Source organism: Bacillus sp. Je.9.29.b, from assembly GCF_051129925.1.
In the GTDB taxonomy this organism is placed as follows: domain Bacteria; phylum Bacillota; class Bacilli; order Bacillales; family Bacillaceae; genus Bacillus; species Bacillus safensis.
Genome location: NZ_JBCPSO010000005.1, coordinates 171157 through 286499 on the forward strand (window position 1 = coordinate 171157; position 115343 = coordinate 286499).

Genomic DNA, 115343 nt, shown 5'->3' on the forward strand with positions numbered 1-115343 from the left:
TTATTAGATGAGCCATTTACAGGTCTTGATCCTACTAACATGGCTGACATGAAAAAACATTTAAGAAATTTCAGAGATGCCAACAAAATCATTTTGCTCTCCACACATATCATTCAATTTGCTGCAGACTTATGTGATGAAATCCTTTTTATTGATAATGGTAGTATTATTCACTCAGAAAAAAAATCTTCAGGAGTGACTTTTCATGAAGATCAGCTCGAAAAGAAGTTTTTTGAAAAATTATCTTAAAAATTTTTCAGTTTTTATCATATTATTTTTAGGAGGTTTTAGTTTAAGTATTTTTGCTTCAACATTTATAGATAGTATAGATTTTAAAAACAACATTGAGATTCATAGCTATCTAGACATTTTTTTTAATAACCTTTTTGTGTCACTCCTAATATTAATATCTGGAATAGTTAGTTTAGGTTTTTTATCTAGCATTATTATTTTTCTAAATGGTTTTTTCTTAGGTGCATTTTTTATATCGTATACCTATATATATGGATTTGATATAGCATTATACTATATTATTTTCCACGCTCCGATGGAGATTGTCGGTTTGTTCCTTTTTTATTTTGTCTCTTTTGATATATCAAGACAGATTATAGGATATATCATATCTAAAAACAAAATTTCATTTAAAACAAAAGGGAAAATCTATGCTAGTCAGCTTATAACCGGTGTTTTCTTATTATTTATTGCTTCGATGATTGAATTTTATTTTATAAAAATTTGATATTGTTAAAGGGTGCTATTATGAAAAAACACATTTTATTAGTATGTATGCTTTCTGGTATAATAGCTTTCATCCTTTCTATATTAAAAATGGATGAAATAAATAAAAATCTACTAGAGCTACAACTTGATGGGAATCAAGATGTAATTGAAGTTAGTAAGTGGATAGGTATTTCACTTGCTGTGATTGGAGAAATATTCAAGCCAATGATTGAAGTTTTATTTTTTTCATTAGTCATTTTTTTAAGTTTTATTATTTTCGGAATAAAAGATTCCTATAAAAGTATTTTTAAAAAAGGGATATTAGCTTACTATTACATTTTACTAGGCAACTTGATTGTTATTATTTTATACCTATTAAAGGTATCTAATGCTGAACGCACGATTACACTTCCATTTTTATGGAACATCAACATTTTCGTTATAGTCGCATTTAGTGTGTGGTGCTATTCTTACTTAAAAGATCAAGAAAATAGAAGTTATAAATTTTACATCCCATTCGTTTTATTATTCTTATTTTCATTAGCTATATCAGCGTTTTCAAGTATTATTCCTCAGTAAAAAACGACCCTATTGATGGGTCGTTTTTTCTTAATTCTTGATCAATTGCTGCTTGGCTGTTAGCTCAATCACATGTCTCATCTGCTCTGCAAATGGCTCAAGGTGTGTGTTGATGTACATGTGGTCTCCATCGAAATTGGTGCGTTCGATGGTTTTTGCCCATTTTAACCAGCCGCTTGCATCCTGCATGCATTTCTCATCTTGCTTTCCATTGAATAAATAAACAGGTGTGTCGATGATCGATTGATCTGTGTGCTGAAAGGTTTCCAGCGCCCGATAGTCTGCACGCAATGACGGCGTAAAGTAATCCATCATTGGTTTGTTCTCTAGTAATTCCTTTGGAATCCCGCCCATTTCGGCAATATGCTGTACAAATGCGTCGTTGGATAAATGCGTCAGCATCTGCCGTTTTGTTTGCGGAGGCTGAATGGCTGAGATCACCACTGCTGCAGGATAAATTCCTTCCTTTTCTAGCAGCTGGGTTAGTCTGTATACCACAAGCCCTCCCATTGAATGTCCGAACAGAATAAATGGGCGGTTCAATTTGTCCGTGAGTCCTTCTTTATACAGCTCTGCCAGCCGGTCAATGCTTGATTCAAGCGGCATGAGATTGGTGCCGTGCCCTGGGGGCTCTGCTGCTGTGACTTCGGCCACGTCTTTTAGCTGTTCAAAGAGCGGACGGTATGAGGCGGAATATCCGCCGGCAAAAGGAAAACAAATAAGCTGAATGAGATCTGATTTTTTTTCAAAGGTTTTCAATAACTGATTCATACGTCTTTACCCCTTTATAATCGTTTGAAGAATCCGTGCCAGTTCATCTGCCTGCGGTCTTTTCATCATGGTGACATGGTCGCCTTTGATGTGGTAATACGAGCACGACTCTTTCGTATAAGCCTCCCAATCTGCGAACTTCTTCTGGAAATCGCTTGCGTGATCACTGCTTTGGACAATATAAAATGGCACAGGGAATGGTTCTTTTTCTAATTCAATGGCTTGTGACATGATCGTATTATGCGTTTGCATTTGTAAATATTTATCTAAATATTGATCATTCATGAATTGATGAACAACTTCATCCTTTTCTGCCTCTTTGAGGATTTTCTGCTTCACTTCTTGGAAGCTCAATCCTTGTAAAGCTTCTGGCTGGATGCCGACAAGGTTCCCCATTCCAAGGACAAGCGCGAGCATTTTCACTTCTTCTTCGTTCATATCGGCATGAAGTGCCTGATCTGCCTCATCTCTTAGCACTGGGACCGTATCTAAAATGATGAGTCCTTTCGGTGCTTTTCCTGCATGGCAGAGCCGCTGATTCATTCCGTAGGCAAGATGCCCGCCCATTGAATGCCCTGCGAGATAGTCAATGCCCGGACGGTAGAACGTCTCAATAGCTTCAATAAAAAGGGTCACAAGCTCCGTATAATGGAGAAATTGCGGCTCTTCATCCTCATATAGGCCAGGAGACTGCAAGGCGTACACAGTGCCTTGATGTGTCATGAGCTTAGCAACATCAATATAGCCCATCACCGTTCCACCAGCAGGCGGCGCGAAGAATATTCTCGGTTCGGCTGGATCGCCTTTTTTCAGCTCGATCACGTAGTCCTTCGGAGACCTTTCGACGTTCTCAGCGGCTTCTGGCACTGCGTCCAAATGTGCGGCTAATTGCGCAGGCGCCGGGTGCATGAAAATCCATTTTGGATCAACACGAACACCTTTTTCTTTTAATTTGGCCACAGCCTGAATACTCATAATGGAATCGCCGCCCAGATCAAAGAAGGAGTCATGCATACCTACTTGCTTCACACCAAGCACTTCCTTGAAAGCTGCGACAATCCGCTCCTCCGTTTCGGTGACCGGTTTGTCGTCATCATGGGAAAGGGAAATTGTTTCTGTTGGCTCTGGCAATGCTTTTTGATCAACCTTTCCGTTCGTTGTCACCGGCATTTCATCCAGTACGACAAAGTAACTTGGTATCATATAGCCTGGCAGGCTTTCCTGCAAAAAGGCTTTCCAGCCCGGAACAGGGTTTTCTCCGTTTGTTACAAGGTAGGCCGCCAGCCGTTTTGAGCTGCCATACGTTTTGGCGATGACTGTACATTCTTTGACTTGTGGATGCTTGAGCAGGGCTGTCTCAATTTCTCCGCATTCAATCCGGTAGCCTCTAATTTTCACCAGGTCATCTTTTCGGCCGAGATATTCAATGGTGCCATCTGACCGCCATGTACCAAGGTCGCCTGAACGATACAGCTTGTCTCCCTTTAGTTCAGGAAAAGGATTGTCAATAAACCGCTCCTTTGTCTGCTCTGGATCATGAAGGTAGCCTTTAGCAAGACCAGTTCCACCGATATAAATTTCTCCTTTGACGCCTGCTGGTACTGGGTTTAGCGCTTCGTCCAGTATGACAACAGTTGAGTTCGACACCGGCACACCAATTGGAACTGATTTTGCGCCTGCTGGCACGTGTGTGACTTGATGTGTTGTGGCTAATGTCGTGTTTTCTGTTGGACCGTAAGCATTGACGAGCACACCTTCCATATGCGGCAGTGCCTTTCGTGCATGCTCACTAGACATGGCTTCCCCGCCAACGAGTAATGTGCGGTAGCCTGCCACACTTTTTGGATCGTGCTCTACCAGTCGATTAAATAAAGCGGTTGGCAGACAGTTGGCTGTTACTTGATGCGTTTTAATGAACTGCGTTAATTCGTCCATATTCAGTGCTGCATATTTTGGGAGCAGAATCAGCTGGCCGCCATTCAGCAGCATTCCCCATAATTCAAATGTAAAGGCATCAAAAGCATAGTTTGAGAGCTGAAGCATTTTGTCATCTGGACCGAGCTTGATATAGTTTGTTTCTCTAACTAAGCGGACAACTCCTGCATGAGGAAGCATCACGCCTTTTGGTGTACCTGTTGAGCCTGATGTGTAATTGACATAGGCGATCTGGTCTTCACCTATAATCGATGATTCTCTTTGATACACTGCATTTGTTTCTGGTATTGGCTTGTCCATGATAATCCTTGTACCTGTAAAGCCTACTAGACGATCTGCAAGATGAGACTGAGTGATGATCACATCGCTTTGCGTATCACGAACAATGAGACGGATGCGTGCATCAGGATATTCAGGTGACATCGGAACATATGCAGCACCAGATTTGATGATTCCTAGGACCGACACAATCATGTCAAAGGAGCGATCAAATAGCATCGGTACAAGGGAGCCTGCTCCAATTCCTTTTGACTGCAAGTAAGCAGCAAGCTTTGTCGCCTTCTTATCCAAGGCCTCATACGTCATGTGTTCATCCATATAGGATAAGGCAATACGATGCGGATCACGCTGCACCTGCTCTTCAAACAATTCTTGAAGCGTCCGCTTTGGATATGGCGTATCTGTTAGATTTTTCCCTAGAATCATGGCCGCCTGTTCCGCTTTGTTCATTAAGCAATAATCAGCAAATGTACGCTCAGGCTGAGCCGTCATGCCATCTAACAAATGGAGATAATAATTCATATAACGATGAATGGTCTCTTGATCAAATAAATCCGTATTGTATTCCACATGAATGGACAGCTGCTCTTCCTGTTCAAATACATGCAGGGTGAGATCAAATTTAGATACTGTATGATGGATCATCACATGTTCACTTGTCAGCCCTTTAAGGTTTACATCGAGCGAATCGGTGACATACCCCATGGCCGCCTGAAAAATAGGTGACCGGCTTAAATCTCGATCTAACGAAAGGTCATCGACAAGCTTGTCAAATGGATAATGCTGATGCTCAAACGCTTTTAATGTCATCTCTTTCACGTTTTCCAAAAGATCAGCAAACGTCTCTGCTGTTGAGACGTCCTGTCTCAGTGCAAGTGTATTCACAAACATCCCAACGAGCTGCTCTGATTGCTTGGCATCCCGGCCCGCGATAGGCGATCCAATGATGATATCTGTCTGTCCGGACAGCTTGTGAAGCAGGACGTAGTACGCGGTCAGCATCGTCATGAACAAAGTCGTTCCCTGCTGCTTGGACAAAGCCTGCAAGCGGCGGATAAGCGGTTCATCCAGTACGATTTGCTCTGTAGCACCGTTAAATGTTTGAACCGGCGGACGAGGACGGTCAAACGGCAGCTCCAGCACTGGAAGTTCACCTTGTAACGTATTGAGCCAATAGGTTTGATCTTCTTGATGATGCTTTAATTGTTCATTTTCCCAATGTACATAATCTGTCCATTCGATTTCTAAGGCTGGGAGCTGCGGCGTTTCATCCGCAAGCAGCGCATCATATGCCACTTCTAATTCCTGAATGAGCAGGCTGAGTGACCATGCGTCTGAAATGATGTGGTGCTGCGCGCAAAGGAGATAATACTCCTCCTTGCCCATATCTACTATCGTCCACTGCGCAAGAGGCCCTCTTTCTAAATCATAGACACGTTCTGCCTCTTGCTGAATGAGCTGCTTGAGTCTTCTCGCTCTTGTTTTTTCATTAAATAATGAGAAATTTGCCACTGTCACAGATGGCGGAAGGTCTTCACGAATAAGTTGCACCGGCTTGCCGCCAAGTGATTTAAATACTGCCCGAAGTGCTTCATGCCGCTTTGTTAAAAGGCCAATCGCTTTTGTTAATGCTTGAATGTGTAATGGTCCTGTCAGCTTCCAAGCACCTAATATATTGTAATGATGGCTCTTTTCTAATGTGGATAAGAACCAAATACGCTTCTGGGCATGTGACAGTTCATAGCTTGTTTGCTTTTCAAGCTTTGGAATTTTAGCTTCCTGAACGGCTGGCGCCCCTTTGATGTCATCAACCATTTGCGCCAGATGTGCCAGATGCTTGCTTTCAAATAATATTTTTAAAGGCGCCTTCATTGAAAATTCATGATTGATCCGGGAAATGGTTTGAGTTGCCTTTAGTGAATGTCCGCCAAGATCGAAGAATTGATCCTCTTTGTACACGCGATCTACATCTAAAATGTCCTCCCATATGGCGGCAAGAAGCTGCTCTGTCTTCGTTTCTGGCAATTGCTTTTCAAGGCTTTGTCCATTTTTGTCATGATTCAATTTGAGTGCTTCATGATCAATAGAGCCATCTTGCTTTTTCGGTATTTCCTGTACTTGCTGAATGTCCCATTTGCCTTCTGAGACGCTCGTGATCTCTTCAACATGCACTTCTTTGCCAGGCTGAACGGTGTAAAAAAGCTTTTTCTCAAAGACCGGTATTGGAGCTGGCTGAAGATACTCGGCGATGTCTGGATTTGCTCCGTCCAGACCGATAAACAGATGCGCTTCATTGAGCCGAACACCTAAACATAATGAATGGAGACCTTGTTTCTTTCCAATCAATTGAAATCCCTTGCGAACGGTGAGAGCTGCTCCGGTATGCCCCTTAGACAAACCGAGATTATCCCACATACTGAAGTTCAAAGAGATTGCTCGTCTTCCTTCTTGAAAGGTGAGAGCGTGCGCGAGTCCATCTAAAAAGCTGTTGGCCGCAGAGTATGCCCCAAATGTTGTGCCGCCAAAAAAGCCATTGACCGATCCAAAAAAGACAAACGGTACTGTCGGATCATACTTAAAGGCTTTCTGCAGGACCCATGCCCCGTCTGCTTTCCCTGACACTTCTTTTGTGAAATCCTCTTCTGACGTATGAGCCAGTGTATACTTGTCCGCCTGCTGAAAATGCTCAGACACATTGCCAGCACCGGCTAAATGCAGCACACCCCGGATCGATTGTCCAAAATGCTTTTCTGCTTCATAAATCGCCTGTTCAACGTCACGTAAGTTGGTCACATCTGCTTGGATATAAATGACGTCACCAACATCTTTTAGCTGTGAGAAGGCTTCTTTCTTTTCCAAGCTGTCTTCCAGAGATGTCCGTCCAATCAATACGAGCTTTAAGCCAAATTGGAGCATCTGCTTAGACAGCTCAAACCCAATACCGCCAAGTCCTCCAGTCAATAAATAAAGACCTTCATATTCTAAAAACCCTTCTGTTTGAGGCGCTTCGATCATATTGACTTTTTCCAGCTTTGGTACAAATCTGTCCCCATTTCGGTAAGAAACCTCTGCTTTTATATGAATCGCAGACAATTCTTCCGCAATATGCTTGGCATCCTGTTCTACATTCTCCGCTTCAATATCAAGATGAGACACCTCTGCTCCTTCCCATTCTTGCGGAATGGTTTTTAGCAGACCTACAAGGGGCGTTTTCTCCACATGAAGATCGTCTTCAGGCTTCACAAATTGACCGCCTTTTGTCACAACGACAAGACGGATGGGCTCTTTATTTGCTTGTCTCAATGCTTGATACAAGTACAAAATGGATTGACCCGTGCTGGCATGCAGCTCTTTGAACTGCGCAGGATCAACGATGTCTTCTTTGTCTGACACATTCCACAGATGGAGCATGCGCCCGATCTTTAGTTCATCTGCTTCAAGTGCGGCAACGAGCCTGACGTAATCCCCCTTGATTCTCGGATTTATCTGGTACATCCCTTTGGACAGACGCAAAAATTCATGCCCTTTTCTCACAGAAATATATGGCTGATTCTTTTGCTCAAATTGTGCGTAAAGCGATTGATAAAGTCCTTTTTCATCCTCGAAAACGAGTACATGGTCAGCAATAGGCTGAGTTGGACCGATATGCTCCTTAGCCCAAATGCGTTTGAAAAACCAGTCTGGGAGTGTTTGTTCATTTTCAGAAGCAAGATCCAGTGCCTGTTCAATGTCACGGAAGGCTCCATCTTTTAGTGCTGCGCCTAACTGGGCACGCTGGATTTTCCCACTTTCCGTTTTTGGAAATTGGTCTTTTTTCACCGGAATGATGTGATCAGGCTCTATTCCGATTTTTCGAATAATAGCCTCTCTCATCTGTTGAATTATTGCGATTTGTTCCTCTATTGAATCCCTTTGTGAGACAAAAAAGACGGCAAGCGTGTCATTGCTTGATTCGGGATTATAAATGCCGTACGCAGCGGCAAAGGTGACTTCGACCCCGTCCACTTCTTCTACAACCGCTTCAATTTCGTAATTCAAATAGTTTGCGCCGTTGATCACAATGATGTCTTTTTCTCGACCTGTCAGAACGAGACGCCCTTCATGAATAAAACCTAAATCCCCTGTGTGAAACCAGCCGTTTTCCGCAAATACTTCTTGATTGGCTTCCTCATTTTGATAGTAGCCCATCATAATTGTTGGACTCTTCACCTGCAAGCGCCCAACCTGATCTTCTGGCAGCACCTCGTGATGCTCATCTACAATTCGAATCCATACAGACGGAATCGGCGTGCCGACTTCTGTAAACGTCATCTTGTTCGGATGATCGTGCGTCACATATTCGATCTCACTTGTTAACGAGGTCTGATCAATCGTCAGCTGTCCATCCTGTTCACTGTTCCGCATAAATTTCTTTGACTGAACAATGGCTGAGGATGTTTCTGACATACCGTAAGCAGGTACCATCGCATGACGGCTTAATCCGTGCTGCCCCATGATGTGCATGAAGCGCTGCGTGACTTTCGGAACAACCGCTTCGGCTGCATTCATGATATAAGTCAGAGTGGACAGGTCCCAGTTTCCCTTACGAATGTCGTCTTCATATTCATTCATCATGGCAAAGGCAAAGTTTGGTGCCCATGTCCTTGTGACACCGTATGTTTCTACCCAATCCAGCCACACCATCGGCCGCTCGATAAATTGATCGATGGATGGACTAATCTGCTGGCAGCCAAGGTAGACGTCATGTACATGAAACATAACAATTCCACCAACATGATCAAGCGGCATCCAGTTAAGCGACACATCCTCATGTGTAAAGCCGTTTACCTGCTCAAAGGCCATAATTCTAGATAAAATGCTTTGATGATGATGACGGATACACTTTGGTACACCCGTACTTCCTGAAGACAGCAGCTGCAGCACAGGCTCATCCGGCTCTGGCTCATAATGCTGTTCATCTGGTTCATACGCCAGCAACGCTTCAATTGTTAAGATAGGCATGACCTTCGCTTCAAATGCCTCACGCAGCCCAGCAATGTCCTCAGCACTTGCTTCATTCGTAATAATGAAAGGTTCATTTTGCAGCTGAAACACGCCCTTCAGCTTATTCACACCTTGATTCATTTCATCATAAACAGGCGGCACAGAGACTGGGGTCGGAATGATTCCTCCGAGAATACAGCCCCAGAACACCGTGATAAAATCTTGATGCTCTTTCAATTGAAGTAACACTTGATCGCCGTTTGACAGTCCTGCTGCCCTTAAACCGGACAGAACGCGTTCAGCGCTAGTTAGTAATTCAGGATAGGTTTGGGTCAACGTACGCCCGCCTTCTTTCAAATAAGTCACCCCGCGGTCTGGTGACATAAAGGCTGATCGAATCAGCACCTCTGTCAGCGTGACAGGTGTGCCTGGTTTTTTGATCACATCTCCGCCATACACAAGTGCAGGCGGCTTCTCATGTAGAGATGATGGTTTTGCTTCGCTCGCTTCACTTTTCGAAAGCGGTCCGTTCCCTTGAGTACGCTGTCGATCAGGAAACAGGTCATCTAGGTGATAGGGCGTGCGTTTTTCTGACTGACTTTCAAAGAAAGCGGCCGCTTCCTCTACTCCATCTATAGCTTTGGTGCGCTCTTCTATCTTTCTTAATTCCTCTTGATCTATGATTTCAATTGAAAGCAGTGCCTCTGTGTCGACTGCTCCACTTTCTGTCTTTGGCAAAGAAGGTAATAAGACGAGAGCAGCTGGCACTTCATGAGGATGAAGTGGACCTTTCTTCAGATCCTCTCTTGTCAGCGAAGGGTCCTTCGCCTGTGCAAATAGCACAAGCGATAAACTGCCTTCTTGATTTTTCTTCGGAATGATTGCACATTCCTTTAGCGGAAAATGAAGCATCATGACTTGCTCTAATGCTTTAAGATCCATCCGTTTTCCGTTGATTCTGACGATATGATTTGCTGCATGTCCTTTTCGTCTACTCATTAACATCGTTCTTCTCCTCCTACATCCAATCCAAAATCTGAATCTTGTTTTCTTCAGTCCAAACGCCGACATCCCCTGTCGGATAAAGGTATTCGCCAGTTTGATGTTTGAATGGATGCGGAATTTTATGCGTCTCCATCCAATCGGCAAGCTCCCCGCAAAATGCTTTGATGTCCTTTGCGCCGATAAAAATATCTCCAGGAAATCCTACCGGCATGAGCTGATGCTCTTCGCTCAGGACATATATTTCCGTCTCACAGGAAGGATCATGCACACCTGAATAGACCTCTTCTTGATCTGGGTACAGCACGCTGACTTGTGCATTTTTCGCCCAATCGGTGATCATCCGCTCTTTTTCTTCATTCGTCACGATTGTGAAGGAAGAGAGGGGTGTCTCCATTTGTTCTGTCATCGCTTCAAGTGTGTGGATCAACTGCTGCATCAGCGATTGTATTTGCTTTTCTGTATATTGATTGAAGCGATATGTGACCCGAAGCTCCAGCGTATCTCCTGGAACTGCCACAAGGGTCAGGTCATAGTTCGTTTCTTCATGACTCGCAATGTCTAAAATGCGTACTCCGTATGGTTCGATAGATTCAATCGGATAGTTTTCAAACACGACAATGCTGTTAAACAATGAATCTCCATTCGGAATGTGGGTCAGCTGCTGAATATCCGGCAGTACGGTATATTCGAATTCCCGCATCTGAAAAACTGTTTCCTGCGTATGTGCCAGCAGCTTGGAAATGGTCCACTCTGGCGTGATCGGCAAACGGAGCGGCAATGTGTTAATAAAGAGCCCTGTCATGCTTTCAACCTGTGGTAAGTCCGCCGGCCGGCCAGACACTGTCACTCCGAACACGACATCCTCAGATCCTGAATGAAGATGCAAAAGCAGCCCCCATGCTGTTTGAATCAAAGTGCTCATTGTTACCTTCTGCGTGCCTGTCATCTTTTCGAGTTTCTGCTGCATCTCGGGCGTTAGTTTGATACTTAGCTGATCAACACCTGCTTCTTCATCCGAAGCATGCCCGCCGTCTCCTGGAAGCGGTGTAGCCTCCTCTACTCCTGACATATAACCTTTCCAGAACTCTAGCGCCTTCTCTTGATCCTGCTTTTGCAGCCACTCGATAAAATCTTTATATGGACGTACAGCAGGAAGATCCACCTCCCGTTCATCCACAAGAGAGCGGTATAAAGAAAAGGATTCTTCAATAAAACTGAACAAGCTCCAGCCATCGATTAAAATATGATGAAAGCTAAAAACAAACGTGCATGTGTTTTCATCACGATGGAATAAAGCAATACGAATCAGCGGTTCATCCGTATCTTCTAGTTTGAAATCCTTTAAACGATCTGTTTGCAAATATTGCTGAATGGCTTCCTTCTGATCCGTTTCGCTCAGGTGGCGCACATCGTGCTGAGTGAGATGAATGCTTCCTTCTGATTGAATCAACTGAACAGGCTCCTTTAGCCCTTCCCAAGCAAATGTTGTCCGCAAAATCGAATGCCGCTCTACAAGCAGATTCCAGGCCTTTTCATAGGCTGCGCCGTCCGTTAAGCCTACGAGTGTCATATGCACTTGACCAAAATACGCCTGTGACGCTTGATCTAATAGAGCATGAAACAGCATCCCTTGCTGCATTGGAGATAGTGGATACACATCCACTACATTGTCTGGCAGTTCTTCGATTTGCTTATGCGTCAGCTGAACCATTGGAAAATCAGATGGCGTAAAGCCGCCTTTTGTCTCTACACAATGCGTCAGAATATCCTCCAATTTTTCTTTGAACCGTTCAGGTAACAAGCGCACCTCTTCATACTGAAGCAGTTCCCGATGGATCATAAAATTCATCTGAAGCTGACCGTTCACAACATATCCGTATACATCGATCAAATGCTGTCTTTCTGCTTTTGGATCATGTACATGTCCATTTCGTTCATCTGCTAAATAAAGATGTGCTTCACCGTCTATTTGATCTAACTGTCCAAGATAATTAAAGCTCATCTGCGGCGCGGCCTCTTTGAGTAAACGAGATGCTGTCATATATTGAAGCAAGCCATAGCCGATTCCCTTTTGCGGCACAGCTCTTAAGGTTTCTTTGACATCTTTGATTTGTCTCTCAATATCGGTTTGAATAAAAGGAATAAAAATAGGATAAGAGCTTGTAAACCATCCGACTGTTCGTGACAAATCCATCTGTTCAAATAAATCCTCGCGTCCGTGCCCTTCTAACGTGATGAGCAGCGGCTTTCCAACGGCTTGCGTGAGTCCGGATAGGAGTAAATCGTTTACCTCTGTTCGGTACGCTTGTGATGCCTGCCTTAGTAAAATATCTGTTTGATCCTTCGTCAATTGAACAGACAAAATCTCTGCATGTTCTTCTATATTGAAAAGCGCAGGTGTTTGAAAAGGAGAACCCTCTTCCTCTTGTCTGATGATATTTTGCCAAAAAGGAACCTGCTCTTGTAATTCATCGGTTTGTGCATATTCATAGAGAGCTTCTGCCCACTGCTGATAGGACGCAGTTTTCTTTGCAAGCGCGATTTCCTGCCCTGCCGCAAGCTGCTTCAGTCCATTTAATAGGTCCTCCTGTATGATGCGCCATGAGATTCCATCCATTACAAGATGATGGGCTGCGATAAAGAGTTCAGACGTACCATCACTTGTGTGAAAAAGAATGGCTTTGATTAATTCTCCCCGCTCTAATGACAACGTTCCTTGACAAGCGGTGGTCTCCATGCGGATTTGTTCCAGCGCTTCCTCATGAGAAACACCCGTCAAATCAAAGAAGGTGACACAAGGGGTGATGCCAGGCGCACGAATGGTTTGAATCCATGATCCATCTGCTGTTTTTGTATACATCGCTCTCAGCATATCGTGATGATCGACAATTTTTGAGAGAACCTGTGTCAGCTGCTTTAGCTGTATGGATTGCTTGAATTCCATATGCGCTGATAAATTCCAATAATCTTGGTTTGTCATTGATTGCTCAAAGAACCATGATTGGATTGGAAGCAGACGAACAGCTCCTGTGACAGGCGACTGATCATAGAACGCAGCAGCATCTGACCTTTTCATAGCAAGTGCCAGCTGTGAAATCGTCTGTTTTTCAAATACATCTCTCGGCTGAATGACATAGCCTTCCTGTGCTAAGCGCGCCACCATTTGTATGACAATAATCGAATCTCCGCCAAGCTCAAAGTAGTTATCATGTACGCCAATCGAAGGCGTACCGAGCAGCTGAGTCCACACTTTTTCCAGTACGCGTTCTTCCTCACTGAGTGCCCTGTCAGCCGGTTTGTCCACTTCTTCCTGTCTCCACTCTGGCGGCGGGAGACGTTTTTGATCTACCTTGCCATTTGCCGTGAGCGGGAGTTCCTCCAGCTCTATTAATAGGCTTGGCACCATATAATCTGGCAGTATTTCTTTTAATTGATGGCGAATGTCTTGCGTGGACATGCTGCCCTTTTGGACAAAATAACCGATCAATCGCTTATGACCACTCTCATGCTGATGCGGAATGACCGCACATTCTATGATGTCATCAAAGCGCAGCATGGCGGCTTCAATTTCTCCGCATTCGACGCGGTGTCCGCGAATTTTCACTTGATGATCGATTCTTCCAAGGCAGTCGATGATGCCGTTTGGCAGCCAGCGGCCCATATCGCCTGTTTTATATAAACGCGCTCCTTCTTGGAAAGGATGCGGGATAAATGATTGCGATGTTTTTTCTTCATCTCCAAGGTAACCGAGTGCAAGCCCTGTACCGCCTACGTAGATCTCTCCAATGACACCTTGCGGAACCGGCTGCAGCTGGTCGTCTAGTACATAGGCCTGTGAATACGCAATTGGCTGACCGATAGGAACTGTTGCCTGCCCCTCATCCACTGCTCGAATGTGATGCACACAGGAGAACGTCGTATTCTCAGTTGGTCCATAGCCGTTTAAAAGACCTTCAGGCAGATACGGCAGCGCTTTACGGATATGAGCAGCTGACAAAGCATCACCACCGACCAATAATGTATCGAATCCAGATAAAGCTTCTGGATGTTCCTCTGTTAATCGGTTAAACAGCGGCACTGTCAGAAATCCTGTTGTGATCTTGTAAGATGTCAGCGTGTCAGCCAGTGTATCCATTGATAAGATCGTATTTCGATCGGTCAGTATCAGCCTTCCCCCGTTGAGCAGGGCCCCCCATATTTCATACGTAAAGGCATCAAAGGAAAAGCTCGCGATTTGTAAAATACGCGTATGTTCATGAAGGGTGACATAATCTGTTTCACATACAAGCCGGATGACCGCTTGATGCGGAATTAAAACCCCTTTTGGCTGACCGGTTGATCCTGATGTGTAATTGATATAAGCGAGTCCATCAGGTTTTAAAGCAGCAGACTTGAGTTCTGCCTCTGATAAAAACTCTTCATACCCCTGATCAAGACAAATGAGCTCGGTTTGACTGATCGAGACTTGTTTCAGCCATTCATTTTTTGTCAATAACAGCTGAATACCTGTATCCCTCAGCATATAATCAATGCGTGCTTCTGGATATTCAGGATCAATTGGGACATAGGCCCCGCCTGCTTTCACAATCGCCAGTACCCCAAAAATCATTTCAGGCGACCTGTCGATCAGAAGCCCTACTGGTTCATGCGGCTTCACTCCTCGCTGCTGCAGATAAGCGGCAAGCCGGTCAACTTTCTCTTGTAACTCCTGATACGTCCACTGTTTTCCCCCAGATTCGAGGGCGATCGCATGAGGTGTCTTTTTCACCTGCGCTTCAAACCGTTCTGTGATGAGAAGCGGGCCTGCTGGTTGATCTGTTGTGCCGCTCCATTCATAGAGCAGCTGATTCCTCTCTTTCTCTGGCAGGTAATTCATTTGTCTGATTGGCTGTGCTGGATTTTCACAAATACATGCAAGCAGCTGCTCGTAGTAACGAAGGAACCGTTCCATCGTGTCGTCAGAAAATAAGTCTGCATCATACTCCAGTTTTAATTGAAGACCTTCCGCCCCTTCAAAAACAAACAGAGATAGATCGAATTTGGCCGTATCATTATCTTCAATGGCTAAAACAGATGTCGCTTCACCCATCGGAGAAGCTTCAAGGGGCAGGTTTTGCAGAACGAACATGACCTGAAACAGCGGCTGCTTCCCAGCCTCACGTACAATATTCAGCTCATCTACGACCATCTCAAACGGCACATCCTGATGTGCATAGGCACCCATTGTTGTTTCCTTCACTCGCTCTAATAGCTCTGTGAAAGCCGGATTCCCGCTATGATCGATCCGAAGTGCCAGCGTATTCACGAAAAATCCGATGAGCTGCTCCATCTCCGTCCGATTTCTCCCGGCAATGACGGATCCAATGACAAACTCATCCTGTGAAGACAATCGATGCAGCAAGGTAGAGAAAGCCGAAAGTAATGTCATATAAAGGGTGCTGTCTGTTTTCTGAGAAAGAGCAGCCAGCTGGTCAGACAGCGGCTTCGACAAGCGGTATTTTTTCGTTTTTCCCTTATAGGATTGAACGGCCGGACGCGTGTAGTCATACGGCAGCATCAACTCTTCCACAGGTACCGCAAATTGCTCCTTCCAATAGGAAAGCTGCTTCTGCAGTGTTTCTCCCGTCAAATACTCCTTCTGCCAAAGTGCGTAATCTGCATATTGAATCGGCAGCGGTGAGAGATCAGGCTCCCTCCCCTCGATCATTGCTGTATACCATTCGGACAGCTCCTTTGCGGCAATGCCAATCGACCAGCCATCTGACACGATGTGGTGAATGGACATCAGCAGCAAATGATCTGTTTCTGACAGCCGAATTAGTTTCACCCGAAAGAGTGCATCATGCTCTAAGCGGAAAGGTGTGCCCGCTTCTTTTTTCGCCCACTCAGCCGCTTTTTGTTCTTTTTCTTCCTGTGATGCCAAATCTGATACATCGACCACCTCAAGCGCTGGAAGAGTCATATGCTCATGTATGATCTGTACCGGTTCATCGCCGTTCATTGCAAAAGATGTTCTGAGTGATTCATGCCTTTGCACCATTTGCTGCAGGCTGCGCTGAAGCACCTTTACATCTAAAGGTCCATTCATCCGAAAGGAAATCGTATTATTGTATAATGGCAGATCAGGCTGTAATTGATAGAGAAACCACTGTCTTTGCTGAGCATAGGACATCGGAAGCTCCTGACCCTTTTCTATTTTCCGTATCGGAATCGCTTCATCGGCTTTGGCATGTGAATCAATCCAGTCCGCTAACTCTCCGAGTCTCGTATGCTCAAAAAGAACGGCGAGCGGCACGTCAAATCCAGTTTTCTGCCTAACAGCAGACAGCATTTGCGTTGCCTTGAGCGAATGACCTCCGAGTAGAAAGAAATGATCACCACAGCTGATGATTGAGACATCAAGCAGTTCGGACCAAATATGTGCCAAAAGTTTTTCCGTCTCGGTTTGAGGTACTCTGTCCTCTGCAGCATGTCCGCTTTCCTCTATTAATTCATTGAAATACTCTTCGTCCGGCATCCCATCCTCTGTTTCTTTCCAGTATTCTTCAGGATATAGATGAACGGAATATTCACCAGATAGCCGAGACTGTATACACGTATAAATGGATTGATACAGTCTTTCTTCAATAGCCTTTGTTTGATCAGTTTTGAAAAAGACATATACGGCCTGCTCTGTTAGGATCTCCCCCTGTATCATCTCTTGAATTTCCTGCTTCGACCGATCCAGCCCGATATAAATGAGGGGAGCATCTGTCATCAAGCATGCCAGCATTGTTTGAATGCCCACCCGCTTTGGAATCGGGAGATAGCCCCTTTCTTTTAGCATGCCTTTGATCATTGAGCCTTCACTCATTCCGGTCTCATCCCACATGCTAAAGCTAAAGCAATACGGCTTTACAGTAGATGTCAGCCTCTGATAATGAGCAAATTGTTCAACGAACTCATTGGCCGCGCAATAAGCGCCAACGGTCATCCCGCCCTTTAACGTTCGAGCTGACGAGCTAGAAAGGAATAAGACATTGTGCCGTTTAGAGGCTGCTTCATGAAGCGCAATCGTGCCATATACCTTCGCTTCGTACATCGCATGTAATGACACAGACGTCATGTCACGAAGCAGCTCTTCTTGAATGATGCCAGCGAAATGAATAACGCCATGCAGCCTTTTGCCTAAAGCCGCCTCCTGTTTTGAGATCAACGCTTCAATGGCTTTTGCGTCAGTGATGTCCACTTTTTCATAAAGAACTGTGCCGCCGCGCTTTTCCGCTAGTGTCTCAAGTGAAATCAATACGTCTTGCTGCTCCATAGATAAAGCCTCTCTCGCCTTTCTTCCAACTAGCACTAGATGCGCTTGATAGGATGTCAGCAGGTACTCACTAAGCATCCCCCCAATGCCGCCAAGCCCGCCTGTCATCACATAAAGCCCGGATGATTCAAATGGCGGTTTCTTCATCCTTTGTTCTTTTTCCAGATGAAACGGTATTAAAAGAGGAATATAACGAACACCTTCGCGATAAGCGGCGATATGATGGCTTGTGTCATGTGTGAGCTCTGTCATGATCAATGATGCATGAGAACGGCCAGCATCCGGTTCTATCAGAGAAAAATCAAGACACCGCACCTTGATAAACGGCCATTCATGCTGAACAGCTGTCATCAATCCTGCTGTCGTTGCTTTCTCCACATCGTGTGTTTGATCTTCCGGCAAATTCATCGCATGAGCAGAGACAAACGTGATCTCTACCGGCTCCTCATAGGCAGCGATCGCTTTTGTTACATATAATGCACTCATACTGCCAGTTTTCTGCGCTTCTTTTGCCAACGATGCATGAAGTGTGTCTTCTTGAGTTGTGTAGTTCCAAAGGTGAATGATTTGTTTCACCGAAACGCCATACGAACGGAGCGTCTCAAAGAGTTGTTCGTAGTCAGACGGCCGATTCGGGTGGATGATGAAGTGTGTATGTGTAAGTTGTGTGAATGCTTGACCCGGTTCAACCGTAATATACGTTTGCTCATTGCCTGAAAGGGATTTTAATTGATCTGCCAGCCCTAGTGTGTCTGCAAAGATCACCATATTCCCTTCTGTTTGTTTTTCCGCTTCATGAAGCGGAGCAGGTGTCCACTTCTTTTGTAGACTCCAATCAGGCAAGGTGTGCTCATTTTCAAGTCTGATGTCCAGCTCCTTGATGATTTCATCGAATTCACCTTCCTGCCATCGCTTCTTGAGCTGTGCCCTTTCTATTTTTCCAGAGCTTGTTTTCGGAAAGGCATGCTTCTGGACAGGAATCACGCGCGATGCAGACAACCCCATTTTTGTTGCAATATGGGATTTGATATTCTGACTTGCCCTCATGATATAAGAAGGTTCATACAGCTTCGGTGTAAAAAAGAGAATCAGCTCGTCGGATGCAGATGCTTCCATCCGAGCGGAACAAGCGGCTACAAAGCTCGTTTCGACGCCGGGTACTTCCTCTGCAATGACTTCTATTTCATAGTTGTGATAATTTTTCCCGTTGATGATGATCATGTCTTTTTCTCTACCGGTTAATGTCAGCCTTCCTTCGTGCAGAAAACCTAAATCCCCCGTGTGAAACCAGCCGTCTGTTTGAAAGACTTCTTGATTCGCTTCGTTATTCTTGTAATAGCCCTTCATTGTCGTCGGCCCTTTAATTTGCACACTGCCAATATGATCTTCGGGAAGAAGCTCATGCTGATGATTCACGATACGAATCGTGATCCCCGGAATTGGTCTTCCCAGCTCTGTAAAGCTGACGGTTCCTGTCTCACGCGCCTCTGCTGGTCTTAGCTGCTCTGTGAGTGATGTTTCCTCAAAGGTTAGAACCCCGCTGCTTTCATCTCCCCGCTCTATCGCAAAAGAGAAGACAACGGCTGAAGAGATTTCAGACATGCCGAATGCCGGTCTAATGACGTCTCCCTTTAAGCCGTGCGGAGCAAGCAAGTGTAAAAATCGGTGAATCGTCTTCGGTACGACCGCTTCTGCCCCATTGATCATACAGGTCATAGCAGAAAGATCCCAAGATCCTGATGAAATGTCTTTCTCATAATCATTGATCATCGCAAATGCGAAGTTAGGCGCCCATGTCTTCGTTGCACGGTGGCGGTCCATCCAGTCAAGCCAGCGCAGCGGCTGTGCGATAAAATCATCTGTTCTTGCCCGAACCTGCTCACAGCCCGTGTATACATTGACAAGGTGAAACATCACAATGCCGCCAATATGATCTAAAGGCATCCAGTCTAACGATACATCCTCTTGTGTAAACCCATTGGCTGCCACTGTTCCTTTGACATTCGCCAGCACGCTTCGATGAGAATGCTCTACGCATTTGGGCATCCCTGTACTTCCAGACGTTAAGATAAAAAAGACTGAATCATCCGGTGACGCGGGATAAGCTTCTATGTCTCTTTCTAAAGAAAGCATCGGCTCAACGGCTGCGACACGTAACTTGTCTGTATGCCACAATAAAGCTAAGCCTTGCACCTCATCAATCAGCGAGTCATCTGTTAAAATGAGCGGATGCTCCAGCAGGTGCCACGCATGATGAAGTTTCTTCACGGAGGCATTCATTTCCCGATAGGTCGGTGCAGCGGACACTAGTGTTGGAACAAATCCGCCTAACACACACGCCCAAAAGGCGGTTACCATCGCATGATTGGATGAAAACTGAAAGAACACAGGATCACCCGGTTTAAGTCCGAGCGCCCTTAAACCTGTCAGAACCCGCTCGGCATCCTCCTTTAACTGCGCATAGGATTGTGTGAGTTCATTTTCACTATTGACGATATAAGTCAGCCCATTTGTCGTTTTTGCCGCCTCTGTTAAGGCGTCCTGCAAGGTTTGGGCTCCTGCCTTAACATCTAGATCCCCTCCATAGGAAAGGGCAGGCGGCATGTCCGCTAAAGCAGGGGAAGCCGTGTGCTTCTGTATCGATTCAGATGCGGCCTCCTGCTCCATGTGATTGTCGAGAAATAAATGAGAGAGGTGATATGGCCGCGGTCGAATGGTTTTTTCCCGAGAAAAAACAGCGAAGCGTTCGATTTCGTTGGTTTGTAAAATGGTTCTCTGTACATCTTGTAAAATCGTATCCATTGATTCATGTACATTTAATTCATTCTTAATTGATGGTTTCATATGAGTTCCTTTCCTTTTTTGTCAGGCAGGGCTGCTAATGTGCACCCCTGCCTGATCTAAAGTTTACAAAACGGCTTCTCTATTTTTTTGATTGACGATCTTTTGGATCAGCTGGGCATTTTGGGCTGCACATTCTTTGTTTTTGAACATGTCAGCATGCTGACCATAGCCTTGATAATAGCGATAAGCACCGGTCGTCGCTTCTTCCCAATGATCCATCCAGTCTGGAACATCAATTTGCTCTTCTGATTGGATGAAATCGATATCTGCTTGTATCTTTCCTTGATTCACCCCCTTAACAAATGTTTCATAATAGGCCCTAGTTTTTTGAGCAAGCGCTTCTTGAACGAGCTCTTCTTGGGCAAGTTCACTTTGCTTTGATTGATGGACAATCGCTGCGATATCGTCATCAATGGATCGTCCTTCTAAATCACTTTCACCAATTTTCTTATAGGAATCGATCATGATGACCTTTTCCACCGTCCGTCCTGCTTTTTCAAGCGATTGAACGAGATCAAAGGCCAGGTAGCACCCGCCAGAGTAGCCCATCAAAGTCAGCGGCCCTTCAGGCTGAAGGTGCTGGATATGCTGAACGTATTGCGTCATGCGTTGATCAGCTTCAATAAAGTCAAAGGCGATCAAACGAACGCTATCAAGTGTTTTGGCAGCTTCCTGATAGATAAAGCCGTAGCCCGGTAATGGCGGAAGAGCAAAGACTGTTGGCGTTTGAGATTCATTGAATACAAGATAGCCGGCAGCTTCATGATCCTGCTGTTGAATATAACGGCTGATGGCTTCAATTGTAGGCGTCTCAAACAGCAAGTGAATAGGCACCTGAACATCGAATTCCTTCGACACCTTTGATAAAAGTGACATCGCTTTTAAAGAATGTCCGCCAAGCTCAAAGAAATGGTCATCTGTACTGATATCATTTCGTTCAAGTACTTCACGCCACATGACAAGCAGCTTTTGTTCTATCTCATTGGCCGGAAGCTTCACATGGCGGTTTCCTTGAGGCGTCTCCGGCTTTGGCAGCTGACGTTTATCAATCTTTCCGTTTGGTGTCAGCGGCATTTTCTCAAGTCTGATCAGCTCATGAGGCTGCATGTAAGCCGGAAGTTTCTCCTTCAGCCCTGACTTGATCACATCAACTTTGTCCTTCCACTCCTCCTCACACGTCATATAGGCGAGCAGTCTTGTATGCTGCGAGCCATGCTGATCCGTCATAAGGGCAGCTTGCTTTACACCCGGATGCATGAGAAGGTGGGCTTCAATTTCTGTCAGCTCAATTCGGTGGCCGCGAATTTTCACCTGATCGTCCACTCTGCCTGCATACTCAATCAGACCGTCTGCTCGAAAATAAGCCAAATCTCCCGTACGATACAGCCTTTCTCCCGCAGCAAATGGATGTGTGATAAAGGCTTCTTTTGTCAGATCAGGACGATTCAAATACCCCTTCGCAAGCCCTTTGCCGCTGAGACAAAGTTCTCCAACCATTCCAATCGGCTGAAGCTGTCCGTGCTGGCTCAATATATAAGCACCCGTTTGGTTAATCGGCTTTCCGATTGGAATAGAATGCGCTTCGATCGGAGGAGCTTCATCTACAGGATAATAGGTGGCGAAAACCGTTGATTCAGTTGGGCCGTAGACATTGATTAGTCTGCCTTTCCCCATGACATCAAAGGCTTTTCTCACATGCTGTACAGATGCACGCTCACCTCCGAACAGCACCTTGCGCACACTGCGCATCCAATCGGTTTCTTCATCAATAAGAAGATTAAATAAAGCAGTTGGAACAAACATGACAGAAATGCTTTCTCTTTTAATCAGCTCCGTCAGCTCATGCATATCTAAAATGGTTTCTTTTTTCGGCAGGACAAGCTTTGCTCCGTTTAAAAGTGCACCGTATACATCAAAGGTAAAGCCATCAAATACGCTGTTGGATAGCGACAGTAGTGTATCTGTTTCTGAAATGGTTAAGTAGTTCGTATTTTTGACCACCCGGGCAATATTGGAATGGGTTGTCATGATGCCTTTTGGCTGACCCGTTGTGCCTGATGTATACATGATATATGCCGTATCGTGTAAACCTGCTTCCAGCGGCAGATTCTCTGAGCTCATTAGTGAAATCTCCTGATCATCTGCAAACAGATACGTGCCAGCAAACCCGAGTCCCTTCGCCTGACCAATAAAAGATGAGTGAGTCAGAAGATGCGTCGCTCCGCTGTCTTTAAGCATGTATTGAATGCGGCTTTCTGGATAATCAGGATCAATTGGCACATAGGCTGCGCCTGCTTTTAAGACAGCAAGCAGACTGACAATGAGTTCAGGCGTTCGATCGGCTAAAATGGCGATGACCGTTTGATGTGCGGCCCCATTTTTTTGCAAATGTCTTGCCAATCGATTGGCTTGTTCATTCAGCTCGGCATATGTCATCGTTTGCTCTTCTGCTGATAGCGCCACTGCATTTGGCTGTTTGCGGACATTATGCTCAAACCATTTCGATAAATACAGCTGGTCATGCTCAAGCTCAGGTGCATTCCATTCCTCAAGAATCAGCTGTTTTTCCTGTTTTGTGACGAATGGGAGTGTATGAACCGATTGATCGGGATGCTTGACCGCCTCATTTATCAATAGGCTGAGCTGTTCCTTTAACTTATGAACAAATTGAGGATCAAACGCTCTTTGGTTAAAGGCCAGCTTCAATAGTAATTCTTCTCCAGGCGATGCGAGCAGATTGAGATCATAGTTTGATTTTTCATAGACATTCATGTCCTCCACCGTGAACCCTAACCGTGCTTCTTGCTCGTCCTTCTTTGCGGCTGGGACATTTTCAAACACGACAATATGATCAATGAGCTGCTGCTGACCTGTCTTTGCCTGAATATCGTAAATCGGAATATATTGGTGCGGCTCGGCTGCAAGAGAATGCTGCTGTGTTTCTGACAGGAGCGCACGAAATGTCATGTGATCTGTCAGCTGAATTCTTCTTGGGATGACATTGATGAACAACCCAACCATCCTGTCAACGCCAGCCAAATCTGCCGGACGTCCTGACACAACTGTTCCAAACAGCACATCATTTGACCGCTGATACCTGCTCAGCAGAACCGACCAGACTGATTGAAGCGCACTGCTTAACGTCGCATTTTGCTGCAGCGCTAACTCTGATAAAGCGGCCGTTTCTTCTTTGCTCAAGGACCATTCAATTTCGCCTAATTCATGTTCATTCGTTTGTTTCCGCTGCTTTTTAAAGGTCGATTGTCCATCAAATCCTGCTAATGATTGCTGCCAATATTGAAGTGATGCTTGCTTATCTTGTTTTTCCAGCCACTTTATATATTCTTTATATGGTTTGACCGGTTCTAACTTGTAAGGAACGTCATGTAAAAGTGCATGGTAAATCGCAAATAACTCCTGCACCACAAGTCCAAAGCACCAGCCATCCAGAAGGATATGATGATAGCTCCATATCCAGCGATAGCTGGCAGGGCCCGTTTGGAAAACAGATGCCCGCATGAGAGAATCCTTTGAGAGGTCAAATCCTCTCAGTTGATCCTGTTGTTTGAATTTCTCTATACGTTCAAGCCGTTCGTCTTCAGAAAGATCTTGCAAGTCCACAACATCAAGTGTAAAAGGACGTTCCTTTAGTACAACTTGGACAGGGCGCTTTACTTTTTCGTGGAGAAACACGGTACGAAAAATATCGTACCGCTCCACGATGATATTCATGCTTTTCTCAAGTAAGTCATAACGCAGTGTGCCCTTAACGTTCATATCCATTTGCTCTACATAAAAGCCCTTTTCCTGATGGTGGAGGGTATGAAACAGCATTCCTTCTTGCATCGGTGACAGATAATACATGTCTTGAACTTGATCCCTTTTAAATTGACTCATCTATTTCATCCTCCCTTCCTTTTTTATGATTCATCTCGTGTTGTTAAGTCAATTTCTCCTCAAGCATGTCAAAAATGTCGTCCATTTCGTCCATTTCAAGGTCAGCGGCAGAGAAGTCACTTGGCGTAAATTCCCGTTCTTGCTGCGCTAAGCAATGGGTGATGATGGATTGAATTTTCCCCTTCAACAATGCCATGAACTGCTGTATCGTCTGTTCTTCATATTCACTTGCACAATAGGAACAAGACAAAATGAATCGGTTTTGTTGAACAAGACCACTAAGGTTTAGCTTATAAACAGCTTCCGAATCAAGGCTTGCTTGTCGTCCCATATCATAAGTCGACGGCCCAAAGAGTTCTGTCGTCACTTCCTGATCAATCTGTCCAAGATAGTTCAAGCTGATTTCAGGATGTACGTGCTGCCCTGACGGTTCAGTGGCTGTCATGTATTTTAAGATTCCGTAGCCAATTCCTTTATTTGGCACACGCCGCAGCATTTCTTTCGTTCCTTTAATAGCATCAGCTATGGTCTGATCCGGCTTCGCTTCAAGAACAACTGGATACATACTTGTAAACCAGCCAATCGTGCGAGAGACATCCAGCCCTGATAAAATATCCTCTCTACCATGACCTTCAAGCTGCACATGTACATGGGACTCACCTGTCCACTCTTGTACAGCAAGACCGAGAGCACATAAAAGAATATCGTTCATTTCTGTTGTGTACGGCAGATGAATATCGGTCAAAAGATGCTCAGTTTCTGTTTCTGTCAGCTGCATTTGAACCGATTTGGTTTCTGAAACTTTTCTTTTTGTCACTTCATGATCAACAGGTAATGCGGTTAATGGTTTGCTTTCAATTTCTGCCCAATACTCCTGCTGACTTTTTAATGGCTGTGACTGTGCATAACGTTCAATGGCCTCTGCCCATTCTTTAAAGGAATGAGTTTTCAGCGGCAGGACAAGCTTTTGCCCCTGAGCTGCCTGCTGATATAGAGACATAAAGTCCTCTAGTAGAATTCGGCATGAGACACCGTCAATGACTAAATGGTGTGTCACGATGAGTAAATGATCGCCATCTTCTGCATGGAAACAAATCACTTTCATTAACGGACCTGTTTCGAGGTTCAGCTGACGCTGATACTCGTTCGCATATGTGGAAACAGCCTTTTTCACGTCGTGCTCTTTTGAGACATCATGAGAAATAATCGCCATCGGTTCCGGGAGCTCCCGCTGGTTGTATTGCAGGATGCCGCCATGTTCCTGCTTGTATACCATACGCAGTGCATCATGATGTAAAAGCAGTTTTTGCATGACTTGTTCTGTAATGGAAAGGTCAAATCCATTTGGTGCATGAAGCATCATCGAGAGATTCCAATGGTGCTGATCGCTGAATGCTCGTTCAAAGAACCAGCGTTGAATCGGTGTGAAAATGACTTCTCCTTCGACAGGTGATTGGTCGGCTGTGAGGAGATCGGCTTCCTCTATATATGGGCGAAGCTCTGCAATTGTTGGATACTGGAATAGAAGTTTCATATCGAGCTTCCAGCCTGCTTGCGTGAGTCTGCTTGCCATTTGGATGCCTTTAATCGAATCTCCTCCAAGGAAGAAGAAGTGATCGTGAATGCCGACTTGGCTGACGCCAAGGACATCTTCCCAAATGCCGCAAAGCAGCGTTTCCACTTCATCTCTTGGGGCTTCGTATACCGTTTGGTTCGCTTCCATATCAGGAGCTGGCAATGCTTTGAGATCAACTTTTCCATTGACCGTCATTGGAAATTGGTCTAGCTTTATGATCCATGCTGGCACCATGTATTCAGGCAGTGTGCGTTTTAGGCTTTCTTTTAATTCCTCAGTATCTGTATCGTTTTCCGTAATCACGTAAGCGGCAAGGGCGTCCTGATCACTCGCATCTTTGACCGTTGTCACGACGGCTTCTTTGACGACATCCAGCGTCAAAAGCTGCGCTTCAATTTCTGACAGCTCAATACGGAAGCCGCGGATATTCACTTGATGGTCTATTCTGCCGAGATAAATCAGCTCACCATCCTCTGTCCATTTCACTAGATCGCCTGTGCGGTACATGCGCTCGCCTGGATAAAATGGATCTGGGACAAATCGTTTGTCGGTTTCATCTGGAAGATTCCAGTAGCCTCTTGCCAGTCCTTTTCCTGCAATCACGAGCTCACCTGGTACGCCTGGCGGCGACAGGTCGTATAAAGAACCCATGATGTAAAAACGTGTATTGGCAATCGCTGTTCCAATCGGAATCGTGCCTTGTTCTGGATCGATCATTCCGCTTGTCGCTACGACTGTATTTTCAGTCGGACCGTAATTATTGACGAGTTGATATGGAACCGGCTTTACCTGTTTCAGCTTGTCTCCGCCTGTTAGTAAATAACGCAGAGAATGGTTGTCCATTGACATAAACTGCTCGCATAGCTGGGTCGGCAGGAAGGCAATGGTGATGCCTTTTTCATTGAAATACGCATTGAGCTTGATCATATCGAGACGAATCGCTTCATCGATAATGTGCAGCTCTGCGCCGGCGATCCACGTCGGGAACATCTCCCAAATGGAGGCGTCAAAGCCAAAGCCGGCATATTTCGCAGTTCGATCCTCGTGTGTCACTTGGAACGCATCATTGTGCCAGAATGCAAGATTCACAAGCGACTGGTGCTCAACCATGACACCCTTCGGCTTTCCTGTCGTTCCAGACGTGTAAATCATATAGGCGAGATCTGTTGGTTTGATATGAACCTGAATCTCGTGAGCTTCTCCTTCTACCGCATCTTCTATGAACAACACTTGACCTGTGAATGAAGATGGTGCAGTGAGTCCTTTCTGCATCAGAAGCACCTCTGCCCCGCAGTCTTCCAGCATGTACGCAATACGCTGCGCTGGATAATCCGCATCAATTGGAACGAATGCCGCACCTGCCTTGAGAACGCCAAGAACAGCTGCCGTCATATCAAGGGACGGACGAGTGAGAATACCGACGCGGTCGCCTGGTTTTGTGCCGTTTGCGATGAGTCTTGAAGCGACTACATTTGCCCGATGATTCAGTTCTTCATACGTCCAGCTCGTTCCGCAGAAGACCACTGCTTTTTGGTGCGGCGCTTCTTGTGACTTAGCTTCAATCAAGGCATGAACGGTTTGATCTAACGGGACGTTGAGGTCTGGTCCTGACCATTCATTGATCAGCTCTCGTTTTTCCTCTTCAGTTATGAGAGATAGCGCTGAAATTGGCTGATTCAGCTTAGCCAGCATATCGTCTATGATTTTTTCAATATACCTGCTCCAGCGCTGAATGGTGCTCTTTTTAAACAGAGCCGCTGCATACTCAAAGCGCAAGCCCACTTGGTCATTTTCTTCAAATACACCGAGCGTTATATCAAATTTTGCATGAACGGTATCTTGCTGCTTTTGCGACAGCTTGAGTCCATTCAAATCCGGTAACGTCAGGTCACGGTCATCTGTTGTCAGCATGACACTAAACAATGGATTGCGGCTCGTGTCTTTCGGAAGATCTAACTGAGCCACCAATTCCTCAAACGGGAATTCTTGATGTTCATAGGCTGATAGGCTGCGATCTTTCATTTTTTCAAGCAGCTGCGCTGTCGTTTCTTCTGGCTGCACTTCGTTTCGAAGAGCCAGTGTATTGACAAACATGCCTGGAACCCGCTCGATTGAAGCATGCGTACGTCCTGCGGTCACAGCACCTATGACGATATCTGTCTGCCCAGTTAATTTGGAAAGGAAAATGGCAAATGCCGTTTGCATCACCATGTTCAAGCTCACACCTTTTTCCGCCATAAGCGTTTTGATGGACTGCACCTTTTCAGCAGACAACCATCTATCGACTCGCCCTCCTTCAAATGACTGAACTTGAGGACGCGGAAAATCAAGAGGCAGTGCTAAGTCTTCCGGCGGCTGTGCATATTGCTCCAGCCAATACTGCCGCTGTTTCTCAAGCAGCGCCTGCTGCTTTTCTTCCTGCTGCCATACCGCAAAATCCTTGTAATGCAGCTGAACTGGCGGTAATGTCTTTTTCTCATACAGCTCTGCGAGTTCTTGAATGAGCAGGCTGCGTGTGACACCATCTGCAATGATATGGTGCATATCCATCATGAATACATATTTCTCATCAGAAAGCTTCGCCACTTTCGCCCTCATTAATGGTGCTTGATGTAATGAGAATGGTGTAATGAATGACTCGATGACAGACTGCTCCTGATCGCCCTCTATTTCATCAATCTTTAATGTAAACGGCACTTGGCGATAGACTTTTTGAACGGGTACGCCGTCAATTTCTACAAAGGCTGTCCGAAGTGATTCATGTCTGTCGATCAAGGCTTGAAGCGATGCTTCCAGCTGCTTCACATCAAGGCTGCCTTCCATCATTAAAACGGCTGGCATATGATAAGTGACTGCTTCTGGATGCAGCTGCTGCAGTACATACATACGCTTTTGAGCAGAAGAGACGGGATAGAAATCTTGCTTTTCCGCTGGCTGAATGGATGTCACCACCGAAGAATCTGTTTCTTCCAAGTAGGCTGCCATTGCCCGTATGGTTGGTTTTTCAAAAAGGACTTTGAGCGGCACATGCTTGTTCAGCTTTGCCTGCACCTTCGAAATGAGCACCATGCCCTTGAGGGAATGACCTCCCAATTCAAAGAAGTGGTCATGAACACCTATTTGTTCAACCCCAAGAACTTCTGACCAAATGTCACACAGCGCCTGCTCAAGTTCCGTTTCTGGTGCCACATGCGCCGTACGGTTCATATGCACCTCATGCGGAAGCGGCAAAGACTTCGCATCCACCTTTCCGTTTTGGGTGAGTGGAATGTGATCGACTTTCACAAAGTACGTTGGAATCATATAATCCGGCAGTGTCTCCGCAAGATTTTCTCTAAACGTCAGTGTTCCAATGTGTTCTGGCGCTGTGTAATAGAGTGCAAGCTCCGGCAACCCAGACAGGTGCAGGACTTTTACATAGACTTCTTGAATAGATGCCAGAGCACGTGCGGCATGCTCAATTTCCTGTTTCTCAATGCGATAGCCGCGGATTTTCACTTGATCATCGACTCTTCCAAGAAACTCAATATCTCCATTTGCATGCTGTCTGACCAAATCCCCTGTGCGATACATTTTCTCTTGAGGATCATATGGATTTTCAAGAAAACGTTCTGCTGTTAATTCAGGCTGATTCAAATATCCTCTCGACACGCCTTCTCCAGATATATAAAGCTCTCCCGGCGCGCCATAAGGGACAAGACGCTGCTGCTGATTGCATACGAGCGCTCTTGTGTGAGCAATTGGCTGTCCGATCAAAGATCGTTCCTTCAAAGCGTCCAGCTCTAGCGGTGTGATCAGCTTGGTCACTGTACCAATGGTTGTCTCAGTCGGACCATAATGGTTCATGACTGCCACGCATGGATGCTGCATCATAAATGTTTCAACATCCTCAGGGATCACCGGTTCTCCTCCAAGTACCACCAGGCGTAAAGCATTAAATGAATGTTCCTTAGAATCTGCCATCATATGAAATAAGGATGGTGTCATTTTGATATAAGTCAGCTCTTGTTCATCAATCAACCGCATCAGACGTACAGGGTCTGTATACACGTCTTCACGAGGAACATAGAGTGTCCCCCCTGCTTTTAAAACAGGGAAAATGCTTGTGTAACCAAGATCATATGCATAAGAAGAAAGCAGTGCCGTCCGATCACATTCCTGCAATGTCACCTCATTTATCAGCCAGCTGACATAGTGTGATAGATTACGATGCGTGAGCTGTACACCCTTCGGCTTCCCCGTTGTCCCAGATGTGTAAATGACATAAGCGAGCTGATCAGCCGACACTTCCGGCAATTCTATTGGATGGCTTTGATGCACTGCTTGTTCAACCTGCACCACTTGAATCGACTTATGATTTTGATAGGAATCTGCTAGAGACTCATTTGTCACGATGACTTGTGCACCTGAATCCTCTAATGTGTAGCGGATTCGTTCAGCCGGAAAGGCCGGATCAATCGGGACAAACGCTCCTCCTGCTTTCATCACACCAAGCATGGAGACAATGACATAGACAGAGCGGTCAAGGATCAGTGCCACAGTTTGTTCTTTCTCGACGCCTCGTTTTTTAAGCTCACAGCTAAGTGCATATGACATATCCTCAAGCTCGCGGTAGGTGAGTTTTCTTTGATCATCCATGACGGCGATAGCATCCGGTGTTTCCTTCGCCTGACGTGAAAATTGGACATGGAATGGCTCATGACGATTCGTTTGCCCTTCGGCTTTTTTCTCCAGACGCTCTATTTGTTCATGCTGATCCAGTATATGGAGCAAGCCGATCTTTTCCTCCGGATGACGAACTGCCTCCCGAATAATCGCCAGAAGATGAGTTCCGAACCGGCGGACGGTCTCTTCTTTAAATAACGCCGCTGCATAGTCAAAGCTCAGCTTTAATGCTCCCTCGCGTTCAAATGCTTCTAAAGATAGATCAAATTTGACCGAGTGATGCTGAATGGCATAAGGCGAAATGTGCAGATCGCCGAGCTTTAGCGCCGGTACCTCCATGTTCTGCATGTTAAATGAAACGCTAAAAAGCGGGCTCCGAGTTGTATCACGGTCTAATGGAAGATTCGCAATTAACTCTTCGAGCGGATAGCTTTGATGTGCAAAAGCATCAACACTTGTTTCTTTTATTTCTTCAAGCAGCTGTAAAAATGTTTTGGTTTGTTCTGGTTTTCCGCGCATCGCAATGGTGTTGATAAACATCCCCGGCATGTCCTGGATATCAGGGTGTGTCCGTCCAGCAACAGGCGAACCCACAATGATATCTTCCTGCCCGCTATAGGAGGCAAGCAGCACTTGAAAGGCGGATAACAAGAACATATACATAGTCGTATCAGTTTTCTGAAGCAGTTCATGAATTTGCTGAGTCGTTGCTTGATCACAGCCAAACATGAATCGTTCTCCAGTAAAATCACGTTCTGCTGGACGCGGATAATCAGTTGGCAGCTCTAAAACCGGTAAATCTCCTTCGAATTGCTTCAGCCAATACGCTTCATGTTCCTTCTGTTTCTCCGTTTCTTCTTCACTTAGCTGCCAGACAGCGTAATCTTTATAATGAATGGCTCGTTCAGCAAGAGCTTTCCCATCGTAGGCCTTCGCTAAATCTTGAATGAATGTCTTCATGGAGCTGCCATCTGTAATGAGATGATGTGCTTCTAAGACGAGAAGATGACGATTCTCACTGACTTTCAGCAGCTGAGCTCGCAAAAGGGGTGCTGCTGTTAAATCAAATGGCGATTGACGTTCTGTAAGAAATGCCTCCGCCTCTTCTTCCTTGATGTCATGAACAGGAAGGTCAAATTCAGTCCATTCATGCACCCTTTGGACAATGTCTTCCCCGTTCATATGAAAGCTCGTTCTTAAGATTTCATGTGTTTGGATTAACTGATTAAATGCTGATTTGAGCCGCTGATATTCGAGTGTTCCTTCAAGCGTTAAGACGATCGGAATATGATAATTCGTGCTGTCAGGTTCAAGTGTCTGCAAAATGTATAAACGGCGCTGAGCTGGTGATACCGGATATTCGTCCGCCTGCTCTGCTGGCAAAATAGGATGTCCGGTTTCTTCTTGACCATCCTGATCGATGTAAACCGCTAATGAGCGAATCGTCGGCTTCTCGAAAATCACTTGAATCGGCACTTCCTTTTGAAACACTTCTTGAACCTTCGCAGACATCATCATCGCCTTGAGTGAGTGCCCGCCAGCCATAAAGAAATGCTCGTCTATCCCAATCGTTTTCCCAAGAAGATCCTCCCAAATGTCAGCGAGTGCCTTTTCTGTCTCAGTCTCAGGCAGAATGATTTTGATTTCCTCGCGATGCACTTCGTCAGGCTTCGGTAAAGCTTTTCGATCTACCTTCCCGTTCGATGTCAGTGCAAAGGTATCCAGCTTCATCACATGGTGCGGCACCATATAAGCTGGCAGTTTTTGATTGAATACATCTCTTACCTCTTCTTCTGTCAGTGTCCCTGTGAAGTAAGCGATGATTTCCTTTTCATCTGAGGAGAGCTGCTGAACAAGTACAACTGCTTCATCTATGCCCACTTCTTGGTGAAGCACTGATTCAATTTCACCAAGCTCAATACGGAAACCACGAATTTTCACCTGATCATCGGCACGGCCGAGGAATTCAATCTGACCATCCGCACCATATCTAGCCAAGTCCCCCGTTCGATACATCCGTCCTGACGGCTTAAAAGGATCTGCCATGAATACTTGATCAGTCAAATCTGGACGTTTGATGTACCCTCTTGAAACACCATCTCCGCCCACATACAGCTCTCCTGGGGCTCCAATTGGCTGAAGTCTTTGATAGTCATCTAAAATATAAGCTGACGTATGATTAATCGGCTGACCAATTGGGATCGGGCCCATTTCATCTCCTCTTACTTCGTAAATGGTCGAAATGGTTGTATTTTCAGTTGGGCCATAGACATTCAGCAAGGTAATTGATGGATGATACTTTTTCACAAGCTCCGCACTTTTCACATTGATCACATCACCGCCGGTGAATAATGTTTTTAACCCTTTGAACATTTGCGGCCGCTGCTGAGCGAGCTGATTAAATAAACCAGTCGTTAAAAAGAGCGCTGTGATCTGATGTGTTTGGATAAATTGTTCAAATCGGTGAATATCCAATAAAGTATCACGGTCAACAGGATAAAGCGTCGCCCCATTCAGAAGCGTAGTAAAGATTTCAAGGGTAATCGCATCAAAGCTGACAGCTCCTGTATGCGCCATACGATCCGACGTGTTCAAGCCTATTTTTTCCTGAGAGCATGCTAACCTCACAATATGCTGATGCTCAATTTGAACTCCTTTTGGCCGTCCAGTTGATCCCGAAGTGAACATGATATATGCCAATTGAGATGGGGACGTCTCGACTGATAATTCCGCTTGTGAGTGATGAGACATGCCGGTCACATGAACAGCTTTGATGCTTTCATCAACTGGCGGCTGGCTGTCAGCATAGAGCAAAACGGATACGCCGCTGTCTTCAAGCATCCAACGGATTCTCTCCTCAGGCTGAGCTGGATCAATCGGTACATAAGCAGCCCCTGCATGTAAAATGGCTAAAATAGAGATCACCGCATCTGCTGATCGGTTCATATATACCGCGACAGCATCCCCCCGCTGAACGCCGTTTTCTACAAGGCTGCTCGCTAAACGACGGATTTCCTGTCCAAGCTCTTCGTATGTGAATGTTCGCTCGCCTTCGACTAATGCCGGATGGTCAGGCTGCGCCTTGATACGTTCATCGAGCAGCTCAGGAATGGACAAGTGCTTCGGATAATCTCGCTCCGTCTGGTTCCATGCTTCAATCTGCTGCTTTTCTTCTTCTGTAATACATGTCACTTCATGAAGACGTACGTCAGGATTGTGAATGATTTGCTTCATGAGGTTGGTCAGATGTTTGGATATGTTTTCAATGACCTTTTCTTCAAAAGCCATCGCATTGTATTTGAATTTCAATGTCCACGTTTCACCAGGATAGACAAGTACATTGAGATCGAAATTCGTTTGTTCAAATCCGTCCTTTACATCAATGGCAAAACCGAGACGTGCAGACATGGTGTCACCAGACAGCTCCTGATCTAAAGGATAGTTTTCAAACCCAACCAAATGATCAAAGAGTTTTCCTCCAGCAGCTGTTTTCTGCTGAATGTCATAAAGCGGCATAAAATCATAGTTTTCCGCTTCCAGAGCATGCTGCTGAACCGTTTGAAACAGCTGTTTAAAGGTCTGTTCCTGATCTAATGTCACCCGAACAGGTATCGTATTGATAAACAGCCCTGCCATCCGCTCAATCCCAGACACACTTGGAGGTCTGCCTGATACGACTGTTCCGAATGTGACATCATCTGCTGCATGATAGGTGCCTAAAAGAACGGACCAGACAGCCTGAAAAAGGTTCGGTGCTGTCACTTGGCATTGTCTTGCCGCTTCTTGAATGGCTTGTACGGTTTGAGCGTCCCATGTAAACGTCCATTCCTGATGGTCATATTGTCCGTTCGCTTCTTTTTGCTGCAGCAGCCCTTGGTGCTGAACAGCACCATCCAGCCGCTCCGTCCAATAGTCTTCCGCTTCTTGTTTGTTTTGCTTTCCAAGCCACTGGATATAGTCCGCATAAGGCTTACCTTGTGAGCGATCCGGCGTTCGACCGTTCCGATAAGATTCATAGTAATGAAACAGTTTTTTCATTAAAACACCCATGGACCAACCATCCATAATAATGTGATGGTTGCTCCAAATCAGGTGCCAGTTTGTTTCATTTAATTGAAAAACAGCGACTTTCAACAACAGATCATTCGTTAAGTGAAATCCTTGCTTTCTCACTTGCTTTTTATATTGATCCAATACCTTTTTCTGCTCTTGATGATTCAGATCAGATAGATCTTCTCTATACACATCTATATGACGTTCAGCCAGTACAACCTGACGAGGCTTTTGTAATTGCTGATAGACAAAGGCTGTACGCAGAATGTCATATGTCCGTACGAGTTCATTGAGACTTTTTTCAAAAAGATCGAGATCAAAATCTCCGCTTATTCCAAGCTCAAGCTGTGTGAAATAAGAGGAGGAATTAGGGTCTAGCATGGCATGATACAGCATGCCCTCTTGCATTGGTGTTAAAGGATATACCTTTTGAATTTTCTGCTTGCTCATAAGTCCACCTCTTCATTTTTGCTTAAAATAGATCCATTAGCTTTTCAAGTTCGTCCATGGTGAGATCCTCATCCCCCACATCACTAGGTGTGATCTGACTCTCATCCTGTGATAGACAATGTGAGATCAGTGCCTTCACATTCTTTTCTAAGAGTTCCTTGAACTGTTCGATCGTACGTTCTTCGAATTCAAGGTGATGATAGGAAATCGTCACATGGAGCACTGCTTGTTCTACGAAACCAACAATATCCAGCGCATGAGGTTTCTCAGATTCAGGGCTCAGCGATTGTCCTGCATGCCATGGAGAGCGCCTCAATTCACCGCCGCCGATCTGTTCATCAAACTGACCAAGATAGTTAAAGCTGATATCTGGTGTGACTTGAAAATCGATATCGTCCTTCATCTTGTCAGGCGTTAAGTATTTTAAAACGCCATAGCCGATGCCCTTGTTCGGAATGTGTCTGAGTTCCTCTTTTAAATACTTGATCTGATAAGAAAGATCGTCTGCATGCGACATATCCAATAACACAGGATACATACTAGTAAACCAGCCGATGGTCCGTGATACATTAACCGCAGGGAGGATGTCCTCTCTCCCGTGCCCTTCAAGATGAATAAAGTGCCTGTCTTCACCTGTCCACTCTTTCATGGACAACCCTAATGCCGTCAGCAAAATATCATTGATTTCTGTTTGGTAGGCTTCATGTACATCCGTCAACAGACTGCGTGTTTCCTCTTCAGACAATGTAAAACGAACGGTCTGTGTATGAAGCATTCGTTGATCCTCCGTGACATGATCCTTTTGAAGCGGAGGAGCGGAATGCGCAAGCACCTTTTTCCAATAATCTCTTTCCGATAGCAGCTCATCTGACACAGCGTATTCAGTCAGCTTCTGGGCATATTCTTGGAAGGAGTGTGTTTTTTCAGGAAGGGTAAGAGTTTCCCCGCGCTTCGACTGTTCATAAAGAGCCATGAAATCTTCAAGGAAAATGCGCCATGACACACCATCAATGACAAGATGGTGCACAGCAAGCAATAAATGATCCCCTTGATCCGTTCGGAAAATGGCAGGTCTCACTAAAGGCCCGTCTGCTAGCGATATACTCGCCTGCACTTCATTTGCCAGCTTTTCTACCTGCTGGATTTGCTGTGACAGCTCTCCTTTTACTTCCACCACATCAATTGCTACATTGTTTTCCTCGATTCCTCGATGACGCTGGATGACGCGCCCTTCTTCGAGCGGATACACCATTCGCAAGGCATCATGATGAATCATGAGCTGTTCCAGTACTTGCTGAACGTTTTTCTCATTTAAACCATTTGGCGCATGAAGCATCATCGATTGGTTCCAGTGATGCTGATTCGTAAAGCTTCGTTCAAAGAACCAGCGCTGAATCGGTGTAAAAATGACTTCTCCTTCGACAGGTGATTGGTCGGCTGTGAGGAGATCGACTTCCTCTATATATGGGCGCAGCTCTGCAATGGTCGGATACTGGAATAGAAGTTTCATATCGAGCTTCCAGCCTGCTTGCGTGAGTCTGCTTGCCATTTGGATGCCTTTAATCGAATCTCCTCCAAGGAAGAAGAAGTGATCGTGAATGCCGACTTGGCTGACGCCAAGGACATCTTCCCAAATGCCGCAAAGCAGTGTTTCCACTTCATCTCTTGGGGCTTCGTATATCGTTTGGTTCGCTTCGATATCAGGAGCTGGCAATGCTTTGAGATCAACTTTTCCATTGGCCGTCATTGGAAATTGGTCTAGCTTTATGATCCATGATGGCACCATGTATTCAGGCAGTGTGCGTTTTAGGCTTTCTTTTAATTCCTCAGTATCTGTATCGTTTTCCGTAATCACGTAAGCGGCAAGGGCATCCTGATCACTCGCATCTTTGACCGTTGTCACGACGGCTTCTTTGACCGAATCCAGCGTCAAAAGCTGGGCTTCAATTTCTGACAGCTCAATACGGAAGCCGCGGATGTTGACCTGATGGTCTTTTCTGCCGAGATAAATCAGCTCACCACCCTCTATCCATTTCACTAAATCGCCTGTGCGGTACATGCGCTCGCCTGGAAAAAATGGATCTGGGACAAATCGTTTGTCGGTTTCCTCTGGAAGATTCCAGTAGCCTCTTGCCAATCCTTTTCCTGCAATCACAAGCTCACCCGGTACGCCTGGCGGCGACAGGTCATATAACGAACCCATGATGTAGAAACGTGTATTGGCAATCGCAGTTCCAATCGGAAGCGTGCCTTGATCTGGATTGATGACTCCGCTTGTCGCTACGACTGTATTTTCAGTCGGACCGTAGTTATTGACGAGCTTATATGGAACAGGCTTTACCTGTTTCAGCTTGTCTCCGCCTGTCAGTAAGTAGCGCAGAGAATGGTTGTCCATTGACATAAACTGCTCACAAAGCTGTGTTGGCAGGAAGGCAATGGTGATGTCTTCTTCATTGAAATACGTATTGAGCTTGATCATATCGAGACGAATTGCCTCATCGATAATGTGCAGCTCTGCGCCGGCGATCCACGTCGGGAACATCTCCCAAATGGAAGCGTCAAAGCCAAAGCCGGCATATTTCGCAGTTCGATCCTTGTTCGTCACTTGGAACGCATCATTGTGCCAGAACGCAAGATTCACAAGGGACTGGTGCTCGACCATGACACCTTTCGGCTGTCCCGTCGTCCCAGAGGTATAAATCATGTAGGCAAGATCATTTGGTTTGATATGAACCTGAATTTCGTGAGCGTCTCCCTCTACCGCATCTTCTATGAACAGGACATGACCTGTGAATGAAGCTGGTGCAGTAAGTCCTTTCTGAATCAGAAGCACCTCTGCCCCGCAGTCTTCCAGCATGTACGCAATACGCTGCCCCGGATAATCCACATCAATTGGAACGAATGCCGCACCTGCCTTGAGGACACCAAGAACAGCGGCTGTCATGTCAAGAGATGGGCGGGTGAGAATACCGACGCGGTCTCCTGGTTTTGTGCCGCTTGAGATGAGTCTTGAAGCGACTACATTCGCACGGCTGTTCAACTCTTTATACGTCCAGCTCATTCCGCAGAAGGTCGCTGCTTTTTGATGAGGTGTTTCTTGTGCCTTAGACTCAATTAGCGCGTGAACGGTTTGATTTGACGGGACGTCTAGGTCTGGTCCTGACCATTCATTCAGCTGTTTTTGCTGCTGCTGCGGTGACAATAATTGCATTTGATCTAGCGATTGATTTGGCGCTGATACCATTTGTTCCAGCAAATGAAGGAAATATTCTTTCCACTTTTCAATTGACGTCTTTTGAAAGATAGAACAATTAAAATCAAACACGAGCTCAATTTGATCTGAGGATTCGTTTCCAGTTAAGGTTAAATCAAATTTGGCGATATTCTCTTCGAATGGCTGTGGAACAATGTGAAGCCCATCCATTGATAAATCACGAATATCCGCATTTTCCATGGAGAATACCACGTCAAAAATTGGATGGCGGCTTGTGTCTCGAACCGTTTGCACCTGATCTACCAATTCTTCAAATGGGTACAGCTGATGCTCGTTTGCCTCTAACACAAGCTGATGAACATTTGACGCAAATTCAGCAGCTGTCTGATGTCCTGATGGTCTTGTTCTAAGTGCCAGCGTGTTCACAAACATGCCGATCACAGATTGAATATCAGGATGGGTTCTGCCGACAACCGGAGAACCAATAATGATATCCTCTTGTCTTGAAAGCTTGCTTAAAAGAATACTGTAGCCAGCAAGCAGGACTGTATAGGTCGTACTGTTGAGCGCTCTAACGAGTTCGTCCAATTTCGCTTTAAGCGAACCTTCGATTGTAAATGAGACACGATCTCCTGAGAATGTTTGCACTTTTGGCCTTGGCAGGTCTTCCGGCAGTGCCAGTACAGGCAGTTCCCCTTGTAATTGATTCAGCCAGAAAGCCTCTTCAGCTGCTTTTTGCGCAGCAGATGCCTCACTTTTTGACCAAACTGCATAATCCTTATATTGAACAGGTAATTCCTCTAGTTTTTCTCCTCGATACAGGGCTGATAGCTCCTCAATTAAAATGCCAACAGACGCACCATCTGAAATGATATGATGCATATCAATCAGTAAATAATGGACATTTACGGAGACGGAAACCAGTCCTATTCTTAGTAAAGGCGCTTTTTCTACATCAAATGGCCTGATAAATTCATTCATCAATTCCTGTATGTCCCGGCCGTTCTGTTCAATTTTTTCAATGTCTATAGAGACATTTGTTTCAATCCGTTGAACAGGTTCATTCTGAACAAAATCAAAGCTCGTTCGGAAAGCTTCATGACGTTGGACTAGCTGATCAATTGCCTTTTCAAATCGTTTTTCATCAAAGACACCTTCTAGCTTTAAGGCAGCCGGCATATGATAGCTTTGCTCCGCATCAGTCATTTTCTCCAAAACAAACAGTCTTTTCTGAGCAGATGTCACTGGATAATAGGCCGCCTCTTTGGCAACTTCCACTCGCTTGATCTCCGTTTGATCCGCTTGATCAACCGCAAGGGCGAACGCTTCTAATGTTGGGGATTCAAATAAAGACTTCAAAGAGAGCTCCACCTGCATCTCTTCATACAGCCTGTTCAGCATTTTCATGCCGCGCAGCGAATGGCCCCCGCATTCAAAGAAATGATCATGCCTGCCGATTCGCGGCACTTCAAGAACTTCCTCCCAAATGTTCGCCAGCAGACGCTCTGTTTCTGTTTGAGGAGAGGTGTATTCATTTGCCCCCTGCTCACTGAGATCAGGTGCCGGCAGCGCCCGCCTATCGACCTTGCCATTATTCGTCAAAGGAAGCTCGTCTAATTGCATGAAAAATGCCGGCATCATATATACAGGCAGTTCACGCCCTGCTTGCTCGCGCAAATCAGATAATGAAACAGATCCTTCTGCTGTGAAATACGCACATAACGTGTCATTCGAAGCAGCAATGACGACAGCTTCCTTCACCTGAGGATGCCGCAGCAGCTGGTGTTCAATTTCTCCAAGCTCGATACGCTGTCCGCGAATCTTCACTTGATGATCGATCCGTCCAATGAATTCAATATCTCCATTCGGCAGCCAGCGTGCAAGATCGCCCGTTTTATACATGGCCTCTCCAGGGCGGAAAGGATTGTTAACAAACTTTTCGCTTGTTAGTTCTGGCTGCTTATAATATCCTTTCACCAGTCCATCACCAGCGACACATAGCTCTCCCGCCACACCCGGCGGCTGAACATGTCCAAACTCATCTACAATATAAACAGCCGTTTGACTCACTGGCTTTCCGATCGGGATGGATAACGCCTGCTTCTCAATATGATTCACAGGATAATATGTGGTGAATATTGTGCTCTCAGAAGGTCCGTACATATGAACAAGCTTGTCTTTCCCAACTGTCTCAAGTGCAGTCACTACATGAGGCACAGAAGCACGTTCTCCGCCAAACAGCACTTTTCTCACGTTTTTCAGGCTGTCTTTTTTCATATCGATGAGTAAGTGAAAAAGAGCTGTCGTGATCATTAAAATACTTACTTTTTCCTTCTCAATCGCTCCAGAAAGCTCATTCATGTTTAAAATATGGTCCTTTGGCAGAACAATGAGTTTCGCTCCGTTTAATAAAGCACCAAACACATCAAACATAAAGGCATCAAATACATAGTTTGAAATGCTCATCACCGTATCCTCATGATGAACCGTGAGATAATTCGATTGCTTCACCGTTCTCAAAATGTTCCGGTGTGTCACCATATTTCCTTTAGGCTTACCGGTTGTACCAGATGTATAGGTCAAATTCGCTAAGTCCTCAGATAGAATATGAGCATCTATAGGGCTGTCTGACTGCTGTTCAATCGCTCGATCTTCTGTTTCTATGATGGTTCCCTCAAATGAAGTGAGCACCGAGCGATGGCGCAACACTTGATGTGTCAGTAAAAATTGTGCACCGCTGTCTGTTAAAAAGTGCTTCACGCGCTCATCAGGGAAATCGGGGTCAATTGGTACATAGACACCGCCAGCCTTAAGCACAGCCAGAACAGAGAGCACCATTTCATTGGAACGTTCAAAGAATAAGGCCGCTTTCATCCCTTTTTTAAAACCATTTTCACGCAAATAATGAGCCAGCTGATTCACTCGGTCATTCAGCTCTTGATAAGAAAGAACCACATCTTCACATTGCAATGCAGGCTGATGACCATGCTGCTGCACCTGTTTTTCAAACTGCGTCACAATGGTTTCTTCTGCTGGATAAGGCGAAGGTAACGGATTCCACCTATTTAACTGAGCTTCTGCTTCTTGTTCAGACAGTAATCGATAGGATTGGATAGCTTTCTGCGGCGCTTGAACCATCTGCTCCAGCAGATAAACATAATGTTTCATCATCTGCTCTGCCGTACTTCGTTTAAATAGCGCCGTACTGTAATCAAGTACAAAGGATAAACCTTGATCTGACTCCATCGCTTGCAGTGTTAAATCAAATTTCGCAATATGGAAATTGGTTTCTTCAACCTCGACCAGCATATCTCCAATATGCTGAGATGCTCCATGATCCGGCGCGAGTGTAAAGACGGTGTCAAACAATGGATGACGGCTAAAATCTCTTGGCACATTCAGCTTTTCAAGCAGCCGTTCAAATGGATATTGCTGATGCTCAAATGCCTGCATTGTCTTTTTCTTTACTTGCTCAATCAGCTGAGACATGGTTCCATTCGGATCTACCTCAGACCGCAAAGCAAGTGTCTGGACAAACATACCGATCATGTCATTCAAATCTGTATGCACACGCCCTGCCGCCGGTGTTCCGACCACGAATTCCTTTTGACCTGTATATTTGGCAAGCAATGTATAGTAAGCAGAAAGCAAGACCGTATACAGTGTCGTGTGATGGTTTGCTGCAAGCTCCTGTAATTGATTCTTTAACGCTTCATCTATTTCTTTGATGACACGATCACCTGCGAAAGACTGGACAGCTGGACGCTGATAATCGGTCAGCAGCTGTAAAGCAGGAATCTCACCCGAAAATTCTTGCAGCCAAAATGCCTCTTCTTTTTGAAAGCCTTGGTGCTGCTGCCAAACAGCATAATCTTTATATTGAAGCTTCAATGGTGCTTTAACCGATCCCTCGTAAGCATCTGACAGCTCACGCAGCATCAAATCGATCGAAAGACCATCTGAAATCAGATGATGCATATCGAAAAAGAGCAAATGCTCCTGATCATGCAATGACTGCAAACCAATTCGAAGAAGCGGCGCACACTCAAGATCAAAAGGTCTGACAAATTGCTGCATGTTTTCTTCCATCGTACCGCCTGTCAGCTGTTCTATTTGAAAGGACACTGATGAAACGATCCGCTGACGAGGAACACCTTTTATCGTATGAAAAGAAGTGCGCAGCATATCGTGACGTGAGATCAGCCTGTCAAAGGCTTCATTCAGCTTCTCAAGCTGCAGAGTTCCTTTTAACCTCACAACAGCAGGCATATGATATGCAGTGCTTTGCTCCAATTGACTCACCATATAGACGCGCTGCTGTGGAGGCGACAATGGATAATGATCAGCAGCCGGCGCTTTTGGTATCACCGTTTCAGAAGACTTATCTGCTTGCTCAATATAAGCAGCTAGAGCAGCAATCGTCTGCTGTTCAAATAAAACGGAGAGCGGCACCTCCACTTGAAAGTCTCGCTGAACCTTGGTAAGTACGGTCATTGCTTTGAGCGAATGCCCGCCTCGATCGAAGAAAGAATCATATACACCGATCTTCTCTTGATCTAGAATGTCTTCCCACAAATGAACAAGCTTCGTTTCTATATCGTTTCTAGGTGCCGTATAAACAGCATGTACCGCTCTATCACCTTTTAACGCAGCAAGTGCACGACGGTCGACTTTGCCGCTGACTGTGAGTGGAAAAGCATCGAGCTCTTTGAAATAAAGAGGCATCATGTACGCTGGAAGCTGATGTTTGATAGCCGCTTGCAGCATGTCAACAGACACACCTTCATGACGAGCTTGATAATAAGCACTTAACCCCTTTTCTCCATCCGCTTCGTCAACCACTAGCACGACAGCCTTATCAACTCCATCTACCTGCTCCATCACCGCTTCAATCTCGCCTGTTTCTATCCGGTAACCCCTTATTTTCACTTGATCGTCCATTCTGCCAAGATAATCAATCGTGCCATCCGGAAGCCATCTGACTAGATCCCCCGTTCGATACATCCGCTCATGCGGAGAAAACGGATCTGCTGTGAATACCTTCTCCGTCAATTCAGGCTGATTCACATAGCCTCGCCCAACACCTATACCGGCAATGCACAGTTCTCCTGCTGCCCCATGCAGCTGTAATTGATCATATTCATTTAAAATATAAACACGATGATGACCAAGCGGTTTTCCAATCGACACATAGCGCTGTTCAGTTGATTCACTCAGCTCACTGAGATCTAGACGATGCACCGCCGCATCCACACACGTCTCCGTTGGACCATACACATTCCACAGAGTAAAATCAGGCTGACTCATACGAACTGCTTCGATGAGTGAACGTGCTGCTTTCGCAGGCAGCGCTTCTCCCCCAATCAACATGTGCGTCAATGACAGCCCGTCCAAATCCGCAGCAAGTAAAAGCTGCACATGCGCCGGTGTTCCATCTGCCGCTTCAATTTGATGTTTTCTGTAATAAACCGCTAGCTGCATGCCATTTCTCGTCGTTTCTCGCGGGATGATATGAAGCGTATGTCCAAATAAAAGGGCAGCAAAGATTTGTTTGACCGATGCATCGAAATGGAATGGGGCTAGAAGCGCCATTTGTAGCTCATTCGCCCCTTGATAAATCTCATGATGCAAAGCATGGACCAAATGATGAAGCTGAAGATGCTCAATCATGACGCCCTTCGGCTTTCCAGTCGTACCCGATGTATAAATCATGTAGGCTAAATCCTCCGGCGCCGTCTGATCGACAAGCTCAGGCAGCCGTCCATCATCTAATAATATTTGCTGCTGCACGATCAATTTTTCCGAAAGGGCTGGGTACTCTTGAATGAACGATTCATCTGTTAACACAATAGAAGCACCTGAATCTTCCACAATAAATTGAATGCGCTCCTCAGGTAATGCCGGATCAATTGGTACATATGCCCCGCCAGCCTTTAGTATGCCGAAGACTGCTACCATGGCATCTGTCTTCCGCTCCATCAAAACAGCAACAGGCACATCACGTGAGATACCTTTCATTTGTAAAAAACGTGCCAGCTTTTCTGCCTGTTGTTGCAGCTCTCCATAAGTAATTGTTCCATTTTCTGCTACAACGGCTGTCCGGTCTGCATATTTGTTAGCTGTCTCATCAAACATGTGATGAACCGGTTTTGCTGCTGGCCTTTCAAACGATTCTCCTTCAGATAATTGCAGCAGCTCCTTTTGTTCACATGCTGAAAGTAAAGGCAGTGTCCCGATCAGCTGATCAGGCTGAGAGACGGCCGCTTCTAGTAATATCAAGAATCGATCAAACATCTTACTCATTTCTTCTTCTGTGAATACATCTGTACGGTAATCCAAATCAATGGTCAATATATCAGTATCCCAGCGGTCTTTTACATGTATTGAAATATCATTCATTCCGCTTCCGCTAAAAATCGGTTCAGTAATGAACGACAGATTCTCTTTTTTCTGCCACTGCATCACCTGATACTCTAAAGAAATATCAAAAAGGCGTCCTGTAAACCCTTCTCTTTCCCGCAAATCATTCATGAGCAAATTGTAAGGGTACTTTTGGTGTCGCAAGATCTTCATTTGATCCGCCATGACCTGCTTTACGAAATCAAGAAACGATTGCGACCCTTGAACAGATGCACGCATTGGAATCGTGGATACAAACATCCCAATCATCTTTTTTTCTTTGGCATTCGTCCGGTTGCCCATAAAGGTTCCAAGAACGACATCCTCCATACCGCTAAAGCGATGTAAGTAAATATAGACAGTGGACATAAACATCGAAAGCATACTGACTTTCTGTTCTTCACAAAAAACACGAAGCTTCTCCTTTAAAGAATCTGGAACATCCCCTGAAAATCGCTCCGCATGCAAACTCATCTCGTATCCCTTATGCGGTTTTAAAGATGCGAAGTCTGGAATATGAGCAAATTGCTCATTCCAAAAAGCTTGGTCTTTTTGAAAACGTTTAGAAGATTCATAGGTCTGCTCACTCATGATGTGATCAACGAAGGAAATCTCCTCAACTGGTGAGATGTCTACTCCTTGCAGCATGTCATGATATAAATCAATAATGCGATTTCCCATTAAAATGATGGAAATACCATCCGCGACAATATGATGTGCTTTACAGAACAGCCAGCACTCTTGATCACTGATTTGAAACACCGTAAATTCAATCAAAGGGCTGTCAATCAATGGCATCGGCTCACGAATCTGCTCGTTTGCCCAAACCCTTACTTCCTCTTCACTCCAGCCCTTTTCCATGCGAATCGGCTGTTTTTCATAAGGTTTGATATATTGAACAGGCTCCTCCTCTTCATCTCGATACACGAGCCTCAGCCGAAGAGAGTCAGTTTGTCGAATGTACGCTTGAAGCACATCGACGACCAAAGAAGAATCGAGACCAGATGCCGATCTCAACCTGGCGAATCCACCCAAATTAGAAATACTTGTACCTGGATAAAATCTTTCCGTGTAGAATACTCGCTTTTGCGCATGTGTTAAGGGGTAATAAACTGTATTCATTCTCATCCTCCGCCTCTTCTATGTTTTCTCCACCAATTTCACCCTGCACCCTCTATATCAAAAGAACCAAGTCTATTTCATTAAAATAGACGGTTAAACAGAAAAGGAGCCCACCCCGAATAAAACGGAGGGACTCCCATTTTCATTCGGTAGCCTGCCGACCTTAGCAAAAAAAGAATCATTTACCTTAGGACATGGCTTTGCGTCTCTATGTTTCCATAGATTTGCCTTTTTCTTCTTTTCTTTTAGATATTTTCTATTTACGTCCACTTTATATGAAAATATTGTTTTTTTCACCGAAAAATGGGTGTAAAGATTCATGCGTTATACCGAAGGGATCCTGTGAGAGTTGACGATATTTACCGAAAATAACTAATAATAGTTGCGTTCAACCGAAAATAATCGACTAAATACCGCAAAAATTTCATATTTTCCCTTAAATTTTGAAAATATGACCGAAAATGTAGGATAGAGGTCTCCTTGCGTTCCCCGCAAATTCTTAAATCTTAAGAACTATATTCCCTAAAAAAAATGAATTTTTTTACTGTAAAAACAACAAAAAAAGAGTTGTCATTTCAAATGACAACTCCTTGTTTCTTCATTATATTTACATCACCTTAGACAGACCAATCGTTTTTTCAATAATGAGCAGCGCAATGATAGAAATGATAATAAATATGACAGATATCGCATTGACACTTGGATCAAAGGTTTGCTCAATGTAATTAAAGGTCCTGACAGGAATTGTAATGGTTTGAGGAGAGGAAACGAACAAACTGATCGATATTTCCCCAAATGACGTCACAGCAGAAAACACCCCTCCTGCAATGATTCCCGGCTTAATCAAAGGCAATGTGACTCGAAAAAACGTGCGAATGGGTCCTGCGCCAAGATTCATTGAAGCCAGCTCAAGCCGCGGATCTAAATTCGAAACACTTACGCCTACCGTTCGAACCACATAGGGAAAACCAATGATGACGTGACCAATGACGAGCGCCCACAAAGACCCTGTAAAGCCCATAGCCGTAAACAAGTAAAGCATTGCAATCCCTAACACCACCTGAGGAATCATGAGAGGTGACAGAATGAAAGCTTGGACAGCCTCCTTTCCCTTAAAGGAAAGCCTTGCTAAAGCATACGAAGCCATTGTCCCTAAAAGAACCGTGAGAGGCGTCACGATGAACAGCAGAATCACACTGATCCGAAGAGATTCCATCCATTCTGGATTTGACACGACCTCATGAAACCAGCGCACAGAGAACGAAGTCGGTGGAAATTCAGGAAAGGCATTTGGACTAAAAGCAGATAGGACGATCACAAGAACAGGTATGGTTAAAAAAAGATAAACCAATGACCCAGCAGTCCAAATCAGGATGGAAAGCAAGCGGTCACCTATTGACTTTTTACGCATGCATCCTCGCCTCCCAACGCTTCAATAAATAGCTTAATAGACTGACTACCACAAGCACACAAACCAATAATGTAAAGGACATAGCTGCAGCAAGAGGCAAATTATACACCTGCATGACCTGCTGATAAATTGACAGCGGCAGCAGCGGCTGCATCCGTCCGCCGACTAACAGCGGGGTGATATAACTTCCTGCTGCCAGTGAGAAGACGATGATCGCGCCAGTCACCATGCCTGGAATGGTCAATGGTAAGGTGACATGAAAAAAGGTTCGAATCCGGCCAGCTCCAAGACTCATAGAAGCCGGTCTTAAGTGACGATCCATATCGGTTAAGCTTGTTGCGATCGGCAGTACTGCAAATGGCAGCATGACTTGGACATAGGCAATAATGACCGCATTCATATTCCACAGCATCGAGAGCGGCTTCTCAATTACCTGTAAATCTAGTAACATGCCATTGATCAGACCATTTTGCGAAAGAAGAACAATCCATGCAAATGTCCGAATCACAACACTTGTCAAAAGCGGCGACACAAGTAAGATATAGAAAAATGCCCGCAGACGCGGATTAGGTGCTTTGACGAGCACGTATGCTGCGGGGTATGCCATCAATAAACAAATCACCGTTGTCTGCAAAGCCACCCACACAGTACTTCCAATCGCCTTTACATATGCATCTGTCGTGAACACATGAATATATTGAGAAAAGCTATACGTTTGTAATGTATTCATCATCGAATCGACATCGCGAAAACTGAGAACGAGCATCATCACAAGCGGAGCTAGTAAAAATACAACAAGAAACAAACAGGCTGGCAGCAGCATAAACCAATGAAATCGTTGATTCTTTTTCTTGATTCGCATCACGTATGCACCTTCGAATCTAAGAAAACGATATCTTCAGGCTGCCAATGGATATGGACGGTTTCTCCAACTTCAGGCAGCTCGGGAAATGCCGCATCAGAAGCATGGACAATGATTTCACCATTATCAAGCCCCACAACCAAACGTAATGAATGCCCAATATAACTCACATCTGACAGCACGCCTGATACATGGTTCGGCTTTACTTCCTCCTGCTCAGAAGAGATGCTGATTCTTTCAGGGCGCAGCATAAGCAGTTGCTTTTCCCTCTTCTCTTGATGTGCCGCAGCCTGCAGCTGAAGATGCTGACCGTTTGAATGGGTTACATGCGGAACTGTAAATGCCACATCAGCTTCATTGTACACGGCCTCAAAGATGTTCACCTGTCCGATGAATTCAGCTACAAATCGGTTGTTTGGCTGGCGGTACACCTCTAAAGGCGTCCCAATCTGCTGAATTCTTCCCTCTCCTAAAATTCCAACCCGATCAGAAAGGCTTAAGGCTTCCTCTTGATCATGTGTCACAAGAATGGTTGTAATCCCGACATTCCTTTGAATATTTCGCAGCTCTGTCTGCATGTTTTTTCTTAGTTTGGCATCCAGGTTGCTGAGCGGTTCATCAAGAAGGAGAACAGACGGCTGAATCGCCAGCGCTCTTGCAATCGCTACCCGCTGCTGCTGACCACCGCTTAATTGGTGGGGCATCCGTTTCGCAAATGCCTCTAATTGAACAAGAGACAAGCTTTCCATCACCTTCTCTTTGATTTCCGCTTTCTTTTTCTTTTGAACCTTTAGCCCGTACGCCACATTATCAAATACAGTCAGATGCGGAAAAAGTGCATAGCTTTGAAAGACCATACCTGTTTTTCTTTGGTAAGGCGGCAAAGCTGTCACATCCTGATCACCAATATAGACGACACCTTTTGTTGGTTCTAAAAAACCGCCAATGATGTTTAATAACGTTGATTTTCCGCAGCCGCTAGGACCAAGAAGGGAGAAAAACTCTCCCTCATTCACCGTAAGACTGACATCGTTGAGAGCAATCTGCTCACCGAAGTGCTGACTGATGTGTTCTAAATGAATTCCACTCATGCGATCACCTATTTTCCTCCGCCTAATACTTCGTTCCATCGATTTGTCCAATTGCCAAGCTCAGAGGTCGCTGTTTCATAATCTACCCAAGTCAGCTTGCTGTAATAATTTTCTCCAACTTTCACTTTCCCCTTAATCTTGTCATTGTATTTCACATCAGAATTAGACATGCCATAATAAGATTTTTCCGAAAAAGCTTCCTGAGCTTCTTTTCCGCTCAAGTAGTTTAATAGTTTGTATGCCGCTTCTTCGTGCTGATTTCCTTTCGTTAAAGCCCAGCTCGCAACAGCTGCAACAGCGCCTTCTTTCGGATATGAGAAACCAATATCCATTCCTTCTTCTTCAAGTGCAAATACTCGCCCGTCCCAATATGGAACAGCCGCGACATCCCCACGTTCTAACAAAGTTTGAATCGATCCTGGATTATCTGGAAAAGCAGCTACATGACCTTTTAATTGCGCGAGACTTTTAAATGCTTTATCAATATCCTTAGGATTTGATTCTGTCCCCCCTTGCGCATGAACAAGTGCAGAAAAAAATTGCAAACCGGCTGAATAAGTCGGAGATGAAATGGCTACCTTCCCTTTCAGCTGACTGCTCCATAGGTCAGTCCAGCTGTTTGGTTCCTGCTTGACGAGGTCTTTTCTATAAGCAATTCCAAGCTGCCCCATACTAAAGCCTGCTGCATATTGTTTTCCATTCACAGTAAGCTTCTTTTGGACAGAACGGTAAAGTTTTTTGACGTTCGGCGCTTGAGCTTCATCGATAGGCGCAAGAACGTTTGCTGCGATACCTCTTTGAATCGTATCAGGCTGTAAGATTAGTAAGTCATATGGTGGATTTTTCCCATTTGACGCTTTTAATTTTGTAAACCATTCAGAATCCGCCCCAGAGACGGTTTGCACTTTAATTCCTGTATCTTTTTCAAACTTTTCAAGGACTGGTTTGATATTCTTTTCCCAATCGCCTCCATATACGCCAACAATCACCGTCTGCTGCTGTTTGCCTTGATCCTTTCCATTTCCCCCACAAGCGGCCAGCAGTACAACGATTGATAGGATGCCTGCAAAAATAGCAATTAATCTTCTTTTCATGATTTATTTCCCCCTTTTTGTCCATTCATTTGACGAAGTGCTTGAGTAATATCTTCCTTTGTTAACGGCTCATTTCTATGACTGAAATGTTGATGAACTGCATGTTTATAGTGCGTACGTTCATTAGCCGGATAGGAACGAAGCTGAACGGCCAGCTCACTGCTGGCTTCGTCCGTCCATACTTTCTCATAAGCTGCTCTTTGTTCTCCGAAATCCCACACGTCAGTAGATGCAGAAACATCAACCTTTTCTCGCACCCTGCTCGTCTGCTCCTCATCAATCTTCCATTCATTTTGGTCTAAATATACTTTCACACCATATTGCTGCAGCGCTCTTTCTTCACTTAATAGACCTGCTTCCACTTCCTGAAGGACTTTTTCTTTCTTTCTGTCAAATGGATTCCCCCAGCCGCCTCCACTTGGTGAAATCAATTGAACGATATCGCCTTTTTCAAGTCGCAGAACATCTATTTTGGGCTGGTCTTGTTTCTCATCATTAGCTGTGATCAGCTTAACCTCACCAACCGATCCTGCTCGGCCGCCCATTAATCCCCAAGGCTGAAACTTCATCCGTTCCATTCCTCGTGCTGTCACCATCGATTCAGGCTTCATCATTTCAAATTCCAAACCAATCGCATGTCCGCCTCGATTTTCACCAGCTCCACCTGTATTCGGCAGAAGTTCATATCGGTGAACATGAATATCAATATGCTGTTCCAAACTCTCAATTGGGGTATTCTTCAAAAAGCCTGACGAATGATCAATACCGTCCACTCCATCAGTACCATTTTGAGCACCGCCGCCTCCGCCTAATGGTTCGACAACGGACATTTTCCTGCCACCCGTTTGATCATCAGGTACAGAGAGAACCACAATGGCAGATTGACCTGCACCTGCTGCCGGCACTGCTTCAGGTAACAGCTTACCAATGGCGCCTAGCACAACATTGTACAGCCTCATCGTAATCGAATGACGAATCCCGACAGAAGCCGGGTATTCTGGATGCACCAGCGTTCCTTTAGGAGAGATCACGTCAATTGGATACGTTATTCCACCATTAATCGGTATAAAAGGATCCTTACTAATGATGTAATTAATCAATCCTTGATAAAGAAAGGAATGCTTCTGACCATTGGTAACAAGGTTAAAGGCTGTTTTTACTTGCGGGTCACACTCAGAAAAATCGAGCGTCAGCCGTTTCCCTTTGATCGTTAGCTTGATTTTCAACCGAATAGGGACGTCTGAGATCATATCATCATCTAAATAATCAGCAAATTCACTCGTTCCATCCGGTATAGCTTCAATGACCTTTCCAGCACGATCCTCGGCTTGCTTCAGCAAGTCTATCATTCCTTGTTTCACTTCGTTTTTTCCGAATTTCTCAATCATTTCTTTTAACCGAATATCTGCTGTATTAACTGCAGCAATCATCGCATTGATATCACCATCATTTAGATGACTAGCGCGGCTGTTAGCTCTTAAAAAGGTACGTACGACCTGATTCTCTTTCCCGCCTTCATAAATTTTTACTGGCGGAATTCTTAATCCTTCTTGATGAACATCCGTTGCTGTCGGTGAAATACTCGAAGGCACAAGTCCACCCACATCACTGACATGAACAAAAGACCAAGCATAGCTTACGATTTCACCATCTACAAAAATTGGCTTAATGATATGGACATCTGGCAGGTGAGTCGCCAAACCATCTGTCGTATAAGGATCATTAGTGATGATAATGTCTCCTGGCTGCATCGGCCCGCTTTCTTCAATCGCTTTTTTTAGACTCAGCCCTAAAAAGATCGTCACACCCACTGTCTTCGGATAAACAAAGAAATCTCCAGAAGGCGTGGCTAATGCTGTCGCAAAGTCAGCAGATTCTTTGACGAAGGTCGTAAATGACGTTCGTTCAATGACATGTCCCATGCCTGATGCAATCGCATTAAAATAACTGCGCATCATCTCAAGCTTTGCTGGATCAGTTCTCATGTAAAGCCGCCTCCTTTGAAATCACTAAGTTACCTGATGGATCAATGCTGCCTGCCCAGTTTGGCAAAATTAATGTTGTTGTATCATCCTGCTCAATAACGGCTGGCCCATTTACAATAGAACCTACTGACAGAGTATCCCGGTTATAAACCGATGCTTCGTATTCTTTTTCCTCTATAAAGATTCGTCTATATTCATATGGTTTCACAGAATGTCCGCTGTTTTCATGAACAGGTGAAAAAGGCAGCGGAGGCGTCTCGCCTATGACTCGAACGCGTAAATGAGTAAACTCGATGTTTGCCTGATCATCCCTATGACCATATTGACGCTGATGCAATTTGTGAAAGGCTTCAATGAGTTGGTGGATGTCTTGTTCTTGCTTTAGCCAATCAATCGATAATGGCAATTCAATCTCAAATGCCTGTCCTTGATAACGTGCGTCTGCTAATAATAGAATAGATGTCTGATTGATATGCTGAATGTCCTGCTGGCTGACCCAATCAGTCGCTTTTCGCGACAGCTTCTCATAATCTTGTTTTAGTTGGTTGATCGAATAGTCTTGTAAGCATATTTTCTTCGACAGCACCGCATCATGAATAAAATCAGCGGTCAGAGCACCTAATGCACATAATGTACCCGGACTCGGAGGAACAACCACATTTTTCGCATGAATTTCTCTCGCAAGAAAATTCGCCACAACCGGTCCTGCTCCGCCAAACGCCAGCAAACTAAAATCTCTAGGGTCAAATCCTTGCTGCTCCATCACATTACTTAATTCTGTGTACATATTGGCTACGGCTACTTGAATGAGCTGGTCAGCCGCCTCTTCAACCGTTTTGTTGAGCTGATCAGCAATTGGCTGAAAGGCCTTTTTCGCCGCAGACAACTGTAATTGTAAATGTCCTCCGGCAAAACGTTCTTGATTGAGATAACCGCATATGAGAAACGCATCAGTTAAAGCTGCTTTTTCTCCCTTTCCATACGAAGCTGGTCCCGGATTTGAGCCAACTGATTCTGGCCCCGCTTTTAGAAGTCCGCCCTGATCAATCCATGCTACCGAACCTCCCCCTGCTCCTATTGAATACATCGCAACAGATGGAAGAATAATTGGGAAGCCTGAAAGCTGATTCGATTGCGCCATTGTAGGCTGTCCATTTTGAATAATCGAGATATCTGCACTCGTCCCCCCAACATCAAAAGTGATCAGGTTGGGTTCACTAGCTGATGCTGCAATTCTCGCCGCACCGATGACACCAGCTGCCGGACCAGAAAAGAGAGTCTTAACAGGCGAGGTTGCCGCACTTTCTGCATCCATTAAACCACCATTTGATTGTGTAATGTATGGAGAAATTGGTACACCTTCTTCCTTCAAACGACTTTTCAGTGTTTGTAAATACTGTTTCACCTTTGGTTGAATGTACAAATTAACAACAGACATCACTGTACGCTCGTATTCCCTCATTTGAGGCCATAATTCAGATGAGGTAAGGACTTCTAACTGTGGATAATGATGATTGATATAGGCTTTTGCCTGTAATTCATGAACTGGGTTTTGATAACTATGTAAAAAAGAAATGACGATACCTGCTAGATTTTTAGATATAACATGCTGGACTGCATCATCTAACTGCTGCAGATTGAGAGGGTTTTTGATCGTACCATCGTGTATCAACCTTTCAGAGATTGGATATACATGCTTCCGAGGTATCAATGGTTCTGGCAAACGAGAATTGAAGTCATAAGGAATGGGTAGTCGTAAACGTTGAAGTGACAATATATCTTGAAATCCTTCTGTCACAAAAAGGGCTAAATCTGCTCCTTTTCGCTGCAATAATGTATTAAGACCGATTGTCATTCCGTGAACGAGGTATTGGATGTTGGATAAATCAACACCTCTTTTTTTTAGAAGATTTAACCCATTGATAATACCTTGGGCTGGGTCATCAGTCACTGTGGGTGTCTTGAGTTCAGTCAGCTCCCCTGTTGCTTCATTTATCAACGATAAATCAGTAAATGTTCCGCCTATGTCTATTCCGAGCCGGTATGAGACATCCGCCATTTGTACTTCCCTCCTACAATGTAATTAGAATCATATTTTGATAAATTACGACATTTTTTGATATTTGACTCCATATTATTAAAGCAGATCGGTCTAGTCAATTTTATTTTTTTGAAATTTCTGTGTGTTAAATTCTTGAAATTAGCTCAAAAAGCAGTGATAAAGCCATTTTGGATGAGCATAATCGTTTTATGATCTACAAAATTAAAATTTTTATGAATTTCTACAAAAATGAAAAACAAGAAATCAAGTAAAATCTGTTTTTTGAATTTTAAAAGGCGTTTTTTCTAAACCAGGAGAAATTGGTAAGTAATTCTGCTATACTTCTGTTTACAAAATACGCAAACAAGAAAGAGAGCCAGCACCTATGAAACTTCTTAAAATGATTCTCTTGCTTTTATTGATTGTTATTGGTGTAGCAACAGGCTATATCCAGCTGGAGCAAGGGAAACAAGAGACAGCGAATTCATCTTATGACAAAACGATTCATTTTCCATCAGACCGCTATCCCGAAACAGCCAAGCACATAGAAGAAGCCATTGATGAAGGTCATTCATCCATTTGTACAATTGACCGTAAACATAGTGATGATCAGAGGGATCGATCATTACATGGCGTTCCAACAAAGCGCGGGTATGATCGTGACGAATGGCCAATGGCAATGTGCAAAGAAGGAGGCACAGGAGCTTCTGTCAAATATGTACGCCCTTCTGATAATAGAGGCGCAGGCTCGTGGGTAAGTCATCAATTATCGGATGATCCTGACGGCACAAGAATTCAATTTATCATCGATTAGCAGCCTTTCCCCTTTTCTATATTAAAAAAATTTTCACATGACTGCATGCAGGTATTTTAAACACTTTTTTCATGCCGATAATCCTTAAGGAGGGATATCCTACCTTATACCTAAAGGAGTTAAAAAGCATGAAGAAAAAGGGAAAACTGAGGCTTGGCGCCAAAATTTTGCTGATCTTTTTAAGTGTCCTCATCATCTTTTCCGCAGTTGTTGGTTATGTGGTGAATCGCGAGATGACAGAAAACATCAAGCAAATGGCAACTGAAAAAGCAAAAGGTGATTTAAAACTAGGCTACGCCTACCTGAATGAAAAAGTAGAAGGCTCGTGGCAGATTAAAGAGGACAAGCTATTCAAAGGAAATACGCAAATTAATGATCATGACACATTGGTTGACCAATTAGCCGAATATACCGGTGATACCATCACGATTTTTCAAGGAAATACCCGCGTTGCTACAAATGTCATGTTAAACGGGAAACGAGCTGTAGGTACAGAAGTCTCTCCTGAAGTGAAGACCACTGTTTTAGATAAAGGAGAAAACTATTACGGCACAGCAAATGTTGCCGGGAAAGACTATCAAACGGCTTATATGCCGATCAAAAATGAAGCAGGCGAAACAATTGGTATTTTTTATACTGGCGCCAATCAAAGCATGATTTCACAAATGCTTCAGTCATTCTATATACAATTTGTCCTCGTCCTTTTGTTAAGTCTGATCGTTTCGGTCATCATTATTTCTATTTTCACTAAGCGGATTCAGGCACGTCTCAAGCATATGGCTTCTGCCATTAAGAGTGCAGGCGAAGGTGATTTAACCATCAATGTGACGGATACTGCTGGTGATGAATTGTCTGATCTTGCTGGCCATTTCAATAAGATGCGTGAAAAACTAAATCAAACCATTCTAAATGTCATGAACACGTCTGAATTAGTGGCCACATCCTCTGAGCAGCTGTCAGCTAGCGCAGAAGAAACGAGTGCAGCATCAGAAAAAATCACCTACACGATTCAAGAAGTGGCACAATCTTCAGAAGAACAGTCCGCTCAAATGACAGCTAGTGAGCACAAAATGATTCAAGTATCAAACGAGCTGGCAAACATCACTGAAAATGCAGCACAAATGGCTTCAAGAAGTCACTCCGCACAAGAAGTGGCCCAAAAAGGTGTACACAATATCGGTGAAGTTCATTCACAAATGACGTCTATTGCCAAATCAATTGAAGAAAATGGTACAGCGATTCAAGCATTGGAAACACGTTCAGCTGAAATTGATCATATTTCCAAAGTCATTACAGATATCGCCAGCCAGACAAACCTGCTTGCTCTTAATGCAGCAATTGAAGCAGCACGGGCAGGTGAGCATGGAAAAGGATTTGCTGTTGTCGCAGACGAAGTGAGAAAGCTCGCAGAAGAATCTCAAGCATCATCAAACATGATTTCCCATCTCATTTCTGAAATACAAAAAGAGATGACTCATTCGACGAATGCTATCAAACGAGTAAGAGAGGAAGCGGCTCAAGGGGCTGTACTTATCTCTCATACAGAGGAATCATTTCATGATATCCAGCAGTCGATGAGAGAAATGGCGAATGGCATTAAGCATTTATCAAGTGCAACACAAAAAATCGCAGCTTATACAAACGATGCGAAACAGTCTTTTGCGTCTATTACAGAAGGCGTGAAACGAACGAGTGAACATTCACAGCAAGTAGCCGGTTTAACAGAAGAACAATTTGCTGCAATGGAAGAAGTAACAGCTTCATCAGAAGCGCTTGCCCATTTAGCAGGAGATTTAAAAGCAATGGTCTCGCAATTTCACATCTAGATCCCACACCAAATAGCGCAAGACGGCGACAATCGTCTTGCTGCCTAACTTTCTCCTCAAGAATCACTCTTTAACCATTCACGTTCCAACGAAAATCCATAAATAAAGGAGTTTTTTATATGAATCATTTAAATCAAGCCTATTCTCTATCTATCTCCTACCACCAAATCACGGTATACACCGGAAGCGAAACACCACCTGTCATTGATTGGACAGATGAGGACATTCTTCAAGGATTTGCAACGGGAGATCAAGGAGTTTCCTTTGAAGGAATCAATAATGGAAAGGCGTCTATTATTGTGACATTAAATAGCGATGAGCCCCAAGTCTCGGTTGATAGAGCCATAACAGTTCCCTTTACGCTTACAAGTGATCAAGTTTATATCACAAGCGTCATGGCCCATGTGCTGTCTTTCTCCATTCCAAAAGGAAACTATCAGCTTACCTGCTACACCTCACAGCAGCCTGATCAAGACGTTTATTATGTAAATTTCCAAACAGTGTAGATTACGACTGATCGTATAGATCAAGCCACTTTTCCGCATAGTCTACCGATTCTCTCATGGGCAGTAAATATGAACTGGCAAGTCCAATTTGATTGTGCTGATGGATACCCCCTGATTTCAGAAAATCACGGCCAATGTGTTCAAATAGTTCTTCTCTTGTGATGATATCTTGGTACTCTTTCCATACCCTCCACCCATTCTCTAAAATAGGGGCTCCTCTTGTCATGAGGTCCTGCTGAGGGATTCGGTATTCAGCTAGATGAAAAGCTGTCATGCTCTCAAATGATGCACCAAGCAGCAGCACTTGAGCATGAAGATCATACATGCGGCCAAGAGGCGACTGCTCTCCTAATCCAAAGGAAAGTGCATGGTGTTTCAGAATTTCATTTTTTCTTTTCCCCCAGGCTGTGAATGAAAAATGGGGATGATTGCTTCTCGCCACGCCTGGGTATTTCCAAAATGTTTCCGCCACCTTTCCCATTGCTGCTGGCGTCGTGTAAGCTGGGTCAAATGCAGGCATTGTTTCTTTGATCGATTTCCACCATGAATAAGGAACAGGCGGATCGATCCAATCGGCGGGATCAGAAAGCTCTAACGTTTGTGCGGGCATAATCAGTGTCCCCTCTTCTGTTAAGGTTTCCATCAATGCTTGTACGACGGCTACAGCGCCTCCGTTTACCCAGCCGATTGATGATAAAGATGAATGAACACATAAAATCATGCCCTTTTTCACACCAAGTTGAACCAAGTCTGCTTTGATTCTTTCCTTTGTCATCGGTTCAGCTTGATTTTCGATTAATTTTTGCATCGTTCCTTTTCCTCCTGCGTCTCTTCTATTACTGATGAATGAGACGTTTAACCGCAATAGACAGTTTGTAATTTGCGTAAGTCGTCAGCTCCGTTAAAAACTGATCGAGTTCATCATGACTGGAGAAATGTCCTTCAGCCATATAACAGCCTTCACCACTTATTTTGAACAAATTCTTGATTTCTTCCTTTTTATAAAGAAACGACAGAAGTGGTTCATGATGATGACTACGGGTATAGAGCTGCAAAAAGGTTTGAATCGTCTTTTGTGTCTGCCAATCAATTGAAATGGTATATGCTTCAATCACGCCTTCTTCTTCTAGCTTTAACACCCGATTTGCAACAGCTTGGCCGGTTAAATGAACTTTTTCACCTAGAGCTTTCATCGTTAATCGGCTGTTCTTTGATAGTTCTTTTAAAATATTCATATCTGTTTGGTCTAGCATTGGCTCACCTCTTTCAAAAATCAAGCCCTTCTGCCAAAAGACTTTCATGATCCTCTGTCACGTAGAACTCTTTTAATATACTGTAAACTTAATCAGAAAAAAAGGAGGCCTTTTTATGAAAATTACACTCATTCGCAATGCTACTTTATACCTTCACTATGGTCATTCAACTTTTTTAATCGATCCCTTTTTAGCAGCAAAAGGAACATATCCACCGTTCCCTCATACAGCCAATCAACATTTGAACAATCCTATTGTGGATCTTCCTGTAAATATAGATTTAGACAGTCTGTTACACCCAGATGCTGTCTTACTCTCTCATTTACATGTGGACCACTTTGACGACGCGGCCAAAAGGAAATTAGCTCAGGATCAACCAATTTATACTCAATCGGAGAAGGATCGAAAAGAAGTTGAAGAAGCTGGATTTCAGCATGTCACATGTATTGAAGATGAAATGGACATTTGCGGCGTTCATATTAAACGTACAGGCGGACAGCATGGGACGGGAGAAACGGCGAAGCGGATGGGCCAGGTGAGCGGTTTTGTTTTCTCTCACCCTGATGAACCTACCCTTTATATTGCAGGTGATACCATTTGGTGTGATGAACCGAAAGAGGTTGTGAATACAAGCAAGCCAGACGTCATTGTGGTCAATAGCGGTGCTGCTCAATTTTTAGAAGGCGATCCGATTACAATGACCAAGGAAGAGATTCTAGACGTTCACCGTTCTCAGCCAAAAGCTCAAATTGTCGTCTGTCATCTTGAAGCAGTGAATCATTGCTTGTTAACAAGAGCTGCTTTAGAGGCTTACATTCAAGAGCATCATGCAGATCAAGCCATTTTTGTCCCTCAAGATGGGGAAAGTCTCACATTCTGATCAACAATAAAAAAACCGGCACTTCGCTGCCGGTTTCATCATTATCATGGGCGATGGTGCTGTGGTTTTTTCAGCAATGGAACAAATCCATTCTTTTTCAAATGAGTGTAATGCTCATCCATTCGTTTCGTGATGTGTGTGCCTTGTTCCTTTGTTAACACGCCGTACTGTACATATTTCTCAATGACTTCTTTTCGCTTAGAAAGAATTTGCTGTTCAAGGATTTCAATTTGTTTTTGTTGTTCTGCTGTTAATTTCACTTGGTGTGTCACCGGGCGCTTTTCCATTTGAGGTGTTTCTCCATGAGCCGTTTCTATATGAAAACCAAATAACAGCATCATCGACAAGATGATCAAACTACTTATTTTTTTCATCATTGTTGTTCCCTCCTTTATTCGCCTTTATTTTGCGCTCGCTTTCCTTTTTTATACATTATTTCAACACGCAAATTGCTTATAATATTCTTACTTTTTCACTTTTCTTCTGAAAACGTTGTCCTTACAGAAAAAGCGTGCTATGTTTTGTTTTGTATAAAAAATAGAGGAGGATTCTTAAATGAGTCGTTTTTATCATAAAAAACCTATATGGATCATGCTTGTTGTATCTGCTTTCATTCTTATCATGTCTGCTTGCAGCCAATCAGGCTCATCTCAATCTGAAGACACAAAGTGGGATCAGATTAAAAAGAAAGGGAAAATCGTGGTTGCAACTTCAGGCACCCTTTATCCAACTTCTTATCATGATACTTCTAATGGCAAGGATCAATTAACTGGCTATGAAGTAGAAGTCGTCAAAGAAGCGTTTAAACGTCTTGATGTGAAAGTAGAATTTAAAGAAATGGGCTATGATGGGATGCTGAGCGCCATTAATTCTGGTCAAGTGGATGCCGCTGCAAATGATATCGACATCACAGATGACAGAAAAGACAAGTTTGCCTTTTCAACCCCTTATAAATATTCCTACGGAACGGCTATCGTTCGGAAAGATGATTTATCTGGCATTAAAACTTTAAAAGATTTAAAAGGAAAGAAAGCAGCAGGGGCTGCCACAACGATTTATATGGATGTTGCTCGTAAGTACGGTGCAAAGGAAGTCATTTATGATAATGCGACAAACGAGCAATACTTAAAGGATGTTGCAAACGGCCGTACAGATGTCATTCTAAATGATTATTACTTGCAGACACTGGCTCTTGCTGCATTTCCTAAATTAAATATTACAATTCACCCTGACTTGAAATACATGCCGAATGAACAAGGTTTTGTTATGAAGAAGGACAACAAAGAGCTTCAAAAAGAATTGAATCGTGTATTAGGCGACATGAAAAAAGACGGAACAATGAAAAAGATTTCTGAGAAATTCTTTAATCATGCAGACGTCTCTAAGAAAATTGATGCTGATGTCGAAGATGTCGACATTTCCAAATAAGGAGCCGCAATCGTGGGAGATATTCATTTAGAATATATATTTAATCCTGCACTGGCAAAGGCGTCATTTCCATTTGTTATGAAAGGCATCTGGCTGACGCTGCTCATTTCCTTTGTGAGCATGTTCTTTGGTACCATTCTTGGCTTTTTTATCGCTCTTGCCAGGATGGCGAATTCATGGATTCTTCGGCTGCCTGCACGACTGTATATCTCATTCATGCGAGGCGTGCCCATTCTAGTGATTTTGTTTATTCTCTATTTTGGGTTCCCCTATATCGGCATTGAGTTCACAGCGGTCACTGCCGCCATTATTGGGTTCAGCTTTAATAGTGCTGCCTATATTGCAGAAATTAACCGGGCGGCCCTCTCCTCTGTTCCAAGTGGACAGGTGGAAGCTGCTAAATCATTAGGTCTCAGCTATTGGCAAACGATGCGTGGTGTCATTTTGCCTCAATCCGTCCGCATCGCCCTGCCGCCATTGACCAATGTCATGCTCGATTTAATCAAAGCTTCCTCACTGGCAGCAATGATTACTGTACCAGAGCTCTTCCAGCAAGCAAAAATTGTAGGCGGACGAGAATTTGATTATATGACCATGTATATTTTGGTCGCACTCATTTACTGGGGCATTTGCAGTGTCGTCTCATTGCTTCAGGACTTTTTAGAAAAACGCTATGCGAAATATCTGTAGCAAAAAAAAGAGCAGATCTCATGGATCTGCTCTTTTTCAGCGTGATAGAAAACCTTTGCAGCCCTAGAAAGGGCGAGTACCGGAGCGGAGCGAATTTGACATTCGTGAGCACCGGAGCGCAGACCTGAGGGCGAATGCGAGGGTTTGTCTACACGATGATTAATGAATAAGCCATAACCACACATACAACCCGAGTAAAGTGAGAATCAAGGTTGGGATGGTCAGGATGATTCCGGCTTTCATGTACGCCCCCCAAGAGATATGGACGCCTTTTTTCTTTAAGACATGAAGCCACAGCAATGTCGCCAATGAGCCGATTGGGGTCATTTTCGGTCCAAGGTTGGAGCCGATGACATTGGCATAAATCAATCCGTCTCTCATGACACCTGCTGTATCTGTATGTCCAATGGCAATCGCATCAATTAAAACGGTCGGCAGATTGTTCATCACAGAGGACAGCACTGCGGCAAGCACGCCCATAAACATCGTTCCTGCAAGCAAGCCATGTGATGCTCCTTGCTGGATCCATGCCGCCAATATTTCTGTAAGACCGACATTTTTCAGTCCATATACGACGACATACATACCGATCGAGAAAAACACAATGGACCACGGCGCTTCTTTGATCACTCGCTTTGTCGCCACTTGCGGACTTCTTCTCGCCAGCCACAAGAAAGCAAGGGCAATTCCGCCTACAATGATGGACACTGGAATACCGATCAGCTCCCCCGCAAAATAACCAACAAGCAGACAGCCGAGCACATACCAAGACAAACGGAACATACGGATATCTCGAATAGCTGACGCCGGTTCCTTTGCCTGTGACAGATCGTAGGTTTTTGGGATAAGCTTTCGGTAAAATACATACAGAACCAGCATGCTCGCTCCAAGCGACACAAGGTTTGGCACGAACATATTCGCTGTATATTCTAGAAAACCAATATGAAAATAGTCGGCTGATACGATATTGACCAGGTTACTAATGACAAATGGCAAGGAGGTTGTGTCTGCAATAAAGCCGCTTGCCATCACAAAAGGCAGCACCATGCGCTCATCCAGCTTCAACGCTCTCACCACAGATAAAACGATTGGGGTCAAAATCAGTGCCGCTCCATCGTTGGCAAAAAAAGCAGCCACAACAGCGCCGAGCAATGTTAAGTAAATAAACATGCGGACACCGTTGCCTCTTGCGGCTTTTGCCATATGCAGTGCAGCCCATTCAAAAAAACCGATCTCATCTAAAATTAACGAAATGATAATAATGCCAATAAAGGCAAAGGTGGCGTTCCATACAATTTGCGTGACTTCCCACACATCGCCCAGATGAACGACGCCAAAGGCAAGTGCAAGAATGGCGCCTCCACATGCTGACCATCCTATGGTGACACGTCCTGGCTGCCAAATGACAAGGACGAGGGTCATGATGAAAATCAAAATGGCTAAGGTGACTGATCCCAAAGGTGGCCCCCCTTTCACTTTTCTCATAAAATCTTTATCTATCATACAACGAAATGCATCAGTTGTATGCCATTTTCGCATGTCACATGAAAACCCGCAGGTGATCCCGTGCACCTGCGGATTCCATCATGTATTATTGATCTTTTTTCATCAGCATCAATTCAATAAATAACTCACATCGCTGGCTAAAATGACTTAAGTCGATCGAGGTCATGTCAAAAATTTGTTTCATTCGATAGTTTAATGTATTTTGATGAATAAACAACTGCTCCGCAGCTGGCTTTAGCTTGCAGTTATTCAATAAGTAGACTTCCAGCGTTTTTAAAAACGAGGTTTGACTCTCGCGGTCTTTTTCCTTCAAGCGTAACAAATCTGGATTGAAGTCGTTTTTCTTTTTTTGATGGCTGTAAATAGAGTCTAAAAACCGGAAGACCCCTAAATTCTCATAATCATATGGAATCAGTTCTTGTCCTCCGACAATTTTTACTGCCTTGACGACCTCTATCGCTTCAAATCGACTTGTACTCATTTTCATGACATCACGATACTCTCTTCCCATCCCAATATACAAAGGGGAAGGATGTGCATGCGTTTTCGATTGCAGATGTGCGATGACATCAGCGGCAGTCGCTTTCGGTGAGTGCCGGTCTGACAGGCTGCCTAATATAACGACAATATCTGCTTGAACCGAATAGACGTGATTCACTTTATCCTCTAGCTGCAAATACGTTCGAATGACATCCTTCACATCTTCTGCCGTCTCACTTTTGTTATCTGCAGCGTGCACGACCATGACGGTAAATACGGCTGGCAGTGGAATGCTTAAGTTCTCAGCCTCCCATTTCAGCTCTTCTTCTGTATAAAAATGATCATCCATGACCTTTTTGAAAAACTCTTCAATCTTGCCTTCCTTTTTCTCAAGCTGTTTCTTATTCTTATAAATCACTTTTCCAACCTGAAAGGAAGCTTCGTGTAAAAATTGCAGCTCCTCCTGAGAGAGGGAGTCCTCAATGTCCTGCACCCAAATAAAGCCTACTACCTCTTGTTTATGCTTGGCGCTCACAGCCACCCGCCGATTAAATCCGAGCTCGTCATGACCGCTCACATAAAAAGGCTTTGATTCCGCGAAAAGCCGCTCAATTACCCCTGTTTTCTTTAACCAATCGACCACAGACCCCGGACATTCCTTTGAGAAAATCGTTTGCTGATTGACTGGGTCAAACTGCTGAATGCTGTAAGAATTATAAGCAAGGAGCTGACACTCTGTGCTTTCTAAAATGACTGGTTTTTTTAAATAGCCGCTAATAAATGCAATTAATTTATCGACATCAAAAAATGTATGAAGCTTTTCTAATATCTCTTCCATCCCGATTGCTCCCTGATTAAGTGATACATTTATCATACTTCTTTCCAGTCAGATTTGTATAGAAACAAGTCGCAGGCAGGCAAAAAAAGCATGAACCCGTCAGTGCAGGTTCATGCTTTTTCCATATTAAAACATTTCACTAATCGTTTTTGCCTGCATGTGCAGAGCTAGGTAATCTGGACCGCCTGCTTTTGAATCCGTTCCTGACATTTTGAAGCCGCCGAATGGGTGGTAACCAACGATGGCACCTGTGCAGTTACGGTTAAAGTAAAGGTTCCCTACATGGAACTCCTGCTTCGCACGGTTGATGTGATCACGATTATTCGTAATGACAGCACCTGTTAAACCGTATTCTGTGTTGTTGGCTACCTCAAGTGCCTCATCAAAGCTAGATACTTTCGAGAAAGCCAAGACTGGTCCAAAGATTTCTTCTTGCATTAAACGGGAAGTTGGCTCAAGATCTGCAAAAATGGTCGGGTGGATAAAGTATCCTTCCGAATCATCACTCGTTCCTCCAGTGACTAAGCGGCCTTCCTGTTTGCCAACCTCAATATAATCCGTGATCTTGTCAAAGGACGCTTGATCAATGACAGGTCCCATGTAAACATCCGCAGAAAGTGGATTGGCTGTTGTTTTCGTTTCTGTGATTTCCTTCACTCGCTCAACCACTTGGTCATACAGCTTCTCGTGGACGACAGCCCGAGATCCAGCTGAACATTTCTGACCTGAAAATCCGAAGGCTGATGTGAAAATGGCATTAGCCGCTAATTCAACATCTGCATCCTCATCAACAACCACTGTATCCTTACCGCCCATTTCAGCAATGACACGTTTTAAATGCTGCTGTCCTGGCTGCACTTTTGCCGCGCGTTCAAAGATACGTGTCCCTACTTCTCTTGATCCAGTGAATGTAATCAGACTTGTTTTCGGATGATCTACTAAGTAATCCCCGACCTCTGCTCCGCTTCCTGGTACAAAGTTGACAACACCCTTTGGAAGACCGGCTTGCTCAAGCTCCTCCACAAAACGGGCTGCAATGACAGGCGTCGCACTTGCTGGTTTTAAAACAACTGTATTCCCAGTGACGATTGGGGCTACTGTTGTTCCTGCCATGATCGCAAACAAGAAGTTCCACGGCGGAATCACGAGCGTCACGCCAGTTGGTGTGTAAACATATTGATTGCGTTCGCCTTCGCGGCTGTTCACTGGTTTGCCTTTCGCCAGCTCCAGCATTTGACGGGCATAATATTCTAGGAAGTCAATCGCTTCTGCTGTATCTGCATCCGCTTCATTCCAAGGCTTACCTGCTTCTTTGACAAGAAGGGCTGAATACTCATGCTTTTTACGGCGAATGCTTGCCGCAGCTCTGAATAATACGCCAGCTCTTTCTTCTGGAGACGTGTAGCGCCATGTTTCGAATGCTTTCGCTGCTGCTTGAACCGCTTGTTCTGCCTCTTCCTTGCCGGCCTTCGATACGGTTCCAACCACTTCATCCTTTTTCGCTGGATTGATCGAAACAATCTTGTCTTTCGTTTCAATTCTTTCTCCATTAATCACGAGCGGATAGGATTGACCAAGTGATTCTGTTACTTTAGCTAATGCTTGTTCAAACGCTTTGCGGTTTTCTTCCTGGCTAAAATCCGTGAATGGTTCATGCTTGTAAGGTGTTGTCATTTTTGTCACGCTCCCGTTTCAAATTATTTTCTCGTCATCCCTTTTAGAGCAAAGGCAATGTTTGCCGGCCGTTCTGCAAGACGTCTCATGTAGTAGCCATACCACTCTCGTCCATACGGAGTATAGACCCTCATTTGATAGCCTTCTTTCACAAGTGCCTGCTGCGTTTCTGATCTCATGCCGTACAGCATTTGAAATTCGAACTGACTTGTCTGTATATTGTGTTTTTTCACAATATTTTTCGTAAACTCAATCATTCGATCGTCATGTGTCGCAATGGCTGTATAGTTCCCTGAGAGCAATTGCTTCTCGATCAGCTTTTGATAATTCTGATCGACGTCTTTTTTGTTTGGATACGCCACTTCGGCGGATTCCTTATAGGCACCCTTTACAAGTCTTAAAAATGGCTGCAGCTCATTTAGGTTATCAAGATCCTTTTCTGTTCTGTACAAATACGCCTGCAAGACCGTACTGACATACTCATATTGAGATTTCATCTCTTTAAAAATGTCCAGCGTTTTTTGACAGCGCTGTTCATCCTCCATATCGATTGTCACCATGATACGGTGCTTCTCTGCCGTATCTAAGATACGTTTCATATTGCGATACACAAGGTCATCGTCAATATCCAGGCCAAGTGATGTCATTTTGAGTGACACGTGGGAATTGAGTCCCGCCTCAGCAATCCGCTGAATGGTTTGTATACACTCAGTCGTCCGCTCATTTGCAATCTCTGCCTTTGTGACAAACTCACCAAGGTGATCAACTGTCACGGCCATTCCTTGTTCATTTAATCGTTTGATGACAGGGATGGCACTCTCAAAGTCCTTCCCTCCGATGATTTTCTTAGATGCAACAGCACTTCCCCAATTACGAGCAATATGGTTCAAGAGACTGCTCTTTGACAAAAACAAGAAGAAATTTCTTGTGACCGACTCCATAAAGGGCACCTCCCACTCTTTGTAAGCTATGTCTTTATTGTAAAGCTCATAAGCTGTCCGCTACAATATTTGAAGATGACAAAAATTCTGACTTTTTTTGTGGTTTTATCACAATAAGAGATAAAAAAGAGCCTGCCGCGATCCGGCTGGCTCTTCCCTGCTTACGCCCACACCTCATCAAGGGTAGACTGCAGCAGCTCATTTAATTCTTGCATCAGGTTGTCTTTCGGCTGATTGTAGCTTTTCACCAATTCATCAAATCGCGCGAGCTCTTTGTCGATAAATGGATGGACATAAGCGAGGCGGTTCTCTACATCCATTTCTTCTCCGTCCATTTTTCGTTTGAGCAGCTCATGGATTTCCGCTAAAAGCGGTCCTTCCTCCACTAGGTCCTCGAGCAGTTCATGAAAGTCCATCGGCGGAACCGTCCGGTAGCGTTCAATCCACTGGCAGGCAAGCAGCGGACGAAGTACATAAAAATACTTCTTGATTCGCACCTGCTCTCCTCGTAAATGCCGGCTTTCATTCCGCTTCGCCATATTGATGTAATGATACATCAATGCTGCAGGATAAAACGCTCGATCCTTTAATTCTCTTAGCTGCTTTGCCAATGAATAGGATTCAGCATAGATGATGTCAGAAGACAGCCATTCCATGATGGACGGATTCGATTTATTGAATAAGCGAAGTGCCTTTCTAAGCTCCCAGCCGCTGATATCAAGCACATCATCAATCGGCCGTTCAATGACATCACGATGTTCTTCCATCGCCCAATACCATTCTTTTCGAGGAACATATAAAAAGCGAACATCGTAATCACTATCAGTCGAGGGGAATCCCCATGCTCTGCTGCCTGATTCGACCGCAAGACAAATTTTTACGTCATACGTTTCTTCGATGATTTTCAGCTCTTCCTTGATTCTCTCTCTCATCATCCATCAACTCTTTCTATAGAAATCTGCATGACTTCTTCACGTTTTGGTAAAATACGAATAAGACATATATGAAAAAGGAGTTGGATCTCATGTCTATATCTCGCATCATGAAATGGATCACCGGGATTTTTGAAGCCTGTCTTGCCATCCCTGTCATCGGAGGACTATTTATTATTAGCAATGGTTATACACCGCTCATGGTCATGCTTATTCTGCATATTATCACACTCGTCTTATCGAAGCGAGACCAAGGACCAATGATTGGCAGCATCATTGGGATTATCACATCCTGCCTCGCCTGGATTCCGATACTCGGATTCATCCTTCATATCATCACAGCTCTTGCCCTTATTATCACCGCGTTAGTACCTGATGAAAAAACGAGACAAAATACGAGTTATTAAAAAAGAGGCCCTCCTAGAGCGGCCTCTTTGTTCTTTTATTTGAGCAAATACTTTTGTAAGAAGGAGAGCTTCTCTGTTTGAAAAGCCGGGATAAACTCGTGTCCAAAATAGCGATATACCTTCAGGTCTTTATCTGCTTCTAAATGGTTGTATGCCGCAAACACAGTAGATGGCGGGGTAATTTTGTCAATCAGACCGATCGCCATCAATGTTGGCTGTTTCACCCATCCAGCTAAATTGATTAAGTCAAAATAGCTTAATGTCTCAAATGCCTTTTCTTCCACTTCCGGGTCACTATTTCTCCGAAAGTACGAATTGATTTCTAAATAAGGCTGCTCCAAAGCCACATCCACTGCACGCTCAAAGTTTGATAAGTAAGGGTAATCTGCCACGACGACCTTCGGAATATCTGAAAGTGCTGCAGCTGCTACCGCTAATGCGCCTCCCTGGCTTCCACCAATTACGCCGATCCGGTGTTTATCCACTTCAGGGAAGGACTGAATGACTTCGAGTGCACGAACCGCATCTAAATAAACACCGCGATAATAGTAGGTCTCTTTTGATAAAATACCTTTTGTCATCCACCCCAAAGCGTGACCGCCTGGTGTCACTGTCTGATCTTCACTGCCGCCTTGACCGCGGACGAGCATACCAAATGTTGCATAGCCGTGGAGCGCCCAGTTGACGATGTCGTGAATGCCGCCGTCATAGCTGGCATTATAGCCATGAAAACGAACGAGCGCTGGATGCGGGCCAGTTTGATCAGGTACAGCATAAAAGCCTTCAATTTTAGAATGTCCAAAGCTTTGATATGTCAGGCGGTACACCTTGACGCCTTTCACTGGATAGTCATAAGGTTCAAGTGATGACTCTGCCTCCACTTGGCGCAGTTCTTCGAGTGATTTCTTCCAAAAATCTGAGAAATCAGAACGTGCTGTTTTCTTTGGTTTATATTTTTTTAACTCTTCAAGTGGTAAATCGAACAATTGCATATCCGAGTATCCCCCTTTGTTTTATTCATTATATGTATCATAACACCGATTTCTTGAGTTAGAAAGCTATTTAACAAAACCTTCTGACATTTCTATTGGCAAAGATGATGGAAACCTTTATGATAAAGAAACTGGCCTTGAAGACTAAAATAAACCATTACATACATTCATGATTTTCACATGACATATAGCAAATAAAGGAGGAACTCGTATGAAAATCGCCCTTGTCCAAATGGACGTACAAATTGGAGAACCTGAAGTGAATTTTAAAAAAGCAGCAGCGTTTTTAGAAGAAGCGGTCCGCGAGCAGCCTGATTTGATCATTTTACCCGAAATGTGGAATACCGGCTACGCCCTTGAGCAAGCCGATCAGCTTGCGGATGTAAACGGTGAACGCACAAAACAGCTCTTCTCCTCCTTTGCCCGCAAGCACCAAGTGTATCTCATCGCAGGCAGTGTTTTAAATAAGCGGACAGAAGATGAAAACATCACCAACACAATGTATGTCTTTAACCGCCAAGGTGAGCTTTTGTTAGATTATGATAAAATTCATTTATTCCGCTTAATGGATGAGCATAACTATTTAACCGCTGGTGATCAGCTTGGTTTATTTGACTATGGTGAAGATGTAACGATTGGTGCGATGATCTGCTATGACCTCCGCTTCCCGCAGCTTTCCAGAACACTTGTGAACAAAGGAGCGAAGGTGCTCGTCAATACGGCGCAATGGCCGTCAGCAAGAGTGGACCATTGGCGCAGCCTGCTCATCGCAAGAGCGATTGAAAACCAGTCATTTATGATTGCTGTTAACAGAACAGGCACAAGCAGAGACACGGCATTCCCTGGACACTCTATGGTAATTGATCCACTCGGCCGCATCCTGCTTGAAACAAACGATGACGAAGATATTTATTATGCGGAAATTGATCTTCAGCTAGTGGATGAAGTCAGACAGCAAATTCCGGTTATGACGGATCAGCGTCTCGACTTATATTAAAAAGCAGGGTGCTCCCCTGCTTTCAGCGTGTAGACAAACCCTCGCATTCGGTGTCAGGTCTGCGCTTCGGTGCTCACGAATGTCAAATTCGCTCCGGTGCTCGTCCTTCCTAGACTGCAAAGGTTTTCTATCACGCTGAAAAGAAGACAAAGGGCTAAAATCAAGATCATTTTAGCCCTTTGTCACCAATCTTAAAGCAGGGTGCTCCCCTGCTTTTTGCGTTTAATTAAACGTTTGTTTAAGCTTCCCCTTGATCCTGATAAAGGTCCATGAAGGCTTGAGCGGCTTTCGTTAAATACCTTTCTTCCACATATGCAAACACAAGTGTGCGGGTGGGGCATGAATCAATGTTTAAATAAATGACCCCGTTCCTATCCTCTTGTGCCACCATTTTCGGCACAACGGTCACACCTAGTTCGTTTTTGACCAATGCCTGTGCTGTTTGAATATGACTTGTTTCAAAAGCCGCTTTTGGCTGAAAACCGTGATGACGGCACAGCTCCATGACCACTTGCCGAAAACCGTATCCCTCTTTCAGCATAATAAATGGGGTACCTTCAAGAAGTTGAAAGGGAACGATTCCGTGACCGGACTCTTTTTGCCCTGCTTGCATGATGATCTCGTTCAATTCCTCTGATAACCAAGGCTGAGCAGCTTGCGGAACTGCAAGAAGGAGCGGCTCTGTCAGCATTTGTTTCGTTTTCAATGATTCATGCTCGACAGGCATAGATAAAATAGCCAAATCCAGTTTTCCAGCCAATAGACGTTTTTCGAGCTCACGAGGAGACTCTTCTATCAGTTGAACGTGAACATGAGGATACGTTTGACAAAAGGTTTTTAATAAACCGGGCAAGACATATCCCCCAGTCACTGCTGGCGCTCCAATGTTCAGCTCTTTCCCGATTTCATAAGCTGCTTCTCCCATTTCACGCAGCAAATCATCTCTTTCCTTCAAAATATTCTCAGCCCTTTTAATGAATCGTCTCCCTTGAGGTGTAGGCGTTACTTGTCCATACTTTCGAATAAATAGCGGTGTGTCTAATTCCTCTTCCAGCTTCTTCATTTGCTGGCTTAAAGAAGGCTGTGCAATATGAAGTTGATCCGCTGCTTTTGTAAAGCTTTGCTGCCGGTACACTTCAATGACATATTCCATCATTCGTATATCCACTTTCATCACCTCATAGGTTTTAACTATCCGTGTCATATCTTTTATGTCTTAGACAAATAACAGAAGGAATTCTACGATAAAGAGACCACAAAGGGGGAAAAGAAATGAATCCATATGCTAAAGCCGAGAACCAATTTTCACAAAATGCCGAGAACTATCGAGATTCACCTATATTTGCAGCCGGAGAAGAACTGGAGTGGATGAAAACAACAGCAAATGCGAAGGGACATGAGCATTTACTTGATATTGGCTGCGCGGCAGGACATACCGTTTTTTCCTTTTCAGACGTTATCTCTAAAGGGATCGGCATTGATGTCACGCAAAGAATGATCGAGGTTGCAGCAGCACTTGCGGAAGAACGCCACCTGAACCACATTACTTTTGAGCAGGCAGCCGCAGAAGCATTGCCCTTCTCTGATGAATCATTTGATTTAGTGACGTGCCGTTTTGCTGCTCACCACTTTCCAAACCTTCAGGCAGCCATGTCTGAAATCAGCCGAGTCTTAAAAAAAGGCGGCCAATTTCTGCTCGTTGATCATTATGCACCTGAAAACACTGCACAGGATTCATTTATTAATCACTTAAATAGACTGAGAGACCCTTCTCATGTGCGGGAAAGCTCGTTATCAGAATGGAAACAGCTCTTCGCTGACAACCAATTGACTCAGAAAGAGATTCGTTACTGGGATCTGCATATTGATTATCAGGACTGGATTATACGTGGACGCACACCAGAGAACATTCAAAAGGAGATCGTTTCCCATCTTCAAGCCGCAGACCCTGACACAAAGCAGCTGTTTCAGCTTCAATTCGATGCACAGCATCAGCCCATTTCCTTCTGTTTAAAAGCTGCACTGCTTCAAGGAATCAAGCATTGAACTGATAGAAAAAGTCTACCATCGTCGGTAGACTTTTTTATTTCAAATATACATCTTCACTGTCTCACAGGTGGCTTTTCATGTTCGTGACACGTCTCTCCTCACGACTAGATCATGTTTCTATTATATGATAAATGAATAGAGATAGGTGAGGCATTTTAGATTCTCTGAATAAAAAAGAACCTACCCTCTTTGGAATAAGTTCTTTACTGCATGCGTAACTTACGGTGCAATATCCTCTAATACTTTCTCGCGCGTTTCTATCATTTTAAAAGCAAGAATTGCTCCCACTACCGTCACACTTGCAAAAAGAATAAAAATAGTTGAAACACCGCTTACCTCTAAAATAAAGCCTATCATAATAGGAGCGATCGCTGAGGCCAGTCTAAGCCACGCTGTAGCAAATGCCGTTCCAATCACCCTCATACGTGTCGGATAAATTTCAGGTGTATATAGATAGAGGAGAACTGTAATTGTCCCCATCATTCCGTAAGCAGCAGACCCTAAATAGATGACGCTTTCTGGTGAAGTCGCTCCGCTGATCCATAAAGCCGTTAATAACACACCTGTTAATACAAATGCAATGGTTGCCCAGCGCTTCCGTCCCACTTTATCAATTAAAAATGCACAAGCGAATACCCCTACGGTCTGTAAAATATTTGTGAGAGATGCTGCCCTTAATGAATCTCCGACTGGCAAATGGTAAACAGTATTATAAAGACTCGGTAACCAGTTATTTAAACCATTCGATACAAAGTAGGCAGAAAACCATAGTCCCCATACGACCAATGTTCTTTTACGGTAAAAAGTTGAAAATAGCTCTTTCCAGTCGCCTTTTTCAGTACTGCTGGATACTTGATTTGCGACAGGCATTCGTTTGTCAGTACTCGCTTCAATTTCTTCAATAATTTTTTCGGCTTCATCTAACCTGCCTTTCGAAATAAGCCACCTTGGCGATTCACGCAGCATGAAAAAGAATACAAAGACGATTAAACCTCCAATGCCTCCAATCAAGAACATCCATTTCCACCCAAAGCTAGGTACGACGAATGCGCCAATTTGAGCTGAGATCATTAATCCTAATGGAAAAATCATCTCATAAAGCATAAAAAATCTGCCTCTTCCTTGGGCTCGGGACAACTCATTAATATATGAAGCTGCTACCGGCACCTCTCCTCCAACTCCAATCCCTTGTATAAAGCGGAAAATAAAAAGGGCCATAAAATTACCTGAAAATACACATGCGATACTCATAATAGACATGAGGAACACTGTCCACTTTGCACTAAATACACGGCCGCGCCTTTCTGCTAACCACCCAAAGAAAATAGCACCAACCGCTTGTCCTATATAACCAGACCCAATAAGAAGGCCAATTTGAGCAGGTGATAAATTCCACATGCCGATGAGGACCGGGAGAACAAACGCTAAAGATAGCGCATCAAAAGCATCAAAAAAGGTAGCAGATCCCATAATGATCCGAGGTTTTAAATGCCACCTCGAAAAAGGTACACTTTCCATCCTGGTCAATAGTTGTGAAGCTCTATCAACAACTTGCCCACCTTGAGAATTTGAATTTCCGCTGAGTTCTAACGTCATGGTATCTCCTCCTTATTAGAGGAAATGATGCAAAAGTACATGCCGAAGAGCACTGAAGAAATCGCTTACATTTTAAATCAAGAGAAATTCTGCAGCGTTCATACGAGTTTTCAGCATCTATCAAATCTTCTTTGGCGTTCCCGTGGTGCCCCGATCTATATAATACATAGGGAAGATATGTTCCATCGCCTCTAACTGTTCCCCTTCTAATAACTGTGTTAGTAAAGAAACAGCTTTTCTTCCCATTCCAACTAAATCAACATGAACAGAAGATAAAGAAGGGGTTAGAAAACTTGCAATGGGCACATCATCAGCACCAACGACAGACAAATCATGAGGTATTGACACATTTGCGTTTTCTGCCGCTTTCATGACCCCTATCGCCAAAAAATCTGAAGAGCAAACAACTCCAGTCATGTGCTGGTTTCCTTGGAGAAATTGAGAAACCACTTCTACTACTTTTCCCCCATCAAATTCATCTAACTCAAACACAAGCTCTTTGTTCATTGTTAATCCTAAACGTTTCAGTGTGCGCTCATACCCCTTGTAATACCTTACACTATGCATCGAACTCATTGGACCATTGACCAGCCCAATGGTTCGATGTCCTCTATCAAATAAGGCCGTTACAGATTGACAAACACCTTCTTCATCATCTGGCCTGACACATGGAAATGGTGAATCCTCTAAGTAACTTCCGACAACGATAATGGGAATAGCCAAACTTTTTAACCAATCTATGCTCAATTCTTCATTTCTTGGAGAAAATAAAATGGCACCATCTACAGCCTGCGTCTCAAGTAACCGCTGCTGCTGCACAGATGTAAATGACATCAGCATATTGAATTCGGTCTCATCTAATTCCTTCGCTATTCCATCTAAAATCGTTGAAAAAAATGGATTATTCAAAATATATGAACCGCGAGGAACCACTACAGCGATATTCCCAGTCTTTCTTTTCACGAGCCCTCTCGCTCCTAAATTAGGGCGGTAGCCTAACTCAGCAATCACTTGTTTGATTCTTTCAGCCGTTTGAGCACCTACTCCTGGTTTACCACTCAATACTCGGGAAACAGAGGCGATAGACACTCCTGCTTTTAATGCTACATCTTTAATACTTACTGACACATTTCATACCTCCGGGAGTCTGTTGTTTTATACCTTATTATAACCTGACTCACCTTCATCATGAAATCAATGGTCTGTTATCTACTGACATTTTCCTTAAGCAAACCAACACTTTGAAGGCCCTGGCGAATCTCTTCTTTTTCCTTTTGAGTTAAAGGTAATACCGGCTTCCTAGCAAGCGAACTGCTGATCAAACCTCTCTGGAACATCGCTTCCTTCATTCGCAGATGAGAGGTAGAGGAAGGTTCATCCATTTTATACACAGCATGCTTTAATTCAAAGATTCTATCGTACACTTTATTAGCCGCTGCAAGGTCTTGTTCTCTCACACATTTCACAAGTTCAGCGATCAAATCCGGCACAAAACAGCCGAAACCTACAAGCGCCCCGTCAATCCCTTGAACTAATGTTGGCAATAAATATTCATCGTGACATGTGAGTAGCGATACATCTGGTGCATGCTTTTTCAATGCGCGCACATCGACTTCATATTGTGCCATGTCTCTTTGACCAATTTTAAATGAGACAACATTTTCAATTTCCGACATTTCTAGTAATTGATTCGTTGTATATGAGGTTTTTGTCCACGTTGGATATTGATGGACGATGATTGAAATGTCAATCGCTTCTGCAACATCTTTAAAGAATTGGACAGGTGATTCAGGCTGCATACCGAATCTCAGCCATGAATGCGGCGGCATGAGAAGGATACCTTCTCCGCCAGCTTCTTGAACTGCTTTTGCATGCTGGATCGCTTCAATTGTTCCTTCAGCTGAAACCCCGGAAATGACAGGTACTTCCCCTTTTAATTCGTCGGCTGCAATACGCACAGCTTCAGCTCGTTCATGTGGCAGCAAAGTCATAATCTCGCCAGTATGTCCATTGACAACAATCCCGTTAATCCCTTCGTGCTCCGCCACCCAGCGAACAAGCTTACGAAAAGCAGGTTCATCAATTGAATAGTCATCTTTAAAAGGAATTAAGACCGCCGGGAATACACCGCTCCATTTTTCTTTATTTTTCATCAACAAATTCCTCCCCATTCGATTATAGTAAACGTTTACGGTAAGCGTTTACGTAAACAATCATAGAATGTTCTCATCGAAGATGTCAACACTATTTTTTTAAAATTATAATAATTCAAAAAAACTATGATGGAAATTTAGATACTATTTTATTTTTCTGAAAAAGAAAATGATCTATATCAAAAACCTCCTCATCATGAACTGATTGAAGGAGGATCACCGCTTTTCCCAAACGGCCGCACACCAAAAAAGGATAAATACATTTTGGTTGTCAAAGCATCATCATATGTACGAAGGAAAAGAATTCAATAAAAAAAGTCTACCCTAAACGGTAGACTTTTTTTATTTCGAATACAAATCCCAGCCAAGCTTGAGTGTGTCCACAATATAATTGGCGACTTCCTCAGCCTCTAAATGATCTGTTTCCACTCTTGAGTTATGAAGAGAATAAATCTCCCGGCGCTCTTCAAACAGCTCTTTCATCTCATCAAGTGTCCGGTTGTGAAGAACAGGACGGTTTTCGATTAAAATATCAAGCCGCTGCTTCCAATTCTCCCACGATAGATCAAGGAAAAGAACGGTACAATGCTTCAAGCAGGCGCGTTTGATTTCTTCCTGTTTGAATGCACCGCCTCCAAGGGAAACGATCTTGAGCTGTGTATGTTCACATAAATCGACGATATAATCCTTTTCAGCCTGCCTGAAGAATGCTTCTCCTTTTTGCTGAAACATCTCTGGAATCGTCATGTTGTACTTTTTCTCAATCTCCTGATCGACATCAATAAAATCTCTATATAGCTTTTTGGCAACCAGCTGCCCAATGGTTGTTTTCCCAACACCCATAAAGCCAATGAGGACAATATTCCGCTGTCTTACAGGAATTTCTCTATTGATTTTCATGGTCGTGACACGTCCTCCCTACGACAAGGAATGCTACATAATGTTTCTATTATATGATAAATGGAGCGCGAAAAGATAGGCAATCTTAAAAATTGTGTTTGACGACGTAGCCGAGCTGTTCAGAAAGCCTCTGTGCCTGTTCTTTCACTTTTTGCTGCAGCTGAGGAATGACTTCTTCAGTAAACCGATGGGTTGGACCAGATATGGATAAACAAGCTTTCACTTCACCATGAATGTTAAAGATTGGTGCCGCTACTGCCGCAGATCCTACCTCGCGTTCATCAATGCTGCAAGAAGTATATGTGTCAAGAATATGTTTACGTTCCTTTTGCCAGTCACCCTTCATCACATGAGCAGCCTCAGACGCTAATACTTTTTGTTGAAATTCTTCACATTGAAATGCCAATAATACCTTTCCGCCTGCACCTGCGTACAATGGCAGCTTCTCACCAATCTTGACAAGATGCCGAATCGATTGCAGCCCTTCCGCTTGTTCAATACAAACCCTGCTTGTTGAATCCAGTACATACAGGTTGACGGTTTCCTTTGTTTCATCACGAAGTGAGTACATGAGTGGCTTAGCCAGTTCCCTCAATTTAATGGACTTCCCTGCAATGTATCCGAGGAGATAAAGCCTTTGACCCAATCGGTATTTCATTGTTTCTTGATTCTTCTCCACAAAATGATTCATTTCAAGTGCCTTGAGCAGTCTCGTTGTCGTAGACATTGCTAAATTCATCTCTTTTGAAATATCCGTTAGCGTCAGCTCTTGACGTTCTTCACTAAAACAATAAAGAATATCCAAAGCACGCTGAACTGTACGCAGTCCTGATTCTTCTTTTGACTTTTTATCAGCCATTTTCACTTTCTCCTTTTCCCCTTTGATTTCTTATCGACATCAACGATCGATTTTGCTATAATCCATTTTAAACGTTCCACTAAAAGAAAACAAATTCCACCAGTCGGAATAAAGTCACTTGAAGATATTTGATGGAGGAGATATTTGAATGTACCTGCTCGTTTTTACACTTCTTATCAGTCTATATATTGTTCATCAACTATTTCCTGCTCCTATACTCTCCTATTTTGTTGGTCTGCTGGCCGCTATCTCGCTCACCATTTCTTTTAAGAAAGCAAGCGGTCTTTATTTGAAAACAGGTGCTGTATTTCTCATCATTGGGTTGTTCTTATTCTTCTTATCCGGCCAGCCATTGCACACGTTTTTTCTTCACTTTCATTCCATGCTGGGCTTGCTTTCTCTCTTTTTCATGCTGCCTTTTATTCATTCTCTCATACATGTTGGACATTTCGATACACAATTAAATAAACTGCTCACACTGCATACAACGAACTCAAACCAGCTTTATCGCAAGAGTTCATTTGTCACTCATATTCTCGGCATGTTTTTAAATATCGCGACGATTCCTTTACTATATACATCGCTCAAACCGTCGCTCGAATCCCTAAAAGAACAAGTGAAACAACATCTTTATACACGCAACCTCTTAAGGTCATATGCATTATGTTTAAGCTGGAGTCCTGTTGAAGTGCTGGTAAGCGTCACCATTGATGCAACCAAACTAAAATATTATCAAATTGCACCTATTACTTTTGGTTTAATGGTCGTCGTGCTGGCGATAGATTGGATGCTTTTTTCTCGTCAAAGCAAACGATTACCAAACATCATTCAGTCTTCAGAAACAAACGCCAATCCTCATCGAATTAAGCGAAAAACCCTTCAGCTCGCTTTCATGCTGCTAGGTTTTATGACAGTCGTCTCACTTGTCGATGCATGGATTGGGAAAGGCTATTTATTCGCTGTAGTACTGACGATTATTCCATTTGCTCTATTATTCTCTTCTGTTATCAAAAAAAGAAAACAATATATCGCTGTCTCTGTGCCTCATTGGAAAGAAAGAACCCGTCAGCTCTCCAACTATATGTGTCTATTTTTAAGTGCAGGCTTCTTTGTCGATATGCTCCTTGCGACAAACAGTATGCAGCCGATTCAAGCATTTATTGTCAGTATATCAGACCATGCCATTTGGGTTTATTGTGTCATTGGGCTGTATTTTCTGATCACCGCCCTTTGCGGTTTTCACCCGCTCGTCTCACTTGCTTTGTTAGTCAGCATGATGGCACCAGTCATCCATGAACTGCCTGCTCTTCCCATTGCCATCATGCTGATCGTTGCTGGCACATCAACTGTCATGTTTAGCCCTTTTAATGTTTCTGTCTCCTTATTGGCTGATTTGATGAAGGTCAATCCTTACCGTATCACTCGCTGGAATATATGGTTTGCCAGCCTTTATATCAGCATGGGTATCGCATGTGCAGCGATCATCACCGTTATCTTTTATACATAAAAAAGAGAACTCACCTTGGTATGAGTTCTCTTTTGCTTTCCCGCTATGGTTTTAATTGAATACGTTCAATTTTACCTACGATAAAAATGTACGACAATGCCCCGCCTAAAGCGACTAAACTGACGAATAAAATTCCTCCATTGTAAGAGCCTGTCGCCGACACGATGAATCCGATAATCAGCGGAGTGATGATCCCAGCTAAATTAGCAAAAAAGTTAAATACGCCGCCAGCCAGCCCAACCATTTCCCGCGGTGCCACCTCAGACAGCATCGTCCAAGAGATATTAGACAGTCCTTGCGCAAATGAAGCGATGGATAAAATGGTCAGCACAAGCGGGATATTTGTTGTAAAGTTTGCTAAAACAATGGTACTCGTCATCAGCAAGCCCACCACTACTGGCAGCTTTCTCGCTACATTCACTGATACGCCCTTTTTAAGCAGCCAATCAGACACATAACCTCCAAACAAGACCCCAAAGAATGCAGCAATATAAGGAAGAGAAGCAGCAAAACCTACCTTGAGAAACGCCATATTTTTCGCCTCTGCCAAATAGGTCGGAAACCACGTTAAAAAGAAAAAAAGGGTAGACGCAACAGAGAATTGGCCAATATAAAGCCCGATCAATTTACGATATTTTAGAAGGGCGGCAAAGTCTGCCCATTTCAGCTTCTCCTGTGATGCGACTGTCAGCCCATCGCCTTGCCGGATTAATTCTAACTCATCTTCATTTATCTTCGGATGCTCTTTCGGTTCGTGATAATACTTGTACCAAAAGAAAGCAAATATGATACCGAGCGCACCTGCCGTAATGAAGACGGTTCTCCAATCGAAAGTCGTCATGATCCAAAATAGAAGAGGTGTCGCAAATGCAAGACCCACATACTCTCCAGCAGTATAAACACCTGTTGCAAAAGCCCGTTCCCGCCTTGGAAACCATGTGGTGACAATACGGTTATTTGCAGGAAAAGCGGGAGATTCTGTAATCCCAATAAACAAACGGCAGCCGAATAAAAAGGCAAAGCTGTTCGCAAACGCCTGTAAGCCTGTGAAAATAGACCAAGTAACGAGTGATATCCCATACGTTACCTTTGAGCCAAATTTATCGAGAATAAAACCGCCTGGTATTTGCATCGCTGTATATGTCCAGCTAAATGCCGAAAAAATCAAGCCTAATAAGGCAGGATTTAATTGCAATGAAGATTGAATCGCAGGAGCAACAATGGATACACTAGCTCGATCAATATAATTAATAGCGGTAATAAAAAACAACAGAATCAATATGCCAAAACGGGCTTTCGTTGGTTTCACATATGCGGGCTGCAATTCATTCCCCTTCAGTTCTGAATGCACTTTCATAACCATCCTCCTTTGTTTCCGCAGTGTGCGGTTCGGTTGGGCGTATTAAATAACCCCTTTTTCTTCTAACTGCTTACACTCTTCTTCTGTTAAGCCAAGCATATTTGTTAAAATCTCATAATTATGTTCGCCTAAATCAGGTGCAATGTGACGGATACTTCCAGGTGTTTTTTCAAACTTCGGAATGATCCCAGGCACCTTCACTTTTCCAAGACGAGGGTGATGCACTTCGACGATATTCTCTCGTGCTTTAAATTGCGGATGCTCAAAAATATCCCGAATACTTAAGATTGGGCTCACAGGAACACCATGTGTATCTAAAATTTCTAATACGTCATCCCTTGTTTTCGACGCGATCCATTGAGAGACGATCGCATCCATTTCTTTGTTATGCTTCAGCCTGGATGCATTGACCGCGAATTTTTCATTCTCTAGTAAATCTAATCGATTCATCGCCTCTGCCAATCGATTGAAGGTCGAATCTGTACTCGTCACAAGAACCAAATAATGACCATCCTTTGTCTCATAGGTACCGGCAGGGCTTGAATGTCCGCTTAGCCCCGGTGAACGCTCACGAACCTTCCCAAGCTTGTCATATTCTGCAACCAAAAACTCTAACATACGAAACACAGATTCATAGAGGGCCAAATCCACCATTTGCCCAGTTCCTTCTGGATGTGTATCCCTGTAATACATCGCTGTCACAGTAGCAAACGCCACATAGATGCCAGCAATATAATCAGTGAGAGAGAAGGAAGGGCTGACTGGATGCCGGTCTGGGAACCCTTGAATATATGTAAAGCCGCTAAACGCTGTCGCTGGTGTTCCAAATCCGGCTTTGTCCTTAAACGGACCCGTTTGCCCATAACCCGATACACGAATCATAATTAAACGAGGGTTGATTTCTTTTAACACATCGTACCCAACGCCCCATTTTTCGAGTGTTCCAGGGCGGAAATTTTCAATCAACACATCGACCTGACCCGCAAGCTTTTTAAAAATGTCCTTTGCTTCGTCTTTGTGCAGATCCAGTGTAAGGGATTTCTTATTCCGCGAGAGACCTGACCATCTAAGTGGTTCCCCATCTGCAAAAGGGCCGACATGCCGCAGCGTATCGCCTTTGCCAGGAATCTCGACTTTGATGACCTCTGCTCCAAAATCCCCTAGAAGCACCGCGCCATAGGGTGCAGCAATCATCGTAGAGACGTCTAATATTTTTATTCCTTCGAGCGGTGTATTCGTATTCATTGCTTGACTCCCTTTCATTCATGTGATGAAGGGCTAAAATCATTCCTAATTTTAGCCCTTTTCATCTTTCTGATTGACCTGGAAGGCCCTGATGATTCAAAAGGAGGGCTTACCGGTGCAATTTTTTAATCCTTCGGAAGCTGCCCTTGCGGTGTGTAGAGCCAAATGAGCCATAAAGGTTCATCTCCTGTATTGACATGCTGGTGCGGGACACCGTCAGGAATGAACATAAAATCATTTTGTTTAAAGGACTGCCTTTCTCCATCACAAATGACTTCGCCAGATCCTTTAATCACAAAATCAAATTCCTCTGAACCCGGGTGATTGTGCACTGAACTTGCTTCCCCTGGTTCAAAAATGGTGAGACCCGCCATCATATGTTCTGATCCAACTGTATCCGGTGTAATGGTTTGAAATACCTTTCGAATCATTTGCTCCTCTGGACGATCTAAGCCTAACCATAATGGGTTCCCATCTTGAAACGGATTCAATACTTTAATTTTCATTGTTCATTCCTCCCTCGTTCTGTTTAATTCACGCTGACATGTGAGCGCTTTGAATTTGGTGAATAAATATCATTAATGTTCCAATGTCCATCCGTAGGAACAGGATCATTTTTCATTGCTACATCAATAACGCAAGGCTCCTGAGAAGCAATGGCTTCAGCTAAAGCTTCTTTGAATTCAGAAGCAGAGGTGATTTTAATCCCCTTCATTCCATAACCTCTCGCAATGGCAGCAAAATCCGGTGAATAGCTTTCTCCATCTTTTCTGAAAACAGTGCCGTACGTCGTTTCATAGTGCGCCATTTGCAAGCCGGCTATTGTGCCAAACGCACTGTTATTCATCACAATCCACACAACAGGAATGTTCTCTTCAACGGCTGTTGCGAGAACGGATGGATTTTGACCGAAGCCGCCGTCTCCAACGAGTGACACAACGACACGCTCAGGCTGGGCAATCTTCGCCCCAAGTGCGGCAGGGGCTCCAAATCCCATCGTTGCAAAGCCGCCTGGCGTTAAAATGGTTCCTGGCGTGAGCACAGGAAATTGCTGTCCGACCCCATTTTTATTCCAGCCAACATCCGTTGTAATAAAGGCATCTGGCGGCAATACTTCCCGCACTTCCTGCAAAATTCGCTGCGGCTTCATTGGGAAGGATTCATCTTGAATATTCGTCAGATTGCTAGCCTGAAAATCCTTACGATATGCCGCAATTTCCTTTTTCAATTCAGGACGATTCAGTCCTTTTGGCAGCCTTTCTCTCGCCACTCGATTGAGTACAGTTAAGGCTTGCTTAAGATCGGCTACTGCTCCAATTTCAACAGGATAGTTACGTCCAATTTCATTCGGATCAATGTCAATATGAATGAGCTTGGTTGAGGGGAAGCGGAATGTATAATCTGATTCCCACGAGCTCGCATCAGCTTCAGCAAAACGAGTGCCTAAAGCCAATATATAATCCGCTTCTTTGCACTGATCATTGATAAATTTTGTTCCCCAAAACCCTGTCATTCCAAGGGTCATTGGGTGATCATCCGGCATGGCTCCTTTCCCCATTAAAGAATGGGCGACAGGGATACTTAGATGGTCAGAAAATGCCTTTAATTCTTCAGCTGCATCAGCTAATAAAATGCCTCCCCCTACATATAAGAGCGGCCTTTCTGCCTGCAGCAATCGATCTAATATCCGATTGGCCGTTTGATCATCAATAGAAGGTTTTTCAATGGTGTGTGTATGATGGTTGATTTGTTCAAACAGGGACACATCTAGGTCTTTTGAGAACACATCCATTGGAACAGAAATAAGCACCGGGCCAGGACGGCCGCTTTCAGCTAACTGAAATGCTTTTGATAAAATCTCTGGAAATAATTCTGGAATATCGACTCGCCATGCTCTTTTCACAAACGGCCGGTAAATTTCGTATTGAGAGGCATCGGAATGAAGATTGATCTCTTGATGTGGGTGCTTTCCGTAATAATGACTTGGGACATCTCCTGCAATGACAACCATTGGAATGGAATCAAGTGCTGCATTCGCTACCCCTGTTGCCGCATTGGTGAGTCCAGGTCCTAGATGACTGAGCACAACAGCCGTCTGTTTCTTCGCTCGCGCATAACCATCTGCTGCATGTGCCGCTATCTGTTCATGCCTGACATTTACAAATTGAATCGAGCTTTTCTCAAGCGCTGATAAAAAAGCAATATTCGTATGACCGCAGAGACCGAAAATATGCTCGACTCCCCGATTTTCTAAGTACTGAATCACCTGTGTAGAAATATTCTTCTTCATGTTTCTCTCCTCTCACGGTGCAGCTATGAATCTGCTACTCACTTATTCTTTGAAAACACAATTGATAGAACATTGTTCAAATCCTGTATCGCCACTTGCCCGGGAGCTGAGCTTTCTTTCCCTACAGCAAAGGTCATCACAGATCCAAAAAGCCCGCCAATCATTCTTGTAAAAGCCCCGTATTCCCCCATTGCCATCGAAATAACGGGAATTGACAGCTGCTTTTTCGCATGGCTGGTCGCCGAGAGCAGTGTTAATGCATCGTCATAGGAATGCGGCATCACTGCGATCTTTGCGATATCGGCGCCGACTGATTCTGCATTGACCAATAGCTGCACGAGCCGATCCAACTCAGGGGTGCGATTGAAATCGTGATACGACACAATCAAGGTAACGCCATGTCTTTTAGCCGCCTGACTGACTTGCTGTATATGTGTCACATCATGCATCAATTCATAATCAAGAGCGGCCACAAGCTGTGTGGAACAAAGCTCGGCAAGCAGAGAAACCTTCTCAGATTCTGAGAGTGATATCCTTTCGCCTCCCTCCTTTTCAGAGCGAATCGTGAATAAAAATGGGATGCCCTTTGCCTTTTCTACCATTCCCTTAAGGGTTTCTATCACTTGATCCTTGTCATGAAGGTGATGAAAAAAATCCGCCCGCCACTCTATCACATCAGGCTTCTTCTCTGTTAACACCTCGACCTCATGAAACAATTCTTCCTTTGTTTGTCCGATGAGCGGCGTACAAATCATTGGCTGACTGCCTGTCTGCACACTTTTTACCTTTTGCTGAAATGCATTCACATCCATAGGCCCCTTTCACAGACCATTTGGAAGCACGACCATTTTGGTTTCGGTCATCTCCTCGATGGCGAAACGCGGACCTTCTCTTCCAAGGCCACTTCGTTTAATCCCGCCATAAGGCCAATGATCCAGTCTAAAATTCGATGTCCCATTGATGACAACCCCGCCAGTTTCAAGCTCTTTTGCTGCGTGTAATGCCACATCCAGCTGATTCGTAAAGATCCCTGCCTGCAAACCATATCGGCTATCATTTGCTTCTTTAATTGCCTCCTCCAGCTCCTCATAAGGGAGAATGCTGACAACTGGGCCGAACACTTCCTCACAGACGACCTTGGCCTGTTTCGGAGGGTTTAGCAAAATAGCCGGTGTGATGCTCGCTCCATTTCTTTTCCCCCCGCATAAAAGCTGGGCACCCATGCTCTCTGCCTCTTGTATCCATGCCTCAACACGCTTTGCCGCCTGGACATCAACCATACAGCCGATATCACTCTCACTGGACAGCGGATCTCCAACAACAAGCTGCTCTACTTTTTGTTTTAATACCTCAGTAAACGACGGCATCATTTCCTGATGGACATAAATTCTTTGAACAGAAATACAGCTTTGACCGGAATTACTAAAGCCTGTTTTGGCACACATGGATGCGGCTTGTTCAATATCTGCATCGTGATGAACAATCGTCGCGCCATTCCCTCCGAGTTCGAGCAGTACCTTTTTTAATCCCGCAGAGGTTGTAATATGTTCGCCTCCAGGAGCCCCACCGGTAAAAGAGATGAGATTCGTTCTTTCATCAGTGACTAACTGTTTCCCAGCCTCGACCCCGCCAATCACAAGCTGCAAACCAGCCTGAGGAAATCCTGCTTCGAGAAGGAGTTTGACAAATGCTGTTGCAACAGCTGATGTTTGCGGTGCGGGCTTCAAAATGATGACATTCCCTCCCGCAAAGGCCGGACCGACTTTGTGACAAATTAAGTTGAGCGGTGCATTAAAAGGGGTAATCGCCAGCACAACTCCGACTGGTACTTTAAATGTCATGGCCATTGCTCCCTGTCCGCGCGATGATACATTGCCAGGAATGGTCTCACCTATTAATCGATTCGCTTCTTCCGCCGACTGAGCCAGCGTCTCGATTGATCGCGAGACTTCATCTCTTGTATTTTTAAGCGGTTTGCCTAATTCTAGCGAAATCAGTTTTGCAAAATGGTCTTTTTGTTCTTCAAGCAAGGTGGCTGCTTTTGTTAGAAGCTTTGAGCGTTCGATTGCCGATATTCCCGCTATTTGTTTTTTAGCATGCTGCGCACTAGAAAGTGCCTGTTCTATGTCTTCTGATGAGGCAAGATAGGATGTTCCGATCCTTTCTCCTGAGTAAGGATTGATGATATCTGTTTTCACACGACCTGTATCCAGCCACTCGCCGTTTATATATGACAACGCTTTTAAACCACTCAAATTTTTTCTCCCTCCTTCAAGTGCCGCGTTCCATGTCCTGCATAACGAACCAATCTTTCTTCATTCGGACAAGGTCCTTTCACGAGGACTCCTTTTGTCAGCTCCTCATATGCATGCGCCACGATGCCCATTCCTCTGGATAAGGAAAAAATGCCTTTTGCTGCTTCTGCTGGGATGTTTAATTCACATTGGATGGCAGCAGATACACCATCTATATTCATCGTGATTTTCTTCCCTTTCAGTTGTTCAAGCTCATGTCTAATCGCTTCGGCTAACCGTAAATATGTGCCGCTGATCAGACCTTGCTGGACATATGTGTGACTCAGCTCATATAGACGTCTCACCCTCGGATCATCATCATGAAGCTGATGGCCGATTCCTGGGATTTTTTCCTTGCGATTTAACCATGTTTGACACACTTGCTTTGCCGCAGACTGTACATCCTTTTGTTCATCGTAGACCGCTTTGGCCTCGTATAACATACGCATGGCCTTCTCTCCGGCTCCACCATGAATGTCACCTAATAGATTCACCCCTGTTGCAACAGAGGAATTAAACGAAATGCCGCAAGTCACCGCCATTCTAGCTGCTGCAATAGATGGCGCTCTTGGTCCATGGTCCGCACCTGCGACAAGAACACTTTCAAAAAGAGCTGCTTTTGAATCATCCAATAATTCACCAACAAGCAGTAAATAGAGCATTTGTGGATACGACAATTCACCAATCAGTTCTTCAATCGGATACCCTCGTAGTTCAATTGAATTTTTTTGAATATGACTAATCTCAGTCTCCCACCAAGCGCCTCCCTCTTTGTAAATTTCCAGTGCACTTCGATTTTTCATTGTGTCAATCATTCCTTTAGCTTCTTATTTAGAGGTGAATCACCCTTTTATTCCATCCAGTGGAATCTAATTTCACTTTTCGGAATGTGGTTTCATTGTAAGCGCATTCTTTTCGTTCGTCAATTATTTTTTCTGAAAATACTGTCAACAGAAATGAAATTAAGTGAATCGAACTAATTATGTTTGCTATTATTGTTCAAAAAAATCAATATTTAGTTAAATGGACTTAAGTAGATCGTTCTACTAATTTAATGAATTTTTGGTTATTTTGTCAAACCCAATTCGACATAAAAAGACCTCTCCTTCTTCTGAAGAGGTCTCAGTATGATGTGAAATTGAAGTTTCCGACTGATAAGTATCCAGAAACAGCATGACACATAAAAAATGCTATAAAAAAGAGCGCTTCTGCCGTCTTCACGATTGATAAAGAAGGTGCCGATAAAAATAGAGACGAATCATTGAAAAACATACCAACAAAAAGGGCATATGATCGAAATGAATTCCCTATGGCTATGTGTGAAGAAGGCGGTGCAGGAGCCGATATAGAATAAATATCTCCTTCAGACAATCGAGGTGCGGGGCCGTACTGTTTGTTGTTGATTAGGGTTATGCAACTTTGAATTAGATCGCAGCTTATTCAAAAAATCCCTATCCAATTGGAAGGGATTTTTTCTGAGTGTCTGTTAGTGCATTGGTGTTGTTCAAGAAGAATTTCCAAATAGACAGACCCAAAAGGTCTGCCATTTTTCATGTACCTAATCGAATAGCCAACTCCATAGCAGTCTCGGTATGATTCAGATATGAACCACCAACCAACATCATGATCGCAAGACCAGCTAAAACAAAGCTTTTTTTAATGTTCATACAAACAGTCGCCCCTTCGAATTTGTTTTTGAGCGTACACCATTTGCTGATACAAATATACAGATTCCTCCATACGCTCACATTTAGTATAAAATTCTGCGGACTCTAATGCCAGTTCTTCTAAATATGGATAACCCCTAATGTTATCAAATCGTTTCAAAATATCCTTGAGATCATCAAGATTAAGTGGCTTTATATATAGGTTTACAAGAAAATCGTACAAAGATTCGAATAATTGATCAGGGTTTGATTTTAGATAATCTATGCCACGCTGCAAATATTCCTTGGCCAATTCATCGTTACCCAATTTAAAATGGATCAGAGCCTGCTGATAAAGGATTGCTCGTATGTGAGAATGACGTTTCAAATAAATTTCAGCTTCCTCCAAATGATCTAATGCCAACTGATATTTTTCCAAACTAGAATAACAGTGACCCAAGTTCATCAAACTTATACCAATCATTAATTCATCCTTAATCGCATGTGATTTTTCTAATGCTTTGTCTAAATGCGGGAGAGACTTTTCAGAACTGTTAAGATCAATATAATTTCCTGAAACAACAAAACGAGACTGAATTTCTCGGACAAGATAAGTCGGGTGCGCCTTATATGTATCAAGGGCTAGCATGATGTAATACATAGACATTTGAGTTTGCTTCATGTGATAGAAAATCTCTGCCATCTTGAAGTAAAACTCTGCTCTTTCAACTTCATCCGCCACTCGATCCAACCGTTTTTCTGCCTGTCGATAAAAAGTAATCGCAGTAATGTAATCACCTTGCGAAAACTCATACATCCCTTTGAAAAAATTAAAATAGTATTCCAGGATTCCAGTAAGCTTCCGCCCTTGCCCTTCAACTGATCGCAGGTACTCCGCTTTGTTTAATTTCCGAGCTCCTAGATTCATGTATTCAAGCATTTGTTCGTGGCGGAATTCCATAAGCTGAAAATAAAGAACAGCTTGCTCATCTTCCTCCATGATGTCTAAATCCCTTCTGATCTCACTCCGAAGCATTTCCGCATCTGTTACATTCAGCCTCTTGATATTCTGATACCATTCATTAATCTTCTGACCGATTTTCGCTGAAGATACAGCTGCCATTTATTCATCCCCCTCAATTTTTGCCGTTTTATGTTAAATCCTAGCACATGAAATACGTCCAAAACCCATTTTAGTTCCAATTTTGAAAATTTTCGGTATCTCACAAACAGATTTTCAAACTGATTTCAGTAGCCAAAACGAAAAAACACATTTAAAGCCCTTATAAGCGTTTTTGACACACCACCCCTACTTTTAATACCTAAACAAAAAAAGCAATCAGAATCAAATCTGAGCGACCTCAACTGAAATTTTTAAGTAAACCTCTATGTAAGTGTTAAAATCTATTGATTTCCGTCAAGCGCCTTTCAAGAAGCAGCCTAGCTCTTTCTTTTTCGTTTTCGTTTTCGTTTTCGTTCCTCATTAGCTTTGATTAAAAACAAAACTGAAAGACCTAGAATGAGTAATCCTATCTCAAACAGGTTTATTCCTACTTCTACCTTCACATGATTCACCTCTGCAGTGACTGGATTTTATCACAAAAAAAATCCGTCAAAATGAAGCACTGGAAAATAAAAAAAATGCTTGCGGACACCGCAAGCAAAATGGAATTTTTTCAACAAAAACATAATATTAAGAAACAAAAAAACAAGCTCTCCAGCCTGTTCATTAGCGATAATTGACAATCTAATTCTTCTCTATTCGAAATTTCTCCTCCCAATTAAAAGAACCTTAATTGCGGACACCGCAACTGAAAAATAAAAATTCCACCATATTACCAATTATCAAGAAATAAATGGTAGCATTTGAATATATCAAAGAAAGTGAGTGATTTTTATAAGCCCATGTCTCTTATGACTCTTTATGCAACCATTTTTTAGACTCTCTTATGATCCCCCAAAATAGGAACCTGTACAGAACTACAAGCAAGAAAAAAGTATAAACAAATTCAAAGGGAGAGAATGGTTCATAATCAATTATGTATGCATTAATAAACACTATTACCAAAGAAAACAATTCCATCAAAGAATCTATAAATCTGTTTTCTTTGAACACGTCCCTTGTCTTTTTGAAATTAAAGATGTCTTTAATTTCCCCACTGGAAAGTCCTTTGATTAAAGCTAACCCTATCAAGTACACACCAAAAGACATCTCAAAGGAAAAACTCAACATCTGAGTGATTACACAATAAATCAAAGTGAATAAGAATAAATACATTTTATTACTCTCCTTAACCTCTAAGTATTCCACCCCAATAGAAGGAAATATCATGTATGCGTTACCCCAAAAAACAAATAGGAGTGGTACGTATGTTTAAAAAATTTCTAGTAGTGTTATGTGTACTTACTATTACATTTGGTTTCTCTTCTCCAATGATTAGTCATGCCAGTCAAGGTAATAATGAGACCCCTCCAGTCAGTGTAGATAAAAAACAATTGGAATTAGCAGAGAAACTATCTAATTACTTCGAATTAGATAAGGATGGAAATATTCATTTTACAGCTGATAAAGAAACCCTTATGGAAATGGGAATTTCAGAACACGACAGTCTACTAATGACTTCAATGAAATCAGAAGAATTTAGCTTTGAAGAGAATGAGAAAAAAGGTGACATGCAGACATTAGGTTTTGTAGGTTTACACCTCAAATTAGGACCGAAAGTTAGAAGCATGAATGCCATAGTAGCAGGTGGATTTGCAGCCGGATATATCGGTTGGTACACAAGTCGAATTGCTGCTGCTGGACCATGGGGTGCTGGAGCCGCTGCGGCTATTACTGCTGGAACCTCTGGTGCTGTTGCATGGGCAGTTAAAAACAAATATAAGAAAGTTGATGTAGGCGTAAATATTATGTTTGTTGATTTAGCATATACTGTAAAAATACCTTAAAAATTACTGTTAAGCAACAATAAATAAAAAAGGCCTCCCACAGACCTAGCCTAGCTTGGCTAGGTCTGTGGCAATCTTTTTCATGTTCTGGCACGCAGCTGTGAGAAGAACTTGCTCACTCACATTCTGTTTTCCTCTCAACCAACAGTAGCGAAGCCCATGCAGTTATTTTGAATCTGCAAATCTTCGCTCTATTTTTTCTTTTCTCTTTTTATATAACTTTTTTCCAGAGATAGACAGACGATTTTGTCTAATCTTTTCTTTTTGTTCCTCCCATACATGTCTTGAGATCACTTTTTGATGATTTTTCGATCTTGTACAGCTTTCAAGGAAAGGACAAGAAACGCATTTTTTAGGGTCTGATTTATAGTACCTACGGCGATCGGATAAATCCTTTACAGATTGATGTTGTCAAATAACCAGAATCAAGGGCAACCGCTTCTACTTGAAAATCAAATCGGGTGATTTGATGATCCAATCGATCAAGAGAAGGACGACCTTTATTCTCACTATAATAAGGTTTGACTTTGTCTATGATAAATGAAAAATCAATGTACTGATCAATTTTACGAAGCAGGTGATCCTCTTCGACCAGTTGATCTAGTAATACAAATTCGGCTTCGTGCTGAGAAGAATTTCTAGTGTGGAACATAAGAAAAAACACCTCCTTTAGTGGACTTATCTCTATTATAAAATTTGGAGATGGAAACTTTAAGGAAAAAAATAAAGCTGTCGAGATTTTCTCGACAGCCTGATACCTCTCCATCTTCTGGAGAGGTTTCTTTTTTATTTCCACCAGTCATCAAACATGGAAGCGGGTACTTGGCGTTTATGCTCTGATTGAACATAACGCTTTTCAATCGCTTCGGCGGCTTGATCTGACACTGGTTTTCCTTCTAAGTAATCATCAATTTCATTGTACGTAATGCCGAGTTCTGTTTCATCCGTTTGCTGAGGCTTGTCATCCAGCAGATCGGCTGTTGGTTTCTTTAAATACAGGCGTTCCGGTGCTTCTAGCGCTTCGAGTAGCGCCCGTCCTTGGCGTTTTGTCAAACCTGTGAGCGGAAGAACATCTGCACCGCCATCACCGTACTTCGTGAAGAAGCCGGTTACTGCTTCAGCTGCATGATCTGTACCGATAACAAGCAATCCTTCCTCACCACCGACGGCATATTGCGCGATCATTCTCATGCGTGCTTTGACATTTCCTTTATTAAAGTCAGACAATGGGCCGCCAGTTTCCTTTTGATATTGATCACTGAATGCTGACACGGCAGGTGCAATATCATATTTCCACGACTTGTCTGGCTGAATAAATGATAGGGCGAGCTGTGCATCATCTTCATCCTGCTGCACACCATGCGGAAGGCGTACCGCAATAAAGACCGCATCCTCTTTTCCTTCTTGACGAAGCTCACTGACAGCAAGCTGTGCAAGACGTCCGGCAAGCGTTGAATCCTGCCCACCGCTAATACCGAGAACAAATCCTTTTGCACCGGTTTTTTTCAAGTACTCTTTTAGAAATCCAACCCGTTTTTCGATCTCCTGCTTTGGGTCAATTGAGGGCTGCACATGCAACTCTTGGCTGATCTTTTTCTGCAAACTCATACACTTTTCCTCCTAAGCATCCTCTACATGAAGAGAACAGGTTTTACTCACAATTCATTGATTTAACAACGTTTTTTGAATCTTCATTATACCATGTTTTCATCAAGAACATTTTGTTAGACGTTCCCCTATTTCTTAGATGATCAAACATTCACAAGTGAAAAAGACCACGTCTTTATGGACTGGTCCTTTTCTTTTTTAATCAATTTCTACCCGTATAGATGTACAGCTTGATCCATTACACTTCCCAATATCAGCAGGACATGCAGACACGGCCACAATGAGATCCATTTCAGCCCGCAGGCGAATGTAGTCACCGGGCAGCGATTTTGGCAGCTCGACAGACAGCTTTCCTTTTTCATCAATGACTGTATTCATAAAGGCATTAAAAGGATAGTACATATCCTCCTTTGGAATTCCAAAGGGCTCAAAGGCCGTCCGCAAATTGTCGTAGCATGTATGCATGACCTCTAAGTGCGTCCGGCCGTATAAAAGCTGATACATCTCTTGCCGGCAGGCGGGCATGTATAAATCATGGCATTCTACTGTATCTTCAATGATCGTAAACATCGGTTTATATAAATTAGAATAAAGCTTATCGCCTTTTTTCACTTTAGACGAGAACAAACTGTCCATCGTCGCACCTTGGTCAAATTTTTCATAAAAATCTTTTTCATGATAGGCCATCACATCTGCTACTTGCTGGCCTTCGACATCAACCACTCGCATACATTGGCCTTTTCCTAAACGAAAGCCAAGTCTACCCTTTGGTAAAATGACGTGTTCTCCGTTCATCACATGCACTCCTTTCCATGACAGTATGCCCAAAATGTCCCCTTGATCATGTATAAAAAAAAGAGGCGGTCACAAGCTAAAGTCATTGAAACAGAAAGGTGTTGCACTTGCATTGAAAGAAGAACAATCTTTATCTTGGTGGCAGCTTTCTCTCATCGGAGTCGGCTGTACAATTGGCACTGGTTTCTTCCTTGGTTCCAGCATCGCCATTACAAAATCCGGTTATTCCGTCTGCATCTCCTTTTTGCTTGCTGCGGTCGGAACGTATCTCGTCTTTAAACATTTAGCTGCGATGACAGCCGATCATCCTGATAAAGGGTCGTTTTGTTCCTATGCTCGTAAAGCATACGGACGCTGGGCAGGGTTTAGCAATGGCTGGGTGTATTGGTTTGCAGAAATGCTGATTACAGGAAGTCAGTTAACCGCCATTTCTCTATTTACCCGCCACTGGTTTCCTTCTGTTCCGCTTTGGGTGTTTTCTGCGATTTATTCCGCTCTTGCCCTGCTCGTGATTATCATTGGGCTTTCTTCTTTTCAAAAGACAGAAAATGTTCTTGCGGTACTGAAAACAGCGGCGATTTTTCTGTTTATGATTCTTGCGGTGCTTGTGTTATTCGGCATTTTGACAGAACATAAACCGACCCTGCATCTGCCTAACAAGGATCACGAATGGATGCCTCTTGGTCCGCTTGGTCTTTGGAATGGATTGATTTACGCATTTTATGCATTTGGGGGAATTGAAGTCATGGGGCTGATGGCGGTTCATTTAAAGAACCCGAAGGATGCGGCAAAAGCTGGACGTGTCATGCTGATCATTCTAGCAGTCATCTATATCGTCTCGATCGGACTTGCTCTCTTGCTTGTCCCAGTGACAGCCTTTAATGAGAACAGCAGTCCATTTATTACTTCATTAGAGCCGTTTCATTTATCGATCTTTCTTCATATCTTTAATGGCATTTTCATTATTGCTGGTTTTTCGACATTGGTTGCCTCTCTCTATGCGGTCACAACGCTGCTCGGCACAATGTCAGAGCATCAGGATGCACCTGCTTGCTTTAAACAAAAAGATCCATCGCATGTGAGATGGTCTTCGATTATCTTAACTGCTGCTGGCTTAATTGTCTCGATTTTGCTTGCACTCTTTTTGTCCAAACACATCTACGAGCATCTCACAACAGCAGCCGGTCTTACCCTGCTGTACACATGGATTTTTATTCTGTTCTCAAGTAAAAAGCTATCCAAGCCATCCACCCGCCAAACGTGCGAAATGATTCTTGCGCTGCTCTTAATTGGAGCCGCCGTTTCAGGCACATTAACAGAGGCAAGCGGACGACCTGGCTTTTTTATCAGCCTTGGGATCATTGCAGTGATTGCCATCATGGTGCTATTTATGAGGAAAAAGTGGAAGCAGGATCAGACCGCATCATAATTTCATCATGTTTTTTAATGCAGTAAATGGACATTTGGCGGAGGCTGGTTTCTCCGCCTCTTCATCTGGGAGAAAGTATTGCTTCCATTCATGATTGGTCGGGTCACCGTACCATTTTAATGATGGGTGAACACTGACCTCATCATATGCTTTGAGCCGCTTGCGAACGAGCTGGCTCATTTTTTGTCCAAACTTGGTCGATCCATTTAATTTCTCAAACACCCATCTAGGCTGAAATGCCATCAAGAGATAAGGGAAGTGGCGGCTTTTTCTGAGCTTATGAGCAGGTGTGGAACACAAAATAAAATACGCCTCACCATAGAAGCAATACTCCCACTCATGATGATGAGTATCTAACGGGATCTCCTCAGGCCACGGTTCTTCATCTTTATGATGCAGCCGTTGAAGCAGCGACCAAAACTGCTGCTCAAACTCTTCAAGCGAACTTTCCTTTAAGTCCTGCGGTGTTTCAAAAAAACAGATAAATGAAGCATATTGACCGGTTTCTTTCGCACAGCCTTGATATTCTCTCAGCAGCTGGGCTAATTCATCCACCGCTTCCTCTTTCCTCGGGTCACCAACAAACCCATAGCGTAAATGATCGAGAAAAAATCCCTGTCTTCCGGGTACACAAGGGAATGTATCGGCTTCATCTCCTACCATCTCGCCAAATTGTGTGAAAGCATCCTGCTTCCATTCTTCTAGTGATCGTAGATTTTGATCAAGGCAACTTTTTGCATACAGCTGGGCCATTTCTTTACACCTCGTTTTAGCGTCTTCTCCATAGCCTATGAGGTGCAAATGGCTGTGGTGACTGTCCTTCCACGACTTTCCTAGCGCATGACAAAATGGGGTTTCCATTCAAATTGAGCAGGTATTTGTTTCTTTTATTCTATTATGTATGATCAGACTAGTGTAAGTTAATAGAGAGCCTTTCGTCATACCTACGATCGATTATTCATCAAAAAGACGGAATCCAGCACCCAATAAATAAGGGCTGCGCAGAAGCTAAACAGATAGACTTTATAGCTGATGAACACAACAAGCCCATAATCAATCCATAAAGCCAAAGCCGAACAAACCAGCCATGCCGCAATAAAATAAATCAGTAAGTCACGGCTTCGAAACCTCTTAGGATGCCGGTGCAAAACAAGCTGAATCGGTGCAGCAAAAATGACATAAGCGAGCAAAATGAACAGACTGGTCATCTCCACATAACTAAAGCCCAATTCAGGCGGCATGAATAAAAACGTATAAACGAATGTTGCTGTGATGACTGATAAAATCAGCATACACACATAGTTGAATACTGGCAAAAACAGACGCATAGCAGAAGCTCCTTCAAACCATTTTCTGTTCCATCATTATTCAATAATGTATTATATCTGTCAATCCTTACAAAAAAACAGACTGAATGTGTCAGTCTGTTTTTCTACCCAATCAACGCCATGATCCCCTGATATCCAAAATAGGCGCCGAAACCAAGTAAAGATAGACCTGCCAGAACAGATAAACCATGTAAAACACGTTCACTTAAATAACGCCTAAACGAACTAGCAAGCAGCGCCATACTGAAATCCCAGATCAGCATGCCGATAAAAATAGCCATACTGTACATGAGCATTTGGGAAGCTCCATACTTTTCGATCGTATTGGCTAAGATGCTGCCATAAATGCCAAGCCAAAACAAAATACTGAGCGGATTAGAAAGAGAAATGAAAAATCCGGTCATGAACGATTTGCCAATTGATGTGTTTTCGCTGTCCTTTTTCGGACTTTCCTGCAAATTGATTTTACGCAGACTTTCAATGCCGGTATAGGTCAAAACGAAAAAGCCGAACAGCCACAAAAAGGTTTTGACAAGAGGTGCAGTCAAAAGCTGGGCGACACCAAAATAGATGAGAAGCATATAGACAATATCCGCAGCCATAGCCCCCACACCAAAAATCCACGCATGCCAAAATCCACTTTTAATCCCTCTGTCGATTTGAGCTGCATTGACCGGCCCAACAGGCGCTGAAAGTGACAACCCTAAAAAGATATAACCAAAAAACACCGCCACATAGACGTCCTCCTTTTGATGCTGACTTGTACATGTTATTCAAACTTTCTGCGTTTTAGTACAAGTCCTTTGTCATCATTTCAGGTGGATGCTTAGCGGTCTGCTTTCAGTGCCGACTGCTGCGCGTGTACCGTTTCTTTTTTCTTAGAACGATTCATTTGAATCGCAGCTGCAAACAGAAGAACAGCTAAGAAGGCAAATACAAAGACGGCACTTGCCGCTCCTGCCCATTCCAGACTAAATCCAATCAAAAAGGACAAGCAGGCTCCGCCTAAGCTCGCGGCTGCAATAAAATAACTCGTCGCCTCATCGATGGCATTTTCAATCATTAAGGCAGATGCTGTCAGTGCGATTGGGAACATGCCCGCTGCGCAAAGACCGATGAAAAAGATGAGAATCAGCTGCGCGGTCATGTGGGTTGTCAGAGCGAATATCACAAGCAGCAAAATCATCAGTGATGCGCTTAGCTTTAAAAAACGCAGCGGATGCAGCTGATCAGCTTTTCTCGCAATCACGGTTCTGCCGATAACGATCGCTGTCCAGAAAGTAGAGACCGCAAAGAGGCCCCAATTTTCTCCCCCTTTTTCCAGCATGATCGACGGCAAAAAGTTCGCAAAGTTCGTTTCAATCCCTGCGTAGAAAAAGGCAAAGCAAATCATGATCACCACGATCATTCGATTATTTCGATCAACAAGTAAGGACGGTTTCCTCGTCCCTTCTGTGGAAGGAGCATCCATCTGTCCGTGAGGCAGTTTGTTCATAAAAACCAGCCAAAGCATAAGAAAAAATGTCAGCGCACCCACCTGAAATAAAAACACATACTGCCATGTCTGTTCTGTGACAGTCAGCAGAATCACTAGCGGGAATAACAGCGCACCTAATCCAAAAAAGACCTCCATGATACTGATTCGCTTTGCACTATTAGCCATCGAAATGACATACGCACCGGCCGTTGTCTCAAGACTGCCTGCGCCGCTCCCAAGAAAAAAACCTGCAAGCACAAGCGTTGTCCAGCCCGGCACCAATAGCCCCAGCAGAAGTGAGCCGATCATCAGCAAAAGACCCATGGTCAGCACAGCGCCATAGCCTTTTTTTCTCACTAGAATGGGGGATAACAGAACACCTGTCAAAAATCCAATAAACTGAAAAAAAATTAAAGATGATAATTCCCCGGGGCCCTTATCGTAACTCGACAGCAAATAAGGCGTTAAGCTGCCAAAAAACACATGAATGGTCCCAATAAAAAAATAAAAGACACAGCCAAAATAAAATACCTTTTTCATCTTTTCACTTCCTCTAAAAAGGAGCGGAGTCATCACATCCTCCGCTCCACCTCTTTAATATGCCTGTGCAGAGACGACTGCCTCTTCCCTCTCAAAGCATGTATTGAGCGCAGCCTGCGCGCGATAACCATCTTCGAAATCAGCGACCTTCATATGAGATGGGTATGGATCTGTATTCACCCAATGCATCAGCTGATCGCGGAATGTATCGGACCATCCGTAAAATTCATTTGGCGGATCTGTCAGCAATGTTTGCGGCATTTGATGACGTTCCACACACAATCCATCACTAATCTCATATTCGTTTTTCATGTTCGTGTGGTATTTGAATACCTTGTCATGTCCAACGACTTCTACACTAAATCCACATTCCTCAGGCTGCGTGCTTTTGGATGTCACCAAATGAAAGAACACTTGATTCTCCATCTGTCCGAAAATTTCGGTATGATCGTCCACCTGAACCTTTTTCTCTTCTTTTTCCTTTACATGTGTCAGCATCTTGGTGTTAAGTGATTCCTTCTTCATTTCACTGCCAAATAAGTACCACAGCATATCAATCAAATGAATGCCAAGATCCCCTAGTGCACCGCTCGTACGAAGACTTTCGCCGCTGTCTCTCCATGAAAAAGTCTTTCTTCTAAGGGCACTGTTTTTCTTAAAATGAGTTCTGACGGTTAAAATGCGGCCTAATTCACCGTTGGCAATCAAGTTCTTCAATATATTCACAAAGGATAAATAACGATAGTTAAAGCCCATACTGGCTTGAACTTGGAACTGTTTGGCTGTCTCCACCATTTCCTTCGCTTCCTTCAGCGACACAGCCATCGGTTTTTCACATAAAATCGGCTGTCCTGCTCTTAGCGACTGAAGGGCATGGTCCTTGTGACAAAAATTAGGAGAAGCAATAATCAACCCATCAGATGCATCTGCCAGTGTCTCAATACTTGAATACACACGTCCGCCGTACTGTTTAATGAATCCCTGTGCAACTGACTCGTGCAAATCATAGACACCGGATAATTCTGCACCTTTGATCGTTGATAATGCTCTTGCATGTGCTTTTGCAATATTCCCTGCTCCAACAATTCCAATTTTCTTCATGAATGTGCCTCCTCATGTTTATACATCACTGTTTTCAGTGTTTCATAGATTCCTTTTGCATACCCATGATGACAAATTTGGTGATGGTGCCGTTTGGCTTCGGCTGTCGCATTTTGGACAAGGAAACCGTGTGTGACGGATTGAAGCATCCGCAAATCGTTCCCACTATCACCAAAGGCAAAGCCTTGATCTTTCGATAAATCATATTGGTTCAGCATAAAACGGACAATTTCATCCTTCCCTGTTCCGACTGGTAAAAAATCGACATCATAGCAATCCACAGGATCTCCTGCAAGCGGGTTGCATTTGTTGATATTGACCGCCACGCCTCGCTCTTTAGCCAGTGTTTGGATAAATGATAGATGATGAAGATCTGTCCGTTCATCCTGCTCCTGATAATAGAAATTCTTCTTATACCCTGAGCTGCCCAGCTGCGTTTGCGGCCTAAGGGAAATTCCCTTTTCTCGGATGGTTTCCAGGATGTCTTCGATTTTTTCATCTGAAAAGCCCTGCGCATCCAGCCGCTTCATCCACTCTGCATCTGGCTGTCCAAAATGAGCATCCGACGTATATACAATCTCAGTCCCTAAGTTCGACGCAATGAAATGCGGGAATTGATGAAACCCGCCTTTTTCCATTTTGCTCGTGACAGAATCGAGGCTGCTTCCCGTCACCCAGCCCAGCAAGAGCTGTCCCGCTTCACTCTTTTCTGCTACAAAGGCTTCCAGCCGCTTGACATCCTCTCTCTGCTCCTCTGTCATTCCGTGAGAATAATACGTTTCATCAAAATCACAGAAAACGATCCACTGCGGATTCTTCGGCTGATTCAGCAGTTTTTTATTGAACGGAAGACTTGATAACATGATGAACCCCCTCGATGACCTTCTCCTGATCTTGCAGCGGCATTCCTGGATAAAGCGGCAAGTGAAGTAATTGCTGCGCTGCTTTTTCCGTGTGTGGAAGTGTCGTTTGTCTATATTTTTGAGAAACAAGATTTGTTTGATGCTGATGCGATAGAACCGGGTAATAGACATCCGTCTCTATGCCCATTTCCAGCAATTTCGCTGCCAGTTCATCTCGGTCTCCCTTCAGCACTCTAATCGGGAATAGATGCCATACATGATCATCTGTCAGCTTCGGGAGCTTCATATATCCTTCATCCTCAAGCGTTTGCAGCTGGTCAATGTATCGCTTGGCTAAGTAAAAACGTTTAAAGTTTTGCAATCCTAAATACTTCATTCGTTCAAGTCCGATCGCTGCCTGCAAATTATCAATTTTGGAATTAAAGCCGTAGTCACTGCGTTTGACATTTTTCTTTCCAGCTTCAAAGCCGTGATAACTGATCTCCATGCATTTTTCCGCTAGGGCCTCATCATTTGTAGCGATGGCTCCTGCCTTGCCGCAGACCCCAAGGTTTTTGTATGGATTAAAGCTGAGAACAAGTCCATCTCCATAAGCACCAAGTCCGCTGCTGCCAATCGCTTGACAGCCGTCTTCAATGATTTTCAGCCCATGCTGTTTCGCAATCGCCGAAATCGCCTTCATATCCGCTTGCTTTCCATATAAATGAACCGGTAGAATGCATACCGTTTTATCTGTGATATGCTTCTCTATTTCACTCGGTGAGAGGCAGTAGGTTTCAGGATCAATATCGGCATAAACCGGAACAGCCCCAATGGCAAGCACTGCATTTTCTGTTGCAGCAAAGCTGTTAGCCGGCAAAATTACCTCGTCTCCTGGATGGACGCCTGCTGATATGAGACTGATCATCAATGCATCTGTTCCACTTGACGTGGCAATGACATATTTTTTCCCTAAGTACTCAGCAATCGCCTTTTCAAACGTCGGAATATATGGCCCTGAAGTAAAACGGCCAGAGCTCAATACTTCCTTCAGCACCAGCATAATATCATCGATTTCATCTTCTGAAATCAGTTTGTCAACTGGCAGAAACGGTATCTTTTTTTCCTTATTTTGTTTATAATGGAAGAGAATTTTTTCCAAACCTGTGCGCTCTATATCTTGCTCAAGGAACGTCACCAGCTTTTCATTTGCTAGATGCTTTTCAACTGAATCGGCCTTTACTTGAACACCTTGATTGATCATATCCAGCAAAGGAAGATAATCCTTGCTTTTACCTGATATCTTCGTCAATATTTGCATTCCATTCCCTCCAATTAATCAATTCCTTTTGTTAATATTTAACTTGTTTCACATTGTAAATGATGTTATCGATTTCAGAACAATAACTTTGTGTAAAGGATTTGTTAATATGTGTACAATTTATGAAATTGCCAAACGCTGCGGGGTTTCAACCACCACCGTTTCCAGAGTGCTAAACCATCACCCATATGTGTCAGAAGAAAAGCGGCAGCTCATTTTACAGGTGATGAAAGAAATGGAATATACACCGAGTTCAGCAGCCCGCACACTAAGGTCACATCAGACAAAAACCATTGCTGTGTCTGTTCCAGCTGTGGATCATCCTTTTTTTGCACAATTGATTAAAGGCATTTCAAAAGAAGCCCTTGATCAAGGATATAAAGCCATCGTGCTTCAGACGTTTTATCAAGAAGCATTGGAGCTTGAAGGGCTTCAATTATTAAAAAGAAAAGAAGTAGATGGGGTCATATTGGGGGCATTAGAAAATCAGTGGGAAAAGATCGAGCCATTTTTAACAAACGGCCCCATTGTTATGGCAAATGAATATCACCAAACAGCAAACATCCCGATTATTGGTTACGATGAACGGGAAGCCGCCTATAAAGCCGTTGACTACTTGATTCGGTCGGGGCGAAAATCGATTGGGTTTTGCTTTGATACAGAAAGCAGTGAAGCGCAGAAACAAAGAAAACAGGGCTATCTTGATGCACTCTCTGCTCACGGTTTGCCGCTGCAAGACGATTGGCTGTTTGGAGAGGCCTTTACCATTGAAGACGGCTTTCGCTTAATGGATGTCATCCATCACATGAAGAAAGCGCCTGATGCCATTTTCACCGGCAATGATCAAGTCGCAGCTGGGCTCATTAAACAGGCTATTTCATATGGCTATCAAATCCCCAAGGATCTAGCGGTCATCGGCTATGACAACCAAGACATTTGTGAGGTGACAGCTCCAACGATCACCACAATTGACATACCGATCGTAGAGCTTGGCCAGCGGTCTGTGCAGCAAATGATCGCACTCCTGCAAGACCAAAAACCATTACAGCGCGAACATATCCAGCTGCCTACCCGGCTCGTGACAAGAGAATCTACATAAAGAAAAAGACTGAGAGAAATCTCAGTCCTTCAGATTGTTGACAAAGGGCTAACATGATGTTGATTTTAGCCCTTTGTCTTCTTTTCAGCGTGATAGAAAACCTTTGCAGCCCTAGGAAGGACGAGCACCGGAGCGCAGACCTGACACCGAATGCGAGGGTTTGTCTACACGCTAAAAGACTGAGAGAAATCTCAGTCTTTTTTAGTCTATCAACCTATACAAATTGAGCGAGAATGAATGTCCATATACATACAATACCGAGCAGGATGAAGCTGTACTTCACGGTCTTTTTGAAGAGCTCAGATTCTTTCCCTGTTTCTCCAACAGCTGCTGTAGCGATAGCGATTGATTGGGGAGAAATTAATTTCGCCATCACACCACCGGTCGTATTCGCCCCAATTAACAAACCTGCCTGTGAGCCGATTTGAGAAGCAGTGACCGCTTGAAGGTTACCGAATAAGGCGTTGTTACTCACGACAGACCCCGTAATAAACACACCGATCCAGCCAAGCACTGGGCTGACAAGGGGGAACAGATCGCCTGTTTTGGCAAGAGCAAGTCCAATCGCTGAACTTAGTCCAGCAAAGTTGGCAAGGTTGGCAAAGCCCATGACAAAACAAATAGTGAGAACAGGAACCCAAAGCTCTTTCACCGCTGCTTTTAAACAGACAGCGCCTTCTGTTAATGTAATATGTCTGCTAAACAGCCCTGTCAGCATGACCGCAATCAGAATGGCGGTCCCCGTTGCACTGATGACATCAATTTTAAAGATCGCATCAATAGGTGTTTCTGTTTGTGCAATTGGTGGTAATTTCACAATTTGCTGATGTAAAAACGGCATTTTCACTAAAATGGTCGTCCAGTTAAGCGGTCCTCCTACAACAAACAATGCTTTAAATGCTGGCAGACTCCATACTGTAATAACAGCAGTTAAAATATAGAACGGAGACCATGCTTTCAGTATTTCAACACCGCGATACGTTTGTTTCTGTTCAATATCCGGCGCTCCTTTTTCACGATAAATGTGTTTTGGCTGCCATTTCCGAAGAAATAAAGCCAAAACTCCCATACTTGCCAAGGCAGAAATAATATTGGCAAGCTCAGGTCCCATCGTCACCATTGTGACAGCTTGCAAAATGGCATAGGTTCCACTCACAACAAGTAAGGCTGGCAGAGTTTCTTTGATTCCTTTGAATCCATCTACAATCAGAATGAGGAGGAACGGAATACAGAATGAAATAAACGGGATCGTATATACAAGAGTTTGAGATAACGCAAGCGGCGTCATATTGCCCATTTGCGCCCCTGTAATCACTGGAATGCCCACAGCACCAAATGCACCAGACGCAGCATTGGCAATTAAGCAGAGCATCGCAGCTTTCAGCGGTTTAAACCCAAGCTCTGTTAAGAGAGCGGCACTGATCGCAATCGGTACACCAAACCCAGCAGCTCCCTCTAAAAATGCGTTAAAACTAAAACCAATTAATAAGAGCTGAAGACGTTGATCTTGAGAGATTCCTGCAATACTAGATCGAATGACATCGAACTTACCAGATTTCACAGCAATTTTATAGAGCCATACCGCCATGATGACGATATATCCAATCGGCCACAGCCCATTAGATATACCGAGCAGCACAGCAGATAATGCCTTTTCAACCGGCATATGAAAGAAGAAAATAGCTGTTACAAAACTGACGATTAAGGTAAAACAAGCGGCTAAAACACCTTTTAGCTTAAAAACGGTTAATGCAAGAAGGAAAAACAAGATTGGGAGCATTGCCACCAATGCACTGACGAATTCATTACCAAACGGATCATATATTTGCTGCCACATAGTGATTCATCCTTTTCTGCTCAGATAGGTTGTTTTTGATTGATTAAAAATGAGGAGCCAAAATCTCTTTTAACACATTTACACTGTGTGCAAATTTTTCTTTCTCCGTGTCGTTCAATGCAAGCTCCATTACTTCTGTCGCGCCATTTCGATTCACAAGGGCAGGTACACCAATGTAGACATCTTCTGCTCCGTACTCTCCATCTAAGTAAGTGCTGACAGTTAAAATGCTGTTTTCATTGTGCAGGATCGCTCTTGTAATGCGGGCTAAACTCATTGCTACGCCGTAATAAGTGGCGCCTTTTTTCTCAATGATTTGGTAAGCGGCATGACGGACATTTTCCATGATTTCATCTAAGTCTTCTTGTTTGTATTGCTCATTTCTCTTCATTAATTCTGTAATCGGTACACTTCCAATATTTGCATGACTCCAAACAGCAAGCTCTGTATCTCCATGCTCTCCAATGATGTACGCATGCACGTTGTGTGCCGCTGCGTCAAAGTACTCACTGAGCATGTATCTAAATCTTGCCGTATCAAGCGTTGTACCACTGCCAATTACTCGTTCTTTTGGAAGTCCACTGAATTTCCAAGTCGCATATGTCAAAATATCGACTGGGTTTGTGGCAACTAAGAAAATGCCATCAAATCCACTTTTCATCACGTTTTCTACAATGCCTTTAAATATATTTAAATTTTTCTCAACAAGATCAAGTCTTGTTTCACCTGGTTTTTGGTTTGCTCCAGCACAGATACAGACAATATCTGCATCCTTACAATCCTCATAATCTCCATACCATGTATTCACAGGATGCGGGGCAAATGCTTTTCCGTGGTTTAAATCCATCACGTCACCCATTGCTTTGTCTTGATTCAAATCGATGACAACCAATTCATCTGTGATTGCTTGATTTATTAATGTAAAGGCATAACTGCTGCCGACGAAACCTGCTCCAATAAGGGCTACTTTGTTTACTTTTTCGTTTGTCATTTATCTCATCCTCCTGAGTAAAACTAGGCTGTTTTTCTTATGTGAAGTATTTCACATTCTTATTGTGCAACATTTCACAAACTTTTGCAAGGGGGCTGCTCAAAAAAAATATGTAGCGAATTTGTGAACACATTTATTGTGCTTTCAAAGCGCTGGCTCCATACATATTTCCACAAGAAAAAAGCTGCCAAACGCTCGTCGGCAGCTTCCTACATATTTAATAAGGTCCCCAGTTGATCATGACCCCGATACAAATAAACACAAGACCGATGACAAACCAAATGAGGGCAAGCGGCACCATAAAACGCAGCCACTTTACATAAGGAATACCACTTGCAGCAAGCACAGCCATCAACACACCGGAAGTCGGATTGATACAGTTGACCACCCCTTCACCAAGCATTACCGCTTCTACAGCTACCTGTCTTGTGATGCCCATTAAATCAGCGAGCGGCGCAAGAATCGGGATAAAGACAACGGCTTCTCCTGATCCTGATGAAATCAAAAAGTGAAGAAGCGCACTCGCAATATACATCCCGATCGCACCAGCGATTGGACTAAAGCCTGTCAGCATACTCGCCAAGCCGTTGACCACTGTATCAAGCAGCTTCCCGTTTTCTAAAATGACCGAAATACAGCGTGCCATCCCAACAATAAGTGCGCCGTATACAAGGCTTTGGCACCCGATAATAAACGTTTTCGCAATATCATTGGCCGCTAAACCGCCGAGCAGTCCAGCAGCGATAGCCATAAAAATGAACACACCGGCCATTTCCTTATCGGTCCAGCCAAGCTGAAGTGCGCCATATAAGAAACCCCCAAGTGACAATCCGCACACTGCTAAAATCAGCTTATGTCTGCCAGTAAATGCAGGCTTGTCCACAGATTCCGCATCGGCACCGCCAAGTCCCTTAGCAGGAAACCATTGATCGCCAAGAATGCTTCCCTTTTCTTTATTCTTCAGACGTCTTGTATATAAATAGATGTACACAATACTAGAAATAAGAAAACAAAGATAAATAATGACACGCAGGCCAATGCCGGAAAAGATCGGCAGCTCTGCAATCGTTTGTGATAAACCTAATGGAGATGGAGATAAAATCGTTGCGTTAAATCCTGCATAACAGCCGATGTATATGACAGCCGCTCCTGCTACAGCATCCCATTTCAAGGATCGTGCCACAATGATGCCGATTGGAATAAACCCAATGACAGAGTTCACGACAATTCCGGTCGTTCCAAGGATTGAAAATAATCCCCCAACAATACAAATAAACAATAATTGCTTCGTTTGAAACCGGCTGATGACATGGTGAATCATCCCGTTAATAGCACCTGTCTTCTCCAAAATGGCAATGGTTCCGCCCGTAAATAAAATCAGAAAAATGATAGAAGAGGACCCTACCATTCCTTCTTGTATCGCTGTAAAAAAGCCAACTGGACTCACTGGTGATTGATCAATACGGTGATAGCTGCCAGGAACGGCTGTTGTGATCTCCCCAGATGTCTTTCGGTCAAACTCACCCGCTGGTACAAAATACGTTGCGATTGTACAAATCAGTGCAATCATAAATAAGAGAACATACGCATCCGGCATTTGAAGTTTTCGTTTTTGTTTCTCTGGTGCTGATACTGTCGCTGTTTTCATGTGTCAAAACCCCTTTGTCCCGATCGGAATTTCACTTAATTTTCAGAATAATCAAATGATGTGTTATATTATAAACACTGTTGATATTTAAGAGCAATATTATTTCATTAAAATAATGTTTTGGCAGATTATCTGTCAGCAAGGAGGCTTCTCATGACAACTTTGACAAACGAAATGAAACAAACCGTGACAGACATCTTTGAACACTTGCATGCCCACCCGGAAATCAGCTGGGAAGAAACAGAAACGACCGCTTATATTGAAGATATATTGAAAAAATTGGGCTGCAAAACTCAAACATTTGACGACTGTACAGGGGTGATCGGTGAAATTGGAGAAGGCGCACCAGTGGTCGCTGTGAGAGCTGATATTGATGCACTTTGGCAGGAAGTAGATGGTGAGTTTCAAGCCAATCATTCATGTGGCCACGATGCACACATGACAATGGCTCTTGGCACCTTCATGGCATTAAAGGAAAAAGAACGCCCGAACGGCACGATCCGTTTCATCTTTCAGCCTGCTGAGGAAAGAGGCGGCGGTGCGCTGAAAATGATTGAAAAAGGTGTACTCGCAGATGTCGAATACTTATATGGCGTACATGTGCGCCCAATTCAAGAAACATTAAACGGACGCTGCGCTCCTGCTATTTTGCACGGATCAAGTAATCATTACGTCGGCACCATTATTGGCGAGGAAGCGCACGGGGCACGTCCACATCTTGGCGTCAACGTCATAGAAGTGGCTTCAACCCTCGTGCAGAGACTCGCGCATATCCATGTCGATCCAAGAGTCGCGCATTCTGTCAAAATGACCAATTTACATGCTGGCGGGGGCAGCTCAAACATCATTCCAGGCAAAGCTTCTTTTACATTAGATGTACGGGCTCAAACAAACGAAGTGATGGATGAACTAGAAAAAGAAATTGAAAGAGCGGTTCATTCTGTAGCTGATGCCTTTGGCGCTTCCATTACACTTTCAACAGACCATCGACTGCCTGCCGCCACCTTAAATGAAGAAGCTGTCCAGATCATGTCTCATGCAATTGAACAGGTTTTAGGAAAAGAGCAACTTGATCCCCCGATCGTCACAACAGGTGGAGAGGACTTTCACTTTTATGCAGCAAAGCTTCCGCATATCAAATCCACGATGCTCGGTTTAGGCTGTGATTTAAAGCCCGGTCTTCATCATCCGTATATGACCTTCGACCGCTCTGCTATCTTTACTGGCATTGAGATTTTGACCGAGGCTGTCTATCAAACACTCCAGCAGCATTCATCATAAATGAAAAAGCCACCCGCCTTCTCTTCAGGACGGGTGGTCTGCTTTATATTACGCATTCAGATCTGCCATGGCTGGAACGTTGATTTCTTTCACGCAAGATACCCTTGATAAATGAATCACACATCTCGCAAGCTCCACAATATCCTGAACAGGGATTCTCGTTTCATCATAAAGAGTGATGGCCTTTTCGGCTCCATCCTCATACGGAACCTCCGCAGCCAGCTCTCCTGGATTGATACAGGTGACGGATATTTTATCTTTCCTCACATGCTCTCTCAGTGCATTCACAATTCCGCGCAGACCAAATTTAGATGCAACAAACGAGACCTGCGGCAGGTTTGTATAATCGAGTCCGGCCGTTGAGCCAATCACGATGATTTTCCCATGCTCTGATTTCCTTACGTGCGGAAGCAGTGCCTGGATGTATGTAATAGTTGAGGTGACATTCACATTGATTAAATGTGCAATATCCTCTGGCTGATCGTGATCAAAGGAATAATCGTCTTCAAAGCCTCGTTTTTCCCATAAACCGACGTTATAGATGAGTACATCAATCGTCTTGTTCTCAAGTGCTTCAAGCATATAAGGAATATGCGTTTGGCTTGATAAGTCGATTTTCAGCCAAATTCTATGTACACCGTCATCTATGTTCAAACTGCTTGGTTCACTTCGCGACACAATCCAAACTGTATCTCCACTTGAAGGAAGACCCTTTACAAAAGCATCTCCTAATCCTTGACTTGCACCGAATATGATATAGTTTTTACTCATAGCTCCTCCTTCTATGGCACACATACTGAAAGCGTTTTATACCTATATCATACAGATTCTAAGAGACCGGCGCCCCTTTTATGCTCGTCTTCACTTATTGATTGGCGCGGCTACTGGATTTCCTTTAATTCGACTGGTAATGCACGTGCCTCTATAAAGCTTATGATCATTTCTGTAAAAAGTTCTTTCTTTTCAAAAGTAAATGTATGCCCAATACCGGGAACAACGACGCCTGTTGCCTTCGGATGTGAATTCGTTATTTTTTTTGCTGACCGTTTCATGATGCCTTTTTCTTTTTCTCCCACCGTGACAAGAATGCGTGCCTTCGCTTGCTGAAACGTGTCTGGGAGCTTGTAATGGAGGTTTTCTTGAAACATCGTAAGAAGGGTTTTCTTTTGCAGATGTTTCGATTCCGCCGCATAATGATGCAGTACATGTTGCGGGAGCCCCATCTTTTCGGCTTGGAGCTGGATAAACCAGTCTTTCTTTAATAATGGATACGTCAGTGGCAAGAGGGGTCTCACCATGAAATGGAGCCATGGCAAAGGCATCACAAGGGCGCTATTGATGACGGCTATGTCTACGATATCCGGCTCTCTTGATAACACATCAACGGCAATCTGCGCACCTAAAGAAAATCCAATCAGAATCACTTGACGGCCATTCGCATTTTCCTTAATCCATGAGATGACTTCACGGGTGCTTTCATTCATTGAAAATATCTGTTCTTTTGCTCTTGTCCCGTGTCCAATGAGATCAGGGGCAAAGCATTCATACGTGTCCTTCAATATTTCAACCTGCTCCTGCCACATCCAGCTGCTTACTCCTCCACCATGCAAAAAAATCATGATTGACTTATCCATCGCCCGACAACTCCATCCTTCTATATAAGAAAAAAGCAGCCGCTTTTTGAGCAGACTGCTTTTTCAACATGCTCCCTTCTATTATAAGGGAACCACTACATCATTGACTATTTTTTCAAATCCTCAATGGAGTTTACGTTCTTCATATATGTCGGGACAACTAGCCCCATTCGAAGGCCTTTCATACTTGTACCAAGGTCATCATATTTTCCTTTAAACTTCGCTGCATACGTTTTATGCGTATTTGGCAGCCAAGCAGATAATGATGCATCCGCACTTCCGGTTGCAATTGCTGTCCACATTGGACCTGCTTCAACCTGAGTCAAAGTTACTTTAAACCCGAGTTCACGCAATACTTCTGCTGCAACATTGGTACTTGCAATCTCACTATCCCATGCAACGTAAGCAAGATTGACTTTTCCACCATTCGACTTTTTCACGCCTTTTGTCCATTTCGCTACTTGGTCTTTATGTTTTTTCACATATTTTATGGCGGCATCCTTTGGTTTCACACCATCTTGGATATCCATCATGACTTCGCCCATGTCATCTTGAGACCATTTAAACTGACTAAGCATTTTAGCTGCTTCCGGCTGATCCTTCGCAAAGCCTTTACGTGAAATCGTATGAATTTCTTCCGCTTCACCGTAAGATTTTTTTGGATCATCTAAATATTTTAAATCATAGCGGGAAAACATCCAGTGTGGATTCCAGCCAGTGATAATGATTGGCTTTTTACGGTCGTAAGATTTTTTGAGCGTTGCCGTCATGGCTGCACTTGATGCAGACACAACCGTCCAATCCTCTAAGCCATAATCCTTTTTGGCCTGATCGGTTAGGGCCATAATACCTGAACCCGGATCAATCCCAATAATCGTTTTATTGACCTGCTGTGCTGCACTTGCATTTGAATCCGATTGTGCACCACAAGCTGCTAGTAAAAAGACGAGCAGGGCGGTCATCCCAATGTAGAGAGACTTTTTCCACATTAAGCATTCCCCCTGGTTTTTTTCGTTTTAATGTTTTGGGTAATACGGTCAAGTGTAATCGCCACAATAACAATGGCAATACCTGCTTCAAAACCAATACCTGTTTTCAGCTGCGTTACCGCACTATATACTTCTGAACCAAGTCCTGGTGCACCTACCATTGCCGCAATCACGACCATTGATAGAGCCAGCATGATACTTTGGTTAATACCAGCTAAGATGGTTTTTGTTGCAAGTGGAAGCTGAACTTTGAATAAACGCTGGAATGTCGTTGAACCAAATGCTTCGGTAGCTTCAATTAAATCAGCTGGTACTTGTTTAATACCGAGAATGGTCATACGAATCGTTGGCGGCATGGAGAAAATAACCGATGCCACAACCCCAGGAACAACCCCAATATTAAAGAAGAAGATCGCTGGTAATAGATAAACGAATGCAGGCATTGTCTGCATTAAATCTAAAATAGGTGTCACAATTTTACGCACAGTTTCCTTCTGTGATGCCCAAATACCGATCGGAACCCCGATCACAATGGAAATGACCACAGCGGTCAGAACGAGCGCAAGTGTTTGAAGCATTGGATGCCAGTAGCCTAAATAGTCGATCAGTAAAAATCCAATAAGTGTGAAAAGAGCAACTCCTCTTGTACTGATCCACCAAGCAATGCCGGCAAAGATAAGGGTTAAAATAATGGATGGAATGACGCCAAGTGCAGCTACAATTCCATTTACTGTTCCAGCTAATCCATTTGTGATGCCATCAAAGAAACCACCAAACGTTAATGTTAACCAGTCAACAAACCGATCGATATAATCCGCGAACGGAATTCTAGGTAAATCACTCATACTAAACATCTTATTCTACCTCCTGTGCAGAAGGCTCTTGTGTCTTAATTTCCTCTAGCTTGTTAGAAGACATGTTGATATATTCATCATTACCTGATAATGCACCAATCAATGCACCTCTGACCACAATGCCCTTCATTCTGTTTTTCTCATCTACAACTGCAATTGGAATGTTTGCCGCATCAGACACTGCATCAAAGATTTCTGTTAAATACGTTGATTCCAACACTGTCGTAAACTCTTTATCAAGAACAGTTTCAAGCGATGCACCTGTTTCTGCTGCTTTTTTCGCTGCTTGTGCAGAAATAACACCTAATAAATGCTTTTTCTTATCTACTGCATAGATAGACGAAATCCCAAGGTTTTTCATGAGCGTAAGCGCAACACGTGCCCCTTTATCGATCTGAACTGTTTCTGCACGTTTCATAATATGACCAGCGGTTAATACTTTAGAAAGGTCAACATCTTCAACGAAGCGTTCAACATATTCATTCGATGGATTCATCAGAATTTCTTCTGGTGTTCCGATTTGAACGATATTTCCGTCCTTCATGAGTACAATGCGGTCACCAATACGAAGCGCCTCATCTAAATCATGGGTAATGAAAATGATCGTTTTTCCTACAGATGTATGAAGCTCAAGCAATTCATCCTGCATATCTTTACGAATTAATGGATCTAGTGCGCTGAATGCTTCATCCATTAATAAAATGTCAGGGTCATTTGCTAACGCACGTGCCAATCCAACACGCTGCTGCATACCACCACTTAATTGATTTGGATATTGCTCTTCAAAGCCTTCAAGTCCAACAAGCTTTAAAGATTCAAGCGCTTTTGGTCTGCGCTCTTCTTTATCGACACCTTGCAATTCAAGACCATACTCAGTGTTCTCAAGAATTGTACGGTGCGGGAACAATGCGAAGTTTTGGAAAACCATGCTGATCTTTTTCCGTCTGACTTCACGCAATTGATCCTTTGACATATTTGTTATCATATCCCCATCAATATATATTTCACCGGAGGTTGGTTCGATTAACCTGTTTAGCATCCGCACAAGTGTGGACTTTCCGCTCCCTGATAGCCCCATGATGACAAATATCTCGCCGTCATATACATCAAAATTTGCTCGATTGACACCAACAGTTGCGCCGGTCTCTTTTAGGATTTCTCTTTTTGTTTTCCCTTTTTCAAGCATTTGAGATGCTTTTTTAGCATTTTTACCGAAAATTTTAGATACATTATTTATCTTGATTTTGATATTTCTCTCTTCAGAATTCATATTTTCCCTCCAAATTAGCATCTTTATAACCGTAACATAAGCGTTATGATGCGAACAATCTTTAGAATTCGCTTATTTCCCCACAATATGTATGAATTCCATATAGAGGTCTGGTCATTAGAGTTTATACGCCGTATTACTCGTAAATCCTATAGAATGCTTCATAAACTACATATTTTACGGGGTATTTCCTCTCATCAGACAATATTTTACTGGAAATTCCTAATTGTGCTAAAAAATAAGTCGAATCCTCGTCATAGCGGTTTTTTGAATCATGGGCGAACCATTCCCCTGAACAGGATTTACCCGAAAATGGTCACATAAAAACCTTTTTTCTCAAATTTTATTTAAATTCATAAAAAAACTGCCTGAAACTTTAGTTACAGACAGCTTGTTTTTTTAGGACTCTAGGGCAGCCCGCTTAATATTATCTTGAAGCTCAAGCATACGTTTTGTTCCATCTTCGCGTAATCGCTTGTTCTCTTCTTCAATCTGTTTCGTCTCTTTCATCCCTTGTACAATTGTATTAAAGGAAGATTCGATCGTTTCAATATCGATGCTTGGACGGCCAGATAATTTAGCAATCTCCACACTTTGACTTGAAATGTTTTCAGCATTTCGTTTCAGCATTTCATTTGTTCTTCTATCCAGCTCACTCATAGAATCAGCCACAAGCTTTTGTCTCTTCGCTGTAACAGCTTGAATGATCCCATTTTTGAAAATTGGAATCGTGATGATGAAGGCAGAGTTGATTTTACCGATTAATTTCGTATTCCCGCGCTGAAGCAAACGGATTTGCGGTGCCGTTTGAAGCGCCACCATTCGTGCCATATCAAGGTCATACACACGCTCTTCAAGCGCTTGAATGCCATTACGAAGCGTATCAAGCTCCATTTGTGCCAGCTGGTTTCCACTAGCTGCTTTTTCTTCATATGAAGGAACCAATTGCTTTAATTCTTCGATTTTCATTTGACCGGCTACGACATACTTTTCTAGCTCCAAATAGTATTGAATGTTATGCTCATACATTTCTTCAAGCGTCACAGTCGATTTGGTCATTTCATCTTTATATTTACTAATTTCCACATTAATTTTTTCAATTTCTGCACCGAGCGTTTGATATTTACTGAAAATCTTTTCGATCATACTGCCGCCGCGCTTAAAGATTTTTGACAACAAACCACCCTTCGGTTCGTCAAAATCATTTTTATCAAAGCGATCCATAATCTTACCAAGCTGCGTCAGCATTGTTCCTGAGTCAGTGACGCTTGTTGAACGCATCATTGAAAGGATACGGTCAGAGAACTTAGAGATTTCAACGGCCGGCTGTTTTCCGTATTCAAGCAGTTCCAGCTGATTTTTCGCATCTATTTGTCTCGCAATATTTTGCACTTCTGGTTCATTGCGAAGCTGAACGCGAATATCGTCTGCCTTCTCAATCGTGATTTCCTCTTTATCAATTGAAATGATGTCATTTCCGTTTGTATTTGTCATAAGCTTTGATCTCCTTATCGGTTTTTAATGGATTGAAATAACTTTCTAACGATGGACGGCTCTTTAAACTCCTGGTTCATGACCATCTCATCAAGCCAATGGGTATCAAATAATTGGTCATCGATATACCGTTCGATACACTGATATCCCGCCGGATGATATACGAAAAGATCCACACCCATTTCATTTAGGAAAATCAGGGCGGCCGCATCAGAACGAGTCAGCTCACCATTATATTCCGTATGGTATAAAATCACTTTCGGTACGGTTTGTGCGTAATCAAAGGTTTGAATCAGTTCAATGATATCCTGGCTTAAATGCAGAACCTGCTTGAATAAATAAATACGGACATCTAATTCGGTTTCATTGCCTTCTTTTAATAGCTTCGGATGCTGACAGATTCGAGATATCGCCTCTGCAATCGCACGCTGCGTACCCTCATATAGATGAGAAAACTGCCACACATTGCTTTTCATTAATAAGTCAGGATCAATCTCTCCAGTAGAAGAAAGTG

General features: G+C 43.6%; 71 protein-coding genes, 2 pseudogenes and 1 riboswitch (2 of these 74 only partly in view). Of the genes and pseudogenes, 18 read left to right on the forward strand and 55 right to left on the reverse strand.

Annotated elements, in window-relative coordinates; translation table 11 throughout:
• The 3 genes in view from AAZR19_RS11890 to AAZR19_RS11900 are tightly spaced (at most 20 nt apart) and all read left to right on the forward strand, a layout consistent with a single transcriptional unit that may run on beyond the window.
• A protein-coding gene (locus AAZR19_RS11890) for an ABC transporter ATP-binding protein (protein WP_087975288.1) crosses the window boundary here: on the forward strand, positions 1–249 show its end. The gene continues 441 nt to the left of window position 1, outside the view; only the last 249 of its 690 coding nucleotides appear in the window; its start codon lies beyond the left edge, outside the window; its stop codon occupies positions 247–249.
• Entirely contained in the window at positions 206–739 is a 534-nt protein-coding gene (locus tag AAZR19_RS11895) for a stage II sporulation protein M (RefSeq protein ID WP_087975289.1), read from the forward strand. Before AAZR19_RS11890 ends, AAZR19_RS11895 begins: the two co-directional genes overlap by 44 nt.
• A 20-nt stretch (positions 740–759) precedes the next feature.
• A complete protein-coding gene (locus AAZR19_RS11900; protein WP_087975290.1) occupies positions 760–1299 on the forward strand; it encodes a hypothetical protein in 540 nt (179 codons plus the stop codon).
• Between the two features lie 30 nt (positions 1300–1329).
• On the opposite strand, the gene AAZR19_RS11905 is transcribed toward AAZR19_RS11900, so the two are convergent.
• The 12 genes from AAZR19_RS11905 to AAZR19_RS11960 all read right to left on the reverse strand — a co-directional run bounded on the left by AAZR19_RS11905 (position 1330) and on the right by AAZR19_RS11960 (position 54297).
• Positions 1330–2070, reverse strand: coding sequence for a thioesterase II family protein (locus AAZR19_RS11905; RefSeq protein ID WP_434703253.1), 741 nt, complete (start codon positions 2068–2070; stop codon positions 1330–1332).
• Positions 2071–2076: 6 nt separating this feature from the next.
• Positions 2077–10272 (reverse strand): amino acid adenylation domain-containing protein, encoded by an 8196-nt coding sequence (locus tag AAZR19_RS11910; protein ID WP_434703255.1) that lies wholly within the window; start codon positions 10270–10272, stop codon positions 2077–2079.
• A 13-nt stretch (positions 10273–10285) separates the two neighbouring features.
• Positions 10286–20419: an amino acid adenylation domain-containing protein gene (locus tag AAZR19_RS11915; RefSeq protein ID WP_434703257.1), complete on the reverse strand. Its 10134-nt coding sequence runs from the start codon at positions 20417–20419 to the stop codon at positions 10286–10288.
• A 63-nt stretch (positions 20420–20482) separates the two neighbouring features.
• On the reverse strand, positions 20483–24316 hold the full coding sequence (locus AAZR19_RS11920; RefSeq protein WP_434703259.1) for a non-ribosomal peptide synthetase: 3834 nt from the start codon (positions 24314–24316) through the stop codon (positions 20483–20485).
• A gap of 43 nt (positions 24317–24359) precedes the next feature.
• On the reverse strand, positions 24360–35060 hold the full coding sequence (locus AAZR19_RS11925) for an amino acid adenylation domain-containing protein (RefSeq protein ID WP_434703261.1): 10701 nt from the start codon (positions 35058–35060) through the stop codon (positions 24360–24362).
• A 22-nt stretch (positions 35061–35082) separates the two neighbouring features.
• The gene (locus AAZR19_RS11930) at positions 35083–45795 is read right to left on the reverse strand and encodes an amino acid adenylation domain-containing protein (RefSeq protein WP_434703263.1); all 10713 of its coding nucleotides are present in this window, start codon (positions 45793–45795) and stop codon (positions 35083–35085) included.
• A gap of 145 nt (positions 45796–45940) precedes the next feature.
• A riboswitch (cyclic di-GMP riboswitch) is annotated at positions 45941–46034 on the reverse strand.
• Between the two features lie 368 nt (positions 46035–46402).
• Positions 46403–47206: an ABC transporter permease gene (locus tag AAZR19_RS11935; RefSeq protein ID WP_024424298.1), complete on the reverse strand. Its 804-nt coding sequence runs from the start codon at positions 47204–47206 to the stop codon at positions 46403–46405.
• Entirely contained in the window at positions 47199–48068 is an 870-nt protein-coding gene (locus tag AAZR19_RS11940) for an ABC transporter permease (RefSeq protein WP_024424299.1), read from the reverse strand. The genes AAZR19_RS11935 and AAZR19_RS11940 overlap by 8 nt, the downstream gene beginning before the upstream one ends.
• Positions 48068–49159: an ABC transporter ATP-binding protein gene (locus AAZR19_RS11945; protein ID WP_076840708.1), complete on the reverse strand. Its 1092-nt coding sequence runs from the start codon at positions 49157–49159 to the stop codon at positions 48068–48070. Before AAZR19_RS11945 ends, AAZR19_RS11940 begins: the two co-directional genes overlap by 1 nt.
• Before the next feature lie 8 nt (positions 49160–49167).
• Positions 49168–50253 (reverse strand): ABC transporter substrate-binding protein, encoded by a 1086-nt coding sequence (locus AAZR19_RS11950; protein WP_218676885.1) that lies wholly within the window; start codon positions 50251–50253, stop codon positions 49168–49170.
• Positions 50250–52238 carry a hydantoinase B/oxoprolinase family protein gene (locus tag AAZR19_RS11955; protein WP_075622323.1) on the reverse strand — a complete coding sequence of 663 codons (1989 nt, stop codon included), beginning with the start codon at positions 52236–52238 and terminating at the stop codon, positions 50250–50252. The genes AAZR19_RS11950 and AAZR19_RS11955 overlap by 4 nt, the downstream gene beginning before the upstream one ends.
• On the reverse strand, positions 52228–54297 hold the full coding sequence (locus AAZR19_RS11960) for a hydantoinase/oxoprolinase family protein (RefSeq protein WP_075622322.1): 2070 nt from the start codon (positions 54295–54297) through the stop codon (positions 52228–52230). The genes AAZR19_RS11955 and AAZR19_RS11960 overlap by 11 nt, the downstream gene beginning before the upstream one ends.
• A gap of 367 nt (positions 54298–54664) precedes the next feature.
• Here AAZR19_RS11960 and AAZR19_RS11965 point away from each other — a divergent pair, with 367 nt between their 5' ends.
• The 3 genes from AAZR19_RS11965 (at position 54665) to AAZR19_RS11975 (ending at position 57425) form a co-directional block, all read left to right on the forward strand.
• Positions 54665–55093: a NucA/NucB deoxyribonuclease domain-containing protein gene (locus tag AAZR19_RS11965; protein WP_041106613.1), complete on the forward strand. Its 429-nt coding sequence runs from the start codon at positions 54665–54667 to the stop codon at positions 55091–55093.
• Positions 55094–55221: 128 nt separating this feature from the next.
• Positions 55222–56919: a methyl-accepting chemotaxis protein gene (locus AAZR19_RS11970; protein ID WP_041106616.1), complete on the forward strand. Its 1698-nt coding sequence runs from the start codon at positions 55222–55224 to the stop codon at positions 56917–56919.
• 119 nt (positions 56920–57038) lie between these two features.
• Positions 57039–57425: a competence protein ComJ gene (locus tag AAZR19_RS11975; protein WP_041106618.1), complete on the forward strand. Its 387-nt coding sequence runs from the start codon at positions 57039–57041 to the stop codon at positions 57423–57425.
• Position 57426: 1 nt separating this feature from the next.
• Here AAZR19_RS11975 and AAZR19_RS11980 read toward each other — a convergent pair whose 3' ends face one another.
• Complete coding sequence (locus AAZR19_RS11980; protein ID WP_041106620.1) at positions 57427–58233, reverse strand: aminoglycoside N(3)-acetyltransferase; 807 nt, start codon at positions 58231–58233, stop codon at positions 57427–57429.
• Between the two features lie 28 nt (positions 58234–58261).
• Complete coding sequence (locus tag AAZR19_RS11985; protein ID WP_041106693.1) at positions 58262–58678, reverse strand: Lrp/AsnC family transcriptional regulator; 417 nt, start codon at positions 58676–58678, stop codon at positions 58262–58264.
• Between the two features lie 115 nt (positions 58679–58793).
• Here AAZR19_RS11985 and AAZR19_RS11990 point away from each other — a divergent pair, with 115 nt between their 5' ends.
• Complete coding sequence (locus AAZR19_RS11990; RefSeq protein ID WP_041106622.1) at positions 58794–59558, forward strand: MBL fold metallo-hydrolase; 765 nt, start codon at positions 58794–58796, stop codon at positions 59556–59558.
• Between the two features lie 44 nt (positions 59559–59602).
• Here AAZR19_RS11990 and AAZR19_RS11995 read toward each other — a convergent pair whose 3' ends face one another.
• Positions 59603–59932, reverse strand: a complete 330-nt coding sequence (locus tag AAZR19_RS11995) for a YckD family protein (RefSeq protein WP_024424311.1) — start codon at positions 59930–59932, stop codon at positions 59603–59605.
• A 181-nt stretch (positions 59933–60113) separates the two neighbouring features.
• On the opposite strand from AAZR19_RS11995, the gene AAZR19_RS12000 reads away from it, so the two are divergent.
• Both AAZR19_RS12000 and AAZR19_RS12005 read left to right on the forward strand, forming a co-directional pair.
• Positions 60114–60986, forward strand: a complete 873-nt coding sequence (locus AAZR19_RS12000) for a transporter substrate-binding domain-containing protein (RefSeq protein WP_024424312.1) — start codon at positions 60114–60116, stop codon at positions 60984–60986.
• A 12-nt stretch (positions 60987–60998) separates the two neighbouring features.
• Entirely contained in the window at positions 60999–61676 is a 678-nt protein-coding gene (locus AAZR19_RS12005; RefSeq protein ID WP_034283291.1) for an amino acid ABC transporter permease, read from the forward strand.
• 159 nt (positions 61677–61835) lie between these two features.
• Here AAZR19_RS12005 and AAZR19_RS12010 read toward each other — a convergent pair whose 3' ends face one another.
• From AAZR19_RS12010 to AAZR19_RS12030, 5 genes are all read right to left on the reverse strand, one after another.
• Entirely contained in the window at positions 61836–63134 is a 1299-nt protein-coding gene (locus AAZR19_RS12010) for an arsenic transporter (protein WP_034283290.1), read from the reverse strand.
• 133 nt (positions 63135–63267) lie between these two features.
• Positions 63268–64500 carry a PucR family transcriptional regulator gene (locus AAZR19_RS12015; protein WP_041106624.1) on the reverse strand — a complete coding sequence of 411 codons (1233 nt, stop codon included), beginning with the start codon at positions 64498–64500 and terminating at the stop codon, positions 63268–63270.
• A 126-nt stretch (positions 64501–64626) separates the two neighbouring features.
• A complete protein-coding gene (gene pruA, locus AAZR19_RS12020) occupies positions 64627–66174 on the reverse strand; it encodes an L-glutamate gamma-semialdehyde dehydrogenase (RefSeq protein ID WP_041106625.1) in 1548 nt (515 codons plus the stop codon).
• Between the two features lie 23 nt (positions 66175–66197).
• A complete protein-coding gene (locus AAZR19_RS12025) occupies positions 66198–67115 on the reverse strand; it encodes a proline dehydrogenase family protein (protein WP_041106626.1) in 918 nt (305 codons plus the stop codon).
• 161 nt (positions 67116–67276) lie between these two features.
• Entirely contained in the window at positions 67277–68047 is a 771-nt protein-coding gene (locus tag AAZR19_RS12030; RefSeq protein ID WP_041106696.1) for a nucleotidyltransferase domain-containing protein, read from the reverse strand.
• 92 nt (positions 68048–68139) lie between these two features.
• Here AAZR19_RS12030 and AAZR19_RS12035 point away from each other — a divergent pair, with 92 nt between their 5' ends.
• Positions 68140–68454 (forward strand): hypothetical protein, encoded by a 315-nt coding sequence (locus AAZR19_RS12035; protein WP_041106627.1) that lies wholly within the window; start codon positions 68140–68142, stop codon positions 68452–68454.
• Between the two features lie 35 nt (positions 68455–68489).
• Here the strand turns inward: AAZR19_RS12035 and AAZR19_RS12040 are convergent, their stop codons facing one another.
• Positions 68490–69446: an acetylxylan esterase gene (locus AAZR19_RS12040; protein WP_041106628.1), complete on the reverse strand. Its 957-nt coding sequence runs from the start codon at positions 69444–69446 to the stop codon at positions 68490–68492.
• A 211-nt stretch (positions 69447–69657) separates the two neighbouring features.
• Here AAZR19_RS12040 and AAZR19_RS12045 point away from each other — a divergent pair, with 211 nt between their 5' ends.
• Entirely contained in the window at positions 69658–70443 is a 786-nt protein-coding gene (locus AAZR19_RS12045) for a carbon-nitrogen family hydrolase (protein WP_041106629.1), read from the forward strand.
• A 238-nt stretch (positions 70444–70681) separates the two neighbouring features.
• On the opposite strand, the gene AAZR19_RS12050 is transcribed toward AAZR19_RS12045, so the two are convergent.
• A complete protein-coding gene (locus AAZR19_RS12050) occupies positions 70682–71599 on the reverse strand; it encodes a LysR substrate-binding domain-containing protein (protein ID WP_041106630.1) in 918 nt (305 codons plus the stop codon).
• A 116-nt stretch (positions 71600–71715) separates the two neighbouring features.
• Here AAZR19_RS12050 and AAZR19_RS12055 point away from each other — a divergent pair, with 116 nt between their 5' ends.
• Positions 71716–72489, forward strand: a complete 774-nt coding sequence (locus tag AAZR19_RS12055) for a class I SAM-dependent methyltransferase (protein WP_041106631.1) — start codon at positions 71716–71718, stop codon at positions 72487–72489.
• 222 nt (positions 72490–72711) lie between these two features.
• Here the strand turns inward: AAZR19_RS12055 and AAZR19_RS12060 are convergent, their stop codons facing one another.
• The 5 genes from AAZR19_RS12060 to AAZR19_RS12080 form a co-directional block, all read right to left on the reverse strand.
• Positions 72712–74088, reverse strand: coding sequence for an MFS transporter (locus AAZR19_RS12060; RefSeq protein ID WP_041106632.1), 1377 nt, complete (start codon positions 74086–74088; stop codon positions 72712–72714).
• Positions 74089–74208: 120 nt separating this feature from the next.
• Positions 74209–75216: a LacI family DNA-binding transcriptional regulator gene (locus AAZR19_RS12065; protein WP_434703273.1), complete on the reverse strand. Its 1008-nt coding sequence runs from the start codon at positions 75214–75216 to the stop codon at positions 74209–74211.
• Between the two features lie 77 nt (positions 75217–75293).
• A complete protein-coding gene (locus tag AAZR19_RS12070) occupies positions 75294–76241 on the reverse strand; it encodes a dihydrodipicolinate synthase family protein (RefSeq protein WP_041106634.1) in 948 nt (315 codons plus the stop codon).
• A gap of 342 nt (positions 76242–76583) precedes the next feature.
• On the reverse strand, positions 76584–77141 hold the full coding sequence (locus tag AAZR19_RS12075; protein ID WP_003214270.1) for a shikimate kinase: 558 nt from the start codon (positions 77139–77141) through the stop codon (positions 76584–76586).
• A gap of 85 nt (positions 77142–77226) precedes the next feature.
• Entirely contained in the window at positions 77227–78000 is a 774-nt protein-coding gene (locus AAZR19_RS12080; RefSeq protein ID WP_434703276.1) for an IclR family transcriptional regulator, read from the reverse strand.
• Positions 78001–78148: 148 nt separating this feature from the next.
• On the opposite strand from AAZR19_RS12080, the gene AAZR19_RS12085 reads away from it, so the two are divergent.
• On the forward strand, positions 78149–79507 hold the full coding sequence (locus AAZR19_RS12085) for a hypothetical protein (RefSeq protein WP_434703278.1): 1359 nt from the start codon (positions 78149–78151) through the stop codon (positions 79505–79507).
• Between the two features lie 43 nt (positions 79508–79550).
• On the opposite strand, the gene AAZR19_RS12090 is transcribed toward AAZR19_RS12085, so the two are convergent.
• From AAZR19_RS12090 to AAZR19_RS12120, 7 genes are all read right to left on the reverse strand, one after another.
• On the reverse strand, positions 79551–80864 hold the full coding sequence (locus tag AAZR19_RS12090) for an MFS transporter (RefSeq protein ID WP_025092799.1): 1314 nt from the start codon (positions 80862–80864) through the stop codon (positions 79551–79553).
• Between the two features lie 45 nt (positions 80865–80909).
• A complete protein-coding gene (locus tag AAZR19_RS12095; protein ID WP_434703280.1) occupies positions 80910–82112 on the reverse strand; it encodes a CaiB/BaiF CoA transferase family protein in 1203 nt (400 codons plus the stop codon).
• Positions 82113–82237: 125 nt separating this feature from the next.
• On the reverse strand, positions 82238–82618 hold the full coding sequence (locus AAZR19_RS12100) for a cupin domain-containing protein (RefSeq protein WP_034283259.1): 381 nt from the start codon (positions 82616–82618) through the stop codon (positions 82238–82240).
• Positions 82619–82641: 23 nt separating this feature from the next.
• Positions 82642–84402, reverse strand: coding sequence for a thiamine pyrophosphate-binding protein (locus tag AAZR19_RS12105; RefSeq protein ID WP_434703282.1), 1761 nt, complete (start codon positions 84400–84402; stop codon positions 82642–82644).
• A gap of 38 nt (positions 84403–84440) precedes the next feature.
• Positions 84441–85214 (reverse strand): type I 3-dehydroquinate dehydratase, encoded by a 774-nt coding sequence (aroD, locus tag AAZR19_RS12110; protein WP_434703284.1) that lies wholly within the window; start codon positions 85212–85214, stop codon positions 84441–84443.
• A 9-nt stretch (positions 85215–85223) separates the two neighbouring features.
• Positions 85224–86657, reverse strand: a complete 1434-nt coding sequence (locus AAZR19_RS12115) for an aldehyde dehydrogenase family protein (protein ID WP_434703286.1) — start codon at positions 86655–86657, stop codon at positions 85224–85226.
• Entirely contained in the window at positions 86654–87511 is an 858-nt protein-coding gene (locus AAZR19_RS12120; RefSeq protein WP_434703288.1) for a citryl-CoA lyase, read from the reverse strand. The genes AAZR19_RS12115 and AAZR19_RS12120 overlap by 4 nt, the downstream gene beginning before the upstream one ends.
• A gap of 239 nt (positions 87512–87750) precedes the next feature.
• Here AAZR19_RS12120 and AAZR19_RS12125 point away from each other — a divergent pair.
• Positions 87751–88047, forward strand: a pseudogene (locus AAZR19_RS12125) (NucA/NucB deoxyribonuclease domain-containing protein); the annotation flags it as partial.
• Positions 88048–88352: 305 nt separating this feature from the next.
• Here AAZR19_RS12125 and AAZR19_RS12130 read toward each other — a convergent pair.
• Positions 88353–89465, reverse strand: a complete 1113-nt coding sequence (locus tag AAZR19_RS12130) for a Rap family tetratricopeptide repeat protein (protein WP_041106640.1) — start codon at positions 89463–89465, stop codon at positions 88353–88355.
• A gap of 1247 nt (positions 89466–90712) precedes the next feature.
• Here AAZR19_RS12130 and AAZR19_RS12135 point away from each other — a divergent pair.
• Entirely contained in the window at positions 90713–91291 is a 579-nt protein-coding gene (locus AAZR19_RS12135) for a hypothetical protein (protein ID WP_003217212.1), read from the forward strand.
• A 45-nt stretch (positions 91292–91336) separates the two neighbouring features.
• Here AAZR19_RS12135 and AAZR19_RS12140 read toward each other — a convergent pair.
• The 3 genes and pseudogenes from AAZR19_RS12140 to AAZR19_RS12150 form a co-directional block, all read right to left on the reverse strand.
• Positions 91337–91784 (reverse strand): annotated as a pseudogene (locus AAZR19_RS12140) (transposase); the annotation flags it as partial.
• A 293-nt stretch (positions 91785–92077) separates the two neighbouring features.
• The gene (nadE, locus tag AAZR19_RS12145) at positions 92078–92899 is read right to left on the reverse strand and encodes an ammonia-dependent NAD(+) synthetase (RefSeq protein ID WP_024424335.1); all 822 of its coding nucleotides are present in this window, start codon (positions 92897–92899) and stop codon (positions 92078–92080) included.
• A 198-nt stretch (positions 92900–93097) separates the two neighbouring features.
• The gene (locus AAZR19_RS12150; RefSeq protein WP_034283248.1) at positions 93098–93694 is read right to left on the reverse strand and encodes a DUF1989 domain-containing protein; all 597 of its coding nucleotides are present in this window, start codon (positions 93692–93694) and stop codon (positions 93098–93100) included.
• A gap of 112 nt (positions 93695–93806) precedes the next feature.
• On the opposite strand from AAZR19_RS12150, the gene AAZR19_RS12155 reads away from it, so the two are divergent.
• Positions 93807–95123 carry an amino acid permease gene (locus AAZR19_RS12155; protein WP_404841346.1) on the forward strand — a complete coding sequence of 439 codons (1317 nt, stop codon included), beginning with the start codon at positions 93807–93809 and terminating at the stop codon, positions 95121–95123.
• On the opposite strand, the gene AAZR19_RS12160 is transcribed toward AAZR19_RS12155, so the two are convergent.
• The 7 genes from AAZR19_RS12160 to AAZR19_RS12190 all read right to left on the reverse strand — a co-directional run bounded on the left by AAZR19_RS12160 (position 95118) and on the right by AAZR19_RS12190 (position 101732).
• Complete coding sequence (locus AAZR19_RS12160; RefSeq protein ID WP_434703292.1) at positions 95118–95876, reverse strand: YqcI/YcgG family protein; 759 nt, start codon at positions 95874–95876, stop codon at positions 95118–95120. The two genes, AAZR19_RS12155 and AAZR19_RS12160, sit on opposite strands and share 6 nt — an antisense overlap.
• A 191-nt stretch (positions 95877–96067) precedes the next feature.
• Complete coding sequence (locus AAZR19_RS12165) at positions 96068–96451, reverse strand: UPF0715 family protein (protein WP_076840687.1); 384 nt, start codon at positions 96449–96451, stop codon at positions 96068–96070.
• 104 nt (positions 96452–96555) lie between these two features.
• Complete coding sequence (locus AAZR19_RS12170) at positions 96556–97185, reverse strand: LysE family translocator (protein ID WP_024424337.1); 630 nt, start codon at positions 97183–97185, stop codon at positions 96556–96558.
• A 92-nt stretch (positions 97186–97277) separates the two neighbouring features.
• The gene (locus AAZR19_RS12175) at positions 97278–98468 is read right to left on the reverse strand and encodes an MFS transporter (protein ID WP_202739476.1); all 1191 of its coding nucleotides are present in this window, start codon (positions 98466–98468) and stop codon (positions 97278–97280) included.
• Positions 98469–98522: 54 nt separating this feature from the next.
• On the reverse strand, positions 98523–99569 hold the full coding sequence (locus AAZR19_RS12180) for a Gfo/Idh/MocA family protein (RefSeq protein WP_024424339.1): 1047 nt from the start codon (positions 99567–99569) through the stop codon (positions 98523–98525).
• Positions 99566–100432, reverse strand: coding sequence for an HAD-IIB family hydrolase (locus tag AAZR19_RS12185; RefSeq protein WP_434703296.1), 867 nt, complete (start codon positions 100430–100432; stop codon positions 99566–99568). The genes AAZR19_RS12180 and AAZR19_RS12185 overlap by 4 nt, the downstream gene beginning before the upstream one ends.
• Complete coding sequence (locus AAZR19_RS12190) at positions 100407–101732, reverse strand: DegT/DnrJ/EryC1/StrS family aminotransferase (RefSeq protein ID WP_202739478.1); 1326 nt, start codon at positions 101730–101732, stop codon at positions 100407–100409. Before AAZR19_RS12190 ends, AAZR19_RS12185 begins: the two co-directional genes overlap by 26 nt.
• 109 nt (positions 101733–101841) lie before the next feature.
• Here AAZR19_RS12190 and AAZR19_RS12195 point away from each other — a divergent pair, with 109 nt between their 5' ends.
• Entirely contained in the window at positions 101842–102831 is a 990-nt protein-coding gene (locus tag AAZR19_RS12195; protein WP_218676869.1) for a LacI family DNA-binding transcriptional regulator, read from the forward strand.
• Positions 102832–103045: 214 nt separating this feature from the next.
• On the opposite strand, the gene AAZR19_RS12200 is transcribed toward AAZR19_RS12195, so the two are convergent.
• The 3 genes from AAZR19_RS12200 to AAZR19_RS12210 all read right to left on the reverse strand — a co-directional run bounded on the left by AAZR19_RS12200 (position 103046) and on the right by AAZR19_RS12210 (position 107307).
• The gene (locus AAZR19_RS12200) at positions 103046–104668 is read right to left on the reverse strand and encodes an L-lactate permease (RefSeq protein WP_041106650.1); all 1623 of its coding nucleotides are present in this window, start codon (positions 104666–104668) and stop codon (positions 103046–103048) included.
• A 43-nt stretch (positions 104669–104711) separates the two neighbouring features.
• Positions 104712–105659, reverse strand: coding sequence for an L-lactate dehydrogenase (locus tag AAZR19_RS12205; protein WP_041106652.1), 948 nt, complete (start codon positions 105657–105659; stop codon positions 104712–104714).
• A gap of 217 nt (positions 105660–105876) precedes the next feature.
• A complete protein-coding gene (locus AAZR19_RS12210; RefSeq protein ID WP_041106654.1) occupies positions 105877–107307 on the reverse strand; it encodes a YfcC family protein in 1431 nt (476 codons plus the stop codon).
• 153 nt (positions 107308–107460) lie between these two features.
• Between AAZR19_RS12210 and AAZR19_RS12215 the strand changes: the two genes are divergently transcribed.
• Positions 107461–108588 carry a M20 peptidase aminoacylase family protein gene (locus AAZR19_RS12215; protein ID WP_434703299.1) on the forward strand — a complete coding sequence of 376 codons (1128 nt, stop codon included), beginning with the start codon at positions 107461–107463 and terminating at the stop codon, positions 108586–108588.
• A 48-nt stretch (positions 108589–108636) separates the two neighbouring features.
• Here the strand turns inward: AAZR19_RS12215 and AAZR19_RS12220 are convergent, their stop codons facing one another.
• The 7 genes from AAZR19_RS12220 to AAZR19_RS12250 form a co-directional block, all read right to left on the reverse strand.
• Positions 108637–109359, reverse strand: a complete 723-nt coding sequence (locus AAZR19_RS12220; RefSeq protein WP_434703301.1) for an SDR family NAD(P)-dependent oxidoreductase — start codon at positions 109357–109359, stop codon at positions 108637–108639.
• A gap of 110 nt (positions 109360–109469) precedes the next feature.
• Positions 109470–110222, reverse strand: coding sequence for an alpha/beta fold hydrolase (locus AAZR19_RS12225; RefSeq protein WP_087976278.1), 753 nt, complete (start codon positions 110220–110222; stop codon positions 109470–109472).
• Between the two features lie 107 nt (positions 110223–110329).
• Positions 110330–111211 (reverse strand): glycine betaine ABC transporter substrate-binding protein, encoded by an 882-nt coding sequence (locus tag AAZR19_RS12230; protein ID WP_041106660.1) that lies wholly within the window; start codon positions 111209–111211, stop codon positions 110330–110332.
• Entirely contained in the window at positions 111211–112056 is an 846-nt protein-coding gene (opuAB, locus tag AAZR19_RS12235; RefSeq protein WP_034283343.1) for a glycine/proline betaine ABC transporter permease subunit OpuAB, read from the reverse strand. The genes AAZR19_RS12230 and opuAB overlap by 1 nt, the downstream gene beginning before the upstream one ends.
• 10 nt (positions 112057–112066) lie before the next feature.
• Positions 112067–113335: a glycine/proline betaine ABC transporter ATP-binding protein OpuAA gene (gene opuAA, locus AAZR19_RS12240; protein WP_087976279.1), complete on the reverse strand. Its 1269-nt coding sequence runs from the start codon at positions 113333–113335 to the stop codon at positions 112067–112069.
• A 399-nt stretch (positions 113336–113734) separates the two neighbouring features.
• Complete coding sequence (locus tag AAZR19_RS12245) at positions 113735–114829, reverse strand: toxic anion resistance protein (RefSeq protein ID WP_024427234.1); 1095 nt, start codon at positions 114827–114829, stop codon at positions 113735–113737.
• 14 nt (positions 114830–114843) lie between these two features.
• Positions 114844–115343, reverse strand: the end of a protein-coding gene (locus AAZR19_RS12250; protein ID WP_218676864.1) for a YceG family protein. It continues 1117 nt past the right edge of the window; only the last 500 of its 1617 coding nucleotides appear in the window; its start codon lies off the right edge, out of view — the gene reads right to left on this strand; it ends in the stop codon at positions 114844–114846.

Excerpts from the sequence above, each read along its gene's own strand:
- AAZR19_RS11895 (WP_087975289.1), top strand. The coding sequence starts at position 206 with ATGAAGATCAGCTCGAAAAGAAGTTTTTTGAAAAATTATCTTAAAAAT.
- AAZR19_RS11900 (WP_087975290.1), top strand. The coding sequence starts at position 760 with ATGAAAAAACACATTTTATTAGTATGTATGCTTTCTGGTATAATAGCT.
- AAZR19_RS11905 (WP_434703253.1), bottom strand. The coding sequence starts at position 2,070 with ATGAATCAGTTATTGAAAACCTTTGAAAAAAAATCAGATCTCATTCAG.
- AAZR19_RS11910 (WP_434703255.1), bottom strand. The coding sequence starts at position 10,272 with ATGTTAATGAGTAGACGAAAAGGACATGCAGCAAATCATATCGTCAGA.
- AAZR19_RS11915 (WP_434703257.1), bottom strand. The coding sequence starts at position 20,419 with ATGAAACCATCAATTAAGAATGAATTAAATGTACATGAATCAATGGAT.
- AAZR19_RS11920 (WP_434703259.1), bottom strand. The coding sequence starts at position 24,316 with ATGAGTCAATTTAAAAGGGATCAAGTTCAAGACATGTATTATCTGTCA.
- AAZR19_RS11925 (WP_434703261.1), bottom strand. The coding sequence starts at position 35,060 with ATGAGCAAGCAGAAAATTCAAAAGGTATATCCTTTAACACCAATGCAA.
- AAZR19_RS11930 (WP_434703263.1), bottom strand. The coding sequence starts at position 45,795 with ATGAATACAGTTTATTACCCCTTAACACATGCGCAAAAGCGAGTATTC.
- AAZR19_RS11935 (WP_024424298.1), bottom strand. The coding sequence starts at position 47,206 with ATGCGTAAAAAGTCAATAGGTGACCGCTTGCTTTCCATCCTGATTTGG.
- AAZR19_RS11940 (WP_024424299.1), bottom strand. The coding sequence starts at position 48,068 with ATGCGAATCAAGAAAAAGAATCAACGATTTCATTGGTTTATGCTGCTG.
- AAZR19_RS11945 (WP_076840708.1), bottom strand. The coding sequence starts at position 49,159 with ATGAGTGGAATTCATTTAGAACACATCAGTCAGCACTTCGGTGAGCAG.
- AAZR19_RS11950 (WP_218676885.1), bottom strand. The coding sequence starts at position 50,253 with ATGAAAAGAAGATTAATTGCTATTTTTGCAGGCATCCTATCAATCGTT.
- AAZR19_RS11955 (WP_075622323.1), bottom strand. The coding sequence starts at position 52,238 with ATGAGAACTGATCCAGCAAAGCTTGAGATGATGCGCAGTTATTTTAAT.
- AAZR19_RS11960 (WP_075622322.1), bottom strand. The coding sequence starts at position 54,297 with ATGGCGGATGTCTCATACCGGCTCGGAATAGACATAGGCGGAACATTT.
- AAZR19_RS11965 (WP_041106613.1), top strand. The coding sequence starts at position 54,665 with ATGAAACTTCTTAAAATGATTCTCTTGCTTTTATTGATTGTTATTGGT.
- AAZR19_RS11970 (WP_041106616.1), top strand. The coding sequence starts at position 55,222 with ATGAAGAAAAAGGGAAAACTGAGGCTTGGCGCCAAAATTTTGCTGATC.
- AAZR19_RS11975 (WP_041106618.1), top strand. The coding sequence starts at position 57,039 with ATGAATCATTTAAATCAAGCCTATTCTCTATCTATCTCCTACCACCAA.
- AAZR19_RS11980 (WP_041106620.1), bottom strand. The coding sequence starts at position 58,233 with ATGCAAAAATTAATCGAAAATCAAGCTGAACCGATGACAAAGGAAAGA.
- AAZR19_RS11985 (WP_041106693.1), bottom strand. The coding sequence starts at position 58,678 with ATGCTAGACCAAACAGATATGAATATTTTAAAAGAACTATCAAAGAAC.
- AAZR19_RS11990 (WP_041106622.1), top strand. The coding sequence starts at position 58,794 with ATGAAAATTACACTCATTCGCAATGCTACTTTATACCTTCACTATGGT.
- AAZR19_RS11995 (WP_024424311.1), bottom strand. The coding sequence starts at position 59,932 with ATGAAAAAAATAAGTAGTTTGATCATCTTGTCGATGATGCTGTTATTT.
- AAZR19_RS12000 (WP_024424312.1), top strand. The coding sequence starts at position 60,114 with ATGAGTCGTTTTTATCATAAAAAACCTATATGGATCATGCTTGTTGTA.
- AAZR19_RS12015 (WP_041106624.1), bottom strand. The coding sequence starts at position 64,500 with ATGGAAGAGATATTAGAAAAGCTTCATACATTTTTTGATGTCGATAAA.
- pruA (WP_041106625.1), bottom strand. The coding sequence starts at position 66,174 with ATGACAACACCTTACAAGCATGAACCATTCACGGATTTTAGCCAGGAA.
- AAZR19_RS12025 (WP_041106626.1), bottom strand. The coding sequence starts at position 67,115 with ATGGAGTCGGTCACAAGAAATTTCTTCTTGTTTTTGTCAAAGAGCAGT.
- AAZR19_RS12030 (WP_041106696.1), bottom strand. The coding sequence starts at position 68,047 with ATGAGAGAGAGAATCAAGGAAGAGCTGAAAATCATCGAAGAAACGTAT.
- AAZR19_RS12035 (WP_041106627.1), top strand. The coding sequence starts at position 68,140 with ATGTCTATATCTCGCATCATGAAATGGATCACCGGGATTTTTGAAGCC.
- AAZR19_RS12040 (WP_041106628.1), bottom strand. The coding sequence starts at position 69,446 with ATGCAATTGTTCGATTTACCACTTGAAGAGTTAAAAAAATATAAACCA.
- AAZR19_RS12045 (WP_041106629.1), top strand. The coding sequence starts at position 69,658 with ATGAAAATCGCCCTTGTCCAAATGGACGTACAAATTGGAGAACCTGAA.
- AAZR19_RS12050 (WP_041106630.1), bottom strand. The coding sequence starts at position 71,599 with ATGATGGAATATGTCATTGAAGTGTACCGGCAGCAAAGCTTTACAAAA.
- AAZR19_RS12055 (WP_041106631.1), top strand. The coding sequence starts at position 71,716 with ATGAATCCATATGCTAAAGCCGAGAACCAATTTTCACAAAATGCCGAG.
- AAZR19_RS12060 (WP_041106632.1), bottom strand. The coding sequence starts at position 74,088 with ATGACGTTAGAACTCAGCGGAAATTCAAATTCTCAAGGTGGGCAAGTT.
- AAZR19_RS12070 (WP_041106634.1), bottom strand. The coding sequence starts at position 76,241 with ATGAAAAATAAAGAAAAATGGAGCGGTGTATTCCCGGCGGTCTTAATT.
- AAZR19_RS12075 (WP_003214270.1), bottom strand. The coding sequence starts at position 77,141 with ATGAAAATCAATAGAGAAATTCCTGTAAGACAGCGGAATATTGTCCTC.
- AAZR19_RS12080 (WP_434703276.1), bottom strand. The coding sequence starts at position 78,000 with ATGGCTGATAAAAAGTCAAAAGAAGAATCAGGACTGCGTACAGTTCAG.
- AAZR19_RS12085 (WP_434703278.1), top strand. The coding sequence starts at position 78,149 with ATGTACCTGCTCGTTTTTACACTTCTTATCAGTCTATATATTGTTCAT.
- AAZR19_RS12090 (WP_025092799.1), bottom strand. The coding sequence starts at position 80,864 with ATGAAAGTGCATTCAGAACTGAAGGGGAATGAATTGCAGCCCGCATAT.
- AAZR19_RS12095 (WP_434703280.1), bottom strand. The coding sequence starts at position 82,112 with ATGAATACGAATACACCGCTCGAAGGAATAAAAATATTAGACGTCTCT.
- AAZR19_RS12100 (WP_034283259.1), bottom strand. The coding sequence starts at position 82,618 with ATGAAAATTAAAGTATTGAATCCGTTTCAAGATGGGAACCCATTATGG.
- AAZR19_RS12105 (WP_434703282.1), bottom strand. The coding sequence starts at position 84,402 with ATGAAGAAGAATATTTCTACACAGGTGATTCAGTACTTAGAAAATCGG.
- aroD (WP_434703284.1), bottom strand. The coding sequence starts at position 85,214 with ATGGATGTGAATGCATTTCAGCAAAAGGTAAAAAGTGTGCAGACAGGC.
- AAZR19_RS12120 (WP_434703288.1), bottom strand. The coding sequence starts at position 87,511 with ATGATTGACACAATGAAAAATCGAAGTGCACTGGAAATTTACAAAGAG.
- AAZR19_RS12130 (WP_041106640.1), bottom strand. The coding sequence starts at position 89,465 with ATGGCAGCTGTATCTTCAGCGAAAATCGGTCAGAAGATTAATGAATGG.
- AAZR19_RS12135 (WP_003217212.1), top strand. The coding sequence starts at position 90,713 with ATGTTTAAAAAATTTCTAGTAGTGTTATGTGTACTTACTATTACATTT.
- nadE (WP_024424335.1), bottom strand. The coding sequence starts at position 92,899 with ATGAGTTTGCAGAAAAAGATCAGCCAAGAGTTGCATGTGCAGCCCTCA.
- AAZR19_RS12150 (WP_034283248.1), bottom strand. The coding sequence starts at position 93,694 with ATGAACGGAGAACACGTCATTTTACCAAAGGGTAGACTTGGCTTTCGT.
- AAZR19_RS12160 (WP_434703292.1), bottom strand. The coding sequence starts at position 95,876 with ATGGCCCAGCTGTATGCAAAAAGTTGCCTTGATCAAAATCTACGATCA.
- AAZR19_RS12165 (WP_076840687.1), bottom strand. The coding sequence starts at position 96,451 with ATGCGTCTGTTTTTGCCAGTATTCAACTATGTGTGTATGCTGATTTTA.
- AAZR19_RS12175 (WP_202739476.1), bottom strand. The coding sequence starts at position 98,468 with ATGAAAAAGGTATTTTATTTTGGCTGTGTCTTTTATTTTTTTATTGGG.
- AAZR19_RS12180 (WP_024424339.1), bottom strand. The coding sequence starts at position 99,569 with ATGAAGAAAATTGGAATTGTTGGAGCAGGGAATATTGCAAAAGCACAT.
- AAZR19_RS12185 (WP_434703296.1), bottom strand. The coding sequence starts at position 100,432 with ATGTTATCAAGTCTTCCGTTCAATAAAAAACTGCTGAATCAGCCGAAG.
- AAZR19_RS12190 (WP_202739478.1), bottom strand. The coding sequence starts at position 101,732 with ATGCAAATATTGACGAAGATATCAGGTAAAAGCAAGGATTATCTTCCT.
- AAZR19_RS12195 (WP_218676869.1), top strand. The coding sequence starts at position 101,842 with ATGTGTACAATTTATGAAATTGCCAAACGCTGCGGGGTTTCAACCACC.
- AAZR19_RS12200 (WP_041106650.1), bottom strand. The coding sequence starts at position 104,668 with ATGTGGCAGCAAATATATGATCCGTTTGGTAATGAATTCGTCAGTGCA.
- AAZR19_RS12205 (WP_041106652.1), bottom strand. The coding sequence starts at position 105,659 with ATGACAAACGAAAAAGTAAACAAAGTAGCCCTTATTGGAGCAGGTTTC.
- AAZR19_RS12210 (WP_041106654.1), bottom strand. The coding sequence starts at position 107,307 with ATGAAAACAGCGACAGTATCAGCACCAGAGAAACAAAAACGAAAACTT.
- AAZR19_RS12215 (WP_434703299.1), top strand. The coding sequence starts at position 107,461 with ATGACAACTTTGACAAACGAAATGAAACAAACCGTGACAGACATCTTT.
- AAZR19_RS12220 (WP_434703301.1), bottom strand. The coding sequence starts at position 109,359 with ATGAGTAAAAACTATATCATATTCGGTGCAAGTCAAGGATTAGGAGAT.
- AAZR19_RS12225 (WP_087976278.1), bottom strand. The coding sequence starts at position 110,222 with ATGGATAAGTCAATCATGATTTTTTTGCATGGTGGAGGAGTAAGCAGC.
- AAZR19_RS12230 (WP_041106660.1), bottom strand. The coding sequence starts at position 111,211 with ATGTGGAAAAAGTCTCTCTACATTGGGATGACCGCCCTGCTCGTCTTT.
- opuAB (WP_034283343.1), bottom strand. The coding sequence starts at position 112,056 with ATGAGTGATTTACCTAGAATTCCGTTCGCGGATTATATCGATCGGTTT.
- opuAA (WP_087976279.1), bottom strand. The coding sequence starts at position 113,335 with ATGAATTCTGAAGAGAGAAATATCAAAATCAAGATAAATAATGTATCT.
- AAZR19_RS12245 (WP_024427234.1), bottom strand. The coding sequence starts at position 114,829 with ATGACAAATACAAACGGAAATGACATCATTTCAATTGATAAAGAGGAA.